Genomic DNA, 111902 nt, shown 5'->3' on the forward strand with positions numbered 1-111902 from the left:
CATAGGGTCCGTGCCTCACGTTGGCGCCAGCTGCCCGGCGTGTCCGGCAAATAGGCCAGTACCGGCAGGCCAAGGGTTTCTTCGATATCGAACCGGCTTCTGACCCGCCGATTGGCCAGCTCGAGAATCAGTGAAATTGCCACGCCAAGCAGCAGCCCGAGAGCCGTGGCGATTACCAGGTTGAGCTTTACATTGGGGGACGTGGGCATACCCGGTGGTACGGCTTCATTGAGCACCGTGACATTGGTTTCCGCCAGCCGGCTTTCCAGGGTATTGGCCTGGGCCCGGCCGGACGCTGCGTTATAGGCTTCCTGGGCCATCTGCACTTCCTGCTGCAGTAACTCCAGCTCATCACGCTGCTCCTTCAGGGCCAGAACCCGTTGTTTCTGTTCATCGAAAGCCTGCTGCAGTTCTTCCAGACGGCTCCGGGATACGTTCGCCGTGGATTCGAGGCTATTGGCGGCAATACTGCGCTCCCTGGCAAGGCTATCCCGCAGCGATTGCACCCTTGACGCCTGACGCCGGTACTCAGGATGCTGCTCCCCGTAACGGTTCGACATATCGTTGAGCTCTGCCTCGGCGTCAGCGAGCTGGGACCTGAGGTTCTGAATCGCCGCATTATCCGGAACACTGATGGCGCGCTCACCGCCACCCTGGCGAAGCTGGTCCTGGGTGCTCTGGTCCTGGGCATCAACCAGGCGGGAGGAAAGTTCCGCGAGGCGGGCGTTCTCCAGGTCCAGCTGTTCATTCAGCCCGACAATGCCGTGTTTACGCTGAAAATCTGACAGCTTGCCCCGGGCTTCCCGGAGGTTGGTTCGCAACAGTTTCAGCTGCTCCTGATACCAGGTGGAGAAGCGCCGTGCCGGATCGGTGCGCAGCTCGATACTGGTATCGATGTAGGCGACCGCCACACTGTTGACAACGCCGGCAGCCAACTCCGGATCCTCTCCGCTCAGAGAGATGGTCATGACGTTGTTGTCCTTCTCGGTGCCGATACTCAGGTTCCGGCGCACGTGTCCTGCCAGCCATGCCGCGGGCCGTGCCTCGCCATCGCCTTCGTGGGCCTCACTCGCACGGTCATCAACCAGTGCCCGGATCTCTTCCGGAAGGTAGTCGTACACCCGACCTGCCACTTTCCGGCTGCGGACGATCTCCGCCTGGGTCGCCATATAGCCTGAACGGGCAGGTGCCAGTTCGCCGGTCATCCGGTCCTGCACCTGGCCCTCCATGATCAGCTCGGTGGAGGCCACATAGGTGCGGGGTAACAACAGGGACACCACCGCCATGACGCCGACGCAGACCACCACCAGCAAAGCGGTAATCCACCACCGGGCCAACAGGATTCTGAACAGACTGCTCAGGCTCATGCCTTTCTCCCTGAAAGCGGAATCAGAACAGGCTTTCCTTCACGAACAGGACATCGCCGTCACGGATGGTGTCGGACATATCCACCTTCAGTGTCTTGACCTCTCCATCCGGCTGCTTGCGATAAAGCACCACCCCCCTGCTGCTGGCGCGGGGATTGAAACCGCCGCTGACAGAAAGTGCCTGCATCACGTTCAGCGGCCGGTCGAGTGTATAGGTGCCCGGCTTCTGGACCTGCCCGTGCACATAGAACTGCTCCGCCTTGGGAACAAACAGTGTGTCGCCATTGCGCACCCGGACCGGTGGCTGGCCACCTGCTTTCTGATCGAGCAGTTCAGAGAGGTAGAACTGATGGCGTTCCTGCTGGCCGTCGTCGCCATCACGGATCAGGACAAGGCGTTCACCGCCACTGGAGTCGATCCCCCCTGCCAGTGCCAGTGCCTCCGTCAGCGTCGTCGAGCCTTCCAGGGCGATCCTGCCAGGCTGATTGACATGACCCAATACCGACACAGTGCTGCTGCGGTATTCCTCGACCACCACATTGACGTTGGCGTTGCGAAGGTAGCCTCCGTTTTCCAGGCGGCTCTCCAGCAGCCGGCTCACCTCCGGTGGGGTCTTGCCCCGGACATCCACGCGACCGATCAGGGCCATGGTGATGGTCCCGTCCGCAGCGACCTCGGTATCTGTGTTCATATCCTCCTGACCGTAGACGGAGATACTGACCCGGTCTCCGACACCAATCTGGTAGGCCTCCTGGGCGGAAGCGGTACCGGCGGCAAGCAGGCACATGACCAGAAGAATGACTGTATTACGGAAAGTATTGCTCTGTATCATCCCAATCCATCCCTTGTTGGAGCGTCAGCATGTCAGGAAAACCCGCAGGCTCTGCCTGAACTGTCCATGCAATTGCTGGGCCTGTGGGAACAGCGCCCGGGCGAGGTTTGACTGTTTATGTATCAGGCGTCCGGAATGCGTTATCTGCATGGCTCCGGGGGCACCATTTCGACGCGTATTATGCGCACCTCTTCACAGCAGCATCAACGTGTCGCCATGGTTGATACATAGCAATAAATGACGCGTAATCCACTGTATTATCAGGATTTTCAAGAATACCGAAAGAACATGACAGTGAGGTTATGAGATCGTCATAACGGCTGCGGGGCCGTCGTGATCCCTGCCCGCAAAAGTCGCCATCTGGAGCAGACAGGGTTTTACAGAACAATTCAGAATGGAGAGGCTATTACCGGGCAACGAGGGGCACGGACCGGGGCGATCACCGATGCCCCGGCCGGAAACGGGGTCAGTGGGCAGAGTGGTCCGTTTTCGACGACATGGCGTCCATTGCCTGAACCTGCAGGACGATCTCCATGGGCTCCATGCCCTGGAACTGCAGAGTCAGGGGTATTTCTTCCCCCTCCTTGAGGGGACGATTCAGCTGTTCCAGCATCAGGTGAAAGCTGTGGGGCTTGAGCACCACGGTTTCTCCGGCGGGAACGGTAAGTCCGTCGGCGAGAGGCTGCATCTTCATCAGGCCATCGCGCATGACGGTTTCATGGATGGAAACCTGCTCTGCCGCCGGCGTTTCACCGGCCACCAGGGTAACAGGCTCGCCACCATGGTTGTGAATGGTCATATAGCCAACACCAACCGGCGTCCCCGGCGGCGTTGGCCGGGACCACGGATGTTCAATGGCGATATCGCCCTGTCGGTAATCCTCAGCCAGAACCGGCAGGGAGAGGGTCGCCAGCGTAGAAAAAGCCGTCAGGCCGAGTGCAGGAAGAGAGACTTTTCTCAGCGTCATGGGTATCGGTTTCCGGTGGTTGAAAATGCCATAAAGCTGACAGTCTTTCCGTAACCTCCACCAAATACAACCCCGGTGCATGCGATATATTGCCGCGCCCCTGTTCAGGCCACGCGCACCAGGGCAGTGCGCTGCTCCGGCTCAGGAGCGGATATGGCGGTACCTGGCTTCCAGGCAGCTGTAAATACCAAACGCCACCAGGCCAGCAGCAACGATTCCGAGCAACCACTGCCCGTAGGGCGACCCTGCCAGCCAGTCCAGTGCTTCACCAGTGCCCTGAACCTCACGGGAATCCAGCCGTATCGCCGAATGGATCAGCATGCCCCCCACAATGCACCAGACTAGGCCCCGCGCCACCAGGCCAAAGCGACACAGATGCCGGGCCCAGGTTTCATGGTTGGCCGGGAAAGTCATGTAACGCTCGAACCTTGCGGTCCACCCCTTGAACATATGGGCCACACCAATACCCGCCAACAGCGCACCCGCTGCCACCATCGCCAGCGTGGCAGGGCCTTCGTCGATTTCCGAAAGCGGACCACCGCTGCCACCGTTTCCAGCGGCCATCATCAGTGTGACGGCCCAGTAAGCAAGAAAGCCATGGGTCACGGCGCTGAGCAGATGTCCGCCCCGAATCACCAGTGCCTTGGTGTCCCGGCCATGGTGGTCGGCGTCGGTGAGACCCTGGATTGCCCTCCAGAGGGAGAATCCGACAAGGCCAGCGACCATCAACAATAGCAGGATCCGCCCGAAGGGCTGCTCCAGAATCTCTACGAGTGCCCCTCGCGCACTGGTTGTCTGCCCTCCGCCCATGCCCGCTGCAGACATCAGGGCCAGCAGGCCAACAACCAGGTAGAGAATTCCACGGGATGCGTAGCCTGCCCGGGCGACAATCTGAATGCTGTTTTCCATGGTGTTTCTGCTTCCCTGTACTAGCGGTTCCGAACCAGGCAAGGGAATGACACTCGCCTGCCTATCCTCACTGTAGCGGTTCAGTGTGGCCGCACCCCAGCGCAGAACATGAAATTCCCGTTACACCAGCAGATTTGCGGAACCGGTTATGACAAGGGAAAATACCCTGCTTGTTATTATTAGCAGCCAAACAACAGCAGGCAGCCACCAGCTGCCCCCCGAACAGGATTGCCCCATGTCCAGACAGGTTCCCCAGGTCGACCCCGAAGGGTTGCTGGAATACTCCGTTGTGTTCAATGACCGCTCCCTCAACCACATGTCTGCTGTATTCCAACAGGTGATGCAGGATATTTCGGGCACACTCAAACGAGCCTATAACGCCGAGGGCGCGGTCGTCGTGCCTGGCGGGGGCAGTTTTGGTATGGAGGCCGTCGCCCGTCAGTTCGCCCACGACCGCCGGTGCCTGGTCATCCGTAACGGCTGGTTCAGCTATCGCTGGTCCCAGATTTTCGAGATGGGACGAATCCCGTCGTCCGCATCGGTGCTCAGGGCCAGCCCCGTAACCTCGGATCACCAGGCGGCCTGGTCTCCCGCCCCCGTGGACGAGGTCGTTCGCCAGATTCGGCAGGAAAAGCCTGAGGTGGTCTTCGCCCCCCACGTGGAAACTGCATCAGGGATGGTTTTGCCGGACGACTACCTGAAGGCGGTGGGCGAGGCGGTATCCAGCGTGGGCGGCCTGTTTGTACTGGACTGCGTGGCCTCCGGCGCGCTCTGGGTCGACATGAAGGCCTGTGGCGTGGATGTGCTGATTACTGCGCCCCAGAAAGGCTGGAGCGCATCACCCTGCGCTGCCCTGATCGCCCTGAGCGGCCGGGCACTCGAGAAGCTGGAAGCGACCACCAGCAGCAGTTTTGCCGCGGACCTCAAGAAATGGCGCAATATCATGCAGGCCTATGAGGACGGCGGCCACGCTTACCACGCCACCATGCCCACGGATACCCTGGCAATCCTGCGGGACGCCATGGCCGAAACTGAGAATACCGGCTTTGGCGCATTGAAAGAGCGACAATGGCAGCTTGGCCAACAGGTGCGGGCACTCTTCGCCGACGCCGGGTTCCGCAGTGTTGCGGCGGATGGGTTCGAAGCACCGGGGGTGGTGGTGTTACACACCGAGAACCCGGATATCCACAACACCCGCCTGTTCCGGGAGCAGGGTCTGCAAACGGCTGCCGGCGTGCCCCTGATGTGTGACGAACCGGAAAACTTCCTGACCTTCCGGGTCGGCCTGTTTGGCCTGGAAAAGCTCAACAATATCGATCGAACGGTGAATAACCTGCGCCAGGCCCTGGCTGCCATTGGAGAAGAGGCCTGCTGAACCTGACCCAGCGCGGGCGGCGCCCGGGGCGCTATTTACCGGGCATACGCCCGGTTCGCTCCAGGCGCCGGGTGACCATGGCGTGGTACGTCCTCGCCAGTACTGGCCGGATCAGGGGCAATCCGATCAGCCACGCCAGGGGTTTGAGCACCGGCGCCCGGGACATCAACAGGATATAGGCGTCCAGCTCCCGGTGAATGTTACCCCTGCTGTCCTGGACATGCAGTTCCTGCAGCGCGTCATCCGGGTGAATACCCAGGGATTGCAGCTCCTCGTCCCGGCCGGTGATATCCACCCATTCCACGTTCCCGGCAGCTCGCCCTGCCAACTTCTCGTATTGCCGGCGATCACGGATACAACTTGGACATGAGCCATCATAGAAGACCCGGAGTGTTTCTGATGTAGCTGCCATAACGCCTCCTCTGATTATTGGGGGCCTGTCAGAGCATGTGGGGCATCCAGGCCCTGTTTCAATGGAAACCTTGCCAACACCTGGTAACGGGAACCCTCCGGGCTGGTGTTACTCAGGAAAAGGCTCACATGTTGCACTAGCAACTCCGGGGCGGAACGGCCCCTGTACTGCGCCAGGAAGTCGCGGGCAGACCCTGCCTGATGGCGCCCAAACCTGGCCAGCGTGATATGGGGCCGGAAATGACGCCCCTCCACCCCGAAACCCTGCTCGACCAGGCGAAGGGATACCCATTCATGCAACCCGATAACCGGCGCTTCCGGCTCCACGCCCACCCACAGGTTCCGGGGCCGGTCCGGATCTCCGAAACACCCCACCCCGGTCGGAGTGATACAAAAGTCTTCTGGTTCAGGGCCCTCCATCGCCCGGAACAGCGCCGGGACCTGTTCCGGCTGAACCTGCCCCAGAAAGCACAGGGTCAGGTGCATCTGATCCTGCCTTTGCCAGCGTGCTCCCTCGACATCTGCACGCCAGCCCAGCAGGACTTCGCTCGTTTGCTGCGGCAACTCGAGCCCGACGAAGAGTCGTGGCATGCCTCACTCCTGTTCGGGGTTGGCCCGTGGGTATCAGCGATGCCGGCGCCGGGGTGGAAAGCGCCACCAACTGGCGGCGACCAGCAAGCCAAACCCGGTGTATAACGCGATAAACACCCAGGCCGGGGCATCGTAATAGAGCACCTGCTGCAGCCAGTACTCAATAAAACTGCCTTCAAAGCCAGACTGTCCGGCCTGGCGGCGTAACCAGACCTCGAGGGTGGTGAGCGGGCAGATGACGCCCAGCCAAGCCTGGGCGACCACCACGGCAATCGCTGCCACGTGCGCCAGCCGGAACCATAGGTGATTCACCCAGGGCCAGCCACGCCGGTTGCCGACCAGCACAAGGACCAGCCCCAGCACAACGAAAAGCACCACACCCACATGCACCGTTAGCACGGCAACCGCCAGCCACTGCCAGATCATCCGCGAACCTCGCACTGACTGACCTGATCGAGGTCGAGATTGCCGCCGGTAATAACCAGAAGGTCACCGCCCGGCGACCCCGGCTCAACGGCACTCTCAAGTAAGGCAGCGAGGCCGACAGCGGCGCCCGGCTCCACAAACAGCCGGGCCTCGGTCAGCAACATCCGGGTGGCTTCCCGGATGGCGGCCTCGCTGACAGTCACCATCCGGTCTACCACCTGCCGGGATGCCCGCCAGGTATGCTCGCCAACCACAGCTGGCGCCAAGCTCGCCGCCCATGTGGAGACGTTATCCAGGCTGGCAGCAGGATCATTGCATTGCCACGCATGCCCCATGGTGGCGGCCCCCGCCGGTTCCACCCCGACAAGGTCCACGTCCGGCCGACAGGCCTTCACGGCCAGCCCCAGACCGGAAATCAGGCCGCCACCACCCACCGGACAGAGAATGCGCCGCATATCCGGGCACTGATCCAGCAGTTCAAGTCCCAAGGTGCCCTGGCCGGCCATCACTCGCAGGTCGTTGTAGGGGTGAACGAGAGTCAGCCCGCGGCTTGCCACAAGCTGATGACAAAGCTCCACCGCCTGCTGGATGCAGCCATGGACAATCACCTTGGCACCCAGGGCCCGGGTCCGGCGAATCTTCAGTTCGCTGGAACCCTCCGGCATGACCACGGTCAACGGTGTTGAGGTCCGGGCAGCCGCCCAGGCCAGGGCGATGGCGTGGTTTCCCGCTGAGACGGTCACCAGCCCACCGGCGAGCTCCCGCTCCGATGCGGTCAACATCCAGTTGAGGGCACCCCTGGGCTTGAAACTTCCGGTGCGTTGCAGGTTCTCGCACTTCAGGCTAACAGTGTGCCCTGCTGCCTCGTCCAGATCTTCGGACTGCCAGACCGGCGTCCGGGTCACTTTGCCCTGCAGTCGCTCAGCGGCCTGGCGAATGGTATGGAGGTCCGGGAGTTCTGACGCTTCCATATGCACCTCTGGTTCTACTTCCTGAAAAACCTCGGATTACGTTCGACAAAATCCCCGATCCAGCGTTCCAGGAACGAGGCCTTTTCAGGGTTCCGGAGATAACGCCAGCCCAGAAGGGAAATGACCAGTGCACCCAGCGCATCCACCACCAGGTCCCACATGGTATCCGTCAGGCCGGAAGGATCCCCCAGCATCGGCTTTTGCATGTTCGTGCCGAACAGCGAATCCATGGTGAACTCGAAAATTTCCCACAGGGCGCCAATACCCAGGGCAAAGAGGAACGCAAAGAGCGCCACAAAGCCGGGCTTCATGTGCACCTCGATCCGTTCCAGCTCGTTCATGATATGAACCAGCAGGAATCCCAGGATGCCCAGCAACACACCGGAACTGGTGTGCAGGGCAATATCCCACCACCAGAACCGGGTGTAATAGTCTCTGACCTCTCCAAGAAACAGCGAGGCGAATACGAAGCCGATGGCCAGTAACTGCAATTCCGGGGGAATATGTATACGAAACCGTCTTTCCAGCAGCACCGGCAGGAAGGTCACCACAATAATCAGGGCGGTGAAGAAACCGGTAAACCAGCGCCCTGCCCAGAGTGCGACCACCACCTCCAGAAGAAGGACAAACTGCAGGAAAAACGTGATTCTCTGATGGGTTATGCGAATACGCACTGCCTAGCGAAGCTCCGGTTCTGTCAGATCATAGGGTTCATGGAGGGGTGGACGCCGTTCCCGGCACTCCATGCGTTCGTACAGAGGCAGGCTATCACATTCGCGGGCATCACCCGGGTAACGGCCATCCACGGGCATCCCGGTGCCGCAACCACTCACCCCCAGTAACCATAGAGCCACCAAGCCGGGCCGGGCCATCACAGGGTCAGTACGAACCCAACCGCGACCGCCAGCAGGAGCAGCAGAAACCAGCGGGCATAGAATTCACCAGCGTCGTTCAGCGGCGGAATCCGCCGACCATCCTCCAGGGAGGCACCTTCGTACTCCGCGATGAGGCGCCGGGCCTCCAGGTAATCGTCGTCATCCACCTGCACATTGGTAAAGCCGGCGGCACCGATTTCTCCAAGGCCGCCCTGGAGGTAGTGGCCGCCAACATGGGCACTGATACCGTGGGCCCCCAGCAGACCGGCGATGATATGAGCCTCGGTGAGGTCTCGTGCATTGTAGGCTATCTGCATCATCCGTCTCCCCTGGTGGGTGCGGGAAAGCCCGGAGCGAAAAACCGGCTCCGGGTATCTTTCAGTGTAGTCACTCCCGTGAGTGCCTGCCGTTGTATTTACGGATTCATCATCCGGAGGGATCTTCTTTTACCCGGTTCGCGAATCCTTGCCATAGGGAACTATACTGCGGGACAACTTCCTCCATACGATTCAAAGGACCTCCTGCCATGGGAATACTCGTACTCGGACTGATTGTTTTTCTCGGCATCCACTCCCTGTCTATCGTGAATGAGCCCCTGCGTAACCGGATGGTGCAGTCGATGGGTGAAGGGGCGTTCAAGGGTATCTATTCCCTGATCGCCGTTGCTGGCCTGGTACTGATCGTTTGGGGATACGGCGCTGCACGACTGGAACCGGTGATGCTTTACAACCCGCCTGCCTGGCTTCGGCACCTGGCAATGCTGTTGCTGGTACCGGTCTTTCCATTGCTGTTCGCTGCCTATTTTCCGGGCCGGATCAGCCGCACCCTGAAGCATCCCATGCTGGTCGCGGTAAAGCTCTGGGCAGTCGCTCACCTGCTGGCCAATGGCATGGTCCACGACGTTCTCCTGTTCGGCGCCTTCCTGGCCTGGGCAGTGGTCGACCGGATCTCCCTCAAGCGTCGCGCTCCACGGGACATCCCCACCCTGCCGGCAAAGCCCTTCAATGACCTGATTGCCGTGGTGGGTGGCCTGGCGGTGTATGTGGTATTCGTTCTCTGGGCGCACCAGTGGTTGTTCGGTGTTGCCCCGGTGTAGCCGGCACACGACGGGCTGCCAGTCACCTGCGACTTTCTGTCACGTGCCCGCCAGCGGCAAAAGATGACGACGAAGGGATTCCGGGCTTAACTGTAGTCACAGGCACCAATAAAAAGTGTCAGACGGCAGGAGTAATACCATGAAAATCGGAATCCCCCGGGAGGTGTATCCCGACGAACGGCGGGTGGCGGCAACGCCGCCATCAGTACAAAAACTCATCAAACTCGGATACGAGGTGGTCATAGAGGCTGGCGCCGGTGAGGCAGCGGACTACAGTGACGAGAGCTACCAGGACGCCGGCGCAGCGATTGCGGTGGACACCCTGTCCCTGTGGCGGGAATCAGACTTCATTCTCAAGGTCCGGGCGCCCACCGACCACCCCGGCACCCACAAACACGAACTGGACATGATGCGCGAGGGTGCACACCTGGCCGGCTATATCTGGCCAGCCCAGAATCCCCAGCTACTGGAAAAACTGGCCGAAAAACAGGTCAACGCCTTCGCCATCGATGCCCTGCCCCGGATCAGCCGCGCCCAGAAGATGGACGCCCTCAGTGCCATGGCCAATATTGCCGGCTACCGCGCGGTGATCGAGGCTGCCAATCAGTTCGGTCGTTTTTTTACTGGCCAGGTCACCGCCGCAGGCAAGGTGCCACCGGCGAAGGTCATGGTGATCGGCGCCGGCGTGGCGGGCCTGGCGGCCATCGGCACGGCAAACAGCATGGGGGCGGTGGTACGGGCCTTCGACACACGGCTGGAAGTGAAGGAACAGGTGGAGAGCATGGGTGCCGAGTTCCTGGAACTGGACTTCGGCGATGAAGAAGGCAGCGGCACCGGCGGCTACGCCAAGCAGATGAGTGATGAGTTCATAAAGGCGGAAATGGCCCTGTTCGCAGAACAGGCCAGGGAGGTGGATATCATCATTACTACCGCCCTGATTCCCGGCAAACCAGCGCCGAAGCTGATTACAGCCGAAATGGTGAAGTCCATGAAACCCGGCAGTGTGATTGTGGACCTCGCCTCCGAACGGGGCGGTAACTGTGAGCTGACCGAACCCGGCAAGGTGGTGGAAAAGCACGGCGTACGCCTGATCGGTTACACCGACCTGCCCAGCCGCATGGCCAAGGTGGCCAGCGACCTCTACGCCACCAACCTGGTTCACCTGATGACCGAGCTGACTCCGGAAAAGGATGGGCAGCCCCTGGTCAATATGGAGGACGCGGTGATTCGCGGAGTGACCGTGGTCCATCAGGGAGACGTCACCTGGCCACCGCCCCAGCCGGAAGCGCCCACCAGCACGGCACCGCCTCCCGGAACGGAAGAGCCCTCGCCAGCCTCGGCCACCACAAGAGGCCCTTCACCAGCGAAACGACTCACTGGAAAAGTGGTACTGCTGGCAGTAACAGCCCTGGCGCTATATGGCGTGGGGGCCTATGCCCCGGAAAGCTTCCTGCGGCATTTCACCGTGTTTGTGCTGGCCTGCTTTATTGGCTGGCAGGTGATCTGGAACGTTACCCCGTCACTGCACACTCCCCTGATGAGCGTCACCAACGCCATCAGCGGCATCATTGTGATCGGTGCCCTGCTGCACCTGGCCCAGGCCGAGCATGCGGCTGTGGGCATTCTGTCCTTTGTGGCGGTGCTGATCGCCATGATTAATGTGTCCGGTGGGTTCCGGGTGACCCACCGCATGCTCAAGATGTTCCATCGATAGGAGACGCAAATCATGAGTAGTGGACTGATCAGCGTCGCCTATGTGGTGGCCAGCATTCTCTTTATCCTCAGTCTTGGGGGCCTCGCCCACCAGGAATCGGCACGACGGGGCAACTGGTACGGCGTAGCCGGCATCGTTATCGCCCTCGCGGCCACCATGGCAGGGTTCGACGCGGCTGATCTGACGTGGGTGATTGCCGCCATGGTCATCGGCGCGGCCATCGGGCTGCCTATCGCCAACAAGGTGGAAATGACCCAGATGCCCCAGCTGGTTGCCCTGCTCCACAGTTTCGTGGGCCTGGCCGCTGTGCTGGTGGGATTTGCCAGCTATATCGATCCGCTGGTGATCATGGTGGGAGCCGAACACACCATCAAGCTGGTGGAAATCTTTGTGGGCATCTTTATCGGGGCCGTCACCTTCACTGGCTCACTGGTGGCCTGCGGCAAGCTGGATGGACGAATCGACAGCAAGGCCCTCACCCTGCCCGGGCGCCACTGGATGAACCTGGTTGCCGTGATCGTGTGTGTACTCCTTGGGGCGGCGTTCCTGGGCAGCGAAAGCATGGCCCTGAGCATTGCCATACTGGCGCTGATGGCGGTGATAGCAGCGGTACTGGGTGTGCATCTGATCATGGCCATTGGCGGCGCTGACATGCCGGTGGTGGTCTCCATGCTCAACAGCTACTCCGGGTGGGCCGCGGCCGCTATCGGCTTCATGCTGGGCAACGACCTGCTGATTGTTACCGGTGCCCTGGTGGGCAGCAGTGGTGCCATCCTCAGCTATATCATGTGCCGGGCCATGAACCGTTCGTTTATCAGCGTGATCCTGGGCGGCTTTGGCCAGACGTCCTCCAGCAGTGCATCGGGGGGTGAGGACCAGACGGTGCAGGAAATTTCGGTGGAGGAACTGGCGGAGGAGCTGCGCAATGCAGATTCGGTGATTATCGTGCCCGGCTACGGCATGGCCGTGGCCCAGGCCCAGAACGGCATAAGTGAGATCACCAAATTGTTGCGAGACCGGGGTGTAGAGGTGCGCTTTGGCATTCACCCGGTGGCGGGCCGGCTACCCGGTCACATGAACGTGCTGCTGGCCGAAGCCCATGTGCCCTACGATATCGTGCTGGAAATGGACGAGATCAATGAGGACTTCCCCAAAACCGACGTGGTCCTGGTGATCGGCGCCAATGACACGGTCAACCCGGCCGCCGCCGAAGACCCGGGCAGTCCCATTGCCGGCATGCCGGTGCTGGAAGTCTGGAAAGCCCGACAGGTGGTGATCCTCAAGCGCGGGATGGCCACCGGCTACTCCGGTGTGGAGAATCCATTATTCTTCAAGGAAAACAGCCACATGTTGTTCGGCGATGCCAAGGATTCGGTGGACCGGTTGCTCGGTGCCCTGAGATAGGACCAGAACCTGACGAGCCGCCCCGGCATTCCCCGTCGGGGCGGGTCCAGGTCACCTGAGTGTAAAGACTCCGCAAAACCGGCAATACGCGCCTGACAGCAGCAGCCAGTGCAGGTACAGTTTCAGGGACAGCTAGTGAGCAGGACTGCAGCCATGCCCAAGCCCCACCAGATCCCGGTCAGACCAACCCCCTGCGTGACCCGGAACATCCTTTTACTGGTACTGGCGCTAGTGCTGACCGGCTGTGCCTCCTCGCCGCAGGTGGCAGATCGCCAACAGTCCCCTGTCCCGGTCTACGGCGCACCGGTGGAAAGCGATAATGAACGGGTCAGCAAGCTTCAGGACGTGCTCGACCGATACGAGGGTACCCCCTATCGCTACGGTGGAACCACGCCCCGGGGGTTCGACTGCTCCGGTTTTATCGGCCAGGCCTACCAGGAAGCGTTCGGCATGGAGGTGCCCCGAACCACTTCCGCCATGCTCTCCCACGGTACACCTGTATCGCCGCAGGAGCTGGAACCCGGAGATGTGGTGTTCTTCAACATACGCGGCAAGGAACAGCACGCGGGTATCTTCATCGGTGGCGATGACTTCATCCATGCGTCCACCTCGGTAGGCGTCACCCGGTCCTCCCTTAATGGCTATTACTGGCGGGACCGCTTCACCCAGGCCCGGCGGTTCGACTGAGCCCAAACAGCTGCGGGTAGCGACGCAGCACCAGGATCACCACCAGGTCATACACTGCGTGCCACACCATCACCAGCTGGATACTGTCGGTAACAGCATAGGCAACCCCGAACACGGCCCCCAATGCCGTCGCCACCAGGAAATAGGCCCGAGACAGGGCATGGGCCAGCCCGAACACGACGGCCCCCGCCAGAATGCCTGATGCAGTGCCCAGATGCTCCCCGATCCAACCCTGGATCACAGCCCGGAACAACAACTCTTCCCCCACCCCGGCCAGCACGGCCAGCCCAATCAGAACGGGCCACGACTGGGAACGCACAAAGCGATGCAGGTCGCGGATATGTGTCTGCAAGCTATCTGATGACAACACATCCGTGACCGAGAGGAGCAACAGCAGCCCATAGGTCAGCAGGCCACCGGCGACGCCCCAGGCAAGATAGCCGGAAACCGGCAAACCGCCAGTAGCAACCGGGATATCAAACAGCCAGAGGGGAATCAGCCCCAATAGCACAATGCCGGCCTGGAACAGCAGCCCCACCGCCGGAGTGAATCCACGTCTTCGCTTTGCTGCCATCGGTTACTGCCTTATTCATATATCGTATAAAAACGCTTGCGGGATCGCGATCATGCATTACCGGAAAGACCTGCTCCCGGAGAAACCTGGCCATCACGAAACTGATCAGAAAATAGACACTCCCGCAGTTTCCGCTAGTATTTAGTCAACAGGCACACAACCAGGGGAGCGTGAGCCATGAACTTGCCAATATCCATCCGCCAACTTTGCCTGCTACTGATGCTGGGACTGACCTGGCTGCCAACTTCAGCCGTCGGGCAATCGGCAGAGGAGCTACTCAGGGAAATCAACGAGCGCAAGGAACGGATCAATCAGTTCCGGGCGCTGCTCAATGACCCGGACCAGACCACCCGGCTGGCGGCACTGGACGTGATGCTCAAATCGGAGGATCCCGCCATGAAGGAGATCGCCTACGGCGCCGGCTTCAGCAGTGCCGATGATGCCATGCGGGCCCTGGCGCTTAAAGGTAAGTTTCGTGAGCTCACCGTTCTGCCGCTCACTCTGAGCCCCGAAGATGACCCAACTGAGAACGAGAAGAAAATTCTTCAGCAGTGGGCTGACATCTACCGTTTCCAGTTGAGCGATTTTGATGACTCTACCGGTAGCTTCACCTTCAGGGGGGGGGACTCCTCAGGCAGGGGGCAGGTGAGCGGCACAGGTATGGAATTCGAAAGCGGGTATTGTCGAGGCCAGTTCACTCTCGGCGATGGTGCGTCACTGGTTGGGGAACTGCGGTGCCAGTCCGGCTACCAGGGGCGTTACATCGCAACGGCACGGTTACAATAGCGGCTCACAGGGGAGGCACCCGTAAAGCCCCCAGCCCGACAGCGTTTTCGTCGCCCCAATGGGAATGAATTCGCAACATCACCTGCTGGGCCCGCACCGGCGCAAACCGGACAGTACGGGTTGGTTCGTTCTGAAAGTAGGTACCCGTATACACGGGCATCCAGCCGCCGTCGGCGGTTGTCCTGATCAGCACCTCGAAATCCCTTGGCAAACGTTCTGACGGCGCCACTCCTTCGCCCACCAGTTCAACCCGGTCAATGGCTACGGCCCGGTCGCCCGCCAGGTCCACAATAACTTCCAGGGGAAACTCTCCTGCCCGCGCCAGCCAGGGTGCCTTGCCACTCCCCAACAGGTTTGTCGCCCGATGATCGCCGTCCAGCGGTGCGCTGGACCAGCTCAGAACTTCAGTAACAAGGTTGCCTGACCCGGCCGGGCCAGCCTCCTGAGGTTGCTCGCTGGCAGGCCCACGCTTCGCAGCGGCCAGTCCGAAGAACGGTCTGAGGGTTTCCAGGGTACGGTCAAACCGCAAAGCACGCCCATCACCGGTGTCCGGGTCTACGGACATCAGGAGCCCGACAGGCAGGCTCCCCAGCGTTACCAGGCTACCACTCAGCCCCTTGAACAACTGATCCTGTTCGCCAACAGGACTGACGCGGATATAGAGGATCCCAACATCGGAAATCAGCACATGTCTCCGGCTGACACTACCATCGGGGTTTACAGAAACCACCTGAGCGGAACCGGCCGAGGCAAGATGGCTGTCAAGGCTCACCACCTGGTCAATGGCGGTGCCACACTCCGACGTAATCCCTCCGGTAACCCGCAGAACAGCCAGGTCATAGCCGAACACCTGCAGAAGGTCTCCGTCGCCCCGGGATCGCCCATCGCCGGTACCGACCAACGTCGAGAAAAGACTGTCTCCAACAACGTGGGCCGGCGTAACGGCGTAGCACTCCCCCAGCCGCCCCATCAGCACCGCCTGGCCCTGCTCTCCGGCATCGATAAAGGCCTGGTCGGGGCCGGCCGCGGCGGCCGAGGTGGCCAGGGCCAGCCACAACAGCAGGGCAGAAACCGGGGCCGCAGGCAACCTGTTCTCAGCCATTCTGCCCCTCCCGATTGTGCGTTCCGATATCACGGCATTTCGTGTAGATTTCGAGGGCGGCAAACAGAAGTGCCCCCGCGGCTGCAAGAAATGCAAGCAGCGGATCGTACAGGAAGCGGGCCCAGCGATGGGCATGGACCTGGTACCCCGTGCTCCCCAGGCGTTGAACCTGGACATAGCTGGCCGCCCCGTGGGCGATCAATTGCATGGCGTTGACGGCTTCGGTAAACCGCTCCTGATTGGCGGGCTCTACCCTGATAAACCCTTCCACGACTGCCTGCTCGGGCTCATTTCCGCCAGCATCGTTCCAGAACCGGATGCGGTCACCCGGGTCCAGCGTTGTATTCCCGGCAACGTAGCGGGTATTCCTGATCCACTGTTGCTCCAGCACGTTGATGCTGCCGGACAATAAAATGCTGTCGACCCGGGAGGTGACGTCATCACCCACTGTCAGCAAGCCTCGGAAGGGCAGGATCAGGGGGGTAAGCTCCGGCTCAAAGATCACCACGGCCCAATTGCCAAGTTGTGCCTGTACCGGTTCCGGGGCATCGAGTGTGCCAACCGGACCTTCCGGATTCTGAAGTTTGATACGCAGGGCCTGGATGCCGTGTCGCTGGACCGTCACTTCGGTGCCCCTGCCGATATTCAGGAACGTGTCCTCCGGCATCAGTATGGCCTCATCCCCGGAAGCCAGCGGATCCGACATCAACCGGCCGCCACCCACGAGCCACTGCGAGAAAACCTCATCGGATGTCACCAGTGACAGGGTTTCCGTGACAGCCTGCACCGTGAAAATATTGTCCCGCTTTTCGATCAGGGCCCCCAGTGCCGCAAGAAGTAAAACGGTCGCCAACAAGGCAGGTATCAAAGGGATATCCCGCCAGAAAGCACTCAAAACCTCCCTCAGCCTGCGAAATGCCTCACCAGGCGCGCTTCGGGCATCCGAGACCGCAGGGGCATCATCCTTCGCCATTACAAGGTTCCGTTTCCGGGCAGGTGAACCACCAGGGTGGTCGCCGGCATCATGCGATCAAACCGACGCCTCATGATCCGGACTTCGAGTAAGCCGTCCTCCGACGTTTCCATCAGCGGCACCGTACAAACCGTGTCATAGCCGGTTCGGCGGCCCGCTGTGATGGCCTGGCAGGCAATTGTTTGCGGACCCGCAACAAGATTGGTCAATACAGCGAACGTATCGGAACGACCCGAATTGACCAGGATATCCAGGGTAGATGGCCTGTCAGCGTCAGTGCCTCTCGCTGCCACCAGTAACGGCCCGTCCGGTACTTGCTGACAATCTCCCTCGTAGCCCAGTATCGCCAGGTCCCGCGCATCGTAACGGGCAAGCTGCTCCCGATAACGGCTCTGGTACTGCAGGGGCACCAGTGAGGCATCAGCCCCTTTGGGCCAGGTGAAGGTATTTTCGGACCAGTAAAGGCCATCCCGGGAAATAACCCGGACGCAGATATCATTGCTGGACCGGGCAGCCGAGGCGTAAAGTGCCAGTGCGTCACTGGCCGTCGCCGATCCCGCGAGCACCCCCGCCACAACCCGACCACTGACCGAGGCCTCCTCAGTAAAACTTTCCTCAAGCCCATTACCCTTGAGCCGGGCCACTACATCCTGCGCTGCCGTCAGGGAAGGCAACAAAACCAAGGCCACCAAAACCGGCAACCCGTAGCGAATGGTCATAGCATCAATCCTTTTACCCAGGATTATGCGGCCTGCCTGTACAACCCGGCCCAGCATCAAACCACGGTCATGTCCATAAATATAGCAGGTCAATGAATGTAGTAGTCCGTTAATACCCCCGGCTCAGACAGCCCTGCTAGCCTGACCAGGTTGGTGCTGCATGCACGACAACCATCAGTCAGGGTCCTGAATAATCACAAGGAGAAGACCATGAGCGGGAAAAAGATTCTGATGATTACCGGTGATTTCACCGAGGACTACGAAACCATGGTGCCTTTCCAGGCACTGCAGGCAGTTGGCCATAGGGTAGAGGCGGTCTGCCCTGACAAGAAGGCCGGTGACACCGTAGCGACCGCTATCCATGACTTCGAGGGCGACCAGACCTATACCGAGAAGCCGGGCCACCGCTTCGCGCTGACCGCAGATTTCGATTCCGTTGACCCTGCCAGCTACGATGCCCTGGTGATTCCGGGGGGCCGGGCGCCGGAATACCTGCGCCTGAATGACCGGGTCCTGCAAATGGTGCGGCACTTCTTTGATGCGGAAAAACCGGTGGCGGCCATATGCCATGGTGCCCAGATACTGGCGGCCGCAGGCGTACTCAAGGGCCGCAAGTGCTCAGCCTACCCGGCCTGCCAGCCGGAGGTGGAACTTGCAGGCGGCCATTTTGCCGGCCTCGAGGTGAACGAGGCGGTCACCGATGCTAATCTGGTTACAGCACCGGCATGGCCCGCACACCCGGCCTGGCTGGCCCAGTTCTTCAGACTGCTGGACCGCTGAACGCCACGCAGATTGAGGGCCGGCCACCGGCCCTCAATCGCTTCCGGGAGACAGACCCATGTGCAAACTGTTTATCAATGCCGATCCGGATCTCTGGGTCAGCCGCACCCATTCCCTGCGCATTGATGGCATGGCCACCAGCATTCGTATGGAAAACACTTTCTGGACAGTGCTGGCGGAACTGGCCGAGCGGGATGGCATGAACGTTCCGCAGCTGATCACCCGCCTGTACCATGAATCCATTGATGCGGGGCATGATCTGGGCAACTTCACCTCGTTCCTCAGGGTCTGCGCCATGCGCTACCTGGCCCTGCAGCTCAGTGGCGACGTGCCGGCTGACAAGCGGGTACCCATTGCGTCCCTGGATGCGAAGCGGATTCTCGACCGGGAGCCAAAGCCGCCCACTCTCGAGGCCGCTGGTGGAACGGCGACACACTGAGAGCCCGAGAGATCAACCCAGCCCGCTGATGGCCAGGTGCAGCGCGATACCCGCCATCATCAACCCGATGAGGCCATCGATGACGCGCCAGGCCATCGGCCTGGACAGCAGCGGGGCAAGCGCCGAACCACCCCAGGCCAGGCCCCCGAACCAGAGGATAGACGCGCTGCTGGCACCAGCGACAAACGTTGTGGCACTTTCCTGCTGGGCGCCGATAGCCGGGATCAGCAGCAGCGTATCCAGGTACACCTGGGGATTGAGCAAGGTGACCGCCAGGGTGGTGAGCAACACGCCTTTCAGGCTTCGCGCCCCGGCCATGCCGGCTTCGAGCCGTTCCCGGCCCCGGGTGGCCCGAACGAACGCCTGCACCGCCAGCCATCCCAGGAAAGCCACGCCGAGCCAGCGCAGCACCTCCAGTGCCTCGGGCACCGCCATCAGCGCTGCGCTGACCCCGAGCATCCCGGCACTGAACAGCATCACATCCGATATCATGCAAACCCCGGCGGACCACCAGTGGTGCTCGCGCCGGATCGCCTGGCTCAGCACATAGGCATTCTGGGCACCAATGGCGATGATGATGCCGCCGCAGACCAGTAATCCAGTGAGGTAACTTTCCAGCACGTTTGCCCCGATGAGTCTCTGTAAAGGCCGACAGGATACCCCGTCGGACCGGCAGGGCAAGCCCGCGTTTGTTACACTCGACCCTCAATTCTGATGAGGGTTACCATGGCAACGTTGCTACGCCTGTCCAATGCAGTGGAGCTGGCCGACTGGGAAGTGGAGATCACCCAGATCCGTGCCCAGGGTGCTGGTGGCCAGAACGTCAACAAGGTGGCCAGCGCGGTTCACCTGCGTTTCGATATCAACCGCTCCACCCTGCCGCCCTTCTACAAGGAGCGACTGCTGGCACTGTCTGATCACCACATCACCAAGGACGGGGTGATCATTATCAAGGCCCAGTCCTTCCGCACCTATGAACTGAACCGGCAGGACGCCCTGGACCGGCTGCAGGTGCTGATCAGGGATGCGGTGAAAGTTCAGAAAAAACGCCGGCCCACGCGCCCTACCCGCTCATCACAACGAAAGCGGGTGGACAAGAAGACCCAGCGGGGAAAGACCAAGGCCCTTCGGGGCAAGGTATTGTGATCATGGCAGAACCTGTTCGGTTGCCGGCATCCAGCCAGACGACAATGAGTCAGCTCCCTGAAACAATGCTTAATCAAACCGGAGGACAAGTCATGTCCAGCAACGAAGTTGCCGTGGTGATCGGCGCAGGCGATGCCACGGGGGGCGCCATAGCCCGCCGCTTCGCCCGTGAGGGTTACACGGTCTGCGTCACGCGGCGTAAAGCCGAAGCCCTCGCTCCCCTGACCGGGTCCATCCAGGCAGAGGGTGGCACCGCCCATGCTTTCGGCTGTGATGCCCGGGAAGAGGACGCCATGGTCCGCCTGTTCGATGACGTAGAGAACAATATCGGACCGGTGGCGGTCACCGTGTTTAATATCGGTGCCAATGTGCGCTTTCCCATTACCGAAACTACCGCCCGGGTCTACCGGAAAGTTTGGGAGATGGCCGCCTTTGCCGGCTTTCTCACAGGCCGGGAAGCGGCCCGGGTCATGCTGCCCCGCCAGCGTGGCACCATCATTTTTACCGGCGCTACCGCCTCGCTGCGGGGCAGCAGCGGCTTTTCTGCCTTTGCCGGCGCAAAATTCGCATTGCGGGCACTCGCCCAAAGCATGGCCCGGGAACTGGGCCCCCAGGGCATCCACGTAGCCCACAGCATTATTGACGGCGCCATCGATACCGACTTTATCCGCAGCAATTTTCCCGACCGATACGCCCTCAAGGAAAGGGATGGCATCCTGAATCCTGACCACATCGCCGAGCAGTATGTACAGCTCCATCGCCAGCCCCGGGACGCCTGGACCCACGAACTGGACCTCCGCCCCTGGATGGAAACCTTCTGAACGATTCAAAGAACGGAGAGGAACCATGCGCAAGACTGTAGAGTTTTACTTTGACGTAGGCAGCCCCGCCAGCTACCTGGCCTGGAGCCAACTGCCTGACCTGGTTAGCCGCCACGACGCCGAGCTGGTGTGGAAGCCCATGCTGCTCGGTGGTGTGTTTCAGGCCACAGGCAACCAGTCTCCGGCGACCATTGAGGCCAAGGGGCGCTATTCCCGCATGGATATGCAACGCTTCGCCCGCCGTTATGGTGTGACCCTCAACCAGAACCCGTACTTCCCGGTCAATACGCTTCAATTGATGCGTGGCGCCGTGGCTTACCTTGATACACCGCGATTCAGTGACTATCTGACTGCCGTCTTCAAGGGCATGTGGGTCGATGAACAGAATATGGGCGAGCCAGAGGTTGTGGCACGGGTGCTTTCCGCCGCCGGGTTCAACCCCGACGACGTCATGGCCCGGATCGGCGATCCGGCGGTGAAGGACCGTCTCAAGGCGATAACCACCGAAGCGGTGGAACGGGGCGTGTTCGGGGCGCCAACCCTTTTCGTGGGCGGCGACATGTATTTCGGGCAAGACAGGCTCTGGATGGTGGAAGAAACCCTCTCCTGAGCAGGAATCCGCCCCCGGGCTGCGCGGGATTGTGAATGGCGCTCAGCGCAACTGCGAGTCCTTGCTGCCCCGCCGGTTGAACAGACTCACTTCCGCCTGCTCCTTATCACGCTCACCCTGGCACCGAACGCACAGGCGAACGCCGGGCAGCGCCTGGCGACGGGCTTCGGGTATGGGCTCGCCGCACTCGTCACAATGGGTCAGGCTTTCGCCTTGCGGGAGGTTAGCGCGAGCCCGTTCGAGGGCATCGTCAACGGTGCTGTCGATTTGGTCCTGCACGGCACCGTCCTTTGACCAGCCACCTGCCATATCAGTCCTCCTTCCGGCCGGGCGGCATCACCACCCATTCCGGGTCTTCAAACTCGCCGATGGGCGTAATGTCCACGAAAGGCGCCGCGCTACGGATAATCTCTGCGATTTCCGGGTTATGCTGCCCTTCCATGGCATCCCGCTGGGCCTTGCTTTCCCAGCTGGCAATGGCGATCAGGGTGTCCGGATCACCGATCTTGCGATGCAGCTCAGTACCCCGGGCACCCGGAGCCTGCTGAATGAGCTCACTGGCCCGTACCCAGGCATCTGCGTATTCCTCGGCGGTGTGACCTTCCCTGATGCGAACCTCGAAAATAAATTTCACACGTCCTCCCGGTCAGTCCTCATAGATCATCTTGCGGGTCATGCCGCCATCTACCACGATGTTCTGGCCGGTGACAAACCCCGCCTTGTCGGAAATGAGGAAGGCCACGGTAGCCGCGACATCGTCGGCCGTGCCAACCCGGCCCACGGGGTGCTGTTCGTGATCACGCTCCGACAGCGGCTCCGGAATTTCGTTAGCGCCGGCCTGTTCTGCCCGCACGTCGATCCAGCCGGGGCTGATACAGTTCACCCGGATCTCCGGCCCCAGGCTGACGGCGAGCGCATGGGTCAGCGCTACAAGGCCTCCCTTGGTGGCGGCGTAGGCCTCAGTGTCAGGTTCGGACTGGAGGGCCCTGGTAGAAGCAATATTGACGATGGTTCCCCTGGTGTCCCGGAGAGGCCTCGTACCATACTTCGCCATGAGAAATGGCCCGGTGAGATTGACATCCAGTCTTCTTTGCCAGACCGTCAGATCTAGATCTTCCACCGGCCCGGTCTCCGGCTCGGCAAGACCAGCATTATTGATCAGAGCATCGAGGCGGCCACCCCAGGACAGGGTCTGGGTTACCGCACGCGCCACCTGCGCCTCCACCGAGACGTCTGCCTCAACGAAGTACAGATTCTCACTGTCAGGCTGCTGCGCCAGGAAATCGCGGGCTGCGCCACTGTCCACATCGCATATGACGACGCGCCAGCCCTTCCCCAGCAGGTGCCGGGTGATACCTCGGCCGATGCCCCGGGCCCCGCCCGTGACCAGAGCGACCTTTTTATCCTGACTCAATATTCCCCCTTACCGGATTGCCGATCCGCCATGATCGTTAACCGTAACGCCTGACAGCCCACCCCGCCAGATCACACGGAGAGGCGGGCAATCATCTACACGGAGACCACCGGCGGGTGTGTCAGTAGGTAATACCATGACGGTCAAAGATCTCGTGGACCTCGCGGGCTTCTTCCGGCGGCATCATGACCCGGATAACCTGTGCTTCCTCGTCGATATAGATCAGGTCCTGGGGAATGTCACTTCCGATCAGGTCTTCCCGTGTATTGCGGGCCTGTTCAATGCTCTGGTACTTTCCGTTAACAGCTTTGCTCATAACCCATTCTCCTTTTGCGTGGGGGTACCCCCTGAGAATAGTTGGCTCTGAGATACCTGTAAAACGGCGACAGGATCAACGCTCACGGCTGAACGGGAATGGCCCGCTCCACGCGGCCCCTGGCACTGTCGGTCAGCAGATAAACCGCGCCGTCGGGTCCGGTCCGGACATCGCGGATACGTTCGTTCAGTTCGGTAAAGAGCCTTTCTTTCTCTGTGGCGCCATTGTCGTTCAGTTCAACCCGGTGAACCGCCCGTGACACCAGGCCGCCCACCAGTATGTCTCCCCGCCAGTCAGGAAACCGGTCCCCGTTATAAATTGTCATGCCGGAGGGTGCGATGGACGGCGTCCAGTGCAGCAAGGGAGGCTCTGTGCCGGGGTAATCGGTAAAGGGCGTCACCCGTGCCCAGGTGTAATCCAGGCCATGGGTTGCGACCGGCCAGCCGTAATTGGTACCCGCCTGGACATGATTGATCTCATCGCCCCCGCGGGGCCCATGCTCGTGGGCAATTACCTGCCCCCCGTCCGGGTCGACCACCAGCCCCTGAATATTGCGATGGCCATAACTGAAAATTTCCGGAAGTGCCTCCGGTTCGTTCACATAGGGATTATCGGCGGGCACCGAGCCGTCGGGGTTCAGGCGTACTATGGTGCCGATATGGCTGGTCAGCCTCTGGGCCTCCTCCCGGTAATCAAAGCCGTCACCCAGGGCCAGCAACAGGGTGCCATCCTCCAGCCAGGCCATTCGCCCGCCATAATGCGCGGCCCCGACCTTGGCGGGGCTGACGCGAAACAGTTCGTCGACGTCCCCCAGCCTACCTGTCTCCAGCCGCCCACGGGCCAGACAGGTATGGTTGGCCTGCTCGGTGCCGCAGGCATAGCTCAGGTAAACAAGGCGGCTCTCGGCGAAATCCCGGGCCGGCAGTACGTCAAAGAGCCCGGCCTGGGCCTGGTTGAATACCTCTGGCAAACCGGCGACGGGCTCTGGAAGCAGCTCACCGTCCCGGGTAATGATCCGCAACCGTCCCGGACGCTCGGTAACCAGCATCCGGCCATCTGGCAGGAATGCCAGGGACCAGGGGTGTTCAAGCCCGGAAACCACCGTCTCCAGCTGATAGCCGGGCCCCGACTGAGCCCGGGCCTGGTCAAACGGCAGCCCCGCCAGAGTAGCGAGCAGGACCGCAGCGACAGCGCCTGCCCCCCCGTTGCGACGGGCATCGGTGGGCGCTGCCATAACAGCGAACAGCCAGCCGGCAATGGCCGCAGTCACCAGCATGGCCAGCATTCCCTCCGAAGCACGGGTCGCGGCGATCAGCGTGGGGGGCGGTGCCAGTGCATCCACTATTGTAAAGGTGGCCCAGAGCCCGACCGCCGCCGCCAGTGCGCAAACCAGTCTGCGCCAGGACTCCAGCACATGGCGGGTCAGGGCCATGGCCACCACCTGGGAGACCAGAAAGCCAACACCAAACATGGCCAGGTAGACCGGCCCAAACATGGCCAGGTCCTCCAGCGTGGTAACAAACCAGGCGCCGGCACCAATTTCAACACCCAGCCCACGCAGGGCCATGAGGTTGATCTGCGTCTGCACGACCGAGCCCAGCAGGGCGCCGATCACCAGGGCGATGGCAAAGGCCAGAACCACTTTCGACCAGGGTCGCCGGTTGCTCATAGATCCTCGCTGTCAGGTATTTTGGTATGCTCAGGTTGCTGGCCGGGGTCTGCACGACACAACGTCGCGAAGGCGCCCGGGTTGTCGATTCCAGTGTAGTTTAAGGATGCAACAGTGGAGCTCACTTTCCTCGGCACCTCTGCCGGCACACCCACACGGGCCCGCAACGTTACTGGCCTGGCACTGCAACATGGCGGCCCCAGGCATTGGTACCTGGTTGACTGCGGCGAGGGTACCCAGCATCAGTTGCTGAGAACCCGCCTGTCCGTTATGCAACTGCAGGCGATCTTTATCACCCACGTCCATGGCGATCACACATTCGGCCTGCCCGGGCTCCTCTCCAGTGCGTCCATGAATGGGCGAACGACACCGCTGCCGATCATCGGTCCACCCCAGCTGCGGGACTTCCTCGAAATTACCCTGGCCAGTACCGATTCCAGGCTGGGTTTTGAACTGCAGTTTATCGACGCCGAGGCCGACAACTTCCAGTGGCATGACGAAGCTATAGGGGTGACCAGCATTCCCCTGTCTCATCGTGTTCCCTGCCGCGCCTTCCGCTTCGAGGAGCTGAGGGTTGAGCGCAAGTTGCTGACCAGCAAACTGGAGGCTGATGGCGTGCCCGCCGGCCCGGAATGGGGGCGCATCCAGAAGGGAGAGGACGTCACCCTGCCCGATGGCCGTTTCATTCTCAGCGATGACTATACTGAAATCCCGCGTCCGCCGAGACGAGTGGTGATCGCCGGTGACAACGATTCCCCCGAACTGCTGGCCGGGGCCTGCAGGGATGCCCACCTGCTGGTCCACGAAGCCACCTACACCCGGAACGTCGCGGAGCGGGTCGGCCCCTGGCCCCAGCACAGCTCCGCCGAACAGGTGGCACGGTTTGCCCAGGCAATCAGGCTACCCCACCTGGTACTGACCCACTTCAGTTCCCGATACCAGCTTCAGGCCGGTCGGGGACCGGTAATCGACGAAGTGGCCGACGAGGCCCGTGCGTTCTTTGATGGTAACCTGGTGCTGGCCCGGGATTTCATGGGACTTCGCCTGAACCGGGATCTCTCCCTGGAGGCACTGGATGCGTAAATATACCCACAAATGAAAATAACAGTAGCTTTTCCCGGGGAAGGTGCGTAGATTGGGCAACGTAGGAAAGAGTTAGCAAAGCAGTTCATCAATAAGACGCCCTGTCAGTAATTGTAGTGTACGTCCTGTTTTTGATCCAGCGCGTTTCTTTTCCGCACAATGCTGACCAGCCCAACAATGGTCCCTGGCGGCGCATTAATCAGATTGATTTCAGGATATTAAAAGATATGTCTACAGTTACCGGTACCGTCAAGTTCTTCAACGAATCCAAGGGCTTCGGCTTTATCACTCGTGAAGGCGGCCCCGACGTATTCGTTCACTTCAGCGCTATTCAGAGCAGCGGTTTCAAGACCCTGGCAGAAGGCCAGCAGGTTGAGTTCACCGTTACTCAGGGCCAGAAAGGCCCGCAGGCGGAAAACGTTGTTGCCCTGTAAATAACAGGCCACAACACGCAAAAAAGGCAGCTTCGGCTGCCTTTTTTAATGCCCGGAATTTATTCCTGACAGCTTGTCGGGGCAGGCCTCGCAGGCTCCGCTTGCCCTACCCGAAGTAATGCCGCAATATCCCCAAAACCAGTACCGCCGCCATCAACGGAATGATCCACCGGGAAATCCGGCTTTCATTGATCGCATCCCCCTTCGACGCATGCTTTTCAAGCAGCGGCACCAGAAGGAACAGGGCGGCGAACAGTACCACCAGTATGATAAATAATGTCGTCATGTCGTCTACTATGGTGGGTCCGCCAGCAGGTTTCAACTTCCGGTAGCGGTCCGGTTACCCGCTCGAATCAGCACCAAGGGCGTCCACCAGTGCCGCCATGAACCTTGCCGCCTCGCCGCCGGTGGCTGCCCGGTGATCAAAGGTCACTGACAGCGGCATGATACGGCGCACCGCGGGTTTGCCTCTGTGTGGCACCACCTTCTCCCGGATCTTGCCCGCCCCCACGATAGCCACCTGTGGCGGACTGACAACAGGGTTGGCATATTGCCCTGTCATGGTGCCGAAGTTGGACAGGGTAATGGTGGCGCCCTGCATCTCCCGGGGCGGAATCTTGCGGGTTGCCACCGCCTCCCGGAGGTTTTCCAGCCCCTGGCGCAGGTCTTCCATGGAGCGGTGATTGACATCCCGCAGCACCGGCACAAAAAGTCCGTCGGGTGTATCGACGGCAATGCCGATATGCACCTCGTCCAGCAGGCGTCGGCTCAGGTTATCCCCATCGAACCAGCAATTAAGTGCCGGTGAGGCCTCGCAGGCCCGGGCGACGCCCTGTACCAGGCGCATGGTTATGTCGGAGCCCTTTTCCCAGTCGTGAACGTCCGCATCCTCAAAGATCGAGACCGCCACTACCTGGGCATGGGAAAGGGCCATGTTCTTCGCCATGGTGCGCCTTGGACCTCGCAGCGCCTCCGCCTCTCCCAGCTGCTTCTGGTGGCTGGCCTGGCGGTGTACGTCGTCGTTGGTGATGAGGCCACCGGGGCCGCTGCCCTTGATATTTTCCAGGCTGATACCCAGCCTCTCGGCCAGTGCCCGCACCCCCGGGGTAGCGCGGTTGGCCCGGGCGCGTTTGCTGGAAGGCGCAGCGCCTATGATGAACGAGTCCGGCTCGCCCTCATTATCTTTCGAGCCTGAGGATTTGAGCTCGCCTACTACCGTGCCGCTGTCTTCCCCTTCGCCTTCGAAGGCCAACAGCGGCTCACCGGTGTGGATGATATCCCCGGCTTCGCCAAACAGCTTGGCGATGGTGCCAGCGTCCGGCGAAGGGACTTCCACGATGGCCTTGGCGGTCTCGACACTTACCAGCACCTGATCCACTGCAACAGTGTCGCCAACCTTCACATGCCACTCGACGATCTCGGCCTCCGGCAGGCCCTCACCCAGATCGGGCAATCTGAAATACTTCATGATGACTCTCCCTGATCAGAGCGCAATGATCTGCTCTACCGCTGCCACGATGTCATCCACCTGCGGCAGGTAGTGCTGCTCGTTGCGGTAATAGGGCATTACCGTGTCATATCCGGTTACCCTTACCACCGGGGCCTGAAGGTCCAGGAAGGCGCCTTCGGCAATGGATGCGGCCACCTCGGCACCTACACCACCATTACGACAGGCCTCGTGGACGATCACCGCCCGGCCGGTCTTGGCAACAGAGCACAGCAGGGTCTCCCGGTCCAGGGGACTGATGGTGGCCACATCGATCACCTCTGCCAAGACGCCCTGCTCCGCCAGCCGGTCTGCGGCGTGAAGGGTTTCCATGATCGATGCCCCCCAACTGATCAGGGTAACGTCGTCGCCTTCCCGAAGGGTGAAACAGGTATCCAGGGGCAGCGCCTGACCATTGTCCATTACCGTCTGGGTCACGGCCCGATAGATGCGCTTTGGTTCCAGGAAGATCACCGGGTCCGGGTTACGGATGGCAGCCAGCAACAGGCCATAGGCACGCTGGGGCGAGCTGGGGATCACTACCCGCAGACCCGGAATATGGGCAAAAAGCGCCTCGGTGCTTTCGCTGTGGTGCTCCGGGGCATGGATGCCACCGCCAAACGGAGCCCGGTATACCAACGGACAATGGAGCCGTCCACGGGTGCGGTTACGCATACGGGCCGCGTGACTGATGATCTGCTCACAGCCGGCGTAGATAAACCCCATGAACTGGAATTCCGCCACCGGCTTTAGCCCCTGGGTAGCCATGCCCACCGCAGTGCCGGCAATCAGGTTCTCGGCCAGCGGAGTGTCCATCACCCGCTTGTAGCCAAAGCGCTCCTTCAGGCCTACCGTGGCCCGGAACACCCCACCATTGGTGGCGATATCCTCTCCGAGAACCACCACCGAATCATCATTGGCCATTTCCCGGGCGAGGGCCAGGTTGACTGCTTCCACCAGGGTGACCTTGTGGGCAACCGGCGCCCCCTCCCCGTGCCGGATGGCATTCTCTGCAGACGCATTCATGACCTTACTCCTTCTGCCTTGCGGGCAAGCCGCTCGCGCTGGCCGGCGAGGGCAGCAGGCAATGTCTCGAACAGGTAATCCACCATGGCAACAGGCGGCTCCGGCGCTTTTTCAAGGTAGACATGAACAGCCTTATCCACCTTGTCCCGGCAGCGAGCCTGGAGCTCTTTCTCCTTGTCTGCGTCCCAGTGTCCGGCCTGGTGAAGGTAACTCTGCAGGCGCTTGATACCATCCTTGTCCCAGGCACTGCGCAACTCGTCCGCACTGCGGTAGCGGGTGGCGTCATCGGCGGTGGTATGGTCTCCCAGGCGATAGGTGACGGCTTCGATGACGGTAGCACCCTTGCCGCCATGGGCCCGCTCCAGGGCGTTATCCACGGCCTCAGTGACCGCCAGGTAGTCGTTACCGTCCACGATATGGCCGGGTAATCCACCGCTGATGGCCTTCTGGGCAATGGTTTCGCTGCCGGTCTGAAGGCCACGGGGCGTGGAAATGGCCCACTGATTGTTGGCCACCACAAAAACCACCGGAAGGTGCCAGGCCCCTGCAAGGTTGACGCTCTCCAGGAAGCCCCCCTTGGAGGTGGCGCCGTCACCCAGGGTGACGACCACCGCACGCTTCTCATCGCGAATGCGCATGGCCGCCGCTACGCCGACGGCGTGGCAGCACTGGGTGGCAATGGGCACCGAGATGGGCAGGTCCTGGGGACAGAGTTCCCAGCCTGCACTGCCACGCTCGTCCCCGCCCCAGTACAGCAGCATATTCACCATGGGCACCCCCCTCAGCAGCTGCGTTGCCTGGTCCCTGTAATAGGGTACGAATACATCGCGCCGGTGCATGCTCTGACCGATGGCGGTGCCGATAACTTCGTGGCCAAGTACCGACGGGTAGGTGCCACATTTACCGGTTCGTTGCAGGGCGATGATTTTCTGGTCCAGGGTGCGTGCGAGCACCATATTGCGGTAGGCATCCAGCAGACGATCCTTATCGGCGGCCAGGGCTGGCAGCTCGCCCAGCGGCTCACCGTTATCGTCCAGGTAGCGGACATAGTCCACCGTAAATTCATAACGGTCTCTCATTCCCTTCTCCTCACACCGCGACATCCACGTTCCGGCCGGCATCTTCATCGCCCTTCCGGAACACCAGGCTTGTGGCCTGTTCGGTCACGCTGACTGTTGGTGGGTCCCCGTGGATCTCACGGGCCTGTTCCTATTTTTCTAGTCGATGGTCAGGGATTGTTCAATGGAAACGAGACACAGTTCTCGCTACCGGACAGAAGATGAGACGTTATACCCTATCGTCTTGTTAATGGCAGGGAATGGCTCCAGAATTCATGGCAGTAGCAAACTACCTGTCGTCTGTCCGTCGCTCCTGCACCGACACGACGGGCCATGTTCAACAGGACACAAGGACTGAATCCTATGATCCGAAGATTCCCAACCTGCTTTCTTCTGATAGCCCTTGCGCTTTTGTCTCTGTCAGCCCGTGCCCTGGAGCCCGGCGACGATGCCGAGGTCTTCACCAGTGACGGCGGTGTCTCGGTAACCCTGCTGCCGATGGCGGATGGCAACCAGGCACTGGTCAGACTGAACGGTGTTGACCACGCCCTCGATGGCGTCGTCATGCTGGCCAGGATCGAACAGCGTCCGAACGACGAACGCGCCTACCGGGCGGAGATTGATGGCAAGATGCGTTCACTGGTCGTGTTTGCGCGGTCTTACTGGGCGCCCACAGATTACACAGCCTATATTCCCGGCCGTGAGGAGCCCTACGCCCTTATGGCCGATGAAGAGGGCAGCGCCAGGGTGGACAAGGTGGCGCTGATGGCGGAATACGAGCAACAGACGGAGCAGGGAGTTCAGGCAGCGCTGGCCCGGTTTGATCGTGATAAGGCTCTTGAACGCCACAAGGACGCCCTCAGGGCGGTCGATGCATCCGCCAGCAAGGTGTGTGGCACCGAGGTAACCACCCGGGTGAACTGGAAGGGGCTGGACAACGAACAGCTCAACAGTCTCAGCATCTCCGGCTACTGCGGCCAGGTGGCTGCGGAGATGGAACACCTCTGTCGCAAGGAGGCCGATTTCAAGCAGAAGGTAGCCGAGGTATCGGGAATTGATTGCGGGTTCGGTGACACCCTGGACCTGAGACGGGAGGCCGGCAAGCTGGTCTTCCGAACCCGCGAAGACGCCCGGAACCAGCGTGAGGCCATTACGGGTTTCCTGCGAAACCTCTGATCCGCAGTGATAGCCGGGCTGCAGGTGTCTTCACCTGCAACCCTGATTTTTTGTCACGGTGCGACCGTTGCCAGTACGGTGGGGTTGTCCGACAGGGGCAAGGCAACAATCACTCCTTCACCGGATGACGGATACACGCCGGTCAGCCGGGTGATATTCACCTGATGCGACACCAGGACCGCAGGCAGCCCCGGCTCCAGGGTATTGACCAGGGCAATGGTCTGTCGTGTCTGCATGGCGCCGTCCCCCCGCCCCGCGAAAAAGGAATTCAGGGCCGGCCACTCGGTGACGTCACCCACATCCATTTCCGTCGCCGTATCCATGCTTCGACACCACTGACTGGAATAAACCCTTGCCTCATTGATGCCATGCCTTGCCAGCAGGCCTTTCCAGCTTCGTGCCTGCTCAAGCCCGCGGTTATTGAGGTTGCGCTGGGTTGAGCAGTCATCAAGGTCGAAATTTTCCGGGTCGCCCGTACCCGGTGCCAGTGCATGGCGCAGGATCAGGAAAGCCCTGCCCTCACGCAGGGCCTTCCATGCCTCTTCGTCCGCGGAACTGGCAGGGGCCAGCAACGACAGACACAACGACAGGAAAAAGCCAGCGGCCAGGCGGCTCGGTTTCATGGTGTGGACCTCCAGGATGGACCATTGTTGTTATCTACCCTCACCGAAACCCAACGGACCACCGGCTACCATTGCCTGACTCAGGGGGTTACACTCCCGCCAGAATCCCAACCGGAACCGTTGCCATATGCCTATCTGGGTCGATGCCGATGCCTGCCCCGTCCCCATCCGTGAGATTCTGTGCCGGGCGGCCACCCGTTGGCAGATCAATACCACGTTCATCGCCAATCATGTTATCAGGTTGCCCCCGAGCCCGTGGATTCACGCCCGGCAGGTCGCCCATGGCTTTGATGTCGCTGACCAGGAAATTGTCGATCAACTGAGCACCGGCGACCTGGTCATCACCCAGGATATACCGCTCGCCGCCGAGGCCATCGACAAGGGGGCTGACGTGTTCAACCCCAGGGGGCAGGCCTTCACCCGGGAGAACATCCGCCAGCGGCTGGCTATGCGGAATTTCATGGAAGAGATGCGCAGCGCGGGCCAGGTCACTGGAGGACCGGCGGCATTCGGCCAGCAGGATCGCAAGGGATTTGCCGATCAGCTTGACCGCTGGCTCCAGAAGAACCACCGCAGGCCCTGACCACATACGTATGGCAAGCTAATGGCGGGGCGGTTACGGGGCAGAGAGGGCAAGGCGTACCCGACAAGAACGGGAGGCCAGCACCCGGTCAGAATTGAACGAGGTGTCCGGCGCTGACCCCAGTTCGATGATCGGTCAGATCAACTGTTTTCAATCCGGAAACCGACCACAAGGCTCACCTGGTAGTGACCGACCTTGCCGTTCTCTATGTGACCGCGGGTTTCCGTCACTTCGAACCACTCCATATTACGGATACTCTTGGCGCACTCCGCCAGGGCGTTGTCGATGGCTTCCTCAATACTGGTTCTTGAAGAACCCACCACTTCGGTCTTCTTGTACACGTGATGATCTGACATGGAATAAACCTCCTGTCGGCTTCCGCGTGATTAATGCCCGTACCGGGGCATTGCGAGTGTGACTCACTCTGTCAGTGTAGTCGGGACCGCAGAACTTCAACGGCGCAGAAGGGTTACGTATACTTAAGCCCTGCTGGTTCACCCCCACCAACCCGATGCGGCAATCAGGGTTACCGCCAGAATAAGGACCAGAGCCGTCCCGGCAAGCTTGATGCCTTCTTTCACTTCCTGTTCAAACATAGGCTGTACCCCCGAACCTGGTGGCTGACGTCATGGCCCGTGGCTGAGAAGCAGCCTGAACCAGGCACCACTTTAATAGCACTGATTCTCATTTGCAAAATAATCCGTCGTTTTGCAGGTTTCGTATACTTTGACTCGGGGGGCACCAACCTGAACAAAACGTAATACTGGAACCCTGGTGAGGCCCCGTACCGTTGATAAGATCATGAATGAACAGCGAAGCCGCATGCCAAAAGGAGGCTCCCATGCCAAGCATCAAATCCCTGGCCGCAACCCTTGCAACTGCGATTGTGCCCTTCGCTTTGGCAGCGGAAACCATCCACGAGTCGGAACAGGCGAGCTTCAGCGTTGAGACCGTCGCCTCTGGCCTTGAGCATCCCTGGGCCATTGCTTTCCTGCCGGACGGCAGCCAGTTGGTCACCGAGCGGGCCGGTCGGCTCCGGGTGATCCGTGATGGCAAACTGGAGAAAGACCCGGTCGCTGGCGTGCCCGAAGTCGCGGCCCGGGGCCAGGGCGGACTTCTGGACATACTGTTGCACCCTGAATTTGAACAGAACCGGCTCCTTTTCCTCAGCTACGCCCACGCCAACGATGCGGGCATGACAACCCGGGTGGCACGAGCCGAGCTGAACGACAATAACCTTGAGAATCTTGAGGTCATATTCGAGGCCGAACCCCGCTCAGACACAACCCGGCATTTTGCCGGGCGAATGGTGATTCCCGACGATGGCTACCTCTATGTAACTGTGGGAGACCGCGGCGAAATGGACCGCGCGCAGGAATTCGGCGACGATGCCGGTGCCGTTCACCGGATCACCATTGATGGGAATACGCCGGACGACAACCCGTTTGCCGACCGCGACGATGCCAGGAAAACCCTGTTCACCAAGGGCAATCGCAATATCCAGGGAATGACGCTGCATCCGGAGACCGGGGAAATCTGGAGCCACGAGCACGGCCCCAGGGGTGGAGACGAAGTCAACGTCATTGAAGCCGGCACCAACTATGGCTGGCCCGAGATCACCTACGGCATCAACTACAGCGGCACCCCTATTACCGACCAGACCCACAAGGAGGGCATGGCCCAGCCACTGCATTACTGGGACCCTTCCATCGCACCCTCCGGCATGGCCTTCTATACCGGGGAGGATTTTCCAGACTGGCAGGGGGATCTATTCGTAGGCGCGCTCAAGATGCAGAAGCTGGTACGCCTGGAACTGGATGGCCGGGAGGTTACCGGAGAAGAGGACCTGCTCACTGACCTGAACAAACGCATCAGGGCAGTCACCATGGGCGCAGACGGGCACCTCTGGCTATTGACTGACGCCGGCAACGGAGAAGTACTGAAGCTGGTGCCAACAGAGCGCTGAGCTGCCCCTGCCGACACCGCCGGGACAACCCGACCCGGCCGGGATCAGTGGGGGTCGTTGGTTCTTTCCGTCTTCTCGTACTGCGGCAACTCATCGGTAATCGCAAACCAGTCCGCCTTGGAGCCAGTAAATACGTGTGCCGCGGGACCTTTGCCCAAGGGCTCATTAATGACACCAACCCTGAGTCGCAGAATGCCGGGAATGGCGTCTACCCGGCTGTACAGCTGACTGCCACACCGACTGCAGAAGGCCCGGTACTTTCCCGGCCGGGACTCAAACTCGGTGATACGCTCCTCTCCCCCGGTAAAGCGGAAACGCACCCGCTGCACTGGAGCGCTGGCTGAAAACGCGCTGCCATGGGCCCGACGGCACTGGCTGCAGTGGCAAAGGGCGATGGGCCCCAGGGGACCGTTGTACTCGAAGGTTACATCGCCACACAGGCAGTGCCCAGTCAGCATACTTTCCAGCTCCTTGATTGAACGCCATGAAATACGCCTTGACCGACGCATTCTAGCAACCTCTGCCAGCCAAGGCAGCCCGGCATCAGTCGCCAATTTTCCCGGTCGCGTAACCCGGGACCCACACTCTGTAACGGTCGGTCACAAAAGTGCTTTAATTCCGATACCCTGCTGTCATTTTTTAACGTTATGTATAGGGCGAGAACATAGTCGCCGCACAGAAATTAAGCTAAGGTTAGATAATCGATACCCACCACCATGACGGACCTTCCTGCCATGCGGCTTCAGAAACTGACAAAAACCGGACTGAGCTCCCTGGCCCGCGCACTGGGAGCAAGCCTTGTCGCAACCATGCTGCTGGCGGGCACCGTAACAGCAGCCCCGGCTGACGGACTGGACAGGCGCGTCTGGGGCAGCGAAATACGGGGTTTCGCGGAAGAGTCACTGAACGACCTCAACGGCCTGAGCGTCGCGGCGATCCCCATGGATGGCCCGGGCATCGAACAGTACATCAATGCTGACGCGGTCATGAGCCCCGGCTCCATCATGAAAGTGCTGACCACCTACGCCGCCCTGGAAATTCTCGGCCCCAACTACCGCTGGACCACCAGTTTTCTCACTGATGGCACCTTCGAGGGAGATACCCTCAAGGGCAACCTCTACGTCCGCTTTGGCGGCGACCCGAAGCTGACCATCGAGCGGCTCTGGACCGTGATCCATGAGATCCGATCCCTCGGGGTCACGACCATCGAGGGGGACATCGTGCTGGATGACGACGTCTTCCTGCTGCCAGACGGCCTGCCCCGTTTCAACGACAATGGTAACAATCCCCATCGTCCCTTCCTGGTGGAGCCGTCGCCGGTACTGCTCAACATGAACCTGGTGCATTTCCAGGTACGGGCCGACGAGCGGGGCACCCGCGCCTGGGCCACCCCCGCCCTGCCCTCAATCAACATAGACAACCGCATTACCTCCGTTGAGGGCGGCTCCTGCCCCGGCCGCCGACAGGTTGACTGGAAACCGGTATTCGGCCAGGCCGGCCAGGTCACGGTCAGGGTAGAAGGCGAGTTGCCCGAGGGATGTCGAACCACCACCTACCTGTCGCTGCTTCCCCACGACCATTACAGCGGCGAAATACTCATGTCACTGTGGCGTGAGCTTGGCGGTACCATTACCGGCAACTGGCGCACTGGTGCTGTCCCGGCTGATACCCGGCTGGTCACCAGCACCACCTCCCCGGACCTGGTGACCATGGTCCGCGATATCAACAAATGGAGCAGCAACGTCATGGCCCGCCAGCTGTTGCTGACTATCGGCGCCAACAATCGCCATGTGGCAGACAACGATGACCGGGTTTCCGGGATCCGGGCCATTTATGACTGGCTGGAAGACAAGGGCATTGATACCCAGGGCATGGTGATTGACAACGGCAGCGGTTTGTCCCGGCATGCCCGTATGAGCGCGAGGCAGATGTCCGGCATCCTTGCCCGAGCATGGGCAAGCCCCTATGGCCCGGACCTGATGACATCCATGCCACTAACCGCGATGGATGGTACCATGGCCAGACGTCTGCGCAACCTTGGCATGGAAGGCATGGGGCGGATCAAGACCGGTCTGCTGCAGGATGTCCGGTCCGTGGCCGGCTTTACCCGGGACGACAACAACACCACCTGGGCCGTGGTCGGTATCGTCAATCACTCGCCGGCCTGGAACGGCCAGACGCTGCTGGACAAGGTACTGTACTCACTGCACCGAAATCCGCCCACAGGCACTGCCCTGTCCCAGGCAGAAACGCGGTAGCTCTGACACTCTCAAAAAAGCCCCGGTCTGATTATCAGTACCGGGGCTTTTTTGTGGGCAAGTGTCATGTTTCGCCAGGCGGATCAGACCGTCAGGTAGCCACCATCGACATTGACGCAGGTGCCTGTGGTGTAGCTGGATGCCTCGGAGACCAGATAGAGAACGGTGCCGGCCATCTCGTCCGGGTGGGCCATACGATGCATGGGAATATGCTCCATGGCCCGCTCACGAATACTGTCATTGGTGGTCAGTGCGCTGGCAAACCTGGTGTCGGTCAGCCCCGGCAACAGTGCATTGACCCGAATATTATCCGGCCCCAGTTCGCGTGCGTAGGCCCGGGTCATGGCGATCACCGCCGACTTGGTGATGGAATAGATACCCTGCATGAAGCCCGGGGTGACGCCGTTGACCGACGCCACATTCACAATGGCTCCCGGCTGTCCCTTTTCCTTCATCAGCCTGGCCGCTTCGGCGCACATGAAGAAATAACCGCGGATATTCACATCCACCGTCTTCTGGAAGGCGCCCAGATCCGTCTCTTCAATCTTGCCAAAGTAGGGATTGGTGGCCGCATTGTTTACCAGGATATCCAGCTTGCCGTGGGTATCACGGATATGCTGCCAGATGGCTTCCACCTGTTTCATCTCGCCGATATGGCAAGCGACCGCTTCAGCGCTGCCGCCGTTATCACGGATACTGCTGGCCACAGCCTCACAGCCATCAATCTTGCGGCTGCTGACAATAACATGGGCGCCGTTCTCCGCCAGCAGGCGGGCAACGCTCTCGCCGATACCCCGACTGGCACCGGTAACCAGGGCAACCTTGCCATCAAGGTCAAACAGGTTGTTCTTGCTCATGGTTTACTCTCCTTTCAGTCAATCGTTCTTCCATCAACGGAAGGTCACCAGCTGCTGCCCTTCCGCCTCCAGGTGACTGTAGTTATTGAACACCGCCAGACTGCGTCTGGACCCGGAGTACAGCACCCGGGTAACACTGGTATTGGCAATGACCTCGTTCAGGGCCAGCGCCTTGCTGTCGCTGAGCCCCAGCAGGTTCTGCATGATCACGGCGATGGGGCCACCGGAAGTGGACACGAAAACGTCACCACCATCGGCCCAGCCAATCAGCTCATCCAGCGCCTCATTGACCCGCGCCTTGAACTGCAGCCAGGTTTCCGGGTACTCCTCGTCGTGGTCACGGCTCACCCACCGTTGCACCGCTTGGGTGAACGTCTGCTGGAAGGCCCTGGCGGGGTGTCCGGTGGCAGCCAGGTCCGCCTGCATCCGCGCCCGATCCGCCCATTCAGGCCGAAAGCTGAATACCACTGAGGTATGATCAAACTCGTTAAAGCCGGTCGCCACCTGCATGTCAGGAAACGGTGCCCGGTAGCCGCTGGCAATGGCCTCCACGGTCTCCCGGTGACGTTGCATATCGCCGCCAATCACCACGTCCGGATGGACCCGCCCCGCCAGCCAGCGCCCGAGCACCCGGGCCTGCTCCCAGCCGGTCTCTGACAACTGGTCATAATTGTCATCCCCGAAACTCGCCTGGCCATGCCGGATCAGATAGAGGGTAGCCATAGCTCAGGCCCCTGCCATTCGTTTGATCCAGCGCCGGCTTTCCCGGTGCATGATGTAGTCGAACGCCCAGGGCGCGTGCCGCTTGAGAATCCAGAGTCGCTTTTCCTTCTGGTGGGGCAGTACCCAGAAATCGCCCTGCCGGACAGCCCGGGCGATGTCTTCCGCTACATCTTCGGCACTCACAGTGGAGCGTTTCATCAAACCGTTGATGTTCTGCTGGATACCAGGCAGGTCCGAGCGCATGCCGCTGGCCAGGTTGGTGCGGAAAAACGACGGGCACACGCAACAGATCCTGATGCCGGCGTCCCGCAGTTCCAGGCTGAGGGTTTCAGACAGGGCAATCACTCCCGCCTTGGACACATTGTAACTACCCATCATGGGTGCCAGCATGAGTCCCGCCATGGACGCCACATTGACGAAGGTCCCGCTGCCCTGTTTTTTGAACAGCGGTGTGAACACCTTGCAGCCACGCACCACGCCGAGCAGGTTGATATCCAGAATCCACTCCCAGTCGGCGATGGTGGAGTCCTCGATGGACCCGGCGGTGGCAACCCCCGCATTGTTAACCACCACATCGACACCGCCCCAGCGTTGCTCAAGTTCTGCCCGTGCCTTTTCAAGGTCGGTAAGCCGGCGTACATCACAGGGCAGGAACAGTCCCTCGCCACCAGCGGCGCGGATCTCGTCCTCGGTGACCATGCCGTCTTCGGGATTGACGTCGCTTATGCATACCTTCGCCCCCTGACGGGCGTAATGCAGCGCCAGGGCCCTGCCCAGGCCGCTTGCACCACCGGTAATAAAGATTCTCTGGGACATTGTTCGAAATCCACTCAAATTTATCGTAACGGGCCAGTCTAGGAGCAAGCACAGTATTACGCGACTGAATTGTTCTAATCCGTTACCATTACCGCCGTTAATTCATTAACGAGATAATGCTCCCATGGCCTCAAACCGGCTAGATCTTAACCTGCTTCATGTGTTCGATACCATTTACCGGGAGGGCAGCCTGACCCGGGCGGCCCGGGCCCTGAACCTGACCCAGCCGGCGGTCAGCCATTCCCTCGCGCGCCTGCGGGAACACTTCGACGATCCGCTGTTCTCCCGACAGGGCAACCGGATGGTGCCGACGCCCCTGGCACGGCGTTTCGTTGAATCCATGCGCCCGGGACTGAACCAGATTCACAGTGCCGTGAACCAGTTCCACGCCTTCGACCCGTCCAGCCATCGCAAGACCTTTGCCCTGGCCCTGCGGGACGTACTGGAATCGACGTTCCTGCCGCAACTGGTCACCCGTCTGAACGACTACCCGGAGATCGAAATCAACAGCCAGCGGGTGGCTCGCCGTGACATGGAAAGCCTTCTGGCAGCGGGCCGGCTCGATTTCGCGGTGGATGTGCTGCTACCGATCAGCGACCAGACGGCCCATGAACAGCTACGCAAGGATCGGCGGGTGGTTATTGCCAGGAAGGGGCACCCTCTGGAAGGCCAGGACCTGACCATGGAAAGCTACCTGTCAGCACAGCACATCCTGGTGTCATCGCGAAACGAAGGACCGGGCATTGAGGATTTCGAGCTTTCCCGCATGGGACTGCAGCGGCAGATCCGGCTGCGCTGCCAGCATTACTACGCCGCCTGCCAAGTGGTGGAAAGCTCGGACCTGCTGCTGACCATGCCTGAAGGCTATGCCCGCCAGATGGCAGCCCGCTCGGACACCTGCATTCTTAACCCGCCACCCGGGCTACCGGACGTCGACATCCACCTGTACTGGCACCGGGCTTATGAAAAGGAACCCGCCCTGCTCTGGCTCAGGGAACGGTTCCATGCCGTGGCGGATGATCAGGCGGGCACCTGAAGCAGGCCGGGGCCGGCTTCAGAACACACCGACCACCCACAGGAAACCGGCGAACCCGGCCCCGGTGAGCGCCAGGGCCAAGGTAACCACTCCAAACCCCCACCATACGGCCGCACCATCGGACACCGCGACGTCATGGGCCCTGACCGTCCGGTAAAACGCCCACGGCCCCAGCAAAAACGCACCAAAAACGGCAAATACCAGCCCCAGGCAAACGCCGGTAAAGGTCCACGTGGCCAATGCCGAGGCGCGGTCGTTAAGGTTGTCAGTGACCTGGTGACCTTGCAGGAACTTCCGGCAGAAGAGCCAGATCAGGCCGTAGAGCACACCAACAAAGACGATGCCGCCAACCAGGGTGATCACACGATAGAGCATGGAGGTCAGCCCTCCGGGCCGATAGCCGGAAAAACCGGCTCTGGCAGGGTTTCAAAACCGGGCCTGGCGAACAGGTAGCCCTGGAACAGGTGGATTCCCCGGCCACGGAGCCAGGCGTACTCCTCAACGGTTTCAACGCCTTCCGCAACGATCCGTCCGCCAAGCTGAGTCATCATGGTCACGATACCATTGACAACCGCCTGCTTGTTTGGCTCCCGGTCGATATCGCGGATCAGGCCCATATCCAGCTTGAGGAGGTCGGGCGGGCTCGCTGTCATCAGGTTGTAGCGGGAGAAACCCGCACCAAAATCGTCGATCGCTGTGCTGAAACCCATACCCTGGTATGCCTTGATGATGGAAACCAGGTGGTCCACCGATGACAGGTCTTCGCCCTCGGTCAGTTCGAAAATGATTTTGCGGGTGTCGAAATTGTAAGTCCGGGCGGCCGCCAGGGTGGTCCGGATGCAATATTCTGCCTGGTACACGGCATTGGGCATGAAGTTGATGCTCAGCATCGAATCCATTCCCAGGCGGGAGGCCAGCTTGACGGCCTTGACCCGGCAGATCTGGTCAAAGGAATAGCGGTTCTGGTCATTTACCTGGGACAGAACGCTCCAGGCGCTTTCACCGGAGGTGCCCCGCACCAGGGCCTCATAGGCATAGACACTCTCGTTGGACACATCAACAATGGGCTGAAAGGCGAACGAAAACTGGAAATCCAGGCCCTCACCGCAGGCGCACTGGCCGCAATGGGACTCATCAAATAAAACTTCTGGCCGCTCCACGCATGCTCCTTCCAGGCTGTTGAGTTGGGAAACCCGGCTCTTGTATGACCGCTTTCCGCACAGACACACCGATTCACTATAGACACCCTTTGAGGGTCCGTAAATGCATTAAAAGACTGACGAATCCCGCCCGCATGACTACACTGGTCCAGAGGCAAACAGTACGGGCCGGAGCCATGGTCCGTGCTACTCAAGCGTACCTGTAACCTGGTGCTGCTTCTGCAAACACTTGTAAATTCGCAGCCCTTGGAGTGTTTATCTATGCCCCAGCCCCTGCGCATCGCCGTAACGCCCGGCGACGGAATTGGCCCGGAAGTCGTGACCGAGGCGGTTCACTGCCTGGAACGACTGAGGGAGAAACACCAGCTCCCCCTGGAGTGGACTCGGTTCCCCTGGCCCTCCCACGCCTGGCACGAGCAAAACAATGAGGTAATGCCGGCCGATGCGCTGGAACAGCTGGCGCACTACGACGCCATATTGCTGGGCGCCCTGGGCGACCCGGGCCCGGTGGATGACCCGGACCGGTACCTGCTTTCAGACAGCGTCTCTCTCGCCCCCCTGCTGGAAATGCGCAAGGGCTTTGACCAGTGGGTGTGTGAGCGGCCAGCGCGACTGTTACCCGGGGCCAGGCAGTATCTGGCCGACGATCGGGCCCGGGACATCGACATGCTGGTCATCCGCGAGAACAGTGAAGGGGAGTACGTCGGCCAGGGTGGCCGGCTGCGCCAGGGCACCGAGCACGAAGTGGCCACCCAGTTGGAGGTCTTCACCCGCCGGGGCACGGAACGCATCATCCGCTACGGTTTCGAGCAGGCCCGCCTTCGGGCTGAAACGAGAAGGGCTGAGGGCCGGGCCCGGGAGTTCCACGGTCACCATGGTCAGACCAGCGAGAGCCAGGTCTGTGTAATCACCAAGCGAAACGCCCTGCGCTACTGGGGTGACATGTACACCGAGGTCTTTGAGGAGGTTGCCCGGGATTACCCGGATGTGGCCACCCACCACGAACTGATTGATGCCGCCTGCATGAAGTTTGTCCAGGCGCCCTGGGCGTTTGATGTGGTCGTGGCCAGCAACCTTCAGGGCGATATTCTCACCGACCTGGCGGCAGTACTCTCCGGCGGTATGGGTGTCGCGCCGTCCTGTAACCTGAACCCTGACAATCCGGCCATGCCTTCGATGTTCGAGCCTACCCACGGCAGCGCACCGGATATTGCCGGCCAGGGCCTGGCCGACCCCACCGCCATGCTGTTCACTACCGCCCGCATGCTGGAATGGCTGGGGCGTCGTGAACCGGCACTGGCCAGAGCCGGCCAGGAGCTGTTTGACGCCGTCGCCGCAGACCTGGCCGAGAACGGAGGCAGTCAACGGGATACCCGGGCCATTGGCGATTCAGTGCTGGCCAGGCTGAGGTAACCAAAGGGTGCAACTTGCTGCGGGTCCGTGGCAGAATCCCCACCCATTGATCCGCCGGGCCGTGTGGATGTCCTCCGGGACATCACCGGTGCCGGTCCCACGGCGAACAGGAACTTGAGGTTTTGATGGGCAACCCTGCAGTTATTGGCCTGACCGGCGGCATAGGAAGCGGAAAATCGACAGTGGCAAAGATGTTCGGCGCACTGGGTGTGCACTGGGTCGACGCCGATATCGTGGCCCGGGAAGTAGTGGAGCCGGGCACCCCGGCACTGGAGCAGATCGCCAAGCACTTTGGCGACGAGATTCTTCAAGCTGATGGCCGGCTCGACAGGGCCGCCCTGCGCACTATCGTATTCAGGGACCCGAACGAACGGGAGTGGCTGGAAGCCCTGCTTCATCCGACCATCCGGGATGAGCTGGCCCGCCAGCTGCAGCCTGACAATTACGAGCTGCCTTACGTGTTACTGGTATCTCCACTGCTGCTCGAGACGGATCAGCATACGCTGGCGAAGCAAGCAATCGTCGTGGACGTGCCGGAGGAGACCCAGATCGAGCGCACCATGAGCCGCGACAGTAACGACCGCGACCAGGTGGAGCGGATTATCGCTGCCCAGATGCCCCGGGAACACCGGCTGGCGCGGGCTGATTACATTATCCATAACGACCGCCCGCTCGCCGAGGTGGAGCAGCAGGTGCAGGAACTGCACCGTCAACTCCTGGATAGCTGTCGGGGTTAGACACAGGTGCACCTTCGATCCATCTGCTTGCAATACCTGCTGCCGGTACTGGCCTTTACCCTGGCTATTGGCCCGGGCACGGCACCGGCCCAGACCGCCGCCGATATCCTTTCACCAGAGACACTGCCGGCCGATTTCTACACTTTTACTCCGGATGAGTTCTGGCGGGAGCCCCGGGACTCCTACTGGATGAGCTTCTCCAACTGGGTTATCCGCCAGGAACACGCTCAATCCGAACGCATTCAGGCGCTGGGCGCCTGGGCGGACCGTACACTCTCCGGTAACCCCCGCGCCCTGCCCGGCAACGAAAGTTACCTGAGGCTGGGACTGGCAGCCGAATCCGAAACCGGCAAACTGGCAAGCATTGAGCCGGAAGCCCGGTTCCGGCTTGACCTGCCCACCGCCGAGGAACAGCTCAGGGTGGTCCTGGAGAGCGAGAGTGACGAGCTGATCCCCCTCGGCGAGCGCCGGCGCAGCCGCCAGCTTACCGACGACCAGCGCTCCGACAGCGATGCCACCGGGGCCCTGCGCTATCTGTCGGTAATCTCGGACACCATCAATCTGAGCAACGACATCGGCGCCCGTCTGCGATTTCCACCGGATGCTTTCTGGCGGGCCACGGCAAGGGGCGACTGGCAACTTTCCGACTGGCGCCTGGGTGCCCGTCAGCGGGTCTACTATTTCCATCAGGACGGGTGGGGCGCATCCACCTGGCTGGGATTCGGCAAGGACATCGGTGGCGGCTGGACCTTTCTGGCCAGCTCAGAGGCTGTCTGGGTGCACGATGAACGCCAGTTCGACCTGGCCCAGATCCTGGATTTTCACAAGCGGATCAATAATCGTTCAGAACTGAACCCCCGGCTGGGCGTACTCGGTGAAAACCAGCCAAACTGGCGACATACCGGCTACTTCGCCGACCTTACCTGGCGCTACCGCCTCTACCAGGACTGGTTGTACGGTGAAGTTATCCCGTCAGTGGAGTTTCAGCGGGATAACGACTTCAAGGAACATACCGCCCTCCTTGTGAGGCTGGAGATGTTCTTTTCCGGCAGTATTCTGTCTCGCTGACGATTTGCACAAACCCGGGAGCAACCGTGCCACGCCACCCCACCCGACCCGCCGACGAGGCACTCACACTGACTCCGGTCGCCATTACCCGATCCTGTTTCCGGGACAAGTTCGGTGTTCCCCGCCAGCCCGGCCTGACCCGACACGCCTGGGCAGAACTGGTGATCTGTCAGCCCTACAACCGGGAAGACGCTTTTCGTGGCCTGGAAACCTGCAGTCACCTTTGGCTGACCTTCCAGTTTCACGAGGCCGTGCGTGCAGAGTGGCGCCCCGTCGTACGTCCGCCAAGGCTGGGTGGTAACCGCAAGATCGGCGTCTTCGCCAGTCGTTCGCCCTTTCGTCCCAACAGCCTGGGGCTGTCAGTGGTTCGCAACGAAGGTCTGACCCGGCGGGACGGCGAGCTGATCCTACGGATCCGCGACCACGACCTGATTGACGGCACCCCTGTCCTCGACATCAAGCCCTATCTTCCCTTTGCCGATGCCATACCCGATGCCCGCGTTGGCTGGGCGGGTGAAACCGCGCCAGATCGCCTTCCGGTCCACTTCTCCGACGAAGCCGTGGCACAACTTGCTGCCCTTCCGGTGGAGCGCTACCCTGATCTGAAAGGGTTGATCGAAGATGTGACCTGCTACGACCCCAGGCCCTCGTTCCGCCGGGGCCGGCAGGACGAAGACCGGATTTACGGAGCACATCTATATGACCTGAATGTCCGATTCAGGTTTGACGCGGTCGGTGTTGTTATATTGACAGTCTGTTAGACTGCCCAACGGAATTCTGTATCACAGGGAACATGCGCCTTGTCTGCATCCAGAGTGATTGCTGCCCTGACCCGAACGCTCGGTGTCCGGCCGCTGGCCGCACGCCTGCTGGTCTATGTATTGCTTTTCAGCCTGGTGGTCTCGCTGGTGGCCACCGGATTGCAGCTGGCCGGTGAAACCAGCCGCCGCGTTGACGAGATTCGTAACCTCCAGCAGAAAACCGCCGAGATCATCGAAGGTAACCTCAGCCAGCAGCTATGGCTGATGAACTTCAACGAGGTGGAAAAAACCCTGAACGACCTTCTGGCCTTCGAGGTTATCCAGCACGCCGAGATCACCACTACCAACGGCCAGCAGTTCAGCATCGGCGACTACCCGGAAGGGGACATCATCAGCTACGAACATCCCTTGCGCATCACTGGCTCCCAAATAATGGGTACACCCGCCCTCGGCCGCCTGATCCTGAACTCCTCCGCTGACCAGGTCCAGGCTGCAGTACGGGACCGTGCACTCATCCTGCTGCTGTTCCAGTCCATCGTGGTCATGCTGGGTACTCTGGGCCTGTTGCTGATCGTTCGATTCATGCTCTCCCGCCATCTGGAGACTATGGCCGCCTATACCACGCGGCTCAACCTGGACGCACTGATCGAGCCACTTCGCCTTCAGCGCAAACCACCGGCGCGCCCGGACGAACTCAGCGAGATGGAACAGGCCCTGAACCAGATGCGGGAACGCCTGCTGGAGGAAACCCGGGATCTGCGCCAGACCAGCCGGCAATCCATGGACGAACGGGACGAGGCTGTTCGCGCCAACCATGCCAAGAACCTGTTCCTGGCCAACCTCAGCCACGAGTTGCGGATTCCCCTGCAGTCGGTGCTGGGCTATGCCAGCCTGCTCCAGGATACCCGCCTCGATCAGGAACAGCGTGACTATGTGGGCACGCTGCTCAATGCAGCCGAGGGGCTGTCGGCTATCATCAACGACCTGCTGGACATTTCCAGCATTGAGGCCGGCAAGCTGGAGCTGGATGAAATCCCGTTTGACCTGCGCGAAACCCTCAACGACCTGGTCAGCATGCTCGGTCCACGGGCCCGCGAGAAGGGCCTGGCGCTGGAACTCAGGGTGGATGACAACCTGCCAGGCCAGGTAATGGGTGACCCCATCCGCATCCGGCAAATCCTGCTGAACCTGACCTCCAATGCTATCCTGTACACCGACTCCGGCCATGTGCTGATCAGCGCCGAGCTTCTCGGCCGCAAGGGAAGCCGTGCCCAGCTGCGCCTATCGGTGGAAGATACCGGCACCGGCATCAGTGCCGACAACCTGCCACTGATCTTCGAGCCCTACGTACAGTTTGACGCCCGTGCCCGACGCCAGCTTCCGGGCGCCGGCCTCGGACTGACCATCTGCCGTCAGCTGGTGAGCCTGATGGACGGCCACCTGGACGTGGAAAGCGCCCCCGGTGAGGGCTCCACCTTCTGGGTAGAGCTCTCTCTGGCGGAAACCCGCCAGGGCCAGCCCAGAAGCCGCACCAGTCTCGGGCACGTCCGCGACCGGCACATTCTGGTGGTGGATTCCTATGCCCTGTCCCGCAAGATTACGCTGGAAATGCTGTCACGGCTGGAGGTGGACATCGAGGCGGTCCGGTCAGGGGCCGAAGTTCTCACCGCCCTGGTCACTGCCGAAGAAGCAGGAACCCCCTTCGACGCCATAATCCTCGACGGTTTCGTGCCGGATATGGAGAGTGATCTGCTATGCCGCAAGATCCGGGAGAATCCGGCCTGGCGGGAAACCCGGGTTTTCATCCTGTCCGCCAACCCCCAGCGCGGTGATGGCGAGCATTTCCGTGACGCCGGTGCCGACGCCTTCCTCAGCAAGGCCCTGCGGGAATCCCGCCTGGCCCCCATGCTCAACCAGCTGTTTGAGGACAAGGACCGGGGCCAGCGGCGATTCCTGACCCGCTTCTCGCTGCAGGCACCCATGGCGCCCCTGCCCGTTCCGGCCCCGCTGCCCTGTGGCCCGATGCGGGTGTTGCTGGCGGAGGACAACCCGGTGAACCGCGCCCTGACCCAACGGCTGCTGGAAAAACTGGGGTGCCGGGTGACCACCGCGACCGACGGCCAGGAAGCCCTCCAGACCTGGCAGAGCGGAACATTTGACCTCCTGTTGATGGACTGTGTAATGCCCCATATGGACGGCTATGAAGCCACCAGGCAACTGCGGGAGCAGGAGGCCAGCACCGGGGCCGGCCACACCCCCGTAATTGCCCTGACTGCCAGTGCCATGGAACAGGACGAGGAACGCAGCCGCCAGGCAGGCATGGATATGTTCGTTGCCAAGCCGGTGAACATCGACATGCTGAGGGCAGTTCTGGAACAATACTGTACGGAATACCAACCTGAAACTGCGCGAGAAACCTGATGTATGTAGATTGCCCCACCTGCAAAACACCCGTCGAATGGAGTGACAGTAACCCGCACCGCCCTTTCTGCTCTGACCGCTGCCGCCTCATTGACCTGGGCGCCTGGGCCAGCGAGGACTACCGTATCCCCTCCCAGCAGCCTGTTTCAGAAGACGACCTGCTCGAGTCACTGCACCAGCAGGATGCCGACAAGCCACACTGAACTCCTTATTGCTGAACGGACTTTAAGTTGAGCAGCACTGGCAGCGCCGGTAGTATGCTGGGGCGTTACCGAGATTCCGATAAAAATGCTCCAACCAACTTTCAGAGGTATCCCATCATGCTGTTCAGGACTTCTGCCATTGCCCTGCCTGTCATGCTTTCACTGGCAGCTGCACCGGCCCTTGCTGCGGACGCGGACTTCAGCCTGACCAATGAATCCGTCAAAGGCCAGATGAACTTCTTCGACTCCCGCTCGGACATCCAGGCAGGCGCAGGCTACACCTATCACGAAGGCAGCCGTCACCTGATCAATGGCGACTTCCATGCCCAGGGCCGCACGGCACTCGGCAACCTGCCCACCACGGCCGGTATCGGTTTCCGTGGCGTCGCCTGGGACGACGATGACGACCTGGACGGAGGCGCAGTTGGCATTGGCGGTTTCGCTACCGTGAACATTCCCGATGTGCCCGGCCTGTCATTTACCGGCAGCGCTCACTATGCCCCCAGCATCCTGTCGTTCGGTGACTCGGATGACCTGACCAACCTGGAATTGCGAGCCAGCTATCGCGTCATCCGCAACGCGGATGTATTTGCCGGTTACCGGTACATCAACACTGATCTGGATGACAGCAACGGCGATATCAACCTGGATGAAGGTGTACTCGCCGGCATCAAGATCTTCTTCTGATACAAACCTGAACAGAATTGTCTTCGTAGTCACTGGTACACTCCCGAGGACCGGAACCAGCTACGAGGATTCGAATGTCTGCAGGTTTAAGAAGTCTGATGTTGTTTGTGCCCCTGTTGGCGACCGCGCTCTGGGGCACACTTTACTCTCCTCCCCCCCTGGAATTGCCCGGGCCGGACGATGATATCGAGCTGGTCACCCTGCCCGGCCTCCCGGACTGGGTTCTGGACCCGCTGCCCAATTTCGACCTGTACCAGGACGTGACCGAGAAAAAGGCCGCCTTTTTTTCGTACCTGTACAGCCGTACTGTACTGGTAAACAGTCGTATCCTGCTGGAGCGACAGCACCTGCGTCATCTGCAGGCCAAAGCGTCCCTTGATGACAGTGACAAGGAATGGCTTGCTGCCCAGGCGGAGCGTCTGAGAGTGGATGAAGATAACGGCAGCGACGAAATGTTCCGGTTGCTGCTCCGGCGGCTGGATACCGTGCCGCCGTCGCTGGTACTGGCCCAGGCCGCCAACGAATCGGCCTGGGGCACCTCGCGGTTTGCCCGAGAAGGCAACAACCTGTTTGGTCAGTGGTGTTTTTCCCCCGGCTGCGGGCTGGTTCCCCTCAACCGCCCGGAGGGGGCCAGCCACGAAGTGGCCCGCTTTCGCTCGGCGTACCATTCGGTCCGCGCCTATGTCCAGAATCTCAATCGCCATCCCAGTTACAAGGCTCTGCGGGACCTTCGGGCAAGCGCCCGCGAGCAGGGCAAACACCCTACCGGAGTGCAGCTGGCAGCTGGACTGGGGCACTATTCAGAACGGGGAGAAGCGTATATCCAGGAAATCCGTGGCATGATCCGTCAAAACAACCTGACATGGTACGACCAGAAGTACCGGGACACCATCGGCAAACGGGACAACATCGAAGGGTTACTGGAGCTGGCCAGGGCACCAGAGGCGCAACTGCAGCCAGACTATGAGCCGGAACCGGACACGGCATCGGCGGATTGAGCAGGCGCCCCGTCACCGGGGCGCCGTGATGTCAGGCCTTGTGAGGGGCCCCCAGGTATTCCCGGGACTGCATTTCCAGCAGGCGGGACTCGGTCCGCTCGAATTCGAATCCAAGGCGCCCCCCGGCATAGAGCTCGGTGATCGGCGCCTCGGCCGAGATGATCACCTTCACATTGCGGTCGTAGAACTCGTCAATCATATTGATGAAACGACGAGCCTGGTCGTCCTTGTCACGTCCCAGCACAGGCACATTCGAGACAATAATGGTCTGGAATTCCCGCGCCAACTCAATGTAATCGTTCTGGCTGCGGGGCCCGTCGCAGAGCTCCCGGAACTCGAACCACACCACATCATCAGCATGGGCCCGTGCCTGCAATTTGCGGCCATTCACTTCCAGGTTCAGGGAGTGACTGCCGGCTTCCACTGCCAGGCCGTCAAAGCTCCTTTTCAGGCTGATGTCCGCCTGTTCATCCAGGGGTGAGTGATAGAGCTCCGCCTGTTCCAGGGTCCGCAAACGGTAATCCACGCCGCCGTCCACGTTGACCACATCCGTGTACTTCTTCACCAGATCAATGGCAGGCAGGAAGCGGGCCCGTTGCAGGCCATCGCGGTAAAGTCCGTCAGGCTGGATATTGGAGGTGCAGACCAGGGTCACACCCCGACCGAACAGACCATCCATCAGGGTGGCCAGGATCATGGCATCACCAATGTCAGAAACAAAAAACTCGTCAAAGCAGATCACCCGGGCCTCTTCGGCAAACCGGGACGCCACCTTCTCAAGGGGATTCTTTTCCCCCTTCAGCTGCTTGAGTTCGTTATGAACCCGCTGCATGAACCGGTGAAAATGCACCCGCATCTTTCGCTCGAAAGGCAGCGACTCGTAGAAGGTATCCATCAGGTAGGTCTTGCCACGCCCCACGCCACCCCAGAAGTAGAGCCCCTTGACCGGCTCCTCGCGCTTCTTTCGCACTTTCAGGGTGAACTTCTTCAATGGCCGCGCGCGCTCATTTTCCGCCTGCACCAGACGCTCGTACAGAGACTGCAGCCGTCTTACGGCATCTTCCTGTGCCGGGTCTCTTTCGAAATCCGGTCGCTCAAGGTCTTGCTGGTATCGTTCCCAGGGTGTCATTCAGGGCCTTCCCCTTTCAGGATCAGGTGTCGGGATGAAAAAATCGGCGCGATATTGTCGCAGATTTACGGAGTTGTCGCCATTTTACGGGGGCCAGCCCCATTAAGACTTCCAGCCCATGGGCAGGCCCGGGGCTAAACGGGTATACTTCTTTTTATAAGGACTTCCAACAGGACGAGCACTCTATGACTAACCTGATTCTGGCCGCCGTTGCCGCTCTCGCCGTAGGACTGATCGTTGGCCTTCTGATTGGCCGTTCCAACCAGGGTTCCACCCTGCGCCAGCGCCGTGCCGAGCAACAGATAGAGGAACTGCGTAACGAGTACACCCGCTATCAGGCCCAGGTAAACGAACACTTCATGGAGTCGGCCCACCTGCTCCGACGCTTCAACGATGCCTTCCGCGACGTAAACCACCACATGGCACGTGGCGCCAACCGACTGGCCAACGATGATGAATGGCTGGAAGAACTGGAGCAGGAAAAGCGCCGTGCCCGCCTCACAGGTAACAGTTCAGAATCGGGAGACATGGCCGAGCCGCCGCGGGACTACGCCCCGAAAAAAGACCCGGAAGAAAAAGGCACCCTCGCGGAGGGGTACGGCCTCACCGACGAAGAAAAAGCCAAAGCCTGATACCGTGACGCCCCGTCCGGGCTGGCCGGGACGGGGCATCGCTAGCGGTGGCCTTGTACTAACGAAAGACCACTGCCCTTGGCTGTCGGCCCCTGCCCCGGCCTACACCGGATTGTCGCAATCGATAAAACGGTGCTCGACTCCGAACTCCCTGGCCAGCGCCTCTCCCAGTGCCTGCACACCATAGCGTTCGGTCGCATGATGGCCAGCGCCGAAATAATGGATACCGCACTCCCGCGCCGTATGGGTGGTTGGCTCCGAGGCCTCCCCACTGATGTAGACATCAACGCCCGCCTCAACGGCCACCGGCAGGAAACCCTGGGCCGCGCCAGTGCACCAGGCCACACGACGGATCGTGTCAGGACCCGCGCCCACATGCAGTGGCTGGCGACCCAGGCGCTCGGCGAGGTAACCGGCAAACCGGTCAGGTGACATGGCCTCTGCCAGCTCGCCCTCCCAAAGCAGTCCCGACAACGGTCTGGGATTGGCAATGCCCAGCACTTCCGCCAGCTGTCGGTTATTGCCATAGTCCGGGTGGTCATCCAGCGGCAGATGATAGGCCACCAGGCTGATATCGTGGGTCAGCAGCGTCTTGATACGGGTTTTCTTCATGCCGGTGACTGGCTGGGCCTCCCCTTTCCAGAAGTAGCCGTGATGTACCAGTATCATATCGGCACCGGCCTCAACTGCCTCATCAATCAGGGCCTGGGAGGCGGTGACCCCGGTGATGATCCGGTGCACCCGATCCCTGCCCTCCACCTGTAGCCCGTTGGGGCAGTAATCCTGGAAATTCTCCGGCGTCAGCCAGTTTTCGAGGGTTTTCAGGATGTCGCTTCGCGCGGCCATGAGATCCTCCTGTCCGTCACCTGTGAATGGCCAACAAACACCTGCCGGCCGATCAGCCCACCAGGGATTCGAGGGCCTGCAACAGCTCGTCGTTCTGATCGACCGTGCCGATGGTGATCCGCAGAAAATTGTCGATGCGTGGCTTGTCGAAATGGCGGACGATAATGCCCCGCTCCCGCAGACGGAGTGCCAGTTCAGCGCCCGACAGGGTACCGTGCCGGGCAAAGATGAAGTTGGCGGACGAAGGCAGTACCTCGAAGCCCATGGGTTTCATGGCTGTCGTCACGCGCTCCCGCTCATCCATGACCCGTTGCCGGGTTTCGTTGAACCAGGCCTCGTCTTCAAACGCAGCAATGGCGCCCGCTTGCGCCAGGCGGTCCAGGGGATAGGAGTTGAAACTGTTTTTCACCCGGTTAAGGGCTTCTATCAGATCCCGGTGGCCAATGGCCAGGCCAATCCGCAAACCAGCCAGCGAACGGGCCTTGGACAATGTCTGGCTCACCAGCAGGTTGGGGTACCGGTTCACCAACGTAATGGCTGACTCGGCCCCGAAGTCCACATAGGCTTCATCAACGACGACCACACTGTCGGGATTGCCCGACACGACCCGTTCGATGTCTGCCAGTGGCAGGGCCCGACCGGTGGGGGCGTTGGGGTTGGGGAAAATTATACCGCCATTGGGCACCTGGTAATCGCGGGGGTCAATCCCGAAATCTTCCGTCAACGGCACCAACCGGCTTTCGACGCCGTACAATCCGCAATAGACCGGGTAAAAACTGTAGGTAATGTCCGGGAAGAGAATCGGCCGGTCCTGTTTCAGCAGGGCCTGGAAAATATGGGCCAGCACCTCATCGGAGCCATTGCCCACAAACACCTGCTCGGGGGATACCCCGTGGTAGCCGGCAATCACCGAACGCAACTGCTCGCTCTCCGGGTCGGGATACAGACGCAGGCGCTCATCCAACTGCGCCCGGATCGCTTCCAGTACCCTGGGTGACGGGCCGTAGGGGTTCTCGTTGGTGTTCAGCTTGACCAGCCGTTGCATCTTCGGCTGCTCGCCAGGCACATAGGGTTTGAGCTGGCTGACCAGCGGGCTCCAGAACTTGCTCATGGGCGCTCCTCAGCTGTCGCTCTTGATGCGGTATTCTGCGGAGCGGGCGTGGGCGGTAAGGCCCTCACCCCTTGCCAGAACCGAAGCCACCCGTCCCATACGGTCCGCGCCAGCGGCGGAAAACCCGATCAGGGACGACCGCTTCTGGAAGTCATAGACCCCCAGCGGCGATGAGAACCGCGCTGTGCCGGAGGTCGGCAACACGTGGTTCGGGCCGGCACAGTAATCCCCGAGAGCTTCAGCGGTATAGCGCCCCATAAAGATGGCTCCGGCATGGCGGATCTTGTCAACCAGCGCCCCGGGGTCTTCAACAGACAATTCCAGGTGCTCCGGCGCAATCCGGTTGGAAACCTTCGCCGCCTCATCCAGGTCTTTCACCTGGATAAGAGCGCCGCGATCCGACAACGACCGGGCAACGATATCCGCCCGTTCCATGGTGGGTACCAGCTTGCGGATACTCGCTTCCACCGCATCCAGGAAGGCCCCGTCGGGACTGACCAGGATCGACTGGGCCTGTTCGTCGTGCTCAGCCTGTGAGAACAGGTCCATGGCAATCCAGTCCGGGTCGGTGTTGCCATCGCAGATCACCAGAATCTCGGACGGACCGGCAATCATGTCGATTCCCACGGTACCAAATACCTCGCGCTTGGCGGTCGCGACAAAGATATTTCCCGGCCCCACAATCTTGTCAACGGCCGGTACTGTCTCGGTGCCATAAGCCAGTGCACCGACAGCCTGCGCCCCACCCAGGGTAAACACCCGGTCCACGCCGGCAATGACCGCAGCCGCCAACACCATATCGTTGACCACACCTGCCGGCGTGGGCACCACCATAATCACTTCGGACACCCCGGCCACCTTGGCGGGAATGGCGTTCATCAACACCGAAGAGGGATAGGCCGCCTTGCCGCCGGGCACATAGATGCCAACCCGGTCCAGCGGCGTCACCTTCTGCCCCAGCACCGTGCCGTCCGCATCCTCATACTGCCAGGAATCCTGCTTCTGGCGCTGGTGGTAATCCCGGATCCGGGCAGCCGCAGCCTCCAGGGCTTCCCTCTGCTCCGCCGGAATACGTTCCAGGGCCTGCTCCATGCGAGTGATGGACATCTCCAGCTCGGCCATGGACGCCACCTCGAGCTGATCAAACTTCGCGGTAAACTCCAGCACCGCCTGGTCGCCCCGCAGTTTCACCTCGGCGAGAATATGACGGACCGACTCATTCACCTGATGGTCGACGCTGTCATCCCACGCCAGCAGGCGGGACAGCGCATCATCAAAACCTGCATCGGAAGCAGACAATCGGGTCATCGAAATGTCGGTCATAACAGTCACCTGGGAGAAACACAAAGTGTCAGTAAACGAGAACGTCAGGCCTCAACAGCCCGACGGGCCTCAACAGCCTGCCCCATCTTGTCGATAATCGGCTGCAACAGGGCATGCTTCATCTTCATGGATGCCCGGTTAGCCACCAGCCGTGTGCTGATATTCTCGATCAGGTCCCGCGCCTCCAGCCCGTTGGCCTTGAGCGTGTTACCGGTATCCACAATATCCACGATTTCATCGGCCAGTCCCAGAATCGGCGCCAACTCCATCGCCCCATAGAGCTTGATGATATCCGCCTGGCGCCCCTGGGCCGCGTAGTAACGGCGGGCCAGGTTCACGAACTTGGTGGCCACCCGCAAGCGCCCCTGGGGCGCGGGCTGCCCCTTGACCCCGGCCGTCATCAGCCGGCAGCGGGAAATATTCAGGTCTAGCGGCTCGTAGAGCCCCTCTCCCCCGTGCTCCATCAGCACGTCCTTTCCGGTTACGCCCAGGTCGGCACCACCGTATTGCACGTAGGTAGGAACGTCAGTCGCACGGATAATCAACAAGCGTACGTTTGGGTCCGTTGACGGAAACACAAGCTTGCGGGATTTGCTGATATCGTCCACGAACTCAATTCCGGCTTCCCGCAGCAACGGAATGGTCTCGTCGAGGATGCGCCCCTTCGAGAGCGCAATGGTAATCGATGTTTCGGTCATCGGTGATCCGTCCGGTTCGAATGTCTTGGCCATCCGCCTCAACCTGGCATGCGGCGGATGCTCGCGCCCAGCAACTGGAGCTTCTCTTCAATGCACTCATAGCCCCGGTCGATATGGTAGATGCGATCCACGATGGTATCGCCGTCCGCCACCAGGCCGGCAATCACCAGGCTGGCCGAGGCACGCAGATCTGTCGCCATAACCGGGGCACCGGTCAGGTGCGGCACGCCCTTGATGATGGCCGCGTTACCCTCGAGGGTAATATCGGCGCCCATCCGGCTCAGCTCCTGGATGTGCATGAAGCGGTTCTCGAACACCGTTTCGACAATGGTACCCGTGCCTTCCGCCACGGTATTCATGGCGGCAAACTGGGCCTGCATATCGGTGGGGAAAGCCGGATAAGGCGCCGTTCGCAGCGAAACAGCCTTCGGCCGGTTGCCTTTCATATCCAGCTCAATCCAGTCCTTGCCGGTACTGATATGGGCACCGGCTTCCTCGAGCTTGAGCAATACCGCTTCCAACAGGTCTTCCCGGGTATCTTTCAGCCGCACCCGACCACCGGTGGCAGCGGCCGCCACCAGGTAAGTTCCGGTTTCCACCCGGTCCGGCAGCACGTCGTAATGGCAGCCATGGAGCCGTTCCACCCCATGGATCTCGATGGTGGCGGTACCGTAGCCACGGATGTCGGCACCCATGGCGATCAGGCACTCGGCCAGGTCCACCACCTCGGGTTCACGGGCTGCGTTCTCCAGAATAGTGACGCCATCCGCCAGGGCCGCCGCCATCATCAGATTCTCGGTACCGGTCACGGTCACCGTATCCAGGAAGATATGGGCGCCCTTCAGGCGACCGTTGGACTTCGCGTGGATGTAGCCGTTCTCCACCCGTACCTCGGCCCCCATCTGCTCAAGGCCATGGATGTGCAGGTTGACCGGGCGGCTGCCGATGGCACAACCACCGGGCAGGGATACTTCGGCAGAGCCGAAATGTGCCACCAGTGGTCCCAGCACCAGAATGGACGCCCGCATGGTTTTCACCAGCTCGTAGGGGGCGACGGTTTCCTTAAGGGTGCTGGCGTTCACCTGCACGCTCATCTTTTCGTCGATCATCACCTCGATCCCCATGCGGCCCAGCAGCTCGATCATGGTGGTGATGTCGTTCAGGTGAGGCAGATTGCCTACGGTTACCGGCTCGTCCGCCAGCAGGGTGGCTGCAAGTATCGGCAATGCCGAGTTCTTGGCACCGGAAATACGGATCTCACCGTTGAGCGGCTTGCGACCCCGGATCAGTAATTTGTCCACATCGGATTCCTGTTGTCGTGCGCCGGCGTTACTGCTGACGGGCCGCCCACTGGGCCGGGGTGAATGCGCGAATGGTCAGCGCATGGATAGTGCCGTCATCCAGCTGCTCTCGCAGGGTCCCGTAAATCAGCTGCTGCTTTTTCACAGGAGACATGCCTTCGAAGCGGTCACCGACAGCCACCACCAGGTAGTGGTTACCATCGTTCTGTACCTGAATTTCACAGTCGGGCAGCTCCTGGCGGACCCGTTCGGCAACGTCCTGGGCTTGCATACGCGGTTTAACCTCAAAGTTGTACGAAACGAAAGCGGAATTGTACCGGATTATGGGGAGCCGGTCAGCCAGCTGGCAACACCGTTCAGGCGGGAGAGCTCAAGCAGGTCGGGGGAGGCGCCCTCATAGGTGAGAGACTGGGATCTACCCTCCGCGGCCCGGCGCCAACACAGCAATAGCGACAGCAACAGACTGCTGGCAGTGGACACGGATGTAAGGTCAATGGTAACAGCAACCTGCCCTGGCTGCCTCGAAAGCCAGTCTTCACCCTGCCGCCGCAGATCAACCACGTTGTCCGCGGTCACCTGGCCGGCAAGCTCGAGGCGCTCACCGGCTACACGGACACTGGCAGTCATTGATCATTTGCGCCCTGGTCCATTTCCTCGTCCAGGTTGAGAGAAGCCACGGCATCACCCCAGTTGTCGATGACAGCCTCCACATCACCACGACGGGCTTCCATTTCCTGGGCAAAACGGTCGCGGAATGCGAGGCCAATATTGACCCCTTCGACTATCACGTTTTCCATCAGCCAGTCGCTGCCACTGTCCTTGCGGTACATGGAGTAGGTCACCTGGTAACGATCACCGGATTCGGTGGTCACCAGCAGATTTACCGAGGCGCGATCTTCATTGCGGGGATTGATCTCGGCCTGCTCCACCTGGATTTCGAAGCCGTCAGAATTGTTGACAAGGGCCTGGGCATAGCTGTCAAACAGGCTGCGCTTGAAGCGTGTTACAAACTCATCCCGCTGTTCGGGCGTGGTCTGACGGGCATAGCGCCCCATCACCCGGGCGGCGATTCGGCGGAAATCCACAAAGCCGGTAAGTGCCTGCTCCATCTCGCCGTAAAAGGACTCCGGATCCTGTTCGTACAGATCCTTTTCTTCGTTGAGTCGTTCCACCAGCTTCTGGGTGTTCTCATCCACGTAACTGGCCAGGTCCTGGTTATTGGCGACAGCCGGACGAACCAGCAAAGCAGACACCAGGGCCATGGCAAACAGCGCCAGGGAAAAGGGTGTGAGGCGAGTTGTGTGACGAACCGCGGTCATGGGTTTCTCCTGTTATTGCGTTCCTGACTTAGTCGCCACCCTGACCGGAGGCGAAATTGCTGATCATGCGCTCAATGTTGAGCGCCGACTGGGTTTCGTAGAAGGTATCCCCGTCTGCCAGGGATTCCATTTCAGCGCCTGGCGATATATCAATATACTGCTCCCCCAGCAAGCCGGATGTACGTATGATCGCTGAGCTGTCGGCAGGGATCGAGTCGATGGCTGCAGAGATGTCCATCACCACCCTTGCCTGGAATGTGTCCTGGTCGAGGGTCACTTCACGGATCTGCCCCACCTGGACACCGGCCATGGAAACCCGCCCCCTGGGCCCCAGCCCTCCGGCATCGTTGAAATAGGCGTGAACCGTGTAGGTATCCCCGGCCGGCTTGAAGGTCAGCCCGCTGACCTGCAGTGCCAAAAACAACAGCGCAGCACCACCCGCCAGGATAAACAGGCCAACAATAACTTCTGTCGTTTTCTGAGCCATCAGAAACTCCCGAACATGACGGCGGTCAGGACGAAGTCGAGACCCAGCACCGTCAAGGATGAAAACACAACCGTTCTGGTGGTGGCGGCGCTGATACCCTCGGATGTGGGCACACAGTCGTAACCCTGGTAAACCGCAATCCACGTACAGGCAACACCGAATACCAGACTCTTGATAATGCCATTGACGACATCATCCGCGAACGCGACAGACGCCTGCATGTTGCCCCAGTAGGAGCCCTCGAACACACCCAGCCATTCCACACCAACCAGCATACCGCCCCAGATACCCACCACTGAAAAAATCAGCGCCAGCAGCGGCATGGAAATGAATCCGGCCCACAACCGGGGCGCCATAACCCTGCGCAGGGGATCGACCCCCATCATTTCCATACTGGACAGCTGTTCCGTTGCCTTCATCAAGCCGATCTCCGCCGTCAGCGCCGATCCGGCCCGGCCTGCGAACAGCAAGGCGGTGACCACCGGCCCCAGCTCCCGCAGGAGCGTTAGAGCGATCATCTGGCCGATGGCGCTCTCCGAACCGAAATCGCTGAGAATGGTGTAACCCTGGAGCGCCAGCACCATGCCAATAAACAGCCCGGACACAATGACGATGGCCAGGGACAGCACGCCGATCCTGTAGATCTGCTGCACCAGCAAACGCCCACCCACTGAGGGGCGCGGCACGCCGGCCAGCGATCCCCACAGGAAAACGCCGGCCCGGCCCAGGGAAGCCAGGGTATCCAGGCCACGACGCCCCAGGCGCGCCACCCGATCCACCAGTGAACTAGCCACGACCGGAACCTCCCGCAGGGGTGCCACCCCAGTCTGCCTGAGCATCCGGCGCCGGGTAGTGGAAGGGTACCGGCCCGTCCGGGCTGCCATGGAGGAACTGCTGGACCTTGGGCGAGGCGTGGTTTCTCAGCTCATCCGGTGTCCCCTCCCCGATTACCCTGCCGTCGGAAACGATACAGGCATAGTCGGCGATACTGAGAGACTCCGGCACATCATGGGATACAAGCACACTGGTCAGGCCCATGGTAGCGTTCAGCTCACGGATCAGCTTGACCAGGACCCCCATGGCAATGGGGTCCTGCCCGGCGAAGGGCTCATCATACAGAATCAGCTCAGGGTCCAGGGCAATACTCCTGGCCAGGGCCACCCTGCGCGTCATGCCCCCCGACAGCTCAGCAGGCATCAGGTTCCGGGCGCCTCGCAAACCCACGGCTTCCAGTTTCATCAGTACGATGTCGCGAATCATGTCCTCCGGCAGGCGGGTGTGCACCCGAAGAGGGAAAGCCACATTCTCGAAGACGCTCAGATCGGTGAACAGGGCGCCGCTCTGAAACAGCATGCCCATGCCCTCGCGCAGCCGATAAAGCGCCTTGCGCTTCAGTGAGGGCACATCAAGCCCGTTGACGCGGATACTGCCGCTGTCCGGGCGCAGCTGGCCCCCGATCAGCTTGAGCAACGTGGTCTTGCCAGTGCCGCTGGGGCCCATGATGGCGGTGATCCGGCCACGGGGAATGGCCAGGGAGACCCCATCGAAGATGCGGCGACTGCCCCGGGTGAAAACAACGTCGTCCAGAAGGATGCAGGAACTGTCCGCCATGACCGTAACCACCGGAAATTTGGCGTTACAGTATGCCAACTGGCCGGGCAGCTCAATGACTACGGGCGTTAAACTTTGTGAATACTGGACCGGTCAGGCCAGCGTAGCGGGCAACGGCAGCCCCGCAGCACCGGTTGATGATATACTTCCGCCCATACTTTAGGCTTTTACAGGGCAGGTTTCCCCTGCACCCCTGCGTCTGACCAGGAGATCCATGAACAAACCGTTTGTTACCGCCGCACTCAACGCCATCGATATCGAACGCCAGGCGGTCGAAGCCCTTTCCGGCCGAATCGACGACGACTTCATCCGCGCCTGCGAGGTCATCATGGCCTGCAAGGGCCGGGTTGTGGTTACCGGCATGGGCAAGTCCGGTCACATCGGCAACAAGATCGCCGCGACCCTGGCCAGTACCGGTACCCCCTCGTTCTTCGTGCATCCCGGGGAAGCCAGCCACGGCGACCTGGGCATGATCACCAGCCAGGATGTGGTGCTGGCCATTTCCAACTCCGGTAACACCGGCGAGGTGCTGACCATCCTGCCGCTGCTCAAACGCATGGGCGCACCGCTGATCAGCATGACCGGAAACCGGGACTCCACCCTGGCCCGGGAAGCCGTGGCGAATCTCGACGTCAGCGTGGCCAAGGAGGCTTGCCCGCTGGGGCTGGCCCCCACTTCCAGCACCACTGCCACCCTGGTGATGGGCGATGCCCTGGCAGTAGCACTGCTGGAGGCGCGGGGCTTCAGCGCCGAAGACTTTGCTTTCTCCCATCCCGGTGGCGCCCTCGGTCGACGCCTGTTGCTGCGGGTGTCGGATATCATGCATACGGATGACCGTATCCCCAGGGTCCGCGAGACTACGCCGCTGGCCGGGGCCTTGCTGGAAATCTCCCTCAAGGGACTGGGGATGACCACCGTTGTCAACGAGGACGGTCGGCTGGTGGGCATCTTCACTGATGGCGACCTGCGCCGTACCCTGGACCGCTCCATCGATATCCAGAAGACCCTGATCCGGGACGTCATGACCCGTCACGGCCGTGTCATCCATGAAGACCAGCTCGCTGCCGAAGCCCTGCACATCATGGAAGAACTGAAAATCAACGCCCTGCCGGTTCTGAACCGTGACGAGGAGCTGGTCGGCGCCATCAATATGCACGACCTGCTGCGGGCGGGGGTGATCTGAGATGCCCCCGGCTGTTAACCCGCATTCGGCCCCGATGTGGCCGCAGGACATTCTGGAAAAAGCGGCCGGCATTGCCCTGCTGGCCCTGGATGTAGACGGCATCATGACCGATGGTTCGTTGCTGTTCTCTGCCAGTGGCGACGAGCTCAAGGCATTCAATATCCTCGACGGCCTGGGCATGAAGCAGGCCATGGCCGCCGGTATCGAAGTCGCGGTGATTACCGGCCGCAACTCCCCCCTGACCGAACGTCGCATGAGCAGCCTGGGCGTCGGAACCCTTCTTCAAGGGAGGGAAGACAAGGTGACCGCACTGCGCGAGATCGCCGACCGGCGCCAGCTGTCGCCCGGTCACATCGCCTACATGGGGGATGACCTGCCGGACCTGGCCGCGATCCGCTATGCAGGTCTGGGCGTGACAGTGCCCAACGGCCACTGGTTCGTTCGCCGGCACGCGGATTATTGCACGCAGGCAGCCGGCGGTTCCGGCGCGGTCCGTGAACTGACCGACCTCCTGCTGTCTGCCCGGGGCACACTGGATGAAGAGCTGGAGCGCTGGCTGGGAGCCTCTGGATGAGTGATCAGGACGACCGCAATCTGCTGGTCAGGGCCTTGGACCTTCTGGCCCGGCCCAGGATCCGTAACCCCGGGCTCGCCATTGCCGCCCTGGTGCTTGGCTATCTTATCTGGCAGAGTGACGACCCTCGTTCCGTGGATACCGACGCCATCGCCCTGCGAGGCGAGACCGAACCGGACACCTTCGTGAACCAGGGCGTATTCCGGTCCTTCGACCGCTCAGGACAACCCGAGATCGTCCTCACCAGCCCCCGTACCGAGCAGTTTGACGACCGCAAAGAAGCCTTGCTGGAAGCCCCGGACGGCACCCTGTACGATCACGACGCGGGCCTGCGCTGGCTGATTAACGCCAATAGCGGCCTGTACGACATGGCGGCCGAAATCATGGACCTCGAAGGTGACGTGGAGGTGATAAGACGGGGGGAAGGGGGTGACGCCGTCTTGCTTACCGAATACCTTCGCATTGATAATGCCTCCCGAACGGCCACCACCGATCGCCCGGTTACCCTGACATCACCCGGGCAGGTTACCCATGCCCGCGGCCTCACCGGCTGGCTTGACGATCGGGTGCTGGAACTGGAGAACTCCGTTGAGGGAACCTATGAAACCCGTCAGTAACCCGTTACGTTGCCTGCTGTTGCTGGTGGCGCTGGCACCCGCACTACCGGCTGCAGCCTTCGATATGAACTCGGACGAGCCCATCCGGATCACAGCGGATTCGGCCCGGCTGGACGACAATCGCGGCACAGCCATCTACCGGGGCAATGTGGACGTTCGCCAGGGCGAAGTGCTGCTCACCGCTGACCGGGTAGATGTCTACAGAGGTGCCGAGGGCCTGGATCGCATCCATGCCACCGGTCAGCCCGCCACCTATGATCGCCCGGCCACCGCCAACGAGGGTGCTGTCCACGCCGAAGCCCTCGAGATTCACTACTCCGCCGGCGAGAACCTGCTGCGCTTCGAGCGAAAGGCCGTGGTTCAGCAGGGCCAGGACGAGTTCAGAGGCGCCGTCATCACCTACGATACCACCAACCGTATCGTGACCGGCGAGGGCCAGGACGACGGCGGCGAAGGCTCCGGCAGGGTCGAGATGGTCATCCAGCCCCGGGGCAACAGTTCATCCAGCGGTAACTGACGGCGCACTCTATGGCATTGTTACAGGCGAACCACCTCGCCAAGAGCTACAAGCAGAAAAAGGTCGTTATTGACGTGTCCCTCAGCATCGAGAGCGGACAGATCGTCGGACTGCTCGGCCCCAACGGGGCTGGCAAGACCACCTGTTTCTATATGATCGTCGGTCTGGTGCCGGCGGATCACGGCCATATCAGCATCGACGGCAAGGACATCACGCCGCTACCCATGCATGGCCGTGCGCGCCAGGGTATCGGCTACCTGCCCCAGGAAGCCTCGGTCTTCCGCAAGCTCTCCGTCAGCGACAACCTCATGGCGATCCTGGAAACCCGCAAGGACCTGAACCGGCGCCAGCGGGAAGAGAAAATGGAAGAACTGCTCCAGGAATTCCACATAACCCATATCCGTGACAGCGCCGGCATGGCCCTCTCCGGCGGGGAGCGCCGGCGGGTGGAAATAGCCCGCGCCCTGGCCATGGAGCCGGCCTTTATCCTGTTGGACGAACCCTTTGCCGGCGTGGATCCGATCTCTGTGAGCGATATCAAACAGATTATCCGCCATCTGCGCGACAAGGGGATTGGCGTGTTGATTACCGACCACAACGTGCGGGAAACCCTCGATATCTGCGAGAAGGCCTACATTGTCAGCAGCGGGCATATCATTGCCTCAGGCTCTGCAGAGGAAGTACTCGCCAACCAGCAGGTGAAGGAAGTCTACCTCGGAGAGGAGTTCCGCCTCTGACCCCAGGCTGGCGCGTAGGGGAATCTGCCGAGTGGGTCCCGTCGCGGCAATTGTGTTCGCGACAGCAAGGGGGTACACTCGGCAAAGAACTTGCTTGTTATTTCCAAGTATCCGGTAACACTGATATTTTTCCTGATTCAGGCAGTTTGTTGAGCTGGATCAGGCAGTTTGAAGTACACAGGTGTTATTGATGATGTCAGAAGGGTGATGGATGTGAACTCATGGTGATGAAAGCCTCCTTACAGTTAAAGATGGGTCAGAGTCTGACGATGACCCCGCAACTGCAACAGGCAATCCGTCTGCTCCAGCTTTCCACCCTGGACCTGCAACAGGAAATCCAGCAGGCGCTGGATTCCAACCCCATGCTGGAAACCTCGGAAGAGGATGACCAGGAGAGCACCGATGCCGATCGCGACAAGGAACGGGACGAGCGTAACAACGAGTCGGTCACTGCTTCAGAGGGCGACAATACAGCAGACAACAGCTGGGAAGAGTCCGACTGGTCGTCAGAGAACAACAGTGCCGACACCATTCCCGATGACCTGCCGGTAGACACGGCCTGGGATGATATCTACCAGTCCGCCCCTGCCCCCGCATCCCGCGGTGATGACGACAATGACATGGACTTCGACAGCCGTAACCCCGCCACTGAAACCCTGCGGGACCACCTGGAATGGCAGCTCAACCTGACTCCCATGAGCGAGCGTGACAGCGCCATTGCCCACGCCCTGCTGGATGCCGTGGACGAACGGGGCTACCTGACAACCACCCCGGAGGACATTCACTCCGGGCTGGAGGACGACACCGACGAGGACCCGGTGGAGCTGGATGAGGTAGCGGCTGTACTGCGTCGCCTGCAGCACTTTGATCCGCCCGGTGTGTTCGCCCGCGATTTGCAGGAATGCCTTCTAATCCAGCTGGACCAGCTGCCCCCGGACACCCCCTGGCTGGACAAGGCGCGACTGGTCATCACTCACTACATCAACCTGCTGGGCAACCGGGACTACGCCCAGCTTCTGCGCCGCAGCCGCCTGAAAGAGGACCAGTTACGGGACGTACTGGCAGTCATCACGTCCCTGAACCCGCACCCAGGTAACGCCCTGGACCGGTCCGAGCCGGATTATGTAATTCCGGATGTGATCGTGCGCAAGGATAACGGCCGCTGGCGGGTGGAGCTGAACCCGGAAATTGCACCGCGCATTCGCGTGAATGCGAGCTATGCTTCGCTTATACGCCGGGCGGACAGCAGCGCCGATAACACCTACCTGCGCGACCAGCTGCAGGAAGCCAAGTGGTTTATCAAGAGCCTGCAGAGCCGCAACGAAACCCTGCTGAAAGTAGCGACACGAATTGTTGAACATCAGCAGGGTTTTCTGGACCATGGTGAAGAGGCGATGAAACCGCTGATTCTGTCGGATATCGCCCAGGCCGTGGAAATGCACGAATCGACCATTTCCAGGGTGACAACACAGAAGTACATGCACACCCCCCGCGGCATCTTCGAGCTGAAATATTTCTTCTCGAGTCATGTCAGCACGGAGGAAGGCGGCGAATGTTCCTCAACGGCCATTCGTGCCATGATCCGCAAACTGATCGCGGCAGAAACCCCGAAAAAGCCGCTCAGTGACAGCAAGATTGCCACCATGCTGGGAGAGCAGGGCATAAAGGTGGCCAGGCGCACGGTAGCAAAGTATCGTGAAGCCATGCACATTCCGCCCTCCAATGAGCGGAAACGACTGGTCTGAACAAAGGGTCTGACAAACAGGAGAAGCCCATGCAACTGAACATTTCCGGTCATCACGTTGAACTGACTCCCTCCCTGAAGGATTACATCAACGAAAAATTCCAGAAGCTCGAGCGCCACTTTGATCACATCAGTAACTGCCAGGTCACTCTGGAAGTGGAAAAGGTACGTCAGATTGCAGAGGCCACCCTGCATGTCGTCGGTGGTGAAATTCATGCCAAGGCCGAGAATGACGACATGTACGCTGCGATTGATGCCCTGGTGGACAAGCTTGACCGGCAGATCCTCAAACACAAGGAAAAGAACGTTGACCGGGCCCACGGAGCGACAGCCCGCTAACCATTGTGACACCGGAACGGGTATAATCTGAATCATAGCGCTGCGGTACGGTCTCGTTCCGCAGCATTTTTTTATCGGGACCGATGAGAATCCATGACCGATTCGACCTTGACCATCAACAATATCCTGGCACCGGAGCTGACCCTTTGCCGGGTCAACGGCACCAGCAAGAAGCGTATCCTGGAATTCATTTCCGAAAAGGTCGCCGGCCAGTACCCGGAACTGGATGAAACCCAGATCTTCAATAACCTGATTGCCCGGGAGCGCCTCGGCAGCACCGGCATAGGCCAGGGTATCGCCATCCCCCACTGTCGCCTGGACGGTTGTACCCGGGTGGTGGGCGCACTGGTAACCCTGGAAGAGGGTGTGGCCTTTGACGCCATCGACAACCAGCCGGTGGACCTGCTGTTTACCCTGATTGTGCCGCGGGAGGCCACCTCGGAACACCTCGAACTGCTAAGCCAGCTGGCGGAACAGTTCAACGACCGTAGTTTCTGTGACGCACTGCGGGCCTGCACCAGCTCCGACGGGCTTTACCAGAAGATGACCGGAAATCACTGATCCGGTCCGGATGTCGCACGATGCCTCGGCTGGCATCGGCAAAGCTACCAGAGGGCCAGTCCCATGAAGCTGATCATCGTTAGCGGTCGCTCCGGTTCCGGCAAGAGTACCGCCCTGCATGTGCTTGAAGACCTGGGCTTCTACTGTATCGATAACCTGCCCATTGGTCTGCTGTTTCCGCTGACCACCGAGGCAATGGCCGGAACCTCCGGCAGCCGCCTGGAGAATATCGCGGTCAGTATCGATGCCCGCAACCTTTCCAATGAAATCGCCAACTTCGAAGCGATTCATCAGCGTCTGATGGAAGCCGGCATCGTCACCGAGATTATCTACCTGGATGCCACCGAGCAGTCACTGCTGCAACGTTTCCACGCCACCCGGCGCAAGCACCCCCTCAGTGACGACCAGACCTCGCTGACCGAGGCCATCCGCTACGAAAAGAAACTGCTGGAACCTATCGCCCAGTTGGCCGACCTCTACCTGGATACCACCGAGTTGTCCATGTATGAACTGCGTGACACCGTCAAACAGCGCATTATCGGTCGCAGCGAACAGGACCTGGCCCTTCTGTTCCAGTCGTTCGGCTTCAAGCATGGTGTACCGGTGGACTCCGATTACGTACTGGACGTTCGCTGCCTGCCGAACCCCTACTGGGACCCTCAGCTGCGCCGTTACACCGGCGTGGACCAGCCGGTGATCGACTTCCTTGGATCAGACCCCATGACCAACCGGATGATCGATGACCTGATCCGGTTCCTGGAAACCTGGCTACCCCAGTTCAGCAACAGCAACCGCAGCTATATGACCATTTCCATTGGCTGCACCGGAGGCCAGCACCGTTCGGTTTATGTCTGCGAGCAGCTGTCCGGTTATTTCAGCAAGTCCTACAACCAGGTTCAGACCCGGCACACGGAGCTGCCCCACCTGAACCCGCAACACCGTGGTAACCCATGATTCGCCAGCCTGTCACGATCATCAACAAGCTGGGCCTGCACGCCCGCGCCGCCGCGAAGCTCGTCGAAACTGCCTCCAGGTACGAGAGCCGGGTGGCGCTGGTCAGGGGTGACCGCCAGGTGGACGCCAAGAGCATCATGCCGGTGATGATGCTGGCGGCGAGCCAGGGAACGGAAGTAGAACTGGTGGCCGAGGGGCCGGACGAGCAACAGGCGATTGCTGCCCTGGAGGCACTGATCAATGACTATTTTGGCGAGGGCGAATAAGCCGTGAGCAAACAGGATACACCCCGGGCACCGGACGACGAATTCGTCAAAAGCAAATCCCAGCTCAAGCGCGAGATGCACGCCCTTCAGGATCTGGGCAAACGCATGATGGACCTGAGCGACGACCAGCTCGCTGGGTTGCCCATGAGCGAAACCCTGAAGGCGGCCATCGTGGAATCCCGGCGTATTCGCCAGCACGAGGCTCGCCGCCGGCACTTGCAGTACGTAGGCAAGGTGATTCGCAACGAGGAAGATCCGGACGCCCTGCGTCGGGCGGTGGAAGCCTTCGATGCGGGCAGTGAGGAGCACACCCGGCGCCACCACCTGGCCGAACGCTGGCGGGACCGGTTGATCGAGGAAGGCAACCCGGCTGTGGCAGGCTTTGTGGAACAGTGTCCTGCCACCGATGTGCAGCACCTGCGTAACCTTTTGCGGAACGCCCAGAAGGACGTCAAGGCGGGCAGGAATACCGGTCAGGCGAAGAAGTTGTTCCGCTACCTCCGGGAATGCATCGACGAATCCGAACAGTCCGCCTGAGACCGTCAGAGCCGGCGATGCTCCCAGACCGGCATACGCTGGCGAACCTCCTGCGAGTACTGGGGGTTCAGCTCCGCCATAACCACCCCGGCACCTTCTGCCAGCTCCTTCACTACCTTGCCCCAGGGGTCCACGATCATGGAGTGGCCGTAAGTGCGGCGCCGCTCACTGTTCTGGCCTCCCTGCCCGGGAGCCACCATCCATACCTGGTTCTCAATGGCTCTGGCGCGGATCAGGGGGTGCCAGTGGGCATCGCCGGTGTGCCAGGTAAAGGCACTGGGCAGGGTGACCCACTCCACCTGCTGCTCCCGTAACTGACGGAACAGCTCCGGGAACCGCAAGTCGTAACAGATGGCCAGCCCCAGACGGCCGGCAGGAGTATCCAGGGAGACCAGGCTATTCCCGGGCTCGAAGGTATCCGACTCCCGGTACTGGCCCTGACTGTCTTCCACCATGGCATCAAACAGGTGAATCTTGTCATAGCGGGCCACCTCAGCGCCCTGGTCATCCACCACGATACAACTCGCCCTCACCCGGTCGCTCAGCGCCTGACCGTCCGGGCGGGCCGCAGTGGGCAGCGAGCCGCCCACAATCCACATACCGTACTTGCGGGCCTGCGCCGCCAGAAAGCTGCGAATGGGGCCATCCGGCGTCAACTCCCGGCGGCCATGAATCGGCATCCTGGCCGTATCCAGTACCGCGAAATTTTCCGGCAGCACGGCGATCCGCGCTCCCTGCCGGGCGGCCTGTCCCAGCAGGAGGGAGGCCTGGCGCAGGTTGTCGTCGACATCGTGGGTACTGACCATCTGAATGGCGGCAACCATGGTATTGCTCATAACAGCCTCCCGGCACTGGATATCAGGGCACACTCTCTGTGCCGGCAACCCTACTCCTGGTTTCCGGCGTCAAAGATATTGCGCAGGTTCACCTCGGGGTTATCCCAGGTACCACCTACACTATAGGTGGCACTGGTGAGTTTGCTCAATGGCTCGCCCAGCAACTTGTCGAGCACAAACAGGGCTCCCCCCACCGGGGGCGAGGCCCCCATCAGGATGGCGGCCAGGGGCAAATTCTGGGTCAGCGGAAGAATGACCACCAGGCGCATACTCAGGCTCCGATCAGCCAGGTTGGTGGAGCCTGACATACGCAGCGCCCCTGACGGTCCCGCCAGTTGCAGGTCCGGGTCCCAGTTCAGGACACCATGCTCCAGGGTAGCCTTGCCGGAAATGGCATCGAAGGCCACGCCAGCCTCGTAAAGATCGGAGAAATCGAAGCTGAGACGGCGCTGCAGGGTATCCGTATTAAGCAGGTTGAACAGACGGAACAGTTGCGCTGTGTCGTTATTCTTCAGAATGACCCCATCGTCCAGGCGCAGGCTGAAGCTTCCATTCAGGCGACCAGCCGTGAACTGATCCGGGCGACCGGGCCAGGCAAGGTTGAGGTCAATAACCGAACGCTCATTGGTCAGTGGGGCCTCCATGCCCAGCACGGTAGCCAGGTCCTGGAGATCACCACCCTCCAGCACACCCTGGAGCACCGTGGTTTCCTCGCCGGACGTAACGCCCCAGCGAACCTGGCCGTCGAAGTCCAGCGAGCCGATTTCCCCCTGCAGGTCCTGCAAGGTGACCTGGTCCGGTGATGGCGACAACAGGAATGACCAGGCTCCCGCGGGGTCATCGCCCAGCCACAGGGCCCCGATACGCACCTCCACTTCCGGCCACTGGCCGGCGGCCATGTTACGGAAGGCTTCCAGTTGCTCTGTCGGTGTCAGCAGGGAGGGCGGCTCGTCGGTGCCGTCGTCCGCCTCGTCACCGGAGCGGGCCAGCCTGAGCCGTTCGAGATCCACCGTTACCCGCTCCCCGGAGGAAGGAATACGAACCTCGCCGGTGGCGCGATAGGAGTCGGTCTGCAGAAGCCAGCCGCCCGCCTCCGGTGTAATCGTTGCGGTGACCCCCGGCAGGGCATGATCGCCAACCAGGAGCTCTGCCATGGACAACTCGACCCGGTTCAGCCAGTCAGGACTGCCTCCACCGGTTTCGCCCCCTGCGCCGCTGCCTGCACCAGGCCTGGTTACGAACCCTTCAAGCCGGGACCGCCATTGGCCGGGTACAAACTGTTCCACATCCGCCTTCACGACCAGTCCCGCCGTGTCCGGCAACCAGGCCTCTTCATCCCCGATGGCCACTTCCCCACCGTAAAAGGCCTGATTCCGCCATTCCAGGGCAACCGCGATCCTTTCGCCCCATCGCCCTTCGACCAGCAGACGATCACTGTCCGGCCAGCGCACCAGCGCCTCGATCCGTTCTTCCTGGCCCGCCTCACGGCCCAGCGGCGCCGGCCATTCGGACCAGATACCGGCACTGCTGGCAGTGACCACCAGCCGGGGCGGTGCCTGTTGCGAGAACGTCAGGGTGGCGGTGTAGGGCAACCGGCCCTCAATGCCTTCCACCGATGGCCCTTCCGGCAACAGCCTGGCGGCCAGGGCGGCCACATCGGTCTGACCGCTCTGGATAATATCCAGTCCTTGCTGGTCCGCCCCCCTGGCCAGCGTCACCGAAACCGGCTGGTCCAGAAAGCGGGCCGAGAGTGGCTCACCCGAGAAGCCCTCACTGCTGCTGTAGGAAAGGTCTCCGCTTATGGCCTCCCAGCGCAGATCCGCGTCCGGATAGCCGATCGCGCCGTTATCGACACGGACATCGGCCTCTACCCCCACCGATCGGTCGGGGGCCAGGGGGATGCTCAGCTCCAGGCCCACTCCGTAGTCACCGGTTACTGACAGGGCTTCCCCGGCGCCCGCGGCCATCTCACCCAGCGGGGTTTCCCTGAGCCAGTAGGCAATCCGTTCACCGTTTACCTCTGCGCGGGTATTCACACTGATCACCGGGAACTCACCGTCAGGGGCCACACCCACACTCGCCTCCGGCAACGAGAGCCCACCGGTCTCTGCCTGGTCCAGCTCCACCAGCGTATGGCCATTGTGGATACGCACACGGCCGCTGGCCCCGGTCACCTCGGGCCAGGCGGGATCATAGGTGACCCGCCCGTTCCGGAACTCGTATTCCATCGCCGTGCTGAAAGCGTGGCGGGGCAGATCCTGACCGATCTGGCCATGACCGTAGAATTCACCGCGTGTGATCTCACCCTCTTCAATGGCAGTAGTCAGCCATTCATAAAGTTCTGGGGCAACGGCGCCTACCGGCACGAACTCCGGCAGCATGGCCGCCTGGCCGTTCTCTACCGACACTCTCAGGCCCAGGTTATCCTCGCCATAACGGTCGAGCCGCAGATCAAATGCCCCCTCCATGCGGGTCTGGTCCTGGTAGGTCATGTTCAGGTCGCGGGCGAAAACCCGGGTGATCCCGCCGTCAAGACGCCAGCCAACCTCACCGGTAGCCTGCCTGAAGGTCCACGGACCGGCGAACAGCTCCGGGAAGTGGAGTGTCATGTCCTGCCCCTCTACCCGGGCCTGCCCGCCATGACGACTCAGCCACAACCTGCCCTGCACATTGTCGCCACCCGGCGCCCCCTGGTGTGGCTGCACCGAGACACCATCAAGCTGGGCCGACAGGTGGAATTCCTCCGGCAACTTGCGGGGGATCTCCAGGTCCAGGGCAGACAGTTTGCCCTCTGGAGCCAGGGCAGCGAGATGATACTGGGCCCGTGCCGGCAATAATTCCGACCCGACTGCCAGTCGGGCCAGGGGACCCAGGGGCAGGCCAGGCGCGCGGACATGGAACGATAGCCGGTCATAGTCGATACGGCCGGCAAGGCCTGACACCCGGTCTCCCTGCCACTGCCACCCCAAGTCCTTCACATGGAAGCTCGCCCCGTCGTCAGTGCGCCGCCAGCCAACCCTGGCGGAAAGATCTTGTAACGGGCCGAGATTATCCAGTTCGCTGTCCAGCTGTACCCGGTGAACGTCCAGCTCGCCGTTGAGACGCATCAGCTGGCCATCCCTGAATGTGAGCCAGGTACGGGCATCAGCGTTGAAATCCCGTACCTCAAAGCCTCGCCATTTCAAACCGCGGGTCAGACCCTCGAAGAATCCACCGGGGGTCAGCTCAGCCCATACCTGGCCACTGAAGCGACCGTCAAACAGGTCCCGGCCCCTGACAGAAAAGGTAGCCAGTTGCTCCAGCGTACCCTGGCGCATGGCGCGACCAGAGGCCGACATCTGCTGATTGGTATAGGCCAGGTCCAGCTGCGGAACATCCACGAAAGTGGTATCAGCGTCAGGGGTTCTCAGACCGACGGTAAGGCGGGTAAGCCGGACGTGGGGGTCCGATATGCGGGCGGTCAGTTCGTCCAGCCAGCGCCTGGGCTCGAGCCACTGGTCAGCCTCCAGCTCTGCGCCGCTCAGGCCCGGCCCGGCCTCGGGAAGGATGAGCCCGTCGATGGAAAGCCGTCCATCCCCGTCCTGCACCACAACCAGGTCCAGACCGTCGGCCTCCATGCGCCGGAAAACCAGGCCCATGCGGAACAGTGACCCCGGCCCGTCGAGCCGCAACTGAAGCTGCTGCAACGACAGGGCGCTTTTATCCGGAGCATCGCGATGGGCGATGCGCACACCTTCGGCCTGCAATACCGGATCCGCCCCCTTCCAGCTGGCCGACAGGCGCCTGATCGACACCTCCTGGCCCAGGCGATCGCCAAGCAGGGCCTCCAGCTCGGGGCGATATTCATCGATATTTTCGGCCGTGTATCTCGCCCAACTCGTCAGTACAGCGACGACGAGCAACAGGCCGATAGAGAGCCACATCAGGACCAGCAGGAGAAAACGAAGCAGCGTCCGGTCCCCGGAAGACTCCGGAACAGGGTCAGATGGGGAGGAATTCGGTGGGGCCATTGTGCTCAGAGTAACACCACATCGTACTGCTCCTGGCTGTAGAAGGGCTCAACCTGGAAGCGAATGGACTTTTCTATAAAGGTTTCCAGGTCAGCCACGTTATCGGCTTCTTCATCCAGCAACCGGTCCACCACTTTCTGGGATGCCATGACCAGGTAGCTTTCGGCATCATAGGCGCGATTGATCCGCAGGATCTCCCGGAACACCTCATAGCATACGGTCTCGGCAGTCTTGAGGAAGCCGCGGCCATCACAGATGGGACAGGGCTCACACAGAATCTGGCCCAGGCTTTCGGTGGTGCGCTTGCGGGTCATCTCCACCAGCCCCAGCTCGGACACGCCGGTAATCTTGGTCTTGGCGTGGTCGCGCTCGAGCATTTTCTCCAGCATCCGGTGCACCTGGCGCTGGTGCTCCGGATCCTCCATATCAATAAAGTCGATGATGATGATGCCGCCCATGTTTCTCAGGCGCAGTTGCCGGCTAATGGCCCTGGCGGCTTCCAGGTTGGTCTTGAAGATGGTTTCTTCCAGGTTGCGGTGACCGACAAACGCTCCGGTGTTAATGTCGATGGTGGTCATGGCCTCGGTCTGGTCGATGATCACATAGCCGCCGGATTTCAGCTGCACCTTGCGGCTCAGGGCTTTCTGGATTTCATCCTCTACGCTGTAGAGATCGAAAATCGGCCGTTCGCCCGGGTAATACTCCACCTTGGTCTCGAACTCCGATACAAACTCCCGTACGAAGTCCATCACCCGCTGATAGCTCTCCCGGGAGTCAATGCGTACCTTCTCGGTCTGGGGGCGGATCAGGTCCCGGATGGTGCGGATAAAGAGCGGCAGGTCCTGGTAGATGATCGACGGCGCCCTGACCTGCTCAATACGGTCCATGATGGACTGGTTCAGGCGCTGCAGGTAGACCATGTCCGCCAGCAGGTCTTCCTCGGAGACACCTTCGGCGGCGGTGCGGATGATAAAACCGCCGGCGCAGTCATCCTGATCACCGATAGCCCCCTCGAGGATGCCCTTGAGCCGGGCCCGTTCATCATCGTCCTCAATGCGCTGGGAAATACCGATATGGTGAACACCAGGCATGAAGACCAGGTAGCGGGAGGGAATGGAAAGCTGGGTGGTAAGCCGTGCACCCTTGGTGCCGATAGGGTCCTTTGTAACCTGCACCACCAGCGATTGTCCCTCCCGCAGTAACGTGCGGATATCCGGAACAGTACGGGGGCCGTCGCTGGCCTCGGTGTTTTCACCATCGGACATGGAAGGCAGGACATCCGAGGCGTGGATGAACGCTGCGCGCTCCAGGCCGATATCCACGAACGCCGCTTCCATGCCCGGCAGAACCCTGACCACCTTGCCCTTGAAGATATTGCCGACAATCCCCCGGCGGGTGGTCCGCTCGACATAAGCTTCCTGAAGCATCCCGTTTTCAACCAGCGCTACCCGGGTTTCCACCGGCGTCACGTTGATCAGGATTTCCTCGCTCATGTCAGTCTCCGTTATTATCGGGTGTCCAGTAGTCCCAGACCGGCAACCCCGCCCGGGCAAGCAGGTCCGCGGTCACATCCAGAGGCAGGCCCACTACCGCACTGTAACTGCCGGTGATGGAGGACACAAAGGCACCTCCGCGCCCCTGGATGCCATAGCCGCCAGCCTTGTCCAGGGGTTCACCGGTCTCGCAATAGGCGGCAATTTCACGTTCATCGAGGGGCCGGAACGCCACATCGGTGGTGCTCACCGTTACTTCCGTCCCACCCTGACTCGCCAGGGCAACGCCGGTCATCACCTGGTGCGTGCGGCCGGAGAGTGCTCGCAGCATGACTCGCGCATCGTCCCGGTCGGCTGGTTTGCCAAGAATCCTGCCATCCAGCACCACCGTAGTATCAGAACCGAGGACCAGCGCCTCCGGCTCGCCGGCCAATTCGAAGCCGGCGACGGCCTTCTCCCGGGCCAGCCGGTACACATAGACGGAGGGAGTCTCCCCCGGCTGCGGCGTTTCGTCGATATCCACGGGCCGTGTCTCAAAGCATAGCCCAAGCTGTCTGAGCAGGTCCGCCCGTCGGGGCGATGCTGAGGCGAGTATGACCGGTTTCGTCATCATAGTCTGTCCGACAGGTTTCGGGTCAGCCGAGCTTCAGGTTCAGCTTGTCAAGCAGCGGGCACAGCACCAGCCAGAGAATCGCACTGGTAACAGCGGGCCAGAGGTAGGCAAACCCGGAGGTTTCCGCCCCCAGCACCTGCCTGATAAAGTGCACCAGCATCTGGTTTATTCCCACAAGCAGAAACACGATAATGCTCTGCTGGATCAACGGGAACATTCGTAATCGCTGATGGACGGTCAGCACCAGGAAGGCTACTGCCGCCATGGCCAGGCCATTCACGCCCAGCGGAGTTGCCTCCAGCACATCCAGCAACAGACCCAGTGCCCACGCCACAACAATGCCGAACTGCGCCGGCGCGCGGTAGGTCCAATAGAACACCATCAGCGCCAGCCACTCCGGGCGGAACTCGAACCAGCCCTGGGGAAACAGGGAAATACTCAGCACCAGCGCCAACAGGATACTGAAAAACATGACCGGATAACTGATGATCGACAACATCAGTTGCCCTCCCCACTGGTTTCAGCCCCGGCGGACGGTTCGGCGCTGCCCGCCTCCTGCTGGTCGTACAACTCCTCCGGTCCTGCAGCGCCGGCTTCGGAGAAGACAACCAGCACCAGTTTGCTGCGACTCAGCTTTGCCATGGGGGTGGCATGAATGGTCACAAACGGTGCGCCAGGTTCCTTGGTGATGTCAGAGACTTCCGCCACCGGATACCCCTTCGGAAAGCGTCCACCGAGGCCCGAACTGACCAGCACATCCCCCTCCCGGATATCCGCAGTATCCGGTACATGGACCAGTTCCAGCTGGCCGATATCGCCGTTACCCAGCAGAATGGCCCTGAGGCCATTCCTCAGCACTTCCACCGGCACGGCATGGCTACTGTCGGAAATCAGCAGTACGCGTGAGGTAAAGGCGGCCGTATAAAGCACCTGGCCCATCAGGCCGTTGGCATCCAGTATCGCCTGGCCGGCCTCGAGACCGTCCCGTGCGCCCTTGTTGATGATGACTTCGTGGGCAAAAGGATCCGGTGATACCCCGACCACCTCGGCAACAACCACCCGGTCGTCCAGCGTCCCGGACGCATTCATCAGCTCCCGCAGCCGGTTGTTTTCCGCTGCCAGCGCACCGTACTTGAGGGCGCGACGTTCGAGTATCATCAGGCGGGCCTTGAGAGCCTCATTCTCGCTGAGCAGGTCTTCCCGGGGGGTGACGACGCCGGCGAACCAGTCGCCGAAGCGGTCAGGGGCATTGCCCAGCCAGAACACCGGGGCGAGCACACTGGCGATACCGCTGCGCACCGGCTCCAGCCGGTCGAACCGGTGATCCGCGACGATCAGGACCACCGACAACACGAGCACAAACAGCAAACGGAATCCGGGAACGGGACCCTGCACGAAAATCGTCTTAATGGCACAACCCCCCTGCCCCGATAACGCAGCCGCCGCTGGGGCGGGACCCCAGCGGCGGCAACGGGCATGAGTTGGTCAGGCCGGAACCCGGTACCATGATCACCCCTCCTGGGAGAACATGCCAATTCCGCCACGGTCGATAACTTCCAGCGCCTTGCCGCCGCCACGGGCGACACAGGTCAGCGGGTCTTCTGCGATGATCACCGGCAGACCGGTTTCTTCGCTGATCAGCTTGTCCAGGCCCCGCAACAGGGCACCACCGCCAGTCAGTACAATACCACGCTCGGCAATGTCGGAAGCCAGTTCGGGGGGAGACTGCTCCAGCGCACTCTTGACGGTCTGAACGATCTGCGCAAGGGACTCCTGCAGGGCGTCGAGAATTTCCTCACTGTTGAGTGTAAACGAGCGGGGAACGCCCTCCGCCAGATTGCGACCGCGTACATCGATCTCGCGGATCTCCACGCCCTCATAGGCGCAGCCGATCTCATGCTTGATGCGCTCAGCGGTGGAATCACCGATCAGGCTGCCGTAGTTGCGGCGCACATAGGTGACGATGGCTTCATCAAATTTGTCACCACCGACCCGCACGGATTCGGCGTAGACAATGCCGTTGAGGGAGATGATGGCAATCTCTGTGGTGCCCCCGCCGATATCGACGATCATTGAACCGCTGGCTTCCTCGACCGGCAGGCCAGCACCGATCGCTGCCGCCATGGGCTCCTCGATCAGGAAGACTTCACGGGCACCGGCCCCCAGGGCCGATTCCCGAATCGCTTTCTTTTCAACCTGGGTGGACTTGCTGGGCACACAAACCAGAACCCGCGGGCTCGGCGTGATAAAACTGTTCTCGTGCACCTTGTGAATAAAGTGCTGCAGCATTTTTTCGGTAACGACAAAGTCGGCAATCACACCGTCTTTCATGGGGCGGATCGCGGTGATATTACCCGGTGTGCGACCAAGCATTCGCTTCGCCTCGGCACCCACGGCCGCAACCATCTTCTGGGAGTTGTTGGTCCGGATCGCCACCACCGAAGGCTCATTCAGGACGATCCCCCGCTCACGGACATATATAAGGGTGTTTGCGGTACCAAGATCGATCGAGAGATCGCTTGAGAATAGGCCTCGGATACGTTTCAACATTCGCGTTATTTCAACCTGAGAAATGCAGTCTGGAAATGATGCGGCAACTTTAGCAGTGAGCACCCCCGCAGGCAAGGCGTGATCCGCCGCGTTACAAGCCGTTACGACAGCGCCAGGGTACTGCCCGGGCACCGGGATCTGTTAACATAGGGGTTTTCCCCGAACCCCGGAGGCAATGCGTGACCATTTCCCGCAAGGACATAGAAAAAGTCGCGGTGCTTGCCCGCATCCAGGTGGATGATGCGCAGGTGTCCGCTCTGGAAAAGGACCTGGGCAATATTCTCGACCTGGTGGACCAGCTCAGCGCGGCCGACACCGAATCCGTCGAACCCCTGGCCCACCCCCTGGACGCCGTTCAGCGCCTGCGGCCGGACGAAGTCACCGAGACCGACCAGCGCGCCGCGTTCCAGGCCATTGCCCCTGCCACGGAGAACGGCCTGTACCTCGTCCCCCGCGTTATTGAGTGACCGACCAGCGACCCAGGAAGCACCATGCACAACAAATCTGTAGCCGAACTATCCCGTGCGCTGGAGCAGGGCACCGTCTCCAGTGTGGAACTGACCCGACAGTTCCTTGACCGCATCCGTAACGAGGATGGCAAGTACAACAGTTTCATTACCGTAACCGAGGACCAGGCCCTGGCCGACGCCAGAGCTGCAGACGAGCAGCGCGCCAGTGGCAAGGCAACGCCCTGGACCGGCGTTCCCTTTGCCCACAAGGACATTTTCTGTACCAGCGGCGTTCGCACCACCTGCGGTTCGAAGATGCTGGAGAATTTCGTACCGCCCTACGATGCCACGGTAACCACCCGTTTCCGGAAGGCCGGGGCGGTGTGCCTGGGCAAGACCAACATGGACGAGTTCGCCATGGGGTCGTCCAACGAGTCCAGCCATTTCGGGCCAGTGACCAACCCCTGGGGTGAAAAGCGTGTACCGGGCGGCTCTTCCGGTGGCTCCGCGGCTGCCGTAGCGGCCCGCCTGGTTCCGGCCGCGACCGCTACCGATACCGGGGGCTCTATCCGCCAGCCGGCAGCTCTTTGCGGTGTCACAGGCCTCAAACCCACCTATGGCCGGGTGTCCCGCTACGGCATGATTGCGTTTGCCTCCAGCCTCGATCAGGGGGGCACCATGGCCCGGACGGCAGAAGACAATGCCCTGATGCTCAACGTCATGGCTGGCTTCGACCCGAAAGACTCCACCAGTGTGGATCGCGCGGTGCCGGACTACACCGCCACCCTCAACGAACCCCTGAAAGGCCTGAAAATTGGCCTGCCGAAGGAGTATTTTTCGGATCAGCTGGACCGGGCCATGGAGCAGCAGGTCCGTGACGCGGTGAAAGAATACGAGAAACTCGGCGCCACGGTGAAGGAAGTCTCCCTCCCCCACGCAAAACTGGCCATTGCGGCCTATTACGTCATCGCCCCGGCAGAGGCGTCTGCCAACCTGTCCCGATTTGACGGCGTGCGCTACGGCTACCGCTGTGACGACCCGAAGGACCTGATGGATCTGTACACCCGCACCCGGGCGGAGGGCTTTGGCAACGAGGTCAAGCGGCGAATCCTGGTGGGCACCTATGCCCTTTCCGCCGGCTATTTTGACGCCTATTACCTGAAAGCCCAGAAGGTACGCCGCCTGATCCAGCAGGATTTCATCAACGCCTTCCGTGACGTGGATGTACTGATGAGCCCCACTTCGCCGTCTCCGGCCTTTGTTCAGGGTGAGAAAAACACGGATCCCGTCACCATGTACCTGGAAGATGTGTTTACCATTGCCATCAACCTGGCGGGCGTACCTGCCATGTCGGTTCCGGCCGGCTTTGTCAACGGCCTGCCGGTTGGCCTGCAGATTATCGGAGACTATTTCTCGGAAGCACGGCTGCTCAATGCCGCCCACCAGTTCCAGCAGGTGACCGACTGGCACCAGCGCGAGCCCCACTAAGCCCGACGGAGGAAAGTGTCACATGCAATGGGATATCGTCATCGGGCTGGAGATTCACGTTCAGCTCGCCACTCGTACCAAGATTTTTTCTGGCTCCAGCACCGCCTACGGAGCCGAGCCCAACACCCAGGCCAATGCGGTTGACCTGGCCATGCCCGGCACCCTGCCGGTACCCAACGAGCAGGCGTTCCGTTTCGCGGTGATGTTCGGCCTGGCGGTGAACGCCGAAATCGAACGCCGCTCGGTATTCGAACGCAAGAACTACTTCTACCCTGACCTGCCCAAGGGTTACCAGACCACCCAACTGGCCCGACCCATCGTGGGCCCTGGTTACGTGGATATCCAGTTGGAGAACGGCGAATCGAAACGGGTGCGAATCCACCACGCCCACCTGGAAGAAGACGCCGGCAAGTCCCTGCACGAGGATTTCCATGGCATGACCGGCGTGGACCTGAACCGGGCCGGTACTCCGCTCATTGAAGTGGTCACCGAGCCGGACATGCGCAGTGCCGAGGAAGCCGTCGCCTTTGCCAGAAAACTTCACGGCATTGTGACCTCCCTGGGCATCTGTGACGGTGACATGTCGCAGGGCTCGATGCGTTTTGACGTAAACATCTCCCTCAAGCCGAAAGGCTCGGACACACTGGGTACCCGCACGGAGACCAAGAACCTGAACTCTTTCCGGTTCATGGAGCAGGCCATCCACCACGAGGTGGAGCGACAAATGGATATCCTGGAGGACGGCGGAGTAATCGTGCAGGAAACCCGCCTGTATAACGGTGACCGGGATGAGTCCCGCTCCATGCGCACCAAGGAGGAAGCCAACGACTATCGTTACTTCCCCTGCCCGGACCTGTTACCGGTAGTACTGGACGAAGCCTTTATCGAAGAGGCGCGGCACAACCTTCCGGAACTGCCTGACGCCCGCAAGGCCCGCTTCATGGATCAGTATGGGCTAAATGACTACGACGCCGGGCTGATCGCCGGCGACTCCGGGCTGGCGGCCCTTTTCGAGGAGACCGTCCAGCACGGAAAGGACGCCAAGCTGTCCGCCAACTGGATTCTCGGCGAATTCTCCGCACGACTGAACGCCGAGGAAAAGTCAGTGACAGCGGCGCCCGTCGACGGCAGGCAACTGGGCGCACTGGTGTCACGGATTGCCGACAATACCGTATCGTCCGCGGGCGCGAAGAAGGTCTTCGACACCCTCTGGAGCGGTGAAAGCGAAGATGTGGACGCGATCATCGAGGCCAGGGGGCTGAAGCAGGTGTCCGACACCGGCGAGCTGGAAAAGATGGTGGACGAGGTTCTCGCCGGCATGCCTGACCAGGTCGCCCAGTACCAGAGCGAGGAAGACCCCAAGAAGCGCAAGAAAATGCTCGGCGGCTTTATGGGGCCGCTGATGAAAGCCTCCAAAGGCCAGGGCAACCCCAAGCTGTTCAACGAAATTCTTCAGAAAAAGCTGGGCGCTTGAACGGCAGAGGAAAACCTATGGACCACATCGTTAGCGGCGTGCTGGACTTTCGCAAGAATGTCTATCCGCTGCGCAAGGACCTGTTCCGCTCCCTTGCAGAGAACCAGAACCCGGATGTGCTGTTCTTCACCTGTTCTGATTCTCGCATCGACCCGAACATGGTTACCGGCTCAAACCCCGGTGACCTGTTTATCTGTCGTAATGCCGGTAATGTAATACCGCCCCACAGCAACGAGACCGGGGGCATGACCGCCTCCATCGAGTACGCGGTGGCGGTGCTGCACGTACGGCATATCATTGTCTGCGGCCACACCGATTGCGGTGCCATCAAGGGAGCGCTCGATATCCCTGCCCTCAGGGGGCTGCCCCACGTAAAGGAATGGCTGGGGCATTGTCGCTCGGCCATGGAAATCGTGCGGGAACGCCATGACATCGACGGCGAGGAACCACTGGATCCGAAGTACCTCAACGAGGCCATCGAGGAAAATGTGCTGCAGCAGGTGCAGCACCTGCGTACCCATCCAGTCGTGGCGGCCAAACTGGCCACGGGCAAGATCGAGATTCACGGCTGGGTGTACGACATCAAATCCGGCAATATTCGCTGCTGCGGTCGCGACAGCATCGAGTTCACCGACTTTGACGACTACTACGCCGATATCGTCGCCAGGGTCAGCAACAACTGAACCGCAACGAAAGCGCCCCGGAAAAACCGGGGCGCTTTGTTTTCAGGCTGAATACCCTGCCGTCAGGCCAGCACGGCCCACAGATCATGCTCATCGGCGTGCTCCACCACCGCCCTGACAATCTGCCCGGGCTGCAAGCCGGTTTCGCCATTCAGGTAAACCATGCCGTCGATTTCCGGGGCATCGGCTTTGGATCGACCAATGGCGCCCTCTTCGTCCACCTCATCGATCAGTACATCAATGGTCTTGCCGATCTTTGCCTGCAGACGGGCCGTGGAGATTTCCGCCTGTCTGGCCATGAACCGGGCAAGGCGCTCTTCCTTTACGTCTTCCGGAACGGCGCCTTCCAGTTCATTAGCCCTTGCCCCTTCCACCGGGCTGTAGGTAAACGCGCCGACCCGATCCAGCTGGGCCTCATCCAGCCAGTCCAGCAAGTACTGGAAGTCCTCCTCCGTTTCTCCCGGAAAGCCAACGATGAAGGTGGACCGAATGGTCAGCTCAGGACATATTTCCCGCCACTTCCTGATGCGCTCCAGGGTCTTGCTGTCGTGGGCCGGGCGCTTCATGGCCTTCAGTACTCTCGGACTGGCGTGCTGGAAGGGTATATCCAGGTACGGCAGGATCTTGCCCTCCGCCATCAGCGGAATAATGTCGTCAACGTGGGGGTAAGGGTAGACATAGTGCAGGCGTACCCAGACCCCCATCTCCCCCAGCGCTTCACACAGGGACTGCATCTTCGTCTTCAGCGGCCGGCCCTGCCAGAATCCGGTGCGGTACTTGATGTCCACGCCATAGGCTGAGGTGTCCTGGGAGATTACCAGCAACTCTTTAACCCCCGCATCCACCAGGCGCTGGGCTTCGTCCATGACATCGCCAACTGGACGGCTTACCAGCTTGCCACGCATGTCCGGGATAATGCAGAAGGTACAGCTGTGATTGCAGCCTTCAGAGATCTTCAGATAGGCATAGTGACGGGGTGTCAGCTTGATGCCCTGGGGCGGCACCAGGTCCACGAAGGGATCATGGTCCTTTTTGGGGGGGACATACTGGTGCACTGCACCCACCACTTCCTCGTAGGCCTGGGGACCTGAAACCGCGAGCACACCGGGGTGGGTATCACGGATTCTATCGGCCTCCACCCCCATACAGCCGGTCACGATAACCTTGCCATTCTCACTGATGGCTTCGCCAATGGCGTCAAGGGACTCCTGCTTGGCCGCATCAATAAAACCACAGGTGTTAACGACCACGATATCGGCATCGTCATAGGTCGGGACCACATCGTAACCGTCCAGCCGGAGTTGGGTCAGGATGCGCTCGGAGTCCACCAGGGCCTTGGGACAGCCCAGGCTGATAAATCCGACTTTGCCACTGCCAGTGGCCGGGGTTTTCTGTGTCATCAGGAAGTCGCTTACGCCAGGAAATGGAACTGCCCTATTCTACCCCACACATCCAGCCACCAGAAGGAGCAGAAAACCAGGAACCGGGCGGGACAGTTGTGCAAGAAACCGGATCAAACGAAAGTTTAATAACATGACAGACATCACGACACTCTCTTGCTGCTCACAAATCCACCAGCTACACTCCGGAGACAATAAAAACTGCAATCTCCGCCCGAAGTTACAGACGTATTCTGCGAGCCTCCGAAGAGAGGCCTGGGACTGGTGATCGGGTATCGCCGGTAAAGGATTCAGCGACAGCAAGGTTTATGTCAGGACGCAGGACGCGCACCAGGCTTTAACGAGCGCCGTTACCTTGGTTTCGGGCACGACAGGTAACAAGATCGAACAGGATATGACCATGGGAAAGCCACTCAACGTCGAGTCCGCCCCTGCAAAGCCGATGCGGGTCAAACCCCGGTCCGCTGAACCCAACCTCCGGGACCAGCAGCGCGCAGACGTTTCACTCCCGGTAACGCTGAACCGCCCGGGCCAGCCTGCCATTGAGTGCCAGATGTGCAACCTGTCCCGGGCCGGCATGATGATCCGGTGTACCACCGCGGTTACTGAAACCCTTATCCCGGATAAACGTGCCCCGGCCCCCGGTGACTGGATCGCCATCAACGCACGCTTCGATGTGCCGGTTCTGGCGCAGCAATCTGTCAGTCTGTCAGCCCGGGGCCATATTGCCCATTTGCGACGCATTGCCAGGGATGAATTTCATCTGGGCATCCGCTTCGTCGACTTCGACGGCCGGGGCTTCGATTACGTGGACCAGTATGTACATCGACTGCTGTCAGAGCGGGCTGATTGACCGCAGCATCAGGCAGATCCGTCGCCCTGCAGGCTATAACCGGACGGTTACACGGCGAATATTGTTATAGCCGGAAACTCTAGCAGATCACCTTCTTATAAGAACTTGCCGCTGGTATAGTAGCTCACCTCTGATAACGCCTCTTCATCCCTGTTCTGGGCGCCCGCTGAGGTGCCCCGGTGAGCTGAACTATGACCACGTACAACCTGACCCATCTCAAACAGCTGGAAGCTGAAAGCATCCATATCATCCGGGAGGTCGCTGCGGAGTTCGACAACCCGGTGATGCTCTACTCCATTGGTAAGGACTCGGCAGTCATGCTGCACCTGGCCCGCAAGGCCTTTTACCCGGGCAAACTGCCATTCCCGCTGCTGCACGTCGATACCACCTGGAAATTCCGGGAAATGATCGAGTTCCGGGACCGCAAGGCCAGGGAGTACGGCATGGACCTGATTGTCCACATTAACGAGGAAGGGGTACGTCAGGGCGTGGGGCCATTTACCCATGGCAGCGCGAAGCACACTGACATCATGAAAACCCAGTCGTTGAAGCAGGCCCTGAACAAGTACAGGTTCGATGCTGCTTTTGGCGGTGCCCGTCGGGACGAGGAAAAATCCCGCGCCAAGGAGCGGGTCTACTCCTTCCGGGACGAGTACCACCGCTGGGATCCGAAGAACCAGCGCCCCGAGCTGTGGAACATCTATAACGGGAAGATCAACAAGGGCGAGAGCATTCGCGTGTTTCCGCTGTCCAACTGGACCGAGCTGGACATCTGGCAGTACATCTACCTCGAGAACATCGAAATCGTACCTCTCTACTACGCCGCCAAGCGGCCGGTCGTCGAACGGGATGGCACCCTTATCATGGTGGACGATGATCGCATGCCGTTAAAGGAAGGCGAAAAGCCGATGATGAAGTCGGTACGGTTCCGTACCCTGGGCTGTTACCCGCTGACCGGCGCCATCGAGTCCGAGGCGGACACGCTGCCGGAAATCATCCAGGAAATGCTGCTGGCAACCAGCTCCGAGCGTCAGGGCCGCGTGATCGATCATGACTCCGCCGGCTCCATGGAACAGAAAAAGCGGGAAGGGTACTTCTAAGATGTCACACCAGTCCGATCTGATTGCAGAAGATATTCAGGCCTACCTGAAGCAACACGAAAACAAGGAACTGCTCCGTCTGCTGACCTGTGGCAGCGTGGATGACGGAAAAAGCACCCTCATAGGCCGGCTGCTGCACGACACCAAGATGATCTATGAAGATCACATGGCCAGCCTGAAGACCGACAGCGCAAAAATGGGTACCACCGGTGAGAAGCTGGACCTGGCCCTGCTGGTGGATGGCCTGCAGGCCGAGCGGGAACAGGGCATCACTATTGATGTGGCTTACCGCTACTTCAGCACCGACAAGCGCAAGTTCATTATTGCCGATACTCCCGGCCACGAGCAGTACACCCGCAACATGGCCACCGGTGCCTCCACCGCCCAGCTGGCGATCCTGATGATCGACGCCCGCTACGGCGTGCTGACGCAAACCCGCCGGCATTCCTACATTGCCTCCCTTCTGGGTATCCGTCATATCGTGGTGGCCATCAACAAGATGGACCTGGTGGACTTCAGCGAGGAGCGGTTCAACGAAATCAAGGAAGACTACCTGGCCTTTGCGACCAAGCTCGGCCTGAAGGATATCCGCTTTGTGCCCCTTTCTGCCCTGGAAGGCGATAACGTGGTGAACCGGAGTGAGAATACGCCCTGGTTCAGCGGACAGCCGCTGATGGAAATCCTGGAGACCGTGGAGGTCTCCCGGGACAAAAACCTGGAGCACTTCCGTTTCCCGGTGCAGTACGTTACCCGGCCCAACCTGAACTTCCGTGGCTTCTGCGGCACCATCGCCTCCGGGGTGATCCGCCCGGGTGACGAAATCATGGCCCTGCCGTCACGTCGCAAGAGCACTGTGAAGGAAGTGGTGACCTTCGACGGCAACCTGGAAGAAGCCTACATCGACCAGGCCGTCACCCTGACCCTGAACGACGAGATCGATATCAGCCGGGGCGACATGCTGGTAAAGGTGGAAGACGAGCCGGAGGTGGGCAACCGCTTCACCGCCAATATCGTGTGGATGACTGATGCGCCGCTGGAAACCGGCCGCCTGTATGACATCAAACTGGGGCCAACCTTTACCTCGGCAACGGTGAAAAGGATTCACCACCAGACCGACGTAAATACTCTGGAGCAGAGCGCCGACCCCTCACAGCTGGCACTGAACGAAATTGGCCTGTGTGAGCTCACCCTGAGCCAGCCGGTTGCTTTCGACGCCTACCCGCGCAACCATGCTACCGGTAGTTTTATCGTCATCGACCGCCTGACCAATGTCACCATTGGCGCAGGCATGATTGCCGGCACGGCCAGCGATGTGGAGTCCCTCGACCCGGTCACTGCAGCTGAACGGGAACGCCGCCTGGCACAGACGCCTGCCATCATTGCCTGCAACGGTCGCAAGGCGGGCGAGCTGGCCCTTGCGGTGGAGCGGACCCTGTTCGATCAGGGCAAGACCTCGGTGGTGCTCACGGAAGAGAACGGCGGCACCGCCGACGACCGGCGCCGGACCGCACAGTTGCTGGCCGCCCACGGCCTGATCGCCGTTGTGGTCAACCTGGGTACCGACGTAGCCACTGTCAGCGTTGAAGCGGACAATGACGACGCGATTCCCGGGGCGGTTCACCACCTGCTCCAGGGTCTCATCCCGGACCGCCGGGGCTGACCCCGGCTTTTCTCACCTGCAGTAACCTCCGCCCTGCACCCGCAACGCCTGCGGGCTGCGGGGCAGATCATTTCTCCGGCCACTGCCCCGTTACCCGCTCAAAGTAGTGACTCTCACAGACCTCACAGGGGCCCAGCTGGCTGGTGGCGGTGAGGCACTTCATGTGGCCGCAATTAAGACAGCGGAACATGCCCGCGGTGGCCACCTCACCGGTCATGTAGTGGGTGACATCCTGGTTTTTCAGTTTCTGATCCAGCTCCAGGGTATCCAGCCGGGTCTTGTCGGCAATGGAGAACAACAGGTCCTGGAGCTTGTGCTCCAGTAGCGACAGGTCCAGCTGCAGCCATTCCCTTAGCCCCTCCCCGGTGCCTCCCACGAAGGTAACCAGGTGCTCCAGATCCCGCCCCAGGTAGGCGGCCAGCAGGCTGGCTTCATCACGGGTCAGGCGCTCCAGCTCAGTTTCAAATTCCACCGCATCGTCAATCTCCTGACGAAGCGTCTCCAGCGTACGCTCTTCAGCATCCGCCAGCCGGCTCTCCACCCGCTCCAGCATACGGTCGTAGGCTTCAAGGGCCTGGTTGGAAAGCTTTTTCGGCTGCTGTTTGCGATCCTGGTCGGTCATGGCCACTCCTCACGGTGTTGTTTGGTTCAGTGTGGCATAAAGCAGGACTTTTGGCAGGCTACCTGTTGCCGCGCCAGTACGTTAGAATGTCCGGCCCATAAAGGGAGACTCCCTGGACACTTTATCTGAAGGGGGCCATCACGCGGCCCTTTCAACACAAGGTACCAAACGGCAATGGCAGGAATGGACGAGCAATACAATCCCCGCGATGTTGAACAGAATGCCCGCAAATTCTGGGAAGACAACGACACCTTCATGGTGAAGGAAGAGCCCGGCAAACCCAAGTATTACTGCCTGTCCATGTTCCCCTACCCCAGTGGCAAGCTTCACATGGGGCACGTGCGCAACTACACCATCGGCGACGTCATCTCCCGCTACCAGCGCATGCAGGGCAAGAACGTGATGCAGCCCATGGGTTGGGATGCGTTTGGACTGCCCGCCGAGAATGCCGCCATTGCCAACAAGTCTGCCCCGGCTAAATGGACTCGCTCCAATATCGACTACATGAAGCAGCAGCTCAAACAGCTCGGCTTCGGCTACGACTGGAACCGGGAACTGGCCACCTGTGACCCGGACTACTATCGCTGGGAGCAGTGGTTCTTCGCACGGCTCTATGAAAAAGGCCTGGTCTACAAGAAGATGTCTACGGTGAACTGGGATCCGGTGGACCAGACCGTACTGGCCAACGAGCAGGTTGTGGAAGGTCGCGGCTGGCGCTCGGGTGCCATCGTCGAACAGAAAAAGATCCCCCAGTGGTTCATCCGCATTACCGACTATGCCGAAGAACTGCTGAACGACCTGGACCAGCTGGAAGACTGGCCGGAACAGGTCAAGACCATGCAGCGCAACTGGATCGGTAAATCCGAGGGTACCGAGCTGACCTTTCCCCTGAAGGGCCAGGACGACGGCCTGACGGTTTATACCACCCGGCCGGACACCCTGATGGGCGTCACCTACATGGCCGTGTCCGCCGAGCACCCGCTGGCCAGACAGGCCGCCAGTGAGCACACCGACGTCGCCAGGTTCGTGGAAGAATGCCGCAACAGCAAGGTGGCGGAAGCGGAAATCGAAACCATGGAAAAGAAGGGGATCGATACCGGCCACAAAGCCATTCATCCCCTCACCCAGGAAGAAATTCCCGTATGGGTGGCCAACTTTGTGCTCGCCGATTATGGCACTGGCGCGCTGATGTCGGTCCCGGCGCATGACAAGCGTGACCATGAGTTTGCCCGCAAGTACCGGCTGCCCATCAAGCAGGTGATTGCCGCCGCCGACGGCCGTGAACTGGACGTGCAGGAGCAGGCATTCACCGAAAAGGGAACCCTGGTTTCCTCCGGCAGCTACAGCGGCCTCACCAGTGATGAAGCCTTCGACGCGATCGCGGCCTATCTGGAGGCCAACGGTATCGGCAAACGCAAGGTAAACTACCGCCTGCGGGACTGGGGTGTATCACGCCAGCGCTACTGGGGCGCACCGATTCCCATGATGACCCTGGACGATGGCACCGAGATGCCGGTGCCGGACGACCGGCTTCCGGTGCGTTTGCCGGAAGACGTGGAAATGGACGGCGTACAGTCCCCCATCAAGGCAGACCCGGAGTGGGCCAAAACCGAGTACAACGGACAGGCGGCCACCCTGGAAACGGACACCTTCGACACCTTCATGGAGTCCTCCTGGTACTACGCCCGCTTCTGCAGCCCCAACTACGACAAGGGTATGCTGGACCCGGCCGCCGCCAACTACTGGCTGCCTGTGGATCAGTACATCGGTGGCATTGAACATGCCATCCTGCACCTGCTTTATGCCCGTTTCTTCCACAAGCTGTTGCGGGACGTCGGACTGGTCACCAGCTCCGAGCCGTTCAACCGCCTGCTGTGTCAGGGTATGGTACTGGCCGAGACGTACTACCGCACCGACGAGTCCGGCAAGACCACCTGGATTGCGCCCACAGACGTTACCGTGGAGCGGGACGGCAAGGGCCAGGTTATCAAGGCCATCCACCGGGAAGATGGCCAGCCGGTAGAGATTGGTGGCGTCACCAAGATGTCCAAATCCAAGAACAACGGCATTGATCCGCAGGCGATCATTGACCAGTACGGCGCTGACACCGTTCGCCTGTTCATGATGTTCGCCGCGCCACCGGAACAGTCCCTTGAGTGGTCGGACAGCGGCGTGGAAGGAGCCAACCGCTTTCTCAAGCGCCTGTGGCGCCTGGTTCGGGAGCACACCGCCGGCGGTCCGGTACAGGCCATCGACGTGGAGCAGCTTGATGACCCGCGCCGTGACCTGCGCCGAAAAACCCACGAAACCATCGCCAAGGTCAGTGACGATATCAGCCGGCGCCTGACCTTCAATACGTCCATTGCCGCCGTCATGGAACTGCTCAACGAGGTTGGCCGGCTGGACGCCACAGAAGAACAGGACCGGGCAGTGGTTCAGGAGGCGCTGGACGCAGCCGTGCTGATGCTGTCTCCTATTGCACCCCATATCTGCCACACGCTCTGGCAAACCATGGGCCATGACGAACCGGTGGTGGACGCCCCGTGGCCCATCGCTGATGAAAGCGCCATGGTACGCAGTCAGATCCAGGTGGTACTGCAGGTGAACGGCAAGGTTCGTGGCAAGACCGATGTCCCCGCCGAAATCAGCAAGGATGACCTGGAGAAGCTCGCTCTGGAGCATGAAAATGTTACACGATTTACCGAGGGCAAAACGGTGCGCAAGGTAATTGTGGTGCCTGGCAAACTGGTGAACGTGGTCGCCAACTGACACCCGGAGATGGTGATGAGAAAGCTCGGAACGGTGTTCAGCCTTGGCCTGTTGGCAATCCTTGTCAGCGCCTGCGGTTTTCAGCTGAGGGGCACCTCTCCGGTGCAACCGGCCCTGGAGCCGCTCTGGGTCGGGTGCCAGTCCGGGGTCCCTGCGGACCTGTGCCAGTCACTGAAGTCACAGTTCACCATTGGCGACGTGACGCTGGCAGAAAGCCGTGAGCAGGCCGCTCACTTGCTCCTGCTTGGTAACTTCAGCCAGACCCAGCGTACAAGTGCGATTTCCGCCCGGGCAGAGGCGGCAGAATACGAGCTGCGCCAGAGTGTCAGCATCGTACTGCAGACCCGCGAGGGTATTCCCCTGTTGCCGGACACCCAAGTGAGTGCATCGCAGAGCTACCGCTTTGACTCAACCAGTGTGCTGGCCAAGCGACGGGAGCGGGAAGAAATCGAGCAACAGCTGTACGACAATCTGGTGAGGCAGATCGGGTACCGCCTGGTTCCCTTTGACCAGCAGCGGATCGATGAAATCCGGGAAGCCTCTGAAGAAGCAAGCAGCGATACCTCACAATGAAGATCAACCCCGGGCAGCTCGGCCAGGCACTGGAGAAGTCCCTGGCGCCCGTGTACCTGGTGTCCGGGGACGAACCCCTTCTGGTCCAGGAAGCCTGCGACCAGATCCGCGCCCGGGCCCGTGAAGAGGGTTTCAACGATCGCCAGGTCTACCACGCCGACCAGCATCTGAACTGGGGCGCGCTGCGGGACGAGCTGGGGGCCATGTCACTGTTTGCTGAGCGTCGGCGTATCGAGATTCATCTTCCCGGCGGCAAGCTCGGTGACGGTCGTGACGTGATCGAGCAGGCGTTGATCCAACCGGCGGACGATATCCTGCTCCTGCTGATCAGCGTCCGACTGGATGCCGCCGAAACCCGGCGTAAATGGTACAAGCAACTACAGAAGACCGGCGTGCACGTCACCGTCTGGCCAGTGGATGCCGACAAGTTTGCCGGCTGGCTGCAGCAGCGGGCCCGTGCCCGGGGGCTAACGCTGACCCAGGGGGCACTGAACCTGCTGGCAGAACGGCTTGAGGGCAACCTCCTGGCGGCGAGCCAGGAACTGGATCGTCTGAGCCTGCTGGCCGCAGAGAAGACCATCAACGAGGATGTGGTGGAAGCGGCGGTCCAGTACAGCGCCCGCTTCAATATCTTCGAGGTGATTACAGACCTGCTCGCCGGCAGGGCTGCCCATGCCCGCAAGGTAATTACCACGTTACAGCAGGAAGGCGAAAATCCACTGGGCTTGCTGGCCGTGCTGGTCCGGGACATCAATATGACGCTGGAACTCCAGCAGGCCATGAAGCAACGGGAGGCGCCCGCAGCGTTTCTGAAGAAAAACGGGGTCTTCCAGCCTCAGCGAGCCCGCGCTATCGAACAGGCAGCGCGCCGGTTACCCCTCACCGCCCTGCACCAGGCCCTGACTCTGTGCAGCGAGGCCGACCGGGCGGCCAAGGGCTACGGTGACCTCTCCCCCTGGCACCACCTCGCTGACCTCGCCGTACTGCTGCGACAGGGCTGACCCAGGCTCGGCACTACTTGATACGCTGGCGTATTCGTTCGTACCCGGACTTGAGCTCTTCGCCGAGTTTGTGTGCGGTCTGACGGGTTTCTTCCGTCACCCCCTCTGCGTCGTGACGGATATCGTCCAGTTTCTGCCGGAACTTGTCCCAGTACTCATCGAGATCATCCCATTCGTCCCTGACGTCCTGGCGGGCAAGGTGCAACTGGACACGAAGTTCGTCCCGGTACTGCTTGAGGGTTTCGGAGAGCTTGTTCAGATCATCTTTCATGCTCATGGTTACCTCCTTGGCAACAACTATAACGATGCACTTCAAGATGCGCCTGTCAGGTGAGGACTGTCAATACGCCCGACAGACAGAAGGCCGGCGAAAGCCGGCCTTCTGTCAGGTTTTTCATTCAGGACTGACCAGAATCAGAACTCGTGATCAGCATGCTCCATCATGGACTGACTGCCACTGCGGATACTTTCCGCCAGTGACACGGTCTGGGGCAGCAGGCGCTCGTAGAAGAACCGTGCCGTTTTCAGCTTGCCGCTGTAGAAGCCGGAGCTGTCGCCTTCCACCTTCGGGGCCGCAGCAACCACCATCTTTGCCCACATATAGGCCAGTGCAGTAAGGCCGAACAGATTGGTGTAGTCGGCCGAGGCGGCCCCCGGAGCATTGGGGTCGTCACTGGACTGGTTCAGCACCTGCTCGGTAACGTCAGACAGACGCTCCAGGGAAGCTGCCAGAGGTGCCAGGAACGGCTCCAGGGCGACGTTGCCCTGCTCTTTCTCGATGAAAGCTGCCAGGTCGTCGGCAAACAGCTCATAAAGTTTACCCTGGCTGCCAACCACCTTGCGACCCATCAGATCCAGGGCCTGGATGCCGTTGGCGCCTTCGTAGATCTGGGTGATCCGGGCATCACGAACCAGTTGCTCCTGGCCCCACTCACGGATATAGCCGTGACCACCAAAGACCTGCTGGCCAACAACGCACATATCGAAGCCCCGGTCGGTGAGGAAAGCCTTGGCCACCGGGGTCAGCAGGGCAACCAGACCCTCGGCCCGTTCGCGGTCTGCGTCATCGTCGGAGAACTTGGCAACGTCCAGCCACTGGCCCACGTAGGTGGAAAACGCACGGCCACCTTCCACGTAACTCTTCATGGTCAGCAACATGCGGCGCACATCCGGGTGAACCACCAGCGGATCAGCGGCCTGGTCGGGGTTGCGGGCACCGGTCGGGGCGCGGCTCTGAATGCGCTCAAAGGCGTATTCCCGGGCACTCTGCAGGGAGGCCTCGGCGGCTGCCAGACCCTGGATGCCCACACCCAGACGTTCATAGTTCATCATGGTGAACATGGCGGCGAGGCCCTTGTTCTCCTCGCCGACCAGCCAGCCTTTGGCGCCATCAAAATTCATGACGCAGGTGGCAGAACCCTTGATGCCCATTTTCTTTTCAATGGAGCCGCAGCTGAACGCGTTGCGCTCGCCCAGGGAGCCGTCATCGTTGACCAGGAACTTGGGTACCAGGAACAGGGAAATCCCCTTGGGACCTTTGGGCGCGTCCGGCAGCTTGGCCAGCACAAAGTGGATGATGTTCTCCGCCATGTCGTGCTCGCCCCAGGTGATAAAAATTTTCGTACCCGAGATGCTGTAGCTGCCATCATCCTGGGGCACTGCGCGGCTGCGCATAATACCCAGGTCAGTACCACAGTGGGGCTCGGTCAGGTCCATGGAGCCGGACCAGACGCCGGAATAGAGGTTGGGGAGATATTTTTCCTTGAGCGCCTCGCTGCCATGAGCGTCCAGGGCCAGGCAGGCACCCGCTGTCAGCATGGGCGCCAGGCCCAAAGCCATATTGGAGGCCTGCAACATTTCTTCAAACTGCACCACCAGGGTCTTGGGCATGCCCATGCCGCCAAAGTCCGGGTTGCCACCCAGACCGTTCCAGCCACCGTCCACGATGGTCTGATAGGCTTCCCGGAAACCTTCCGGCGTGGTGACCTTGCCGTCGTTCCACTGGCAGCCCTGCTCGTCACCTTCACGGTTGAGTGGCGCAATCACGTTGGTGGTGACCTTGCCGGCCTCTTCGATAATGGCGTCCGCCGTGTCCGGGTCAACGCGCTCCGCCAGGCGGGGCATTGATGCCCACAGGGACGGGGCGTCAAAAACGTCGTTCATGACGAATCGGATTTCCTGTAACGGGGCCTTGTAGTCAGCCATCGGGTACTCTCCACTGCTGTCGATAAGGGGGTCCTGCGTCGCTCAGAAGGTCGACAGATCGACCAAACGGGACACCGTTATGTACTGAGCCGGCGCGAGTTCAGATTATTATGAATTCGAGGGATCACAGTTTAACGCATTGGGCGCTTCGAACCAGTCGAATTGGCCAATTCCTGCCTGCAAAAAAGCCCGCCTCATGGAGAGAGCGGGCTGGACTGGCAAACTGCCAAAAATGTCAGACTCTAGATACTCCCGACATGGTGCCGGGAGGTTATAGCATGTCTCAGAACGCGAAGTGCTCTTCCGGCAGGTCCAGCAAGGTGTCAGCACCGGCAAACATGGTCTCGACATGGGTGCGAGTGCGCGGCAGCAGACGCTTGAAGTAGAAGCGCGCAGTCTGGATCTTGGCATTGTAGAAGGCTTCCTCGGGGGTGCCTTCAACCATGGCGTCCAGCGCGACCTTGGCGGAGCGTGCCCACAGGTAGGCGAACACCGCATAGCCGGAGTACATCAGGTAGTCCACCGCAGCGGCACCGACTTCCTCACGGTTCTTCATGGCGCTCATTCCCAGCTTCATGGTGATCTCGCCCCACTCCTTGTTGATCTGCTGGAGCGGCTCGATGAATTCCTTGAGCTGTTCGTTGTCGGCATTTTCCTTGCAGAAAACGTGGACCAGCTTCGTGAACTGCTTCAGGGACTCGCCCTGACTCATCAGGATTTTGCGACCCAGCAGGTCCAGTGCCTGAATGCCGGTGGTACCTTCGTAGATCATGCCGATACGGGCGTCACGGACGTTCTGTTCCATGCCCCACTCGGAAATGAAGCCGTGACCACCGAATACCTGCATGCCCAGGTTCGCCGACTCATAACCAATCTCGGTCAGGAAGGCCTTGGCGATCGGAGTCAGGAAACCCAGCATGGCGTCAGCGGTCTTACGCTCTTCCTCGGTCTTGCCCCGGGTCACAATGTCGGCCTGCTGCGCTGCCATGTAGATCAGGGCACGGGCGCCTTCGGCCACGGATTTCTGGGTCAGCAGCATGCGACGCACGTCCGGATGGACGATGATCGGATCCGCCGGTCCATCCGGGTTTTTCGGCCCGGACAGGGAACGCATGGCCAGGCGCTCTTTGGCATAGGCCAGTGAACCCTGGAAGCCCAGTTCAGCAGCACCCAGACCCTGGATAGCCGTGCCGATACGGGCGGTGTTCATGAAGGTGAACATGCAGTTCAGGCCCTTGTTCTCCGGCCCGATCAGCCAGCCTTTGGCGCCGTCGAAGTTCATGACGCAGGTGGCGTTACCGTGAATGCCCATCTTGTGCTCGAGGGAGCCACAGGAGACCGCGTTGCGCTCGCCGGCAGAGCCGTCTTCGTTGGGCAGGCACTTGGGCACGATGAACAGGGAGATACCCTTGGTGCCTTCGGGCGCACCCGGCAGGCGTGCCAGTACGATATGGACAATGTTGTCGGCCATGTCGTGTTCACCGGCAGAGATGAAGATCTTGGTGCCGGTGATGCTGTAGGTACCATCGCTGTTGGGCTCGGCCTTGGTACGCAGGGTGCCCAGGTCGGAGCCACAGTGCGGCTCGGTGAGGCACATGGTGCCGGTCCACTCACCACTGATCAGCTTGGTCAGGTAGGTCTGCTTCTGCTCTTCGGTGCCGTGGGCCTCAATGGTATTCATGGCGCCGTGGCTCAGGCCCGGGTACATGCCCCAGGACCAGTTGGCGGTACCCACCATTTCACTCATCACGATGCCGATAGAACTGGGAAGGCCCTGACCGCCGTATTCCGGATCAGAGGTCATGGAAGGCCAGCCGCCTTCCACGTACTGCTGATAGGCTTCGCGGAAGCCGGTGGGGGTTTTCACTCCGTCTTCGCTCCAGGTACAACCTTCGCGGTCACCGACCTGGTTCAGCGGAGAGAGCACCTGCTCACAGAACTTGGCGCCTTCCTGGATAATGGCGTTCACCATGTCCGGAGTGGCGTCCTCTGCGCCTTCCAGGGCGGCATAGTGCTGTTCGCTGCCAAGCAGCTCGTTCATTACGAATTGGATATCACGCAGGGGCGCTTTGTACTCGGGCATGAAACTCACCTCACTCAGATCCGGTCCGACAGGCATGGGGCCGGGGGTCAAACTGGTTAAGCCGGCTGCCTCGGTAGGAGCAGGCCGGGCGTTCCCGGGTCTGAAGCCCTCCCGGTGTTTAAACAGGTTGATTCGGGCGCTTCAAACGATTGTTTGAAACATACGTTTATAGCATGGACCTTGTCAAGGGTTTTCCCGGACAAAACCCGCAACCTGCCAAGCGGTAATCGACGCCCGTTGGGCGCCAGGCAGGCCCTTGCGGTAAACGAGGACCAGGTGTCAGTGCTATGCGGGAAGGGGTTCAGGCAACGGCGGTAAAGCCGACGCTGATGCTGTCGGGACCAGCCATATCGGAGATGGTGCGGTAGGTGCTGGAGGCGCCGGAGCCCTCCATGGAACCGGAAGCCTGCGCCGGTGCGCCCGAGTCGGCAGCCTGGCTGTCTAGGGCAAGCTCCGCCTGGGCCTGGAGCATGAGCTGCATGGCCTGGGCGGCTACAGCCCGGTCCTGGGCTGAGGGCTGGGCAGGGGCCATGGCCGCCGCCCGGACCTGGCGCATTTTCTCGATGGTGGCCTGGGGGTCGCCCTCTACCGGGCCGAGATCGATGGAAACTTCGCCGCCAATGGCGTACTGATTGCCGTCCGGGCCTCGCTGGTAGGTATAACTGACGGAACCGGCATACTGACCTCCGACGGCCTGGTGGGCCTGCTCGTGGGCTCGTACTTCCCGGTCGCGGGCCTTGAGGTCGCGGAGCTCCTTGAGCTGGGTTTCATCCAGGGACTGCCCGGACCTTGCTTCCTCCCGGCTTCTTTCTGCGTCGGCCTTTCCGTTTCGTTCTCCCTGCTCGCCCCGTGGTTCGGCCGGTTGGTCGGTAGCCCGGGGTGTGTCGGGGTTGCGGGACTCGGAGATGCTGCGGCTGTCAGAGTCGGTTGCAGGCGGTATGGGTCCCCGCCCTGTTGTGGACGGTATGGGTGTCGGGCTGATGGATGGCAGTACTGGGGAGATTGCCATGGCGGTGTTTGTCGGGGCTCAGTGGCCTGGCGCTGAAAGCCGGGGTCAGGCGCGGATGTCGAGTAAGGTGCCGAGCGTTTCGTCGGCGGTTTTTACAACCTGGGCAGAGGCTTCGACACTGCGTTCGTAGAGTTTGAGGTCGACGATGGATTCGGTCATGCCGTTGCCACCGTCGGCGGTGCCGCGAGGGCCATCGACCCCGCCCCTTGCGATTTTGCGGGCAGCCCCTTCCACACCCTGCATGCCGTCCTGGATGCCCTGGATGCCGATGTTCAGTGCGTTGTTGATCATCATGGGGTTGTCCTCCCGGACTTTCTGTCAGCCTTTATTGGGCCACAGGTGTGTACAATTTTCAAACACACTTGGTTACAGAATGTTGCCGGCTTTGGTGGCAGCGAACGGTTGTTCCAGGGCCCGCCGCTGTCTTGAGGTGTTTTCTGCAGGACGATGCCGTCTGGCTTGCGGTGCATGAGCAAGGTGGGAGGGGTGCTTTATCCGGGACACGCTGTGAACCCATCCATGGGGGCTCTTCAAAAACGTCCCTGTTTTTGAAGGTCCCGGATAAAGCACCCCTCCCCCCTCGCTCCAGGACTTTCGTGCGGGTCTCGGGAATGAAGCTCGACGCTTCAGATAATCACGCCTTTGGTGGATGTCTTTAGCTAACTGGGTGAGGCTTCCCAACCAACGGCTGAATATCCAACTGACTGGCCAGCCTGGCTATGTCCAGCTTCGGCATCCAGGGAAGCACGCCCAGGCAGGGAGCACCCATATGGGCCTTCAGGTAGTCCAGGGTTTCTTCCTCACAGCTCATGACCGCTTCATCCGGGCGATTGGCGACCCAGCCGGCGACCGTGAGTCCGTCGTGACGGATGGCTTCCGCAGTGAGCAGGGCGTGGTTGATGCAGCCCAGGCGCAGGGGCACCACCATGACCACGCCGATGCCGAGTTCGATCGGCAGCCGGGAGTAGGTTTCCCGCTCGTTGAGGGGTACACGCCAGCCGCCGGCTCCTTCGATAAGCATCAGGTCAGCGGATTTCATCATCAGGCCCCGGGCCAGGCCCACCAGGCGCTGGGCGGACAGTTGCCGACCGGCCTGTTTGGCGGCCACGTGGGGGGCGATGGCCGGTTGCAGGGCGATGGGGTTGACCTGTTCATAGGGGAGCACTTCGGTCATGTGCTCCATGAGTAGCAGGGCGTCTTCGTTTTTGAGGCCGTCCGGGGTCTGTTCGCAGCCGGAGGCCACGGGTTTCATGGCGACCGTGCGCAGGGAAAGATCAGCGGCCTTTTTCAGGATGGCGGCGGAAACGACGCTTTTGCCGACTTCGGTGTCGGTTCCGGTTACAAAGTAGGTTCGGCGGGCCAAGGTGGTGTCCTCCCGGGCTTGGGGTTGTTCGGGCTCAGGTATGTCTGGCATGGCAATTGGGGCTCATTATAGCGACAGCTCTGCCCGCGCGGGTTTTACGCGCTGACGAGGGCCCGTTGACGGATGCGCTGGGGCGCGCAGCCTTCGAGGGCGGACAGCAATTGGTCGAGCTGCTCGTCGGTATGGGCTGCACTGAAGGTCACCCGCAGGCGGGATTCCCCTTGCGGTACCGTCGGTGGCCGTATAGCGGTGACAAGGATGCCCCGCTGCTCCAGCGACTGGCTCAGCCGGACCGCTTCATGGGGATCGCCGATCATGATGGGCTGGATGGGTGTGGCCGATGGCATCAGCTCATAGCCCATGGCCGCCGCCTCGGCCCGGAAGCGGTTGATCAGTCGGGCGAGCTGGTTTCGACGTTGCTGGCCGTGTTCCACCAGCTCGACGCTTTTGCAGGAGGCGGTAGCCAGCGACGGCGGCATGGCGGTGGTGTAGATATAGGAACGAGCTTTCTGGACCAGGTAGTCCAGCAACACCGGAGGCCCGGCGACAAAGGCACCGCTGGTGCCGAAGGCCTTGCCCAGTGTGCCCACGACCAGTGGTACCTCATCTTCATCCAGACCAGCGCCCAATACAGAGCCACGACCATCTGGCCCCACACAGCCGAACCCATGGGCATCATCGACAATCAGCAGGGCATCATACTGACGGCAGAGCGCGGACAGCTTTCGCAGAGGCGCTACGTCCCCGTCCATACTGAATACACCATCGGTGACCACCAGTTTGTGCCCGCCCGTCTCGGCCAGTTGCGACTCAAGGGTGGCCATGTCGGCGTGGGGATAGACCTGCACCCTGGCACCGCTGAGGCGGCAACCGTCGATGATGGAGGCATGATTCAGGGCATCGGAAAAGATGGTGTCCCCTTTTCCGGCCAGTGCGGTGATAACACCCACGTTGGCCATGTACCCGGTAGAAAAGAACAGCGCGCCGGTGCGGCGGGTAAACTCGGCCAGCCTTTCTTCCAGCCGGTGGTGCTCTCTGTGGTGGCCACATATGAGGTGGGAAGCCGCGCCCCCCAGGCCATAGGCAGTGAGGCCTGCTGCTGCAGCCGCCACCAGTTCCGGGTGGGAAGCCAGCCCAAGATAATCGTTGGAACAGAACGCCAGTACCGGTTCGCCGTCGGCCTCAAGCGACGGACAATGGGGGCCGCTTATATGGCGGCGCACCCGGTATAGGCCGGCTTCCCGGCGTTGCTCCAGCTCGGCGGCGAAGTCGCGCATATCAGGCGCTCTTGGCGGCATCGTAGAACAGGTAACGGTTGCGCTCTTCTTCCAGCGCATGCACCAGGGCTTCTTCGTGCTCTTCCTCGGAGTGCTTCACCGCCCGCTCTTCCGGGCGAATACCCAGGCGATTGAACAACTGACGATCATGGTCCGCTTCCGGGTTGGCGGTGGTCAGCAGTTTTTCGCCGTAGAAAATGGAGTTGGCACCGGCCAGGAAGCACAGGGACTGCATCTGGTCGTTCATGTCCTCACGACCGGCGGACAGGCGCACATGGGACCGCGGCATCAGGATCCGGGCCACGGCGATGGTGCGTACGAATTCGAAGGGATCCAGGTCCTCGACGTCTTCCATCGGGGTGCCCGCCACCTTTACCAGCATGTTGATAGGTACACTTTCCGGGTGGTGGGGCAGGTTGGCCAGTTGCATCAACAGGCCGGAGCGGTCGTCGGCGTCTTCGCCCATGCCCATGATCCCGCCACAACAGACCTTCATGCCCGCCTTGCGAACGCGCTCCAGGGTGTCAAGCCGGTCCTGGTAGGTGCGGGTGGTGATGATGTGGTTGTAGTACTTCTCGGACGTGTCGAGGTTGTGGTTGTAGTAGTCGAGACCGGCCTCGGCCAGTTCACCGGCCTGGTCGTCATTGAGCATTCCCAGGGTCATGCAGGTTTCCAGGCCCAAGGATTTGACCTGACGGACCATTTCGGTGACATAGGGCATGTCTTTTTGGGTAGGACTGCGCCAGGCGGCACCCATACAGAATCGCGAAGCGCCTTTCTCTTTGGCGGCGCGGGCCTCGGCGACCACTTTCTCGATTTCCAGCAGCTTTTCCTTTTCCAGGCCGGTGTTGTAATGACCGCTCTGGGGACAGTACTTGCAGTCCTCCGGGCAGGCACCGGTCTTGATGGACAGCAGGGTGCTGACCTGCACTTCGTTGGGATCAAAGAACTGCCGGTGCACGGTCTGGGCACGGAAGATCAGGTCATTGAACGGGAGGGCGAAAAGGTCGCGGATTTCCTGCAGGGACCAGTCGTGTCGAACGGCAGTAGCGGTCATGACAATATCCTGTTAACTTTTTTGGGATTCAGGTTTACGGATAAACCGCATGATAAAGCCCCTGCACACCCTGTCAACCAGATTCGGGAAACTGGTTAACCAGCTTCCCGTTGCCGCTACACACCTCCATGAGGCGCTGCTGCCGGAACTCTGCGTCGCCTGTCTCGCCCCCCACGCCCGAAATGGATTGTGTGACGGCTGCCGCGGCGACCTTCCGATCAATGACCGCTGCTGTGTCCGCTGTGGCCTGCCGATGCTGCTGGCAAGGCCGGGGGCAGAGCGAACCTGCGGGGAATGCCTCAAGTTTCAGCCCGGATACGACCGGGCATTTATTCCCTGGCGCTACGAATTTCCGGTGGACCGGATGATCAGCCGTTACAAGTATCAGGGGCAACGGCACTACGCACGCCCGCTGCTCGGCGATATGGCTACCCAGGTCCACGACCTGCTCTCCCGGCACCCCTGCCGACGGCCCGATCTTCTGGTGGCGGCCCCCATGCACCGCAAGCGTCAACGTCAGCGGGGCTTCAATCAGGCGGCGGAGATTGCGGAAGCGATCAGCCAGCGCACCGGCATACCCTGGTCTGACCGACTGTTACGGCGCCCCCGGTCGGCCCGCCCCCAGTCCGGACTGGACCGCAAGCAACGGCTGACCAATCTGGCGGGGCTTTTCGAGGTCCGTGGCCGGGTACCACAGCACCTGGCGCTGGTGGACGATGTGGTGACCACAGGCGCCACGGCCGGGACACTGGCGGCACTGTTGCGAAAACACGGTGCGGGAACGGTTGAGATCTGGGCACTTGCCAGAACGCCGGCGCGGAAAATCCGGTCAGCCCAGCCGCTCCCTGACGTAACGGGCGATCGCGAGGCTGGCCGTCAGGCCAGGTGACTCAATACCGAACAGATGCACCAGTCCGTCGATACCATGGTCATCAGTATCGTCGATGCGGAAGTCAATGAAGCCGGCATCGGGCCCAGCCAGCTTGGGCCTCACTCCGGCATAGGCTGGCTGCAGGCGATCGGGTTCCAGCCCCGGCCACCAGCGGCGCACGGATGCCACAAAGGCGCGCCGCCGGGCCGGGGCCACGGTGTAGTCCGGCTCGTCTATCCACTCCACATCCGGGCCAAAACGCGCCTGTCCGGCCAGGTCCAGCGTCAGGTGAACCCCCAGCCCGCCGGGCTCAGGCACCGGGTAAACCAGGGTATTGAAAGGGTGGTGCCCATTGTAGGAAAAATACACACCCCGGGCGTACCAGGGTTCGGGGCACAGAGCAGCATCATAGCCGCGCCACTCCCGGGCCAGCCCAATAGCGCTGAGCCCCGCCGAGTTGACCACCCGGCGACACCGGACCCGGCACGGTGCCTCTCCGCCCACCGTCAGCCGGTGCCCCTGATCGTCACTTGCAGCCGAGATCACCGGTGCCTGACAAACCAGCTGCCCACCGGCGGACTCCAGCTCTCCGAGCAGGGACACCATCAGGTCATGGCTGCTGATAATTCCGGTGCGCGGAGAATACAATCCCGCCGCCGCACTCACGTCCGGAAGCGCCCGGGCCAGCCGGGCCCGCCCGGCCCTCTCCAGAGTGACGCCATTGGCGGAGGCGGCCTGGAAAACCTGGTCAAGCTCCTCCTGTTGTTCATCACCGGCAATAATCCACTTGCCGGTCTGCCGGTAGCCTACCGGATGACCGGCACAGTAATCGTACAGCAGCTCCCGGCCCTGCAGGCACAGCTTCGCCTTGAGAGAGCCAGCGGGGTAATAAAGGCCTGCGTGGATCACTTCACTGTTACGGGAAGAGACCCCCTCGCCAAAGTGCTTCTCCTGTTCCAGCACGATGACTTCCTGCCCCGCCTGCGCCAGCTCCCGGGCAATGGCAAGCCCCACCACGCCAGCACCAATGATCACGGTATCGATATCCAGGTTTTCCACAATCTTCCTCTCCGGGTTACTGAACTGTGGGGGGCGGAACCGGTATACTGTAGCTCAATTCTTGCAAGCGCAATCGGGAGCCCCATGTCCGCGGACGATCAACCGGCCAGCAACAACAGCCACCCCTACGACGATCTGACACCGGACCGTATCCTGGACGCCGTGGAAGGCGAAGGCTTCCCCGTCAGCGGGCGCCTGTTTGCCCTCAACAGTTATGAAAACCGGGTTTACCAGGTGGGCCTGGACGACCAGCCCCCGGTGATTGCGAAATTTTACCGTCCTGGCCGGTGGAGTGAAGAGCAGGTCCGTGAAGAGCACAGTTTTTCTCTGGAGCTGGCCGAAGCAGGCGTACCGGTGGTTGCTCCCCTGCCACTGCCATCCGGGGATACCCTGGGCCGGGAAGGTCCCTTCCTGTTCGCCCTGTTCCCGCAGCGCGGGGGTCAGGCACCGGACACCAGCACACCGGACACCCTTTACCGGCTGGGCCAGTGGCTGGGCCAGCTTCATAACATTGGCGACCGGGAACCATTCCACCACCGGCCGGCCATGTCCATCCTGCCCGCCATTACCGACTTCAGCCGTTACCTGACGGACAATGACTGGATACCGGCGGACCTGCGCCCCGCCTGGGACAGTCTGATTCCTGACCTGATCAATGAATGCGCCCGCCTGGTGGACCAGGCGGGCGATGTCCACAGCCTGCGACTGCATGGCGACTGCCACGCCGGCAACATACTGGTACGGGAAGATCGGCTACTGTTCGTCGACATGGACGACTGCCGCAGCGGGCCGGCTGTCCAGGACCTGTGGCTATTGCTGAACGGCGACGACCTGGAACGTAGCCAGCAATTCGGCGAATTGCTGGAGGGCTACGAAATGTTCCGGGAATTCAACCGTCGTGAACGCTACCTGGTCGAGCCACTACGCTGCTTCCGACAGCTTTCCCACTGCGCCTGGCTGGCCCAACGCTGGGATGACCCGGCCTTCCCCCGGTTTTTCCCGTGGTTTGCCCAGCCCCGGTTCTGGTCGGATCAGGTCCTGTCCCTCAGGGAACAGCTGGCCGCACTGCAAGGCCCGGTTCTGAACATTCCCGGCCAGTACTGAGCCGCTTCATCCCTTACCCTTCCGGAGAGTCCATGAGTAATTCCGAGGCCACCTACACCATCCGCAGTCTGATTGTGACTGCCGTTGCCAGCATTATCGCTACTGTTCTGGTACTGGAATTCAGCGGCAAGATTACACACAGCGAGAACAAGGACCATGTACCGGTGGGCGATTTCAAGGCGGTCCATATCCAGCCCGGCGAGGACTTCCGCATGTCATCAAAGGCATCTGAACTCCATGCTGTCTGCGAGAATGGCTACCTGGCCATTGCGGCGGACGCTGACCCTGACTACCGGGGCATTGTCGTCGATTACAAGAACCGTGGCGTCCGGTGCCAACGGGCCCCTGAAGCCGGCGAGTAACGGGAGGAGTAGCCACATGAACCAGCGCAGACCCGCACCCGGCCAGAGCCTCGACACCCTGTACGCCACTGACCAGCCCCGCCAGGATTTTCGCTTTGATGAATCCGTGGCCAGGGTCTTTCCGGACATGATCCGGCGATCGGTTCCCGGCTACACCACTATTATTCCGATGATCGAGGTGATCACCGAGCAATATGTGCAGCCGGGCTCCCGTTGCTACGATCTGGGCTGCTCGCTGGGAGCCTCCACCTTGGCCATGCGCCACGGCATGCCAGCTTCCGGGTGCACCCTGGTGGGCGTGGACAACTCCCCGGCCATGATCGAACGGTGCAAACACTATATTGCCCTGGACGACCACCCACAGCCGGTCACACTGCGCTGCGAGGATATCCTGGAAACCGATATCTCCGACGCCTCGGTTACCACACTGAACTTCACCCTGCAGTTTGTGGACCCGGCGCGTCGGGTGGAATTGCTTACCCGAATCGCCGAGGCCACCCGCCCAGGCGGCGTACTGATCCTGTCGGAGAAAATCCGTTTTGACAGTCAGGCCGAGCAGGCCACCCAGACCCGGCTGCATCACGAATTCAAGCGGGCCAATGGTTATTCAGACCTTGAGATCAGCCAGAAACGCAGCGCGCTGGAACAGGTGCTGATTCCGGAGACCCTGGACGAACACAGACAAAGACTGGAAGCCGCCGGATTCCGGGATATGGCCGTCTGGTACCAGTGTTTCAATTTCGTATCCATGCTGGCGTTCAAGCCGGACTGACGAGGACATACCATGCTGGACTGGCAGACTACCTGGTCGGATATGCTGATGCGGCTGGACAAGGAAGGCTGGCAGGACTGGTCGGACAGGATCCGCGACCAGCTCCACCACCGTTTCGTGGATAATCCCCATGGCGACCTGCCCCGCTGGCAGGCAGCCCTCGGCCGCTTGCCGGAACGCACCGATGCACTGCTGTACTGCGATCGCAGCGAGGTGACCGTTGACAGCCTGATTCCATTATCGACACCCGAGGCGGAAGAACTGGACCAGGGCCTGCGGGGTCTGATGCCCTGGCGCAAGGGACCCTTTCGGTTCTTTGGCACTCTTGTGGATACCGAGTGGCGCTCGGACTGGAAATGGGACCGGGTGGCCCCGGCGCTGAGCGACCTCACCGGGCGCCGTATCCTGGACGTGGGCTGCGGCTCTGGCTATCACCTCTGGCGCATGTACGGTGCGGGCGCCAGTGAAGTGATTGGCATCGATCCGGGCCTGCTGTTCCTGTGTCAGTTCCTCGCGGTGAAACGCTATCAGCCCGCCGCACCGGTGGACCTCCTGCCCCTGCGCATCGAGGACCTTGCACGACCGCTGGAATACTTCGATACCACCTTTTCCATGGGCGTGCTCTATCACCGGCGATCACCCATTGATCATCTGCTGGAACTGAAAGATACCCTCAGGCCCGGCGGCGAGCTGGTACTGGAGACCCTGGTGGTGGATGGCCCCGAGGGCTACGCGCTGATGCCCGAGGACCGCTACGGGCGCATGCGTAATGTGTGGTTCCTGCCTTCCTGCCCCACCCTTCTGCGATGGATGGCCAGGGCGGGCCTGGAGGATGCCAGAATGGTGGATGTAACCGTAACCACCATCGCAGAGCAGCGATCCACAGACTGGATGCAGTTCCAGTCACTGGAACACTTCCTGGACCCGGACGACCCGGGCCGGACCATTGAGGGTTACCCGGGCCCCACGCGGGCGACGATCATCGCCCGCAAACCGGTTCGGTAAGAACAGAGACCAAAACCAGCCGGACCAGGGAGCGCCAGCCGTCATTCTCCCGGCAGGTGCGCTGACCGAAGGCCGGCCACGCACCCTGCAAGGGGCGGTATTATCCGCCGAAAGGATGACGCATGGTGACGGTTTCCACCCGGTCCGGGCCGGTGGAAATGATATCGATGGGCGCCTCGATCTGCTCCTCCAGGAAACGGATATAGGCCAGTGCATTAGCCGGCAACTGGTCTATGGAAGTCAGCCCCACGGTGCTGTCGCTCCAGCCGGGCAGCTCTACATAGACCGGCTCGATCAGGCTGTACTCCTCCACGTTGATCGGCGGGCGGCTCATCTCGCCATCGGGGGTCTTGTAACCCACACACACCTTGACCGTTTCCATACCATCCAGCACGTCCAGCTTGGTCAGGCAGATGCCGGACACACTGTTGATCTGGATCGCGTGACGCAAGGCTACCGCATCAAACCAGCCACAACGACGGGAGCGCCCTGTGGTGGTACCGACTTCATTGCCCTTGACAGCCAGATGCTGGCCCATGTCATCGAACAGTTCTGTGGGGAAGGGGCCCGAGCCAACACGGGTGGTGTAGGCCTTGGTAATGCCCAGCACGTAGTCCAGGAACAGCGGGCCAAAGCCGGAACCCGTTGCTGTGCCTCCCGCGGTAGTGTTCGAGGAGGTAACATAGGGGTAGGTGCCAAGATCGATATCCAGCAGGGAGCCCTGTGCACCTTCAAACAGGATGTTCTCGCCGCGCTTGCGGTAATCGTGCAGAAGGTCGGTCACATCTGCCGCCATGGGCAGGATCTCTTCACCCATCTGGCGCAGCGTGGCCAGCGCCTGGTCGATATCCTCCGGCTCTTCCCGGAAGTATTCCGTCAGCACGAAGTTATGATAGGTCATGATTTCCCGCAGCTTGGCCTCAAAGGCCTGCGGGTTGCACAGATCGCCCAGGCGCAGGCCACGGCGGGAGACCTTGTCCTCGTAGGCCGGGCCGATCCCGCGGCCGGTGGTGCCGATCTTGTCATTGCCACGGGCGCGCTCGCGGGCCTGGTCAATACGGACATGGGTCGGGAGAATCAGCGGGCAGGCATAGCTGATGCGCAGTCGGTCACGGACGGCCACACCCCGCTCTTCGAGCTCACGAACCTCCTTGAGCAGGGCGTCCGGAGAGAGCACGACGCCGTTGCCGATCAGACACTGGACATGCTCTCGCAGGATACCGGATGGAATCAGGTGGAGGGCGGTCTTCTTGCCCTCGATCACCAGGGTGTGGCCCGCGTTGTGACCACCCTGGAAGCGCACCACTGCCGCCACCTGATCCGTCAGTAGATCAACGATCTTGCCCTTGCCTTCGTCACCCCACTGGGTGCCCAGCACTACAACGTTCTTTCCCATGACTGTCTCTCGTATGTCCCGGCCAGGGACCGGTCACTGTTCGAATGAATCGCGGAGATACTGCAGGCAAACAGGCCTACCTGATCTCGAGTTGTTCTACCACCCACTGCCCGTCGCGCTTGACCATGATACGGTCGCAGCCTCGCTCCCCCGGATTGACGCTGACGTCTTCCGGCAGGGCCCGCACCACGGTTTCCGTCAGCCGCAGTCCCGCAACAGCGGCATCCAGGGACGGATCCGGGTCTGCCGGGGCCCAGATGGCCGGCCGACGCCGGACTGCGCGGTGGCCCAGGGCAACCAGTGCCCGGACATCCAGGCTGAACCCGGTGGCAGGCCGCGCCCGGCCGAAATCCTGCCCGATGGCATCGTATCGGCCGCCCTTGCCCGCGGCGTCCCCGTGCCCGGGAACATAGACCGCAAAAACCAGCCCGGTGTGATAGTTGTAGCCCCGCAACTCGCAGAAGTCGAAGCCAAGGCGGAGCTCCGGATGACTCTCGCGCAGGCGCTCTGCGATCCGCCTTAGCTGATCCAGCGCACCGAGCACGCTGGCCGGCGCACCTGCAAGCACCCGCCGGGCCTCCTGCAGGGCATCGAGACCACCGCTGACCCGGGCCAGCGCGCGCAGGTAGGCGCCCGGCGTGTCCGGCTGACAGTCACCCAGCAACTGGTCGAGTTCCGGGATCGATTTGCGGGCCATAGCATCAAAAATGGCCGCCTCGGTGTCGTCATCGAAATCCGCCGCTTCAATCAGCGACTGATACACCGCCACATGGGCCAGGTCAAGGTGGACCCCCGGTACACCCGCCACCCGCAGGGTCTCGAGCATCAGACGGATAACCTCAAGGTCAGCTTCTTCCGAAGCGCTGCCAAACAGCTCGCACCCGGCCTGGATAGGCGTGCGGCCCGTCAGCATGTGCTGGGGCCGGGCGTGCAGGACGTGTCCGGCGTAACACAGCCGGGTAATGCCCTCCTGGTGGAGGGTATGGGCATCGATGCGCGCCGCCTGGGGGGTCATGTCAGCCCGTACCCCCATCATACGACCAGTAAGCTGGTCGGTAAGCTTGAACGTCTGCAGCGCCAGGTCGTGGCCGGTACCGGTAAACAGGGAATCGAGGTATTCGATAAGTGGCGGGATCACCAGCTGATAACCCCAGCGCTGGCAGGTATCCATGATTTCACGGCGCAGGGATTCAATCTGGCCCGCCAGTGGCGGCAGGATGTCTTCAACGCCGTCAGGAAGCAGCCAGCGGTCGGAAACCGTCATAACCTGTTTACCTTCTACTGAATTCAGTGTGGGCTGGTAAGCCCGGCGGTGCCGGGTCGGGTCAAGGGCAACATTTACCCAAAACCCGGCGGATTCTACACCTTTGCCGGCCACAAAAAAACCGGGCCTCCGCGGTCGTTGCCGAAGAGGTCCGGTTTGGTCAGCCAGGCACTATCAGCCAGGCACTAGGATGGATCAGTCCGCTTCCGGACTCGACTCCTTGAAGTAGCGCAGGAACTGGCTGTCACTGTCGATGACCATCACGTCATCCTTGCCGGAGAAGGTCTTCTGATAGGCCTCCAGGCTGCGATACAGGCGGTAGAATTCCGGGTCGCCGCCGTAGGCATTGGCGTAGATCCTAGCTGCTTCACCGTCACCCTCACCACGGGTTTCCTCGGCGGTTGCGAAAGCTTCCGCCAGCACCACGGTACGCTGCCGGTCCGCGTCGGCACGGATGCCTTCAGCCAGCTCACGACCCCGTGAACGAAACTCCTGGGCCAGCTTCTCGCGCTCGGTTGCCATCCGACGATATACGTTCTCGCTTACCGACTGGGGCAGTTCAATGGCTTTGACACGAATATCGAGGACCTCGATACCGAAGGACTCACGAACCCGCTCATTCACCCGGCTGCGCAGGGTTTCCATCAACTGATCCCGCTGCCCGGAGACAACTTCGTGCATGGTGCGCACACCGAACTCGTCCCGCAGCCCGTTGTCGATTCGGGACAGCAGCAGGGACTGTGCCCGCAGCTCATCCCCACCCGTGGACCGGTAGTACTCATCCACGTCCTGAATTCGCCAGGCCACGTAGGAGTCCACGTCCAGCGGCTTCTTCTCGATCGTGAGGTATTGCTTAGCCGGCAGGTCTGTGGTCAGCACCCGGATATCGAACTCCCGTACCTGATCCACCACCGGCACCTTGAAGTGCAGACCAGCCGGTACGTCAGTTTCGATCAGTTCACCGAACCGCAGCACCACGCCCCGGTGGGTTTCGGGGATAATGTAGACACTGGACAGGACCAGCAGGATAACGACGAGGGCACCTGCAAGGCCCGCTATGCTTTTAGGCCCCATGATTATCGACTCCTCCGGCTGTTACTCGATTCCTGACGGCTGCGCAGCTCCTCGATGACCCTGTCGGTCAATGCCTGGATACCCTGCTCATCCTCACGCTGGCTGCTGTCCTGGGAGCCGGAGCTACCCGAGCCACTGCTGCCCTGGCCACCAAACATGCGATCGAGCGGCAGGTACATCATGTTGCCGGTACTGGCCGTGTCCACCAGCACCTTGGTGGTGTTGGAGTAGACGTTTTCCAGCGCCTGCAGATACATGCGCTCGCGGGTTACTTCCGGTGCGGTCTGATAGACAGAAAGCAGTTCAGTGAAGCGGGCGCTTTCACCCCGGGCACGCTCGATGACTTCATCCCGATAGGCGTTGGCTTCCTCGAGCAGGCGCTGGGCGCGACCACGGGCTTCCGGAACCACCCGGTTACGATAGGTCTCGGCCTCTTCCTTGAAGCGTTGTTCGTCTTCACGGGCACGCTGGACTTCCCGGAAAGCGTCCTGGACAGCCTCGGGGGGCTGGGTGCTTTCCACGTTCACCTGAACAATTTCCAGGCCGGTGCCGTAATCGGCCAGGAACTGCTGAAGGCGCTGCTCAACCCGGATGGCCAGTTCGGCACGCCCCTCGGTAAGAACGTCATCCAGTACAGAGCTGCCCACTTCGTGGCGCAGTGCACTGTCGGTGGCAAAGGCCAGCGCCTGGTTGGAGTCCCGCACGTTCAGCACGTAGGCCCTGGCATCGGAGACCCGGTACTGAACCTGGAGGTCCACGCTGACGATATTCTCGTCTTCCGTCAGCATCTGGCCCTGGGATTCAGCATTGCGCACGTTGGTAACGCGCACCTTGGTCGCCTGCTCCACCAGCGGCAGCTTGAAACGCAAACCCGGATTCTCTGTACGGTGATATTCACCAAAACGGAGGACAACGGCACGCTCCTGTTCGTCCACGGTGTAGAACGACTGGAAGACGATGTAACCCACGACAATGATCGCACCCAGAGCGAATACCGCACCCAGGCCGGCTCCACTGCCCTTGCCACCGGAACCACCACCCGAGCCGCCAGAGCGGTTCCCGCCCTTGCCACCGAGCATCCGGTTAAGCTTGTCCAGCCCTTTTTTCAGGGCTTCATCCAGGTCAGGCGGGCCCTGATCATTGCCGCCACGACGACCACCACCGGTACCCCAGGGGTCGTTGTCGTTGCGATTTCCACCCGGTTCATTCCAGGCCATAGGTCTCTCCGTCTATGCGTTTAAAGCGTTACGAATGGCTGCAAATACTAGGGATTTATACGTGCCCCGGCAATAGCCAGCGGTGTTTTCACAGGCAACCAGCCTGAATCCTGCTATCAGGGGGCTTCGACCCTGACCTGCTCCGGCGAAAGACCTGCGCGGCTGAGCAACTGAAACCAGTCCCGGCTCTGCAGGCGGACTTCCACTGCCACGTCACCGTTGTCCAGGTAGTTTTCCCTGATCACCGAGCCGGCCTCATGCAACAGCGCGCGCAGCTTGCCATCCGCCGGCCCAAGGATCACCCGCTGGTGAAGCAGGTCCTCGGCAAGGCGCTCGACAATGGCATCAAACAACAGCTCCATACCCTGCCCGGTCTGCGCGGATACCCAGACCCGCACGGCGTCGCCCCCCTCATTGCGCTCAACGCGGGGCGTGAAATCCTCCAGCAGGTCAATCTTGTTGAAGACCTGAAGGAACGGCACTTCATCGGCACCGATTTCATGAAGCACATTCTCCACCTGCTCCATGTTTTCTTCCCGGCGCTCATCATGACAGTCCACCACATGCAGCAGCAAAGAGGCCTGGACGGTTTCTTCCAGTGTCGCACGGAAGGCTTCCACAAGCTTGTGGGGGAGATGGCGGATAAAACCCACAGTATCGGCAATAACGACAGGTCCGATGTCAGGAAGTTCCAGTCGCCTCAGGGTTGGATCCAGGGTGGCAAAGAGCTGATTCGCCGCATAGACACCAGATTCGGTAATACGGTTGAACAGCGTGGACTTTCCGGCATTGGTGTAACCCACCAGGGAAACGGTGGGGATGTCTGCCTTTTTACGGGCGCGGCGCCCCTGGTCCCGCTGCCGGCGAACCTTCTCCAGGCGCTTGTGGATTGCCTTGATACGCTCCCGCAGCAACCGCCGGTCCGTCTCCAGCTGGGTCTCACCCGGACCGCGCAGGCCGATACCACCCTTCTGACGCTCAAGGTGGGTCCAGCCCCGTACCAGCCGTGTGGACATATGCTCCAGCTGAGCCAGTTCCACCTGCAGCTTGCCTTCATGGGTACGGGCCCGCTGGGCAAAGATATCGAGGATGACACCGGTGCGATCCAGCACCCGGCACTTCAGCTCCCGTTCGATGTTCCGCTCCTGGCTGGGGCTGAGGGAATGGTTGAACAGCA

At 60.9% G+C, this 111902-nt stretch carries 121 protein-coding genes (3 of these 121 only partly in view); 53 read left to right on the top strand and 68 right to left on the bottom strand.

Annotation, left to right across the window (positions count from 1 at the left end):
• Positions 1-3 carry the beginning of a CpsD/CapB family tyrosine-protein kinase gene (locus ACESMZ_RS04495; protein ID WP_372972266.1) on the bottom strand. The gene continues 879 nt to the left of window position 1, outside the view, so 3 of the gene's 882 nt are visible here — the first part of the coding sequence; it begins with the start codon at positions 1-3; its stop codon lies off the left edge, out of view.
• Positions 1-1367, bottom strand: the 5' portion of a protein-coding gene (locus tag ACESMZ_RS04500) for a GNVR domain-containing protein (protein ID WP_372972267.1). It extends 1 nt beyond the left edge of the window; only the first 1367 of its 1368 coding nucleotides appear in the window; the start codon lies at positions 1365-1367; the stop codon is cut by the window's left edge — 2 of its three bases fall inside, at positions 1-2. The genes ACESMZ_RS04495 and ACESMZ_RS04500 overlap by 4 nt, the downstream gene beginning before the upstream one ends.
• A gap of 22 nt (positions 1368-1389) precedes the next feature.
• Positions 1390-2199, bottom strand: coding sequence for a polysaccharide biosynthesis/export family protein (locus ACESMZ_RS04505; RefSeq protein ID WP_372972268.1), 810 nt, complete (start codon positions 2197-2199; stop codon positions 1390-1392).
• Positions 2200-2665: 466 nt separating this feature from the next.
• Positions 2666-3166 carry a copper chaperone PCu(A)C gene (locus ACESMZ_RS04510; RefSeq protein WP_372958138.1) on the bottom strand — a complete coding sequence of 167 codons (501 nt, stop codon included), beginning with the start codon at positions 3164-3166 and terminating at the stop codon, positions 2666-2668.
• Between the two features lie 141 nt (positions 3167-3307).
• Positions 3308-4075 (bottom strand): DUF1206 domain-containing protein, encoded by a 768-nt coding sequence (locus tag ACESMZ_RS04515; RefSeq protein WP_372958137.1) that lies wholly within the window; start codon positions 4073-4075, stop codon positions 3308-3310.
• 235 nt (positions 4076-4310) lie between these two features.
• Between ACESMZ_RS04515 and ACESMZ_RS04520 the strand changes: the two genes are divergently transcribed.
• Positions 4311-5450 (top strand): aminotransferase class V-fold PLP-dependent enzyme, encoded by a 1140-nt coding sequence (locus ACESMZ_RS04520; protein WP_372958136.1) that lies wholly within the window; start codon positions 4311-4313, stop codon positions 5448-5450.
• A gap of 31 nt (positions 5451-5481) precedes the next feature.
• On the opposite strand, the gene ACESMZ_RS04525 is transcribed toward ACESMZ_RS04520, so the two are convergent.
• From ACESMZ_RS04525 to ACESMZ_RS04550, 6 genes are all read right to left on the bottom strand, one after another.
• Positions 5482-5862 (bottom strand): thiol-disulfide oxidoreductase DCC family protein, encoded by a 381-nt coding sequence (locus ACESMZ_RS04525; protein WP_372958135.1) that lies wholly within the window; start codon positions 5860-5862, stop codon positions 5482-5484.
• A gap of 14 nt (positions 5863-5876) precedes the next feature.
• A complete protein-coding gene (thpR, locus tag ACESMZ_RS04530; RefSeq protein WP_372958134.1) occupies positions 5877-6452 on the bottom strand; it encodes an RNA 2',3'-cyclic phosphodiesterase in 576 nt (191 codons plus the stop codon).
• A gap of 33 nt (positions 6453-6485) precedes the next feature.
• The gene (locus ACESMZ_RS04535) at positions 6486-6878 is read right to left on the bottom strand and encodes a DUF2784 domain-containing protein (RefSeq protein ID WP_372958133.1); all 393 of its coding nucleotides are present in this window, start codon (positions 6876-6878) and stop codon (positions 6486-6488) included.
• A complete protein-coding gene (locus ACESMZ_RS04540; RefSeq protein WP_372958132.1) occupies positions 6875-7849 on the bottom strand; it encodes a threonine/serine dehydratase in 975 nt (324 codons plus the stop codon). Before ACESMZ_RS04540 ends, ACESMZ_RS04535 begins: the two co-directional genes overlap by 4 nt.
• Before the next feature lie 14 nt (positions 7850-7863).
• Positions 7864-8523, bottom strand: a complete 660-nt coding sequence (locus ACESMZ_RS04545; protein WP_372958131.1) for a hypothetical protein — start codon at positions 8521-8523, stop codon at positions 7864-7866.
• Between the two features lie 197 nt (positions 8524-8720).
• On the bottom strand, positions 8721-9044 hold the full coding sequence (locus tag ACESMZ_RS04550) for a DUF2007 domain-containing protein (RefSeq protein WP_372958130.1): 324 nt from the start codon (positions 9042-9044) through the stop codon (positions 8721-8723).
• Between the two features lie 206 nt (positions 9045-9250).
• On the opposite strand from ACESMZ_RS04550, the gene ACESMZ_RS04555 reads away from it, so the two are divergent.
• The 4 genes from ACESMZ_RS04555 to ACESMZ_RS04570 all read left to right on the top strand — a co-directional run bounded on the left by ACESMZ_RS04555 (position 9251) and on the right by ACESMZ_RS04570 (position 13625).
• The gene (locus ACESMZ_RS04555; RefSeq protein WP_372958129.1) at positions 9251-9820 is read left to right on the top strand and encodes an NnrU family protein; all 570 of its coding nucleotides are present in this window, start codon (positions 9251-9253) and stop codon (positions 9818-9820) included.
• Between the two features lie 139 nt (positions 9821-9959).
• Positions 9960-11534 carry a Re/Si-specific NAD(P)(+) transhydrogenase subunit alpha gene (locus tag ACESMZ_RS04560; RefSeq protein ID WP_372958128.1) on the top strand — a complete coding sequence of 525 codons (1575 nt, stop codon included), beginning with the start codon at positions 9960-9962 and terminating at the stop codon, positions 11532-11534.
• A gap of 12 nt (positions 11535-11546) precedes the next feature.
• Positions 11547-12938: a Re/Si-specific NAD(P)(+) transhydrogenase subunit beta gene (pntB, locus tag ACESMZ_RS04565; RefSeq protein WP_372958127.1), complete on the top strand. Its 1392-nt coding sequence runs from the start codon at positions 11547-11549 to the stop codon at positions 12936-12938.
• A gap of 153 nt (positions 12939-13091) precedes the next feature.
• Positions 13092-13625, top strand: coding sequence for a C40 family peptidase (locus tag ACESMZ_RS04570; protein WP_372958126.1), 534 nt, complete (start codon positions 13092-13094; stop codon positions 13623-13625).
• Here ACESMZ_RS04570 and ACESMZ_RS04575 read toward each other — a convergent pair.
• Complete coding sequence (locus tag ACESMZ_RS04575) at positions 13600-14199, bottom strand: CPBP family intramembrane glutamic endopeptidase (RefSeq protein WP_372958125.1); 600 nt, start codon at positions 14197-14199, stop codon at positions 13600-13602. The genes ACESMZ_RS04570 and ACESMZ_RS04575 overlap by 26 nt on opposite strands.
• Positions 14200-14376: 177 nt before the next feature.
• Between ACESMZ_RS04575 and ACESMZ_RS04580 the strand changes: the two genes are divergently transcribed.
• Positions 14377-14985, top strand: coding sequence for a hypothetical protein (locus tag ACESMZ_RS04580; RefSeq protein ID WP_372958124.1), 609 nt, complete (start codon positions 14377-14379; stop codon positions 14983-14985).
• Positions 14986-14989: 4 nt separating this feature from the next.
• On the opposite strand, the gene ACESMZ_RS04585 is transcribed toward ACESMZ_RS04580, so the two are convergent.
• Genes ACESMZ_RS04585 through ACESMZ_RS04595 form a run of 3 tightly spaced genes read right to left on the bottom strand, consistent with a single transcriptional unit; the run spans position 14990 to position 17779 of the window.
• Positions 14990-16087: a hypothetical protein gene (locus tag ACESMZ_RS04585; protein WP_372958123.1), complete on the bottom strand. Its 1098-nt coding sequence runs from the start codon at positions 16085-16087 to the stop codon at positions 14990-14992.
• Positions 16080-17060 carry a hypothetical protein gene (locus tag ACESMZ_RS04590; protein ID WP_372958122.1) on the bottom strand — a complete coding sequence of 327 codons (981 nt, stop codon included), beginning with the start codon at positions 17058-17060 and terminating at the stop codon, positions 16080-16082. The genes ACESMZ_RS04585 and ACESMZ_RS04590 overlap by 8 nt, the downstream gene beginning before the upstream one ends.
• Complete coding sequence (locus ACESMZ_RS04595; protein ID WP_372958121.1) at positions 17060-17779, bottom strand: hypothetical protein; 720 nt, start codon at positions 17777-17779, stop codon at positions 17060-17062. The genes ACESMZ_RS04590 and ACESMZ_RS04595 overlap by 1 nt, the downstream gene beginning before the upstream one ends.
• 210 nt (positions 17780-17989) lie before the next feature.
• On the opposite strand from ACESMZ_RS04595, the gene ACESMZ_RS04600 reads away from it, so the two are divergent.
• Both ACESMZ_RS04600 and ACESMZ_RS04605 read left to right on the top strand, forming a co-directional pair.
• The gene (locus ACESMZ_RS04600; protein WP_372958120.1) at positions 17990-18559 is read left to right on the top strand and encodes a DJ-1/PfpI family protein; all 570 of its coding nucleotides are present in this window, start codon (positions 17990-17992) and stop codon (positions 18557-18559) included.
• A 58-nt stretch (positions 18560-18617) separates the two neighbouring features.
• Positions 18618-18998: a ribbon-helix-helix domain-containing protein gene (locus ACESMZ_RS04605; protein ID WP_372958119.1), complete on the top strand. Its 381-nt coding sequence runs from the start codon at positions 18618-18620 to the stop codon at positions 18996-18998.
• Between the two features lie 12 nt (positions 18999-19010).
• On the opposite strand, the gene ACESMZ_RS04610 is transcribed toward ACESMZ_RS04605, so the two are convergent.
• On the bottom strand, positions 19011-19619 hold the full coding sequence (locus tag ACESMZ_RS04610) for a LysE/ArgO family amino acid transporter (RefSeq protein ID WP_372958118.1): 609 nt from the start codon (positions 19617-19619) through the stop codon (positions 19011-19013).
• A gap of 114 nt (positions 19620-19733) precedes the next feature.
• On the opposite strand from ACESMZ_RS04610, the gene arfB reads away from it, so the two are divergent.
• The 3 genes from arfB to ACESMZ_RS04625 all read left to right on the top strand — a co-directional run bounded on the left by arfB (position 19734) and on the right by ACESMZ_RS04625 (position 21575).
• Positions 19734-20144 (top strand): alternative ribosome rescue aminoacyl-tRNA hydrolase ArfB, encoded by a 411-nt coding sequence (arfB, locus tag ACESMZ_RS04615; protein ID WP_372958140.1) that lies wholly within the window; start codon positions 19734-19736, stop codon positions 20142-20144.
• 92 nt (positions 20145-20236) lie between these two features.
• Positions 20237-20965 carry an SDR family oxidoreductase gene (locus ACESMZ_RS04620; protein ID WP_372958117.1) on the top strand — a complete coding sequence of 243 codons (729 nt, stop codon included), beginning with the start codon at positions 20237-20239 and terminating at the stop codon, positions 20963-20965.
• Positions 20966-20990: 25 nt separating this feature from the next.
• Entirely contained in the window at positions 20991-21575 is a 585-nt protein-coding gene (locus tag ACESMZ_RS04625; RefSeq protein ID WP_372958116.1) for a 2-hydroxychromene-2-carboxylate isomerase, read from the top strand.
• Between the two features lie 42 nt (positions 21576-21617).
• Here the strand turns inward: ACESMZ_RS04625 and ACESMZ_RS04630 are convergent, their stop codons facing one another.
• The 5 genes from ACESMZ_RS04630 to ACESMZ_RS04650 form a co-directional block, all read right to left on the bottom strand.
• Positions 21618-21884 carry a DksA/TraR family C4-type zinc finger protein gene (locus ACESMZ_RS04630; protein WP_372958115.1) on the bottom strand — a complete coding sequence of 89 codons (267 nt, stop codon included), beginning with the start codon at positions 21882-21884 and terminating at the stop codon, positions 21618-21620.
• A gap of 1 nt (position 21885) precedes the next feature.
• Positions 21886-22209 (bottom strand): antibiotic biosynthesis monooxygenase family protein, encoded by a 324-nt coding sequence (locus ACESMZ_RS04635; RefSeq protein WP_372958114.1) that lies wholly within the window; start codon positions 22207-22209, stop codon positions 21886-21888.
• A gap of 12 nt (positions 22210-22221) precedes the next feature.
• Positions 22222-22989: a glucose 1-dehydrogenase gene (locus tag ACESMZ_RS04640; protein WP_372958113.1), complete on the bottom strand. Its 768-nt coding sequence runs from the start codon at positions 22987-22989 to the stop codon at positions 22222-22224.
• Positions 22990-23110: 121 nt separating this feature from the next.
• On the bottom strand, positions 23111-23305 hold the full coding sequence (locus tag ACESMZ_RS04645; protein ID WP_372958112.1) for a hypothetical protein: 195 nt from the start codon (positions 23303-23305) through the stop codon (positions 23111-23113).
• 82 nt (positions 23306-23387) lie between these two features.
• On the bottom strand, positions 23388-24974 hold the full coding sequence (locus ACESMZ_RS04650; protein ID WP_372958111.1) for a PQQ-dependent sugar dehydrogenase: 1587 nt from the start codon (positions 24972-24974) through the stop codon (positions 23388-23390).
• A gap of 114 nt (positions 24975-25088) precedes the next feature.
• Here ACESMZ_RS04650 and ACESMZ_RS04655 point away from each other — a divergent pair, with 114 nt between their 5' ends.
• On the top strand, positions 25089-26057 hold the full coding sequence (locus ACESMZ_RS04655) for a ribonuclease Z (protein ID WP_372958110.1): 969 nt from the start codon (positions 25089-25091) through the stop codon (positions 26055-26057).
• Positions 26058-26284: 227 nt separating this feature from the next.
• Complete coding sequence (locus ACESMZ_RS04660; protein ID WP_091849065.1) at positions 26285-26491, top strand: cold-shock protein; 207 nt, start codon at positions 26285-26287, stop codon at positions 26489-26491.
• A 106-nt stretch (positions 26492-26597) separates the two neighbouring features.
• On the opposite strand, the gene ACESMZ_RS04665 is transcribed toward ACESMZ_RS04660, so the two are convergent.
• Genes ACESMZ_RS04665 through ACESMZ_RS04680 form a run of 4 tightly spaced genes read right to left on the bottom strand, consistent with a single transcriptional unit; the run spans position 26598 to position 30082 of the window.
• Positions 26598-26777 carry a hypothetical protein gene (locus ACESMZ_RS04665; RefSeq protein WP_372958109.1) on the bottom strand — a complete coding sequence of 60 codons (180 nt, stop codon included), beginning with the start codon at positions 26775-26777 and terminating at the stop codon, positions 26598-26600.
• Positions 26778-26831: 54 nt separating this feature from the next.
• Positions 26832-27959: a dihydrolipoamide acetyltransferase family protein gene (locus ACESMZ_RS04670; protein ID WP_372958108.1), complete on the bottom strand. Its 1128-nt coding sequence runs from the start codon at positions 27957-27959 to the stop codon at positions 26832-26834.
• Positions 27960-27974: 15 nt separating this feature from the next.
• Positions 27975-29003 carry an alpha-ketoacid dehydrogenase subunit beta gene (locus ACESMZ_RS04675; RefSeq protein ID WP_372958107.1) on the bottom strand — a complete coding sequence of 343 codons (1029 nt, stop codon included), beginning with the start codon at positions 29001-29003 and terminating at the stop codon, positions 27975-27977.
• Complete coding sequence (locus ACESMZ_RS04680) at positions 29000-30082, bottom strand: thiamine pyrophosphate-dependent dehydrogenase E1 component subunit alpha (protein ID WP_372958106.1); 1083 nt, start codon at positions 30080-30082, stop codon at positions 29000-29002. Before ACESMZ_RS04680 ends, ACESMZ_RS04675 begins: the two co-directional genes overlap by 4 nt.
• Positions 30083-30424: 342 nt before the next feature.
• Between ACESMZ_RS04680 and ACESMZ_RS04685 the strand changes: the two genes are divergently transcribed.
• Complete coding sequence (locus tag ACESMZ_RS04685) at positions 30425-31237, top strand: hypothetical protein (RefSeq protein WP_372972269.1); 813 nt, start codon at positions 30425-30427, stop codon at positions 31235-31237.
• 53 nt (positions 31238-31290) lie between these two features.
• Here ACESMZ_RS04685 and ACESMZ_RS04690 read toward each other — a convergent pair whose 3' ends face one another.
• A complete protein-coding gene (locus ACESMZ_RS04690; RefSeq protein WP_372958104.1) occupies positions 31291-31860 on the bottom strand; it encodes a histidine phosphatase family protein in 570 nt (189 codons plus the stop codon).
• A gap of 127 nt (positions 31861-31987) precedes the next feature.
• On the opposite strand from ACESMZ_RS04690, the gene ACESMZ_RS04695 reads away from it, so the two are divergent.
• Positions 31988-32443, top strand: a complete 456-nt coding sequence (locus ACESMZ_RS04695) for a YaiI/YqxD family protein (protein ID WP_372958103.1) — start codon at positions 31988-31990, stop codon at positions 32441-32443.
• A 140-nt stretch (positions 32444-32583) separates the two neighbouring features.
• Here the strand turns inward: ACESMZ_RS04695 and ACESMZ_RS04700 are convergent, their stop codons facing one another.
• Positions 32584-32799: a dodecin gene (locus tag ACESMZ_RS04700; protein ID WP_372958102.1), complete on the bottom strand. Its 216-nt coding sequence runs from the start codon at positions 32797-32799 to the stop codon at positions 32584-32586.
• A gap of 485 nt (positions 32800-33284) precedes the next feature.
• Between ACESMZ_RS04700 and ACESMZ_RS04705 the strand changes: the two genes are divergently transcribed.
• Positions 33285-34409, top strand: a complete 1125-nt coding sequence (locus tag ACESMZ_RS04705) for a PQQ-dependent sugar dehydrogenase (protein ID WP_372958101.1) — start codon at positions 33285-33287, stop codon at positions 34407-34409.
• 44 nt (positions 34410-34453) lie between these two features.
• Here ACESMZ_RS04705 and ACESMZ_RS04710 read toward each other — a convergent pair whose 3' ends face one another.
• A complete protein-coding gene (locus ACESMZ_RS04710; protein ID WP_372958100.1) occupies positions 34454-34867 on the bottom strand; it encodes a GFA family protein in 414 nt (137 codons plus the stop codon).
• Between the two features lie 351 nt (positions 34868-35218).
• Here ACESMZ_RS04710 and dacB point away from each other — a divergent pair, with 351 nt between their 5' ends.
• Entirely contained in the window at positions 35219-36667 is a 1449-nt protein-coding gene (dacB, locus tag ACESMZ_RS04715; protein WP_372972312.1) for a D-alanyl-D-alanine carboxypeptidase/D-alanyl-D-alanine-endopeptidase, read from the top strand.
• 83 nt (positions 36668-36750) lie between these two features.
• Here the strand turns inward: dacB and ACESMZ_RS04720 are convergent, their stop codons facing one another.
• From ACESMZ_RS04720 to ACESMZ_RS04730, 3 genes are read right to left on the bottom strand one after another with little or no spacing between them, the layout of a single operon-like run.
• Positions 36751-37524 carry an SDR family oxidoreductase gene (locus ACESMZ_RS04720; protein ID WP_372972270.1) on the bottom strand — a complete coding sequence of 258 codons (774 nt, stop codon included), beginning with the start codon at positions 37522-37524 and terminating at the stop codon, positions 36751-36753.
• A 33-nt stretch (positions 37525-37557) separates the two neighbouring features.
• Positions 37558-38247, bottom strand: a complete 690-nt coding sequence (locus tag ACESMZ_RS04725) for a histidine phosphatase family protein (RefSeq protein ID WP_372972271.1) — start codon at positions 38245-38247, stop codon at positions 37558-37560.
• Positions 38248-38250: 3 nt separating this feature from the next.
• Entirely contained in the window at positions 38251-39063 is an 813-nt protein-coding gene (locus ACESMZ_RS04730; RefSeq protein ID WP_372972272.1) for an SDR family oxidoreductase, read from the bottom strand.
• A gap of 124 nt (positions 39064-39187) precedes the next feature.
• Here ACESMZ_RS04730 and ACESMZ_RS04735 point away from each other — a divergent pair, with 124 nt between their 5' ends.
• Positions 39188-40099 carry a LysR family transcriptional regulator gene (locus ACESMZ_RS04735; protein ID WP_372972273.1) on the top strand — a complete coding sequence of 304 codons (912 nt, stop codon included), beginning with the start codon at positions 39188-39190 and terminating at the stop codon, positions 40097-40099.
• An 18-nt stretch (positions 40100-40117) separates the two neighbouring features.
• Here ACESMZ_RS04735 and ACESMZ_RS04740 read toward each other — a convergent pair whose 3' ends face one another.
• Both ACESMZ_RS04740 and ACESMZ_RS04745 read right to left on the bottom strand, forming a co-directional pair.
• Positions 40118-40474 (bottom strand): hypothetical protein, encoded by a 357-nt coding sequence (locus ACESMZ_RS04740; protein ID WP_372972274.1) that lies wholly within the window; start codon positions 40472-40474, stop codon positions 40118-40120.
• A gap of 5 nt (positions 40475-40479) precedes the next feature.
• The gene (locus ACESMZ_RS04745) at positions 40480-41259 is read right to left on the bottom strand and encodes an EAL domain-containing protein (protein ID WP_372972275.1); all 780 of its coding nucleotides are present in this window, start codon (positions 41257-41259) and stop codon (positions 40480-40482) included.
• A gap of 261 nt (positions 41260-41520) precedes the next feature.
• Here ACESMZ_RS04745 and ACESMZ_RS04750 point away from each other — a divergent pair, with 261 nt between their 5' ends.
• The 8 genes from ACESMZ_RS04750 (at position 41521) to ACESMZ_RS04785 (ending at position 49547) form a co-directional block, all read left to right on the top strand.
• The gene (locus ACESMZ_RS04750) at positions 41521-42672 is read left to right on the top strand and encodes an isocitrate/isopropylmalate dehydrogenase family protein (protein ID WP_372972276.1); all 1152 of its coding nucleotides are present in this window, start codon (positions 41521-41523) and stop codon (positions 42670-42672) included.
• Between the two features lie 125 nt (positions 42673-42797).
• Positions 42798-43409 carry a dephospho-CoA kinase gene (coaE, locus tag ACESMZ_RS04755; RefSeq protein ID WP_372972277.1) on the top strand — a complete coding sequence of 204 codons (612 nt, stop codon included), beginning with the start codon at positions 42798-42800 and terminating at the stop codon, positions 43407-43409.
• Between the two features lie 6 nt (positions 43410-43415).
• A complete protein-coding gene (locus ACESMZ_RS04760; RefSeq protein WP_372972278.1) occupies positions 43416-44477 on the top strand; it encodes a hypothetical protein in 1062 nt (353 codons plus the stop codon).
• Between the two features lie 26 nt (positions 44478-44503).
• On the top strand, positions 44504-45238 hold the full coding sequence (gene tsaA, locus ACESMZ_RS04765; RefSeq protein ID WP_372972279.1) for a tRNA (N6-threonylcarbamoyladenosine(37)-N6)-methyltransferase TrmO: 735 nt from the start codon (positions 44504-44506) through the stop codon (positions 45236-45238).
• Positions 45239-45277: 39 nt separating this feature from the next.
• Complete coding sequence (locus ACESMZ_RS04770; RefSeq protein ID WP_372972280.1) at positions 45278-47659, top strand: response regulator; 2382 nt, start codon at positions 45278-45280, stop codon at positions 47657-47659.
• Positions 47659-47862: a DNA gyrase inhibitor YacG gene (yacG, locus tag ACESMZ_RS04775; protein WP_372972281.1), complete on the top strand. Its 204-nt coding sequence runs from the start codon at positions 47659-47661 to the stop codon at positions 47860-47862. Before ACESMZ_RS04770 ends, yacG begins: the two co-directional genes overlap by 1 nt.
• Before the next feature lie 117 nt (positions 47863-47979).
• On the top strand, positions 47980-48549 hold the full coding sequence (locus tag ACESMZ_RS04780; RefSeq protein WP_372956036.1) for a YfaZ family outer membrane protein: 570 nt from the start codon (positions 47980-47982) through the stop codon (positions 48547-48549).
• Between the two features lie 74 nt (positions 48550-48623).
• Complete coding sequence (locus ACESMZ_RS04785; protein WP_372972282.1) at positions 48624-49547, top strand: glucosaminidase domain-containing protein; 924 nt, start codon at positions 48624-48626, stop codon at positions 49545-49547.
• A 31-nt stretch (positions 49548-49578) separates the two neighbouring features.
• On the opposite strand, the gene zapE is transcribed toward ACESMZ_RS04785, so the two are convergent.
• Positions 49579-50676 carry a cell division protein ZapE gene (gene zapE / locus ACESMZ_RS04790; protein ID WP_372972283.1) on the bottom strand — a complete coding sequence of 366 codons (1098 nt, stop codon included), beginning with the start codon at positions 50674-50676 and terminating at the stop codon, positions 49579-49581.
• A 185-nt stretch (positions 50677-50861) separates the two neighbouring features.
• Between zapE and ACESMZ_RS04795 the strand changes: the two genes are divergently transcribed.
• Positions 50862-51308, top strand: a complete 447-nt coding sequence (locus ACESMZ_RS04795; protein WP_372956033.1) for a YhcB family protein — start codon at positions 50862-50864, stop codon at positions 51306-51308.
• A gap of 102 nt (positions 51309-51410) precedes the next feature.
• Here the strand turns inward: ACESMZ_RS04795 and ACESMZ_RS04800 are convergent, their stop codons facing one another.
• The 11 genes from ACESMZ_RS04800 to ACESMZ_RS04850 are packed head-to-tail and all read right to left on the bottom strand — an operon-like array spanning position 51411 to position 60004.
• Positions 51411-52154, bottom strand: a complete 744-nt coding sequence (locus tag ACESMZ_RS04800) for a Nif3-like dinuclear metal center hexameric protein (RefSeq protein WP_372972284.1) — start codon at positions 52152-52154, stop codon at positions 51411-51413.
• 52 nt (positions 52155-52206) lie between these two features.
• Positions 52207-53265 carry a histidinol-phosphate transaminase gene (hisC, locus tag ACESMZ_RS04805; RefSeq protein ID WP_372972285.1) on the bottom strand — a complete coding sequence of 353 codons (1059 nt, stop codon included), beginning with the start codon at positions 53263-53265 and terminating at the stop codon, positions 52207-52209.
• Between the two features lie 9 nt (positions 53266-53274).
• Entirely contained in the window at positions 53275-54588 is a 1314-nt protein-coding gene (gene hisD / locus ACESMZ_RS04810; protein ID WP_372972286.1) for a histidinol dehydrogenase, read from the bottom strand.
• Between the two features lie 44 nt (positions 54589-54632).
• Positions 54633-55286, bottom strand: coding sequence for an ATP phosphoribosyltransferase (gene hisG / locus ACESMZ_RS04815; RefSeq protein WP_372956029.1), 654 nt, complete (start codon positions 55284-55286; stop codon positions 54633-54635).
• A gap of 38 nt (positions 55287-55324) precedes the next feature.
• On the bottom strand, positions 55325-56587 hold the full coding sequence (murA, locus tag ACESMZ_RS04820) for a UDP-N-acetylglucosamine 1-carboxyvinyltransferase (RefSeq protein ID WP_372956028.1): 1263 nt from the start codon (positions 56585-56587) through the stop codon (positions 55325-55327).
• Between the two features lie 28 nt (positions 56588-56615).
• Positions 56616-56858 carry a BolA family protein gene (locus ACESMZ_RS04825; protein WP_372956027.1) on the bottom strand — a complete coding sequence of 81 codons (243 nt, stop codon included), beginning with the start codon at positions 56856-56858 and terminating at the stop codon, positions 56616-56618.
• A 50-nt stretch (positions 56859-56908) separates the two neighbouring features.
• Positions 56909-57214 carry a lipid asymmetry maintenance protein MlaB gene (locus ACESMZ_RS04830; protein ID WP_372956026.1) on the bottom strand — a complete coding sequence of 102 codons (306 nt, stop codon included), beginning with the start codon at positions 57212-57214 and terminating at the stop codon, positions 56909-56911.
• On the bottom strand, positions 57211-57906 hold the full coding sequence (locus tag ACESMZ_RS04835; RefSeq protein ID WP_372956025.1) for a phospholipid-binding protein MlaC: 696 nt from the start codon (positions 57904-57906) through the stop codon (positions 57211-57213). Before ACESMZ_RS04835 ends, ACESMZ_RS04830 begins: the two co-directional genes overlap by 4 nt.
• Before the next feature lie 28 nt (positions 57907-57934).
• A complete protein-coding gene (mlaD, locus tag ACESMZ_RS04840) occupies positions 57935-58393 on the bottom strand; it encodes an outer membrane lipid asymmetry maintenance protein MlaD (protein WP_372956024.1) in 459 nt (152 codons plus the stop codon).
• A complete protein-coding gene (gene mlaE / locus ACESMZ_RS04845; RefSeq protein WP_372956055.1) occupies positions 58393-59175 on the bottom strand; it encodes a lipid asymmetry maintenance ABC transporter permease subunit MlaE in 783 nt (260 codons plus the stop codon). The genes mlaD and mlaE overlap by 1 nt, the downstream gene beginning before the upstream one ends.
• A gap of 4 nt (positions 59176-59179) precedes the next feature.
• On the bottom strand, positions 59180-60004 hold the full coding sequence (locus ACESMZ_RS04850; RefSeq protein WP_372956023.1) for an ATP-binding cassette domain-containing protein: 825 nt from the start codon (positions 60002-60004) through the stop codon (positions 59180-59182).
• A 214-nt stretch (positions 60005-60218) separates the two neighbouring features.
• On the opposite strand from ACESMZ_RS04850, the gene ACESMZ_RS04855 reads away from it, so the two are divergent.
• The 11 genes from ACESMZ_RS04855 to yjgA all read left to right on the top strand — a co-directional run bounded on the left by ACESMZ_RS04855 (position 60219) and on the right by yjgA (position 68033).
• A complete protein-coding gene (locus ACESMZ_RS04855; protein WP_372956022.1) occupies positions 60219-61187 on the top strand; it encodes a KpsF/GutQ family sugar-phosphate isomerase in 969 nt (322 codons plus the stop codon).
• A 34-nt stretch (positions 61188-61221) separates the two neighbouring features.
• Positions 61222-61761: a KdsC family phosphatase gene (locus ACESMZ_RS04860; protein ID WP_372956021.1), complete on the top strand. Its 540-nt coding sequence runs from the start codon at positions 61222-61224 to the stop codon at positions 61759-61761.
• Positions 61758-62378, top strand: coding sequence for an LPS export ABC transporter periplasmic protein LptC (gene lptC / locus ACESMZ_RS04865; RefSeq protein WP_372972287.1), 621 nt, complete (start codon positions 61758-61760; stop codon positions 62376-62378). The genes ACESMZ_RS04860 and lptC overlap by 4 nt, the downstream gene beginning before the upstream one ends.
• Entirely contained in the window at positions 62362-62895 is a 534-nt protein-coding gene (gene lptA / locus ACESMZ_RS04870) for a lipopolysaccharide transport periplasmic protein LptA (protein ID WP_372972288.1), read from the top strand. The genes lptC and lptA overlap by 17 nt, the downstream gene beginning before the upstream one ends.
• An 11-nt stretch (positions 62896-62906) precedes the next feature.
• Positions 62907-63632 (top strand): LPS export ABC transporter ATP-binding protein, encoded by a 726-nt coding sequence (gene lptB / locus ACESMZ_RS04875; protein WP_372956018.1) that lies wholly within the window; start codon positions 62907-62909, stop codon positions 63630-63632.
• A 227-nt stretch (positions 63633-63859) separates the two neighbouring features.
• Complete coding sequence (locus ACESMZ_RS04880) at positions 63860-65377, top strand: RNA polymerase factor sigma-54 (protein WP_372956054.1); 1518 nt, start codon at positions 63860-63862, stop codon at positions 65375-65377.
• A 29-nt stretch (positions 65378-65406) separates the two neighbouring features.
• Positions 65407-65715 carry a ribosome hibernation promoting factor gene (gene hpf / locus ACESMZ_RS04885; RefSeq protein ID WP_372956017.1) on the top strand — a complete coding sequence of 103 codons (309 nt, stop codon included), beginning with the start codon at positions 65407-65409 and terminating at the stop codon, positions 65713-65715.
• A 93-nt stretch (positions 65716-65808) separates the two neighbouring features.
• Positions 65809-66276, top strand: a complete 468-nt coding sequence (gene ptsN, locus ACESMZ_RS04890; protein ID WP_372956016.1) for a PTS IIA-like nitrogen regulatory protein PtsN — start codon at positions 65809-65811, stop codon at positions 66274-66276.
• 63 nt (positions 66277-66339) lie between these two features.
• A complete protein-coding gene (gene rapZ / locus ACESMZ_RS04895) occupies positions 66340-67230 on the top strand; it encodes an RNase adapter RapZ (protein ID WP_372972289.1) in 891 nt (296 codons plus the stop codon).
• Positions 67227-67496 (top strand): HPr family phosphocarrier protein, encoded by a 270-nt coding sequence (locus ACESMZ_RS04900; protein ID WP_372956014.1) that lies wholly within the window; start codon positions 67227-67229, stop codon positions 67494-67496. The genes rapZ and ACESMZ_RS04900 overlap by 4 nt, the downstream gene beginning before the upstream one ends.
• A 3-nt stretch (positions 67497-67499) precedes the next feature.
• Entirely contained in the window at positions 67500-68033 is a 534-nt protein-coding gene (gene yjgA, locus ACESMZ_RS04905) for a ribosome biogenesis factor YjgA (protein ID WP_372956013.1), read from the top strand.
• 5 nt (positions 68034-68038) lie between these two features.
• Here yjgA and ACESMZ_RS04910 read toward each other — a convergent pair whose 3' ends face one another.
• The 7 genes from ACESMZ_RS04910 to ACESMZ_RS04940 form a co-directional block, all read right to left on the bottom strand.
• Positions 68039-68869 carry a carbon-nitrogen hydrolase family protein gene (locus ACESMZ_RS04910; RefSeq protein WP_372972290.1) on the bottom strand — a complete coding sequence of 277 codons (831 nt, stop codon included), beginning with the start codon at positions 68867-68869 and terminating at the stop codon, positions 68039-68041.
• 50 nt (positions 68870-68919) lie between these two features.
• A complete protein-coding gene (locus ACESMZ_RS04915; RefSeq protein WP_372972291.1) occupies positions 68920-72879 on the bottom strand; it encodes a YhdP family protein in 3960 nt (1319 codons plus the stop codon).
• Between the two features lie 5 nt (positions 72880-72884).
• Complete coding sequence (rng, locus tag ACESMZ_RS04920) at positions 72885-74372, bottom strand: ribonuclease G (RefSeq protein ID WP_372972292.1); 1488 nt, start codon at positions 74370-74372, stop codon at positions 72885-72887.
• A gap of 1 nt (position 74373) precedes the next feature.
• Positions 74374-74982: a Maf family protein gene (locus ACESMZ_RS04925; RefSeq protein ID WP_372956053.1), complete on the bottom strand. Its 609-nt coding sequence runs from the start codon at positions 74980-74982 to the stop codon at positions 74374-74376.
• Positions 74983-75007: 25 nt separating this feature from the next.
• Entirely contained in the window at positions 75008-75484 is a 477-nt protein-coding gene (gene mreD / locus ACESMZ_RS04930; RefSeq protein ID WP_372956009.1) for a rod shape-determining protein MreD, read from the bottom strand.
• Positions 75484-76353: a rod shape-determining protein MreC gene (gene mreC / locus ACESMZ_RS04935; RefSeq protein ID WP_372956008.1), complete on the bottom strand. Its 870-nt coding sequence runs from the start codon at positions 76351-76353 to the stop codon at positions 75484-75486. Before mreC ends, mreD begins: the two co-directional genes overlap by 1 nt.
• Positions 76354-76494: 141 nt before the next feature.
• A complete protein-coding gene (locus ACESMZ_RS04940) occupies positions 76495-77535 on the bottom strand; it encodes a rod shape-determining protein (RefSeq protein WP_372956007.1) in 1041 nt (346 codons plus the stop codon).
• A gap of 179 nt (positions 77536-77714) precedes the next feature.
• Here ACESMZ_RS04940 and gatC point away from each other — a divergent pair, with 179 nt between their 5' ends.
• From gatC to ACESMZ_RS04960, 4 genes are read left to right on the top strand one after another with little or no spacing between them, the layout of a single operon-like run.
• Positions 77715-78002, top strand: a complete 288-nt coding sequence (gene gatC, locus ACESMZ_RS04945) for an Asp-tRNA(Asn)/Glu-tRNA(Gln) amidotransferase subunit GatC (RefSeq protein ID WP_372956006.1) — start codon at positions 77715-77717, stop codon at positions 78000-78002.
• A 24-nt stretch (positions 78003-78026) separates the two neighbouring features.
• Positions 78027-79472, top strand: coding sequence for an Asp-tRNA(Asn)/Glu-tRNA(Gln) amidotransferase subunit GatA (gene gatA, locus ACESMZ_RS04950; RefSeq protein ID WP_372972293.1), 1446 nt, complete (start codon positions 78027-78029; stop codon positions 79470-79472).
• A gap of 22 nt (positions 79473-79494) precedes the next feature.
• A complete protein-coding gene (gene gatB, locus ACESMZ_RS04955) occupies positions 79495-80946 on the top strand; it encodes an Asp-tRNA(Asn)/Glu-tRNA(Gln) amidotransferase subunit GatB (protein ID WP_372956004.1) in 1452 nt (483 codons plus the stop codon).
• 17 nt (positions 80947-80963) lie between these two features.
• Positions 80964-81629: a carbonic anhydrase gene (locus ACESMZ_RS04960; protein ID WP_372956003.1), complete on the top strand. Its 666-nt coding sequence runs from the start codon at positions 80964-80966 to the stop codon at positions 81627-81629.
• A 62-nt stretch (positions 81630-81691) separates the two neighbouring features.
• On the opposite strand, the gene rimO is transcribed toward ACESMZ_RS04960, so the two are convergent.
• Positions 81692-83029: a 30S ribosomal protein S12 methylthiotransferase RimO gene (rimO, locus tag ACESMZ_RS04965; protein WP_372972294.1), complete on the bottom strand. Its 1338-nt coding sequence runs from the start codon at positions 83027-83029 to the stop codon at positions 81692-81694.
• A gap of 400 nt (positions 83030-83429) precedes the next feature.
• Between rimO and ACESMZ_RS04970 the strand changes: the two genes are divergently transcribed.
• The 3 genes from ACESMZ_RS04970 (at position 83430) to cysN (ending at position 86642) form a co-directional block, all read left to right on the top strand.
• On the top strand, positions 83430-83882 hold the full coding sequence (locus tag ACESMZ_RS04970; protein WP_372956001.1) for a PilZ domain-containing protein: 453 nt from the start codon (positions 83430-83432) through the stop codon (positions 83880-83882).
• A gap of 191 nt (positions 83883-84073) precedes the next feature.
• Positions 84074-84982 (top strand): sulfate adenylyltransferase subunit CysD, encoded by a 909-nt coding sequence (cysD, locus tag ACESMZ_RS04975; RefSeq protein ID WP_372956000.1) that lies wholly within the window; start codon positions 84074-84076, stop codon positions 84980-84982.
• Position 84983: 1 nt separating this feature from the next.
• The gene (cysN, locus tag ACESMZ_RS04980) at positions 84984-86642 is read left to right on the top strand and encodes a sulfate adenylyltransferase subunit CysN (protein ID WP_372972295.1); all 1659 of its coding nucleotides are present in this window, start codon (positions 84984-84986) and stop codon (positions 86640-86642) included.
• Between the two features lie 67 nt (positions 86643-86709).
• On the opposite strand, the gene ACESMZ_RS04985 is transcribed toward cysN, so the two are convergent.
• Positions 86710-87264: a zinc ribbon-containing protein gene (locus ACESMZ_RS04985; protein ID WP_372972296.1), complete on the bottom strand. Its 555-nt coding sequence runs from the start codon at positions 87262-87264 to the stop codon at positions 86710-86712.
• A 183-nt stretch (positions 87265-87447) separates the two neighbouring features.
• On the opposite strand from ACESMZ_RS04985, the gene leuS reads away from it, so the two are divergent.
• From leuS to holA, 3 genes are read left to right on the top strand one after another with little or no spacing between them, the layout of a single operon-like run.
• Positions 87448-90033 (top strand): leucine--tRNA ligase, encoded by a 2586-nt coding sequence (gene leuS, locus ACESMZ_RS04990; protein ID WP_372972313.1) that lies wholly within the window; start codon positions 87448-87450, stop codon positions 90031-90033.
• 15 nt (positions 90034-90048) lie between these two features.
• Positions 90049-90606, top strand: coding sequence for an LPS assembly lipoprotein LptE (gene lptE / locus ACESMZ_RS04995; RefSeq protein ID WP_372972297.1), 558 nt, complete (start codon positions 90049-90051; stop codon positions 90604-90606).
• The gene (holA, locus tag ACESMZ_RS05000) at positions 90603-91607 is read left to right on the top strand and encodes a DNA polymerase III subunit delta (protein WP_372972298.1); all 1005 of its coding nucleotides are present in this window, start codon (positions 90603-90605) and stop codon (positions 91605-91607) included. Before lptE ends, holA begins: the two co-directional genes overlap by 4 nt.
• Before the next feature lie 13 nt (positions 91608-91620).
• Here the strand turns inward: holA and ACESMZ_RS05005 are convergent, their stop codons facing one another.
• The 8 genes from ACESMZ_RS05005 to bioB all read right to left on the bottom strand — a co-directional run bounded on the left by ACESMZ_RS05005 (position 91621) and on the right by bioB (position 100601).
• A complete protein-coding gene (locus tag ACESMZ_RS05005; RefSeq protein ID WP_372955995.1) occupies positions 91621-91884 on the bottom strand; it encodes a hypothetical protein in 264 nt (87 codons plus the stop codon).
• Positions 91885-92021: 137 nt separating this feature from the next.
• A complete protein-coding gene (locus ACESMZ_RS05010) occupies positions 92022-93812 on the bottom strand; it encodes an acyl-CoA dehydrogenase C-terminal domain-containing protein (RefSeq protein ID WP_372955994.1) in 1791 nt (596 codons plus the stop codon).
• A gap of 283 nt (positions 93813-94095) precedes the next feature.
• On the bottom strand, positions 94096-95895 hold the full coding sequence (locus ACESMZ_RS05015) for an acyl-CoA dehydrogenase C-terminal domain-containing protein (RefSeq protein ID WP_372955993.1): 1800 nt from the start codon (positions 95893-95895) through the stop codon (positions 94096-94098).
• A gap of 301 nt (positions 95896-96196) precedes the next feature.
• A complete protein-coding gene (locus ACESMZ_RS05020) occupies positions 96197-96904 on the bottom strand; it encodes a putative metalloprotease CJM1_0395 family protein (RefSeq protein WP_372972299.1) in 708 nt (235 codons plus the stop codon).
• A 45-nt stretch (positions 96905-96949) separates the two neighbouring features.
• Positions 96950-97195: a flagellar biosynthesis protein FlgE gene (locus tag ACESMZ_RS05025; RefSeq protein ID WP_372956051.1), complete on the bottom strand. Its 246-nt coding sequence runs from the start codon at positions 97193-97195 to the stop codon at positions 96950-96952.
• A 364-nt stretch (positions 97196-97559) separates the two neighbouring features.
• Positions 97560-98267: a dethiobiotin synthase gene (gene bioD / locus ACESMZ_RS05030; RefSeq protein ID WP_372956050.1), complete on the bottom strand. Its 708-nt coding sequence runs from the start codon at positions 98265-98267 to the stop codon at positions 97560-97562.
• Positions 98268-98362: 95 nt separating this feature from the next.
• Positions 98363-99544, bottom strand: a complete 1182-nt coding sequence (gene bioF / locus ACESMZ_RS05035) for an 8-amino-7-oxononanoate synthase (RefSeq protein ID WP_372955991.1) — start codon at positions 99542-99544, stop codon at positions 98363-98365.
• Between the two features lies 1 nt (position 99545).
• Complete coding sequence (gene bioB / locus ACESMZ_RS05040) at positions 99546-100601, bottom strand: biotin synthase BioB (protein WP_372955990.1); 1056 nt, start codon at positions 100599-100601, stop codon at positions 99546-99548.
• 49 nt (positions 100602-100650) lie between these two features.
• Between bioB and ACESMZ_RS05045 the strand changes: the two genes are divergently transcribed.
• Entirely contained in the window at positions 100651-101490 is an 840-nt protein-coding gene (locus tag ACESMZ_RS05045) for a ComF family protein (protein WP_372955989.1), read from the top strand.
• On the opposite strand, the gene ACESMZ_RS05050 is transcribed toward ACESMZ_RS05045, so the two are convergent.
• Positions 101431-102534 carry an NAD(P)/FAD-dependent oxidoreductase gene (locus tag ACESMZ_RS05050; RefSeq protein ID WP_372956049.1) on the bottom strand — a complete coding sequence of 368 codons (1104 nt, stop codon included), beginning with the start codon at positions 102532-102534 and terminating at the stop codon, positions 101431-101433. The genes ACESMZ_RS05045 and ACESMZ_RS05050 overlap by 60 nt on opposite strands.
• An 81-nt stretch (positions 102535-102615) precedes the next feature.
• On the opposite strand from ACESMZ_RS05050, the gene ACESMZ_RS05055 reads away from it, so the two are divergent.
• The 4 genes from ACESMZ_RS05055 to cmoB are packed head-to-tail and all read left to right on the top strand — an operon-like array spanning position 102616 to position 105774.
• Positions 102616-103635 carry a serine/threonine protein kinase gene (locus ACESMZ_RS05055; RefSeq protein ID WP_372955988.1) on the top strand — a complete coding sequence of 340 codons (1020 nt, stop codon included), beginning with the start codon at positions 102616-102618 and terminating at the stop codon, positions 103633-103635.
• A 32-nt stretch (positions 103636-103667) separates the two neighbouring features.
• Positions 103668-103997 (top strand): kinase, encoded by a 330-nt coding sequence (locus tag ACESMZ_RS05060; protein ID WP_372955987.1) that lies wholly within the window; start codon positions 103668-103670, stop codon positions 103995-103997.
• Between the two features lie 16 nt (positions 103998-104013).
• Positions 104014-104769 carry a carboxy-S-adenosyl-L-methionine synthase CmoA gene (gene cmoA, locus ACESMZ_RS05065; RefSeq protein WP_372955986.1) on the top strand — a complete coding sequence of 252 codons (756 nt, stop codon included), beginning with the start codon at positions 104014-104016 and terminating at the stop codon, positions 104767-104769.
• A gap of 12 nt (positions 104770-104781) precedes the next feature.
• A complete protein-coding gene (gene cmoB / locus ACESMZ_RS05070) occupies positions 104782-105774 on the top strand; it encodes a tRNA 5-methoxyuridine(34)/uridine 5-oxyacetic acid(34) synthase CmoB (protein WP_372955985.1) in 993 nt (330 codons plus the stop codon).
• Between the two features lie 100 nt (positions 105775-105874).
• Here cmoB and ACESMZ_RS05075 read toward each other — a convergent pair whose 3' ends face one another.
• The 5 genes from ACESMZ_RS05075 to hflX all read right to left on the bottom strand — a co-directional run.
• Positions 105875-107170, bottom strand: coding sequence for an adenylosuccinate synthase (locus ACESMZ_RS05075; RefSeq protein ID WP_372955984.1), 1296 nt, complete (start codon positions 107168-107170; stop codon positions 105875-105877).
• Between the two features lie 76 nt (positions 107171-107246).
• On the bottom strand, positions 107247-108434 hold the full coding sequence (locus ACESMZ_RS05080; RefSeq protein ID WP_372972300.1) for an ATP phosphoribosyltransferase regulatory subunit: 1188 nt from the start codon (positions 108432-108434) through the stop codon (positions 107247-107249).
• Between the two features lie 195 nt (positions 108435-108629).
• The gene (hflC, locus tag ACESMZ_RS05085) at positions 108630-109508 is read right to left on the bottom strand and encodes a protease modulator HflC (protein WP_372955982.1); all 879 of its coding nucleotides are present in this window, start codon (positions 109506-109508) and stop codon (positions 108630-108632) included.
• A 2-nt stretch (positions 109509-109510) separates the two neighbouring features.
• A complete protein-coding gene (gene hflK / locus ACESMZ_RS05090) occupies positions 109511-110725 on the bottom strand; it encodes an FtsH protease activity modulator HflK (protein ID WP_372955981.1) in 1215 nt (404 codons plus the stop codon).
• Between the two features lie 116 nt (positions 110726-110841).
• Positions 110842-111902 carry the 3' portion of a ribosome rescue GTPase HflX gene (gene hflX / locus ACESMZ_RS05095; protein ID WP_372955980.1) on the bottom strand. The gene runs 235 nt beyond the window's last position, so the window shows 1061 of its 1296 coding nt (coding positions 236-1296); the start codon falls outside the window, past its right edge; its stop codon occupies positions 110842-110844.

Source organism: Marinobacter sp. (assembly GCF_041690615.1).
Lineage (GTDB): Bacteria > Pseudomonadota > Gammaproteobacteria > Pseudomonadales > Oleiphilaceae > Marinobacter.

Coding starts and splice junctions, on each gene's coding strand:
- ACESMZ_RS04505 (WP_372972268.1), bottom strand. CDS start 2,199: ATGATACAGAGCAATACTTTCCGTAATACAGTCATTCTTCTGGTCATG.
- ACESMZ_RS04510 (WP_372958138.1), bottom strand. CDS start 3,166: ATGACGCTGAGAAAAGTCTCTCTTCCTGCACTCGGCCTGACGGCTTTT.
- ACESMZ_RS04515 (WP_372958137.1), bottom strand. CDS start 4,075: ATGGAAAACAGCATTCAGATTGTCGCCCGGGCAGGCTACGCATCCCGT.
- ACESMZ_RS04520 (WP_372958136.1), top strand. CDS start 4,311: ATGTCCAGACAGGTTCCCCAGGTCGACCCCGAAGGGTTGCTGGAATAC.
- ACESMZ_RS04525 (WP_372958135.1), bottom strand. CDS start 5,862: ATGGCAGCTACATCAGAAACACTCCGGGTCTTCTATGATGGCTCATGT.
- thpR (WP_372958134.1), bottom strand. CDS start 6,452: ATGCCACGACTCTTCGTCGGGCTCGAGTTGCCGCAGCAAACGAGCGAA.
- ACESMZ_RS04535 (WP_372958133.1), bottom strand. CDS start 6,878: ATGATCTGGCAGTGGCTGGCGGTTGCCGTGCTAACGGTGCATGTGGGT.
- ACESMZ_RS04540 (WP_372958132.1), bottom strand. CDS start 7,849: ATGGAAGCGTCAGAACTCCCGGACCTCCATACCATTCGCCAGGCCGCT.
- ACESMZ_RS04550 (WP_372958130.1), bottom strand. CDS start 9,044: ATGATGCAGATAGCCTACAATGCACGAGACCTCACCGAGGCTCATATC.
- ACESMZ_RS04555 (WP_372958129.1), top strand. CDS start 9,251: ATGGGAATACTCGTACTCGGACTGATTGTTTTTCTCGGCATCCACTCC.
- ACESMZ_RS04560 (WP_372958128.1), top strand. CDS start 9,960: ATGAAAATCGGAATCCCCCGGGAGGTGTATCCCGACGAACGGCGGGTG.
- pntB (WP_372958127.1), top strand. CDS start 11,547: ATGAGTAGTGGACTGATCAGCGTCGCCTATGTGGTGGCCAGCATTCTC.
- ACESMZ_RS04570 (WP_372958126.1), top strand. CDS start 13,092: ATGCCCAAGCCCCACCAGATCCCGGTCAGACCAACCCCCTGCGTGACC.
- ACESMZ_RS04575 (WP_372958125.1), bottom strand. CDS start 14,199: ATGGCAGCAAAGCGAAGACGTGGATTCACTCCGGCGGTGGGGCTGCTG.
- ACESMZ_RS04580 (WP_372958124.1), top strand. CDS start 14,377: ATGAACTTGCCAATATCCATCCGCCAACTTTGCCTGCTACTGATGCTG.
- ACESMZ_RS04585 (WP_372958123.1), bottom strand. CDS start 16,087: ATGGCTGAGAACAGGTTGCCTGCGGCCCCGGTTTCTGCCCTGCTGTTG.
- ACESMZ_RS04590 (WP_372958122.1), bottom strand. CDS start 17,060: ATGGCGAAGGATGATGCCCCTGCGGTCTCGGATGCCCGAAGCGCGCCT.
- ACESMZ_RS04595 (WP_372958121.1), bottom strand. CDS start 17,779: ATGACCATTCGCTACGGGTTGCCGGTTTTGGTGGCCTTGGTTTTGTTG.
- ACESMZ_RS04600 (WP_372958120.1), top strand. CDS start 17,990: ATGAGCGGGAAAAAGATTCTGATGATTACCGGTGATTTCACCGAGGAC.
- ACESMZ_RS04605 (WP_372958119.1), top strand. CDS start 18,618: ATGTGCAAACTGTTTATCAATGCCGATCCGGATCTCTGGGTCAGCCGC.
- ACESMZ_RS04620 (WP_372958117.1), top strand. CDS start 20,237: ATGTCCAGCAACGAAGTTGCCGTGGTGATCGGCGCAGGCGATGCCACG.
- ACESMZ_RS04625 (WP_372958116.1), top strand. CDS start 20,991: ATGCGCAAGACTGTAGAGTTTTACTTTGACGTAGGCAGCCCCGCCAGC.
- ACESMZ_RS04630 (WP_372958115.1), bottom strand. CDS start 21,884: ATGGCAGGTGGCTGGTCAAAGGACGGTGCCGTGCAGGACCAAATCGAC.
- ACESMZ_RS04645 (WP_372958112.1), bottom strand. CDS start 23,305: ATGAGCAAAGCTGTTAACGGAAAGTACCAGAGCATTGAACAGGCCCGC.
- ACESMZ_RS04650 (WP_372958111.1), bottom strand. CDS start 24,974: ATGAGCAACCGGCGACCCTGGTCGAAAGTGGTTCTGGCCTTTGCCATC.
- ACESMZ_RS04660 (WP_091849065.1), top strand. CDS start 26,285: ATGTCTACAGTTACCGGTACCGTCAAGTTCTTCAACGAATCCAAGGGC.
- ACESMZ_RS04665 (WP_372958109.1), bottom strand. CDS start 26,777: ATGACGACATTATTTATCATACTGGTGGTACTGTTCGCCGCCCTGTTC.
- ACESMZ_RS04670 (WP_372958108.1), bottom strand. CDS start 27,959: ATGAAGTATTTCAGATTGCCCGATCTGGGTGAGGGCCTGCCGGAGGCC.
- ACESMZ_RS04675 (WP_372958107.1), bottom strand. CDS start 29,003: ATGAATGCGTCTGCAGAGAATGCCATCCGGCACGGGGAGGGGGCGCCG.
- ACESMZ_RS04680 (WP_372958106.1), bottom strand. CDS start 30,082: ATGAGAGACCGTTATGAATTTACGGTGGACTATGTCCGCTACCTGGAC.
- ACESMZ_RS04685 (WP_372972269.1), top strand. CDS start 30,425: ATGATCCGAAGATTCCCAACCTGCTTTCTTCTGATAGCCCTTGCGCTT.
- ACESMZ_RS04690 (WP_372958104.1), bottom strand. CDS start 31,860: ATGAAACCGAGCCGCCTGGCCGCTGGCTTTTTCCTGTCGTTGTGTCTG.
- ACESMZ_RS04695 (WP_372958103.1), top strand. CDS start 31,988: ATGCCTATCTGGGTCGATGCCGATGCCTGCCCCGTCCCCATCCGTGAG.
- ACESMZ_RS04700 (WP_372958102.1), bottom strand. CDS start 32,799: ATGTCAGATCATCACGTGTACAAGAAGACCGAAGTGGTGGGTTCTTCA.
- ACESMZ_RS04705 (WP_372958101.1), top strand. CDS start 33,285: ATGCCAAGCATCAAATCCCTGGCCGCAACCCTTGCAACTGCGATTGTG.
- ACESMZ_RS04710 (WP_372958100.1), bottom strand. CDS start 34,867: ATGCTGACTGGGCACTGCCTGTGTGGCGATGTAACCTTCGAGTACAAC.
- dacB (WP_372972312.1), top strand. CDS start 35,219: ATGCTGCTGGCGGGCACCGTAACAGCAGCCCCGGCTGACGGACTGGAC.
- ACESMZ_RS04720 (WP_372972270.1), bottom strand. CDS start 37,524: ATGAGCAAGAACAACCTGTTTGACCTTGATGGCAAGGTTGCCCTGGTT.
- ACESMZ_RS04725 (WP_372972271.1), bottom strand. CDS start 38,247: ATGGCTACCCTCTATCTGATCCGGCATGGCCAGGCGAGTTTCGGGGAT.
- ACESMZ_RS04730 (WP_372972272.1), bottom strand. CDS start 39,063: ATGTCCCAGAGAATCTTTATTACCGGTGGTGCAAGCGGCCTGGGCAGG.
- ACESMZ_RS04735 (WP_372972273.1), top strand. CDS start 39,188: ATGGCCTCAAACCGGCTAGATCTTAACCTGCTTCATGTGTTCGATACC.
- ACESMZ_RS04740 (WP_372972274.1), bottom strand. CDS start 40,474: ATGCTCTATCGTGTGATCACCCTGGTTGGCGGCATCGTCTTTGTTGGT.
- ACESMZ_RS04750 (WP_372972276.1), top strand. CDS start 41,521: ATGCCCCAGCCCCTGCGCATCGCCGTAACGCCCGGCGACGGAATTGGC.
- coaE (WP_372972277.1), top strand. CDS start 42,798: ATGGGCAACCCTGCAGTTATTGGCCTGACCGGCGGCATAGGAAGCGGA.
- yacG (WP_372972281.1), top strand. CDS start 47,659: ATGTATGTAGATTGCCCCACCTGCAAAACACCCGTCGAATGGAGTGAC.
- ACESMZ_RS04780 (WP_372956036.1), top strand. CDS start 47,980: ATGCTGTTCAGGACTTCTGCCATTGCCCTGCCTGTCATGCTTTCACTG.
- ACESMZ_RS04785 (WP_372972282.1), top strand. CDS start 48,624: ATGTCTGCAGGTTTAAGAAGTCTGATGTTGTTTGTGCCCCTGTTGGCG.
- zapE (WP_372972283.1), bottom strand. CDS start 50,676: ATGACACCCTGGGAACGATACCAGCAAGACCTTGAGCGACCGGATTTC.
- ACESMZ_RS04795 (WP_372956033.1), top strand. CDS start 50,862: ATGACTAACCTGATTCTGGCCGCCGTTGCCGCTCTCGCCGTAGGACTG.
- ACESMZ_RS04800 (WP_372972284.1), bottom strand. CDS start 52,154: ATGGCCGCGCGAAGCGACATCCTGAAAACCCTCGAAAACTGGCTGACG.
- hisC (WP_372972285.1), bottom strand. CDS start 53,265: ATGAGCAAGTTCTGGAGCCCGCTGGTCAGCCAGCTCAAACCCTATGTG.
- hisD (WP_372972286.1), bottom strand. CDS start 54,588: ATGACCGACATTTCGATGACCCGATTGTCTGCTTCCGATGCAGGTTTT.
- hisG (WP_372956029.1), bottom strand. CDS start 55,286: ATGACCGAAACATCGATTACCATTGCGCTCTCGAAGGGGCGCATCCTC.
- ACESMZ_RS04825 (WP_372956027.1), bottom strand. CDS start 56,858: ATGCAAGCCCAGGACGTTGCCGAACGGGTCCGCCAGGAGCTGCCCGAC.
- ACESMZ_RS04830 (WP_372956026.1), bottom strand. CDS start 57,214: ATGACTGCCAGTGTCCGTGTAGCCGGTGAGCGCCTCGAGCTTGCCGGC.
- ACESMZ_RS04835 (WP_372956025.1), bottom strand. CDS start 57,906: ATGACCGCGGTTCGTCACACAACTCGCCTCACACCCTTTTCCCTGGCG.
- mlaD (WP_372956024.1), bottom strand. CDS start 58,393: ATGGCTCAGAAAACGACAGAAGTTATTGTTGGCCTGTTTATCCTGGCG.
- ACESMZ_RS04850 (WP_372956023.1), bottom strand. CDS start 60,004: ATGGCGGACAGTTCCTGCATCCTTCTGGACGACGTTGTTTTCACCCGG.
- ACESMZ_RS04855 (WP_372956022.1), top strand. CDS start 60,219: ATGAACAAACCGTTTGTTACCGCCGCACTCAACGCCATCGATATCGAA.
- ACESMZ_RS04860 (WP_372956021.1), top strand. CDS start 61,222: ATGTGGCCGCAGGACATTCTGGAAAAAGCGGCCGGCATTGCCCTGCTG.
- lptC (WP_372972287.1), top strand. CDS start 61,758: ATGAGTGATCAGGACGACCGCAATCTGCTGGTCAGGGCCTTGGACCTT.
- lptA (WP_372972288.1), top strand. CDS start 62,362: ATGAAACCCGTCAGTAACCCGTTACGTTGCCTGCTGTTGCTGGTGGCG.
- lptB (WP_372956018.1), top strand. CDS start 62,907: ATGGCATTGTTACAGGCGAACCACCTCGCCAAGAGCTACAAGCAGAAA.
- ACESMZ_RS04880 (WP_372956054.1), top strand. CDS start 63,860: ATGAAAGCCTCCTTACAGTTAAAGATGGGTCAGAGTCTGACGATGACC.
- hpf (WP_372956017.1), top strand. CDS start 65,407: ATGCAACTGAACATTTCCGGTCATCACGTTGAACTGACTCCCTCCCTG.
- ptsN (WP_372956016.1), top strand. CDS start 65,809: ATGACCGATTCGACCTTGACCATCAACAATATCCTGGCACCGGAGCTG.
- rapZ (WP_372972289.1), top strand. CDS start 66,340: ATGAAGCTGATCATCGTTAGCGGTCGCTCCGGTTCCGGCAAGAGTACC.
- ACESMZ_RS04900 (WP_372956014.1), top strand. CDS start 67,227: ATGATTCGCCAGCCTGTCACGATCATCAACAAGCTGGGCCTGCACGCC.
- ACESMZ_RS04910 (WP_372972290.1), bottom strand. CDS start 68,869: ATGAGCAATACCATGGTTGCCGCCATTCAGATGGTCAGTACCCACGAT.
- ACESMZ_RS04915 (WP_372972291.1), bottom strand. CDS start 72,879: ATGGCCCCACCGAATTCCTCCCCATCTGACCCTGTTCCGGAGTCTTCC.
- rng (WP_372972292.1), bottom strand. CDS start 74,372: ATGAGCGAGGAAATCCTGATCAACGTGACGCCGGTGGAAACCCGGGTA.
- ACESMZ_RS04925 (WP_372956053.1), bottom strand. CDS start 74,982: ATGACGAAACCGGTCATACTCGCCTCAGCATCGCCCCGACGGGCGGAC.
- mreD (WP_372956009.1), bottom strand. CDS start 75,484: ATGTTGTCGATCATCAGTTATCCGGTCATGTTTTTCAGTATCCTGTTG.
- ACESMZ_RS04940 (WP_372956007.1), bottom strand. CDS start 77,535: ATGTTGAAACGTATCCGAGGCCTATTCTCAAGCGATCTCTCGATCGAT.
- gatA (WP_372972293.1), top strand. CDS start 78,027: ATGCACAACAAATCTGTAGCCGAACTATCCCGTGCGCTGGAGCAGGGC.
- gatB (WP_372956004.1), top strand. CDS start 79,495: ATGCAATGGGATATCGTCATCGGGCTGGAGATTCACGTTCAGCTCGCC.
- ACESMZ_RS04960 (WP_372956003.1), top strand. CDS start 80,964: ATGGACCACATCGTTAGCGGCGTGCTGGACTTTCGCAAGAATGTCTAT.
- rimO (WP_372972294.1), bottom strand. CDS start 83,029: ATGACACAGAAAACCCCGGCCACTGGCAGTGGCAAAGTCGGATTTATC.
- ACESMZ_RS04970 (WP_372956001.1), top strand. CDS start 83,430: ATGGGAAAGCCACTCAACGTCGAGTCCGCCCCTGCAAAGCCGATGCGG.
- cysD (WP_372956000.1), top strand. CDS start 84,074: ATGACCACGTACAACCTGACCCATCTCAAACAGCTGGAAGCTGAAAGC.
- cysN (WP_372972295.1), top strand. CDS start 84,984: ATGTCACACCAGTCCGATCTGATTGCAGAAGATATTCAGGCCTACCTG.
- ACESMZ_RS04985 (WP_372972296.1), bottom strand. CDS start 87,264: ATGACCGACCAGGATCGCAAACAGCAGCCGAAAAAGCTTTCCAACCAG.
- leuS (WP_372972313.1), top strand. CDS start 87,448: ATGGACGAGCAATACAATCCCCGCGATGTTGAACAGAATGCCCGCAAA.
- lptE (WP_372972297.1), top strand. CDS start 90,049: ATGAGAAAGCTCGGAACGGTGTTCAGCCTTGGCCTGTTGGCAATCCTT.
- holA (WP_372972298.1), top strand. CDS start 90,603: ATGAAGATCAACCCCGGGCAGCTCGGCCAGGCACTGGAGAAGTCCCTG.
- ACESMZ_RS05005 (WP_372955995.1), bottom strand. CDS start 91,884: ATGAGCATGAAAGATGATCTGAACAAGCTCTCCGAAACCCTCAAGCAG.
- ACESMZ_RS05010 (WP_372955994.1), bottom strand. CDS start 93,812: ATGGCTGACTACAAGGCCCCGTTACAGGAAATCCGATTCGTCATGAAC.
- ACESMZ_RS05015 (WP_372955993.1), bottom strand. CDS start 95,895: ATGCCCGAGTACAAAGCGCCCCTGCGTGATATCCAATTCGTAATGAAC.
- ACESMZ_RS05020 (WP_372972299.1), bottom strand. CDS start 96,904: ATGGCAATCTCCCCAGTACTGCCATCCATCAGCCCGACACCCATACCG.
- ACESMZ_RS05025 (WP_372956051.1), bottom strand. CDS start 97,195: ATGATCAACAACGCACTGAACATCGGCATCCAGGGCATCCAGGACGGC.
- bioF (WP_372955991.1), bottom strand. CDS start 99,544: ATGCGCGACTTCGCCGCCGAGCTGGAGCAACGCCGGGAAGCCGGCCTA.
- bioB (WP_372955990.1), bottom strand. CDS start 100,601: ATGACCGCTACTGCCGTTCGACACGACTGGTCCCTGCAGGAAATCCGC.
- ACESMZ_RS05045 (WP_372955989.1), top strand. CDS start 100,651: ATGATAAAGCCCCTGCACACCCTGTCAACCAGATTCGGGAAACTGGTT.
- ACESMZ_RS05055 (WP_372955988.1), top strand. CDS start 102,616: ATGTCCGCGGACGATCAACCGGCCAGCAACAACAGCCACCCCTACGAC.
- ACESMZ_RS05060 (WP_372955987.1), top strand. CDS start 103,668: ATGAGTAATTCCGAGGCCACCTACACCATCCGCAGTCTGATTGTGACT.
- cmoA (WP_372955986.1), top strand. CDS start 104,014: ATGAACCAGCGCAGACCCGCACCCGGCCAGAGCCTCGACACCCTGTAC.
- cmoB (WP_372955985.1), top strand. CDS start 104,782: ATGCTGGACTGGCAGACTACCTGGTCGGATATGCTGATGCGGCTGGAC.
- ACESMZ_RS05075 (WP_372955984.1), bottom strand. CDS start 107,170: ATGGGAAAGAACGTTGTAGTGCTGGGCACCCAGTGGGGTGACGAAGGC.
- ACESMZ_RS05080 (WP_372972300.1), bottom strand. CDS start 108,434: ATGACGGTTTCCGACCGCTGGCTGCTTCCTGACGGCGTTGAAGACATC.
- hflC (WP_372955982.1), bottom strand. CDS start 109,508: ATGGGGCCTAAAAGCATAGCGGGCCTTGCAGGTGCCCTCGTCGTTATC.
- hflK (WP_372955981.1), bottom strand. CDS start 110,725: ATGGCCTGGAATGAACCGGGTGGAAATCGCAACGACAACGACCCCTGG.